The organism is Pseudonocardia halophobica (assembly GCF_050948485.1).
Lineage (GTDB): Bacteria > Actinomycetota > Actinomycetes > Mycobacteriales > Pseudonocardiaceae > Pseudonocardia > Pseudonocardia halophobica.
Genome location: NZ_CP192046.1, coordinates 2,947,690 through 3,059,240, shown reverse-complemented (window position 1 = coordinate 3,059,240; position 111,551 = coordinate 2,947,690). Strand labels below are relative to the sequence as shown.

Sequence of the window (111,551 nt, the reverse complement as noted above, 5' to 3'; positions counted from 1 at the left end):
GCAGCAGCGCTTCGGCCTCGACCTCGAGCCGGCGGACACCGGTTACGGGCACGGCCGCGACCAGGTCGCCGCGGTGCGCGCGCCCGCGGACCTGCTGGCCGGCTACCACGCCGCCGTCGCAGAGCGGACCGTCGAGCTGCTGGCGAAGCTCACGCCGGAGCAGCTCGACGAGGTGATCGACGACAACTGGGACCCGCCCGTCACCCGCGGGGTCCGGCTCGTCTCCGTGGTCGACGACGACGCGAAGCACCTCGGGCAGGCCGAGTACGTCCGGGGGCTCCTGCCGGGCTGACCGCGGTCTGGCCGCCGGGCCGCGCCTGGTGTGAGGTGGGGACATGGATCTCCAGTTGACCGGCAGGCGGGCGATCGTGACCGGCGGGAGCCGCGGCATCGGGCTCGCGGTGGCGGCCGCCCTGGCCGCCGAGGGCTGCGACGTCGCGATCGTCTCGCGGGGCAAGGAGGCGCTCGACGAGGCCGCCGTCCGGCTCGCCGCGCACGGCACCCGGATCGTGCCCCTCGTCGCCGACACCACGGACGACGCGTCCGTCCGCGCGATGGTCGACGAGGTCGTGACCACGCTCGGCGGCGTCGACATCCTGGTCAACGCGGCCGCCAAGCCTGCGTCGGCGGGCGCCCAGGCCGGCGCCTCCACCACCGGCGACGACCTCATGCGCGAGCAGTTCGAGACCAAGGTGCTGGGCTACCTGCGGTGCGCCCGCGCCGTCGCCCCGCTGATGACCGCGCAGGGCTGGGGCCGGATCGTCAACATCAGCGGGCTCAACGCGCGCGGGTCGTCGTCGCTGGTCGGCTCCGTGCGCAACGTCGCCGTCTCCGCGATGACCGCCGCGCTGGCCGACGAGCTGGGGCCGCAGGGCGTGAACGTCACCGTCGTGCACCCCGGGCTCACCGTCACCGAGCGCACCCCGGCCATGGTCGCCGCCAAGGCCGAGGCCGACGGCACGTCGGCGGAGGAGGCGGAGCGCGCCCTCGGCCGGACGACCACGGTCGGCCGGATGATCACCGCCGAGGAGGTCGCGGACGTCGTCGCCTTCCTCGCCTCGCCGCGCAGCGTGGCGATCAACGGCGACGCCGTGGCCGCGGGCGGCGGGCAGCCGGGGGTGACCTTCTACTGAGATCGCGGGCCGGGATACTCGGGCCGTGGCGGACGACCGGCGGCCCCTGTACCACCTCGTCGGGACCGCGGGGTTCCCGAACTACGGCGACGAGCTGATCGCCGCCGGCTGGCTGCGGCACCTGGCGCGCACCGCGCCGGAGGCGGACGTCTGGCTCGACTGCCCCTCCCCCGGCACCGCCGCCGTCCTGCTCGACGGCCTGCACCCGCGGGCGCGCTTCACCGACACGGTCTGGCGGCTGTGCCACGCGGCGCCGGAGGGCGGCCCGTGGGAGACGGCGGCGTGGGTGCGCAGCGCAGTCGCCGACCCGGGCCTCGCGCCCCGGTGGGTCGCGGGGGTCGGGTTGCTGCGCCGGGCCGAGGTGGTGCACGTGGTGGGCGGCGGGTACGTGAACGGGATCTGGCCGCGGCACGCCGGGGTGCTCGCCGCCGCGGTCGCCGCCGTCGAGCACTCGGGCGGGCGGGCCGTCGCGACCGGCCAGGGCCTCACGCCGGAGGCCGACGGCGCCGGGCCGCTGCTCCGCTCGCTGCTGGAGCGGTTCGCGCTGGTCGAGGTGCGCGACGAGGCCTCGGCCCGGCTGCTCGACCGGCCGGACACCCTCGGGCTCGACGACGCCTTCCTCCCCGCCGCCGCGGTCCCGGCCGTCGACGGCGCGCCCCGGGTCGTGCTCTGCCTGCAGTCCGACCTCAGCGACCGGCCCGCCGAGGCGCTCGCCACGTTCGTGCTCGGGGCGCTGCGGCGGTGGGAGGTCGACCCGGGGGAGGTCGCCGTCGTCGAGGGGAGTCCGGGGCAGGACCGCGTGGTCTACGCGCTGCTGGAGCACGAGCTTCCCGGGGCGCGGTTCGTGCCGTTCGACGCCGTGTGGCGGGACGGGCTGCCGGTCGCGGCCGACCAGACGTGGATCTCCACCCGCTTCCACCCGCACCTCGTCGCGGCGGCGGCGGGCGCGGGCGGGATCGCGGTGAGCCTGAACGGCGACTACTACCCCACCAAGCACCGCTCGCTGACCGCCCTCGGCAGCGGCTGGGAGCTGGTCACCGATCTCGGCGCGACGCCGGACCGGCCGGGTCCGGGCGGCTTCCCGGCCGCGGTCCTGGCCGACCTGCGGGAGCGGAAGGCCGCGCTGGCCGACCGCGTCTACGGGCGGCGCGCCGGCGCCGGGGTCCGCCGCTCGGCCTGACGAGTGGCAAGGTGCCGATCATCACCCGGATGGAGGGACACGTTCGCCGTAGCCGCCGCGATGAGTGGGCATGGACGCGATCAGCAACGACCACGGGGCCGCGGCCGTCCCGGTTCCCGCACAGCGTCCGGCCCCCGAGGACTGCACGGATCCCGTCGCCGCCGACGACTGCCTGATCGAGGAGATCAGGACCGGGCGCCGGACCGCCGACGACCCCGACCCCCTCGTCCGCGTCCTCGTGCGCTGGCGCCAGGTCATGCGGCTGCCGCGCACCGGGCGGAGCGGCGGACGGCGCCGCTGCGGCCGGGTGTGAGCCCACGGGTGAGCGTCAGGCCTGCTGCAGCTGGGTGAGGCGGCGGGTGGTGGGCCAGCGGACGTCGTACGCCCAGCCGAACCGCTCGAACAGCCAGATCACCCGGGCCGAGATGTCGATCTGCCCCTTGAGGACGCCGTGCCGCGCACAGGTCGGGTCGGCGTGGTGCAGGTTGTGCCAGCTCTCGCCCATGGACAGGATCGCCAGCGGCCAGAAGTTGCGGGAGCGGTCGCGCGAGCGGAAGGGCCGCGCCCCGACCATGTGGCAGATCGAGTTGATCGACCAGGTCACGTGGTGGCAGATGCCCATGCGCACCAGGCCGCCCCAGAAGAAGCCGGTCAGCGCGCCGGCCCAGGACCAGGTCAGCAGGCCGCCGAGCACCGCGGGCAGGACCAGGCTCACCACGACCCACAGCCCGAACAGCCCGCTCACCCGGCGCAGCACCTTGTCGGCGAGCAGGTCCGGGATGAAGCGCTCCCAGTTCGTCTTGCGGCGGTCGAAGATCCAGCCGATGTGCGCCCAGAAGAACCCGCGGGCGACCGCCCACGGCGTGGTGCCGTAGCGCCACGGCGAGTGCGGGTCGCCCTCCTTGTCGGAGTAGGCGTGGTGGCGGCGGTGGTCGGCGACCCACGCCATCATCGAGCCCTGGATCGCCATCGAGCCGGTGATCGCCAGGACCACCCGCAGCCACGGCCGCGCCTTGAACGAGCGGTGCGTGAAGTGCCGGTGGTAGCCGACGGTCACGCCCAGGATGCCGACGGTGTAGAAGACCGCGGCGATCACGACGTCCCACCAGCCCAGGCCCCAGCCCCACAGCACGGGGACGGTCGCCAGCAGGGCGAGCACGGGGAGCACCACGAACGCCCAGACCAGCCCCTGCTGCCAGGTGCTGCGGTACTCGCCGATCATCGGCTTGGGGCCCCTCGGGGCCGTGCCCGACTCGGCACCGGAGACGGGGTCGGGAGCGGGGTCGGGGGCGGGGAGGTCGGGGGCCTCGACGCTCAAGCGGGTCACCTCGTGGTGTCGGGGGCGGAGCGGGACGGACTTCAGGCAAGCCTAAGGGCGGGGGTCCGGTACCCGCTGAGTGCAGGGGTAGTCCTCACGCGGTCGCCGTCCGCGTGTCACCGGTCCGGTACCGGCGGGCCACCGGGCCGGACGTGCCAGGATCACCGGGCCCGGCGCCCGGCGACGAGAAGGAGCCCCATGACCCGCTACGAGCGCGTGCCCGCCCCCGACGGCGACGAGTTCGACGCCTACCTGGCCCTCCCGGAGGGCGGCCGCGGCCCCGGCGTCCTCGTGTTCCAGGAGATCTTCGGGATCAACGACAACATCCGCGGGATCTGCGACCGGCTCGCCGGCGAGGGGTACGTCGCCCTGGCGCCCGACATGTTCTGGCGGCTGGAGCGCCGCTTCGAGCGCAAGGACGAGTCCTCCCTGGCCGAGTGCATGGGCATGGTCCAGCGGCTGGACTTCGCGGCCGCCGCGGGCGACATCACCGCCGCGTTCGCCCACCTGCGCGCGATGCCCGAGAGCACCGGCAAGGTCGGCGCGATCGGCTTCTGCCTCGGCGGCACGCTCACCTGGCTGTGCGCCACCACCGCGCGGGTCGACGGCGCCGGCATCGACGCCGCCATCCCCTACTACGGCTCCGGCATCCAGGACATGCTCGACCGCGCCGACGCCCTCGAGTGCCCCGCGCTGTTCCACTACGGCGACCGCGACCCGTTCATCCCGCAGGAGCAGATCGAGAAGGTCGAGGCGGCGGTGGGCGGGAAGCCGCAGGTCGAGGTGCGGCACTACGACGCCGGCCACGCCTTCTCCAACTGGGACGCCCCGTCGATGTACGACGAGCAGGCCGCCGTGGAGGCGTGGGGCCACACCACGGCGTTCCTCGCCCGGCACCTGCGGTAGCGCGCTACTCCCCCTGCGCCCGGAGCAGGGCGCGGGTGCGGGAGCGCTCCTCGGGGTCGGGCGAGAAGGGCAGGGCGACGTACTCGTCCACCCCCGCCTCCCGCAGCTCCCCGAGCCGCTCGGCGACCTCCTGCTCGCCGCCGACGATCGCCGCGTCCTCGGGGCCCGCGTACCCCTCGCGGTCGAGCATCGCCCGGTAGGAGGGCAGCCGGCCGTAGACCGCGAACTGGCGGGCGGCCTCGGCGCGGGCGGCGTCGAGGTGGTCGGTCACGGTGATCGGCAGCGAGGCGACCACCCGCACGGTCCGGCCGGCCTCCTCGGCGGCCGCCCGGATCGTCGGGACCACGTGCTCGGCAAGGGTCCGCGGGCCGGTCATCCAGGTGACCGTGCCGGCGGTGCGGCGCCCGGCGAGCCGCAGCATCTGCGGGCCGAGCGCGGCGAGGTAGACGTCCGGTGCGGGCGCGCCGGGGACCTTCAACGACCCCCGCGTGGTGACGAGCTCGCCCTCGGCCGCGGCCTTCTCCCCCGCCAGCAGCGGGAGCAGCCCGTCGAGGTACTCGGAGAGCCGCCGGACCGGGCGGTCGAACGGCAGCCCCCACACCCCCTCGACGACGGGCCGGTGGCTGAGCCCGAGCCCGAGCGTCAGCCGGCCCTCGCCGATCAGGTTGACGGTGAGCGCGCGCTGGGCCAGCGCCATCGGGTGCTGCGGCTGGATCGGGATCACCCCGGTCCCCACCTCGATCCCGGGCACCTCGCGCAGGGCCACGGCGAGGACGGTGAGCAGGTCCGGCTCGTAGGGCAGCTGCGCGGTCCAGTACCGGCGGAAGCCCTCGTCGCGCAGCCGCGCGAGCTCCTCGACGTAGGCGTCGACGACGGAGCGGCCGCCGCCGTCGCCCAGGTACCCGAACATGCTGATCCGCATCGCCATGCGGCCAGCATCGCAGTCCCGCGGAACCGCGGGTCGGGCTGCTCCGAACGGCCGGGCCGTACGACCGTGGTCCTCCGCCGGGACCGCTCGTACTCTCGCCCGCCCGCAGGACGAACCAGGACGAATCGGGGTGCAGGGACATGACCGACACCGTGGCGCTGGTCCAGGCCGCCTACGACGGACTCGCGAAGGGCGACGCCGGCCCGCTGCTCGAGATCCTGCATCCGGAGGTCGAGTGGAACGAGGCCGAGCACTCGCCGTACTGGCGCGGCGGGCCCTACATCGGGCCGCAGGCGGTCGTCGAGAACGTGCTCGCGAAGCTTGCCGAGGACGCCGAGGACTTCACCGTCGAGGTCAGGCGGATGGTCGGTGCCGGCGACACGGTCCTGGTGGAGGCGCGCTACCGCGCCACGGCGATGACGGGCACCGGGGAGCCGCTCGACGTCCAGGCCGCGCACGTCTGGGACTTCGAGAACGGCAAGGTCGTGCGCTGGCAGCAGTACCTGGACACCTGGGAGATGGCCAGGAAGGGCGGCGTCGAACCCGCGCCCTGAGGCGCCCTCAGCCGCGCACCGCCACCAGGAACGCCGTGACGTCCCGGTGCACCACGAAGTGCCGGTCCAGCCCGAGCAGCACCGCGACCCGGCTCACGCCCGGGTGCGTGTGCAGCCCGGCGAGGTGGACCCGGCCACCGGAGCGGGTGTAGACGCCGAGCAGCGCGCTCACGCCGACCGAGCCGAGGTAGGTGACCTCCGACAGGTCCACCACCATCGCGCGGGCGCCGACCGCGGCCGCGTGCAGGGCGTCGTGCAGCCGCGCCGCGGAGTCCGCGTCGAGCTCTCCGACGAGCCGGAGCGCGACCACCCCGTGGTCCAGGGTCCGGCTCTCCGCCGTGAAGGAGCTGGGCGATCGTTCCAGTGCCCGCGTCACGCCGATGGCCTCCTCGTGCCGTCACACCGCCGGGCCTCACCTTCCCGCCAGGTCAGCGAGGGGTCAACCGGCGGGTGGGTGACGCGATCACCACGTTTGATCGACGTCGGGGCCGGCGACACGTGACACCCGTGCCCGGTCGCCGCACCGCCTCTACGCTGAACGGCGACGGCGGGAGGAGGCCGGCGTGCCGAAGGTGCTCGGGGGGTCGCTCGCCGCCCACCGCGACGAGGTGCGCGCCCGCGTGTTCGCGGCGCTGCGCGAGCTGCTCTACGAGCAGGGTTTCGACGCCGTCACGCTGGCCGGCGTCGCCGCCGCGGCCGGGGTGGGCCGGACGTCGATCTACAACCACTTCCCCGACCGCCAGGCGCTGCTCGTCGCCTTCGTGGAGCACGAGGCGGACCGCTACGTCGCCGACCTCGAGTCGGCGCTGGGCGCCGCGGCCACCCCCACCGACCGGCTCGCCGTCTTCGCGCGCCTGCAGCTGCACCGGCTGGCGGAGTTCCACCTGCCGCCGGGCCGGGGCCTGGCCGGGACCCTGGATCCCGAGGCGTACCGGCGGATCGCGGCGCACGCGGACCCGATCGGCGACCGGCTCGCGCGGATCGTGCGGGAGGGGATCGAGTCGGGCGAGATGGCCGCCGAGGACCCGGCCGTCCTGGTGGCGATGATCGGCGCGGCGCTGTCCGCCCGGCAGATCGTCGACGTACCGCAGGAGGAGCTGGCGGGCTCGGTCGAGGCGGCCGTGCGGATCGTGCTGAGCATGGTCCGGCCCTCGAACTTAGGCTAGCCTCAGTCCGCCGGGTGCTCTAGCATCTTTTCTGACACGGCGTCAGGAAGATGCGGGAGGAACACCCATGGGCGAGCTCTCCACCGGCCTGCGCCGGGCCACGGCCGAGGTCCACGAGCGCGCCCACCACTCCACCTACATGGCCGCCCTGCTCGACGGGCGCCTCCCGCTGTCGGCGTACACCCTGCTCGCCGAGCAGTACCTCGCGGTCTACGGCGCCCTCGAGGCCGCGGGCGACGCGCTGGCGGCCGACCCCGCCGCCGGGCCCTTCGTGATCGACGAGCTGCGCCGGCTGCCCGCGCTGCGGCAGGACGTCGAGGCCCTCGGCGGGACCGTCGACGCGCCCCGGGTGCTGCCCGCGACCGCGACCTACGTGGCCCGGCTGCGCGAGGCGGCCACCGACGCGCCGGTCTTCGTGGCCCACCACTACACCCGCTACCTGGGCGATCTCGCCGGCGGGCAGGTCGTCGGGAAGATCCTGGAGCGCACCTACGGCGTGACCGGACCCGGTGCGCTGTTCTACGACTTCTCCGCGCTGGGCAGCCCGTCGAAGTTCCGCGTCCGCTACCGCGCCCTGCTCGACGGCGCCCCGTGGGACGAGATCGAGCAGCGCCGGGTGGCCGACGAGGCGGTCCGGGCGTTCGAGCTGAACATCGCGATGCTCGACGGGATGGCCGAGGCGACGGGCCTGCCCGCCGCGGCCTGACCCACGGCTCGTCCGGCAGCGGCCGAGCTCAGAAGACGATCACGCCCCGCAGGTTGCGGCCGGCGTGCATGTCGTCGAAGCCGGTGGCGACCTCGTCGAGGGTGTACCGGGTGGTGATCAGCTCGTCGAGCTTGAGCGCGCCCTGCCGGTACAGCTCCAGCTGCGCCGGGATGTCCGCGGTCGGGGCGCTGGCGCCGAACAGCGAGCCCTGCAGCCGCTTCTGGTAGAGCGTCAGCTCCATCAGCGGGATGTCGCCCTCGTGGGTGCGCACGTCGCCGAGCCCGACGACCACGCACGTCCCGCCCTTGCGCACCGCCCGCAGCGCCTGCCCGACATGGGCGCCCGTGGTCACCCCGACGCAGACGATCGACGCGTCCGCCCCCTGGCCGTTGGTCAGCGAGCGGCCGATCTCGGTGGCCTCGCGGATGTCCTCGACGGCGTGCGTCGCGCCGAGGCCGAGCGCCGACTCCCGCTTGAACGCGACCGGGTCGACGGCGATCACCGCCGACGCGCCGGCGTGCGCCGCACCCTGCACCGCGTTGATCCCGATCCCGCCGATGCCCATCACGATCACGACCTGGCCGGGCCGCACCTCGGCGGAGTTGACGGCCGCGCCCCACCCGGTGCCCACGCCGCAGCCGGTCAGGCAGGCGATCTCCAGCGGGATCGACGGGTCGATCTTCACCGCCGACGCCGTGGAGACGGTCGTGTACTCGCAGAAGGTGGACAGCCCGCACATCTGCCCGACCGGCTCGCCGTCGAGGGCGAGCCGGAACGACGTCGGGTCCTCCCAGCGCGCGTTCGTCGCCAGCGAGGCCCCGAGGTCGCAGAGGTTCTGCATGCCGTGCGCGCACCAGCGGCAGCGGCCGCACGCGGGCAGGAACGAGAACACGACGTGGTCGCCCTCGGCGAACCCGGTGGTCCCGGGGCCGACGGCCTCGACGATCCCGGACCCCTCGTGCCCGCCGGCGAACGGCAGGATTCCGACCTTCTGGTCCCCCGTGGCGTGGTGGTCGTCCGAGTGGCAGAGCCCGCTCGCGACCATCCTGACCCGGATCTCGCCGGGTCTCGGGTCGTCGACCTCCAGCTCGACGACCTCGAACCTACCCGGGACCTCGCGCAGCACCGCGCCTCGCGTCAGCACGCGATCACGCTACGCCAGGAACGGCCTCGACCCACGCGTGCGGCGGCCTGCGTCACGCCCGGGCCGTCGAGGGCGTCGAGGCCGACGGGAGGTCCGGTGGCGAGCAGCAGCAGGTCGCCTGCGGGCCCACGGACCTCCTCCCCCTCGCCCGCGGACCAGTCGAGGTCGGTGGCGCGCAGACGCAGGCCGGCGAACCGCTTCCGGGCGACCAGCTCCACCGGTCCCCTCCCGCCCCGCGGGCCGGACGGCCGCGGATGCGGCACTGTGGCGCCCCGGGAGCGCGCCGCCGCACGCGTCGGTCCACACTGGAACCCGTGCGACTCGTGCTGCTGGCCCACGCCGCCACCGCGGCAACCCGGCGGTCCGGGTTCGCCGACGACGAAGGGCTCGAGGCCGACGAGCTCCCCGTCCCGGCCCTCCCCCGCTACGAGGAGGTCCGCTGTGCGCCCTCGCTGCGCTGCCGGCAGACGGCCGACGCGCTCGGCCTGCCCGCCGCCGTCGACGCCGGCCTGACCGGCCTCGACCACGGCAGCTGGGCCGGCCGGGCGCTCGACGACGTCGCGGCCGCCGACCCGGACGGTCTCACCCGCTGGCTCACCGAACCCGACGCCGTGCCGCACGGCGGGGAGTCGATGGCCGCGTTCGTCGGGCGGATCGGCGGGTGGCTGCGGGCGGTGCCGAACCGGCCGGGCGGGCTGCTCGCCGTCGTCGACCCGGCGGTCGTGCGGGCCGCCCTGACCCACGCGCTCGGGGCGCCGGCGACGGCGGTGTGGCGCGTCGACGTCGATCCGCTGTCGGTGGCCGTGCTGGCCGGGGAGCCGGGCCGGTGGAACCTGCACGAGCTGCGGACGGGCCCGGGGCGGGGCGCCGACGGCACCCCGCCCTGAGAGCACGGCCGCGATCGTCAGGCCCGGCCGCCGGCCTCGACCGCGAGCGGCTGGTACTCCCGCCAGGAGGCGAGCCGGCTCTCGTAGTCCGCCTCCGCGATGGCCAGCGGGGCCTCGCCGAAGAAGGCCCGCAGCGGCGGGTCGTCCGAGTCGACCAGCTCGAGGACGGCCGCGCTCGACGCCGCCGGGTCGCCCGACCCGGCCGTGCGCCGGCGACGCTGCTCCGCGGCCTTCTCGCGGAACTCGTCGTAGGCCGGGTTCGGGGTGGCGTGCTTCGCCGAGGCGCCGCCCCAGTCCGTGTCGAAGCCGCCCGGCTCGATCAGCGTCACGTGCACGCCGAAGTCCGCGACCTCCTGGGCGAGGGCCTGGCTGAATCCTTCGAGAGCCCACTTGGACGCGTTGTAGATCCCGATGTTCGGGAACGCCGAGATCCCGCCGATCGAACTGACCTGCAGGATGTGCCCGGAGCCCTGGGCACGCAGGAAGGGCAGCGCCGCCTGGGTGACCCACAGCGCGCCGAACACGTTCGTCTCGATCTGAGCGCGGGCCTCCTGCTCGGAGAGCTCCTCGACCATCCCGAACTGGCCGTACCCGGCGTTGTTCACCACGACGTCGAGCCGGCCGAAGTGCTCGTGCGCCTTCGCCACGGCGGCGAAGTCGGCCTCCCGGTCGGTGACGTCGAGCGTCAGCGGCAGGATCCTGTCGCCGTACTTCGCGACCAGGTCGTCCAGGGTGGACGCGTCGCGCGCGGTGGCCGCGACCGAGTCGCCGCGCTCCAGCGCCGCGATCGTCCACTCGCGCCCGAAGCCGCGGGACGAACCGGTGACGAACCAGACCTTCATGTCTCCACCTTCTCGAGGATCGGCAAGTCTGCCGTCCCGCACAAGGAGCGGAGGATCCTCCGTATTTCGGCGGGTGGGCGCGCTCACACCCGCCGGCGGCGGACGGTCCGGTCGAGGATGCCCAGCGTCGCCTTCAGCGAGGCCTCGGAGACGATCGGGAAGATGTCCTTCTCCCGCCACTCCGGGGCGATGTCGGACCAGTCGTAGTACTGGACCACGCGGGTGCCGCCGTCGGCCGGCTCGAGCCGGTAGCCGTAGACGTGCCCGATCGGCGGGCGGGCCACGCCGACGATCGTCCAGGCGATCTCCCGGTCCTGCTCGTAGCGGGTGATCGTGACCGTGACGTCGTACTTCCCCAGCTCCGGGATGTCGCCGAGGGCCTCGCGGTCCATGTGGACCACGAAGGTGTCCCCCACCGCCGAGACGGGCTCGCCGGTCGCGTCCATCAGCATCCCCGACGCGTCGACGTCGACGTGGCCCTGCGGGTCGCGCAGCACGGCGAACACCTCGGCCGGATCGGCGTCGACCGTGCGGGAGACCTCGATGCGCTCGCTCATGCCCGCACTCTGCACGGTGATCATCCGTACCGCTCGGCGAGCAGCCGCCCGATCCGCGCGAGCCCCGCACGGACCTCGACGTTGTCCGTGCCCTCCGACTCCACCTCCACGTACCCCGCCCACCCGGCCAGCTGCTCGGCCAGCGCGCCCGGGGTCTGGGCGGTGACCGTGACGCGCACGCGGCCGTCGCCGGCGTCGGCGACGTCCGGGCCGAGGTGGCGGCCGAACCGGTCGCGCAGCACGGGGACCAGCCGCGCCTCGACCAGCACCGTGGCGGTCGCCGAGGAGCGGCGGCGCTCCAGCAGCTCGACGGTCCCGCGCCACGCCTCGGTGAGGGAGAGCTCGTCGGGCCGGTCCGCGGCGAGGTCGGTGAGCTCGGCGTCGGCGATCCGGTCGACGCGGAAGGTGCGGCGCCCGTCGGCCGTGCCGGCGAGCAGGTACCAGGTGGCCGACTTGTCGACCAGGCCCCACGGTTCGACGAGCCGCTCCCGCCCGCCGTAGCCGAACCGCACCTTGCGCCGACGCACGACCGCCTCCTGCAGCAGGTCCACCCGGGCGTCGCGGGGCGCCTCCCGCTCGCCCCACCGCGCCGGGTCGACGAGCACGGCACCGGCCGCCCTCTCCGCCTCGGCCCGGAAGGTCTCGGGCAGGGCCCGGGTGAGCTTGCGCAGCGCCGAGCGCAGCTCGGGCGCGGCCCGCGCCTCCGGCCCGGCGAGCAGGAAGAGCGCCCGGGCCTCCCCCGCCGTCAGCCCGGTCAGGTCGGTGCGCGCCCCGCCCACCAGGGACCAGCCGCCCCCGCGACCGGGCTGCGGGTAGACCGGCACGCCCGCGGCCGAGAGCGCCCCCAGGTCCCGGCGGGCGGTCGCGACCGAGATCTCCAGCTCCTCGGCCACCTGCCCGGCGGTCACGCGGCCGCGGGCCTGCATCAGCAGCAGGATCGCGACGAGTCGGTCGGCACGCACGCCCGGAAGTATTCTCGAGAAAGTGCTCATTCGGTGAGCACTTCTCGGGCGCATGCTCGCTCCACACACCGGATCGAGGAGGACGACATGCTCCAGGGAATGGCCACCCACAACTTCTTCGCCGCCGACCTCGACGCCGCGCGCGCCTGGTACTCGGACCTCTTCGGCGCCGAGCCCTACTTCGTGGTGGAGGGCGGGTACATCGAGTGGCGCCTCGGCCCGCGCGAGGACGAGTTCGGCATCGTGAACGCCGCCTACGCCCCTCACCCGACCGGCAGCCCCGCCGGATCGATCACCTTCTGGGCCGTCGACGACGTCACCGTCGCGCTCGACGCACTGCTCGCCCACGGCGCCACGAAGCACGACGACGTCCGCGAGCGCGGCCCCGGCTTCGTCACCGCCTCCGTGGTCGACCCGTTCGGCAACGTCCTGGGGATCATGGAGAACGTCCACTTCGCCGAGGGGGTCCGCGCCGCGGGCGGATGACGGGACCCGCTTGCCGTGTCGGACCCGGGATGGTCGGGTAAGGGTCAGTGATCGGGGACACGACGGACGGAGGAGCACAGATGGCGATCGCGGACGTGGTGCGCAAGGTCCGGAGGCAGCCGTCGCCGGGGTCCGGCGACAACCTGCCGCACGTCGTGGTGGTCGGTGCCGGGTTCGCCGGGCACACCGCCGCGAGGGGGCTGCTGCGCCGGCTGCGCGGCCGCGCCCGGATCACCGTGATCGACCAGAACGACCACTTCCTCTACCTGCCGCTGCTGCCCGAGGTCGCGGTCGGCGCACTCGAGCCGCGGCGGATCGCGGTGCCGCTCGTGCAGTCGTTGCGCGGCGCGGAGATCGTGGTCGGCGAGGTCCAGCACATCGACGTCGACGCCCGCACCGTCACGTGGATCGACCAGGAGGGCGGCACCGGGCAGCTGTCCTACGACCGGCTCGTCCTCGCGGTCGGCAGCGTCAACAAGCTGCTGCCGGTGCCGGGCGTCGCCGAGTACGCGCACGGCTTCCGCGGGCTGCCCGAGGCCCTCTACCTGCGCGACCACATGACCCGGCAGATCGAGCTGGCGGCCACCACGAGCGACCCGGCCGAGAAGGCGTCGCGCTGCACCTTCGTGGTGGTCGGGGCCGGCTACACCGGCACCGAGGTCGCCGCGCAGGGCGCGTCGTTCACCGCGCAGCTGGCGAAGGACCACCCGTCGCTGCGGGACGTCCCGGTGCGCTGGATGCTGCTCGACATCGCGAAGCGGGTGCTGCCCGAGCTCGACGAGCGGCTCTCGCACACGGCGGACGCGGTGCTGCGCGAACGGGGCGTCGACGTCCGCATGGGCCAGTCCGTGGCCGAGGCGCTGCCGAAGTGCGTGCGCCTCACCGACTCCGACGAGGAGGTGCCGACGCACACCCTCATCTGGTGCGTCGGGGTGCGGCCCGACCCGATCGTCGAGGACCTGGGCCTGCCGGCCGAGCGCGGCCGGCTCGTCGTCGGGACGGACCTGGCCGTGGCGGGGCACCCGGAGATCGTGGCCTGCGGCGACTCGGCCGCCGTCCCGGACGTCACGCGGCCCGGCTCGGCCACCGCCATGACCGCCCAGCACGCCACCCGCCAGGGTGCGCTGGCCGCCCGCAACGTGGCCGCGTCGCTGGGCCACGGCGCGCCGCGGGCGTACAAGCACAGCGACCTCGGGTTCGTGGTCGAGCTCGGCGGGGTCGACGCGGCGGCGAACCCGCTCGGCGTGCCGCTGTCCGGGCTGCCCGCGACCGCGGTCACCCGCGGCTACCACCTGCTCTCCATGCCGGGCAACCGGATCCGGGTCGCCACGGACTGGCTGCTCGACGCCGTGCTCCCCCGCCAGGCCGTCGCACTCGGCGTGGTGCGGGGGCAGCACGTGCCGCTGGACACGTCACCGGCGAAGGCGGGCTGATCCGCCGGGAGACACGGTTCACCGGCCCGTCCGCCGGGCATCCCGCCCGACATGACGAGCCGAACCGACACGACACGCGCGGGCCGCGGGGGCCGGGGCGTCGACCACCGGCGCAACGACGGACCTCCGGGGCGCGAGGCCGACAACCCGGTGCGGATCCCGCCCCGCGGCTGGCTGCAGGTGGTGAAGCGGGCCTGGGCCGAGGGGAAGGACGACAACGTCCCGATCCTGGCGGGCGGGGTCGCCTTCTTCGCCTTCCTGGCGCTCTTCCCCGCGATGATCGCGGCGCTCACGCTCTACGGCCTGGTCGCCGATCCGGCGCAGGTCGCGGCCCAGGTCAACGACCTCGCCGCCGCCCTGCCCGAGACCGCCCGCCCGATCATCACCGACCAGCTCAACGCCGTGGCCGGCAGCAGCGACCGCGCCCTGGGCATCGGCTTGGTCGTGTCGATCCTGGCGGCCCTGTGGAGCGCCTCGGGCGGCACGATGAACCTGATCAAGGCCACGAACCTGGCCTACGACGAGAAGGAGACCCGCGGGTTCCTCAAGCTCCGCGGCACCGCGCTGGCCCTCACCCTCGGCGCGGTGGTGTTCGTGCTGCTCGCGGTGGCGCTCGTGGCGGTCGTGCCCCCTGTGTTCGACGCGCTCGGCCTCGGCGGCATCGCGCTCGTCGTCGCGCAGATCATCCGCTGGGCGCTGCTCGTGGCGCTGGTGATCGCGGCCCTCGCGGTCGTCTACCGGGTCGCCCCGGACCGCGACGCACCCCGGTTCGCCTGGGTCAGCACCGGCGCGCTGGTCGCGACGCTCCTGTGGATCATCGGCAGCCTCGCCTTCAGCTTCTACGTGAACAACTTCGGCAGCTACAACAAGACCTACGGCGCCCTGGCCGGCGTGATCGTCCTGATGCTGTGGCTGTACCTGACCAGCTACATCGTGCTGCTGGGCGCGGAGATCAACGCGGAGAGCGAGCGGCAGACCGAGCAGGACACCACCAAGGGCGAGCCGCTGCCGATGGGCGAGCGCGGGGCGACGGCGGCCGACACCATCGCCGACCCGCCGGAGCCGCAGAAGGAGAACCGGCAGGGGGCGAACCGGTAGCCGGCCCGGTCAGGCACGGCCGCGGATCCGCGGCACCCCGGCCAGCAGCCCCCGCTGCGGGACGCCGTCGACCGGTTCGGCGGCGGCGCCCGCCTCGGCGAGCACGTCGTTGGCGGCCAGGACCCCGGACATCGCCGCCCGCTCCATGAGCCCGGCGAGGTAGGGCAGCTCCACGAAGTCCCCGGCCACCCGCACCCCGCGGGCGTCGGTGCGCACCCCCGGGCGGGTCCCGGCCCGCCCGGGCGGGAAGGCCGGGGCCGTGGCCTCGTGCCGCTGGTGGGTGTGCAGCACCTCGGCCCCGCCGACCTCCGGCCAGAGCCCGACGAGCTCGGCGTACATCGCCTCGGTCGCCGCCTTGGCGTCGGGCTCGGGGCAGGCGTAGGAGTGCAGCTCGACGACGGACCCGCCGGTCCGGGCCGCCCATTCGGCCGACGGCGCCTCCAGCCGCGAGTACACCGTGATCGAGTCGAGGGTGCGCTCGCCGGAGACCGCGCTGAACACCGCCCGCCCCGGCGCGACGTCCCGGTCGAGCCACAGCCGGGTGACGGCGAAGGGCGGTGCGGTCCCCAGCCCCGCGCACTGCGCCGCGAGCCGCGGGGCCGACGCCGCCGCGGCCGGCGACGCCTCGAGGAGCCCGCGCAGCCCGGCGGGATCCAGGGCGAGCACGACGTGCCGGGTGGTCAGGTCACCGGCGTCCGTGCCCAGCCGCCACCCCTGACCGTCGGGCTCGAGGCGGGTGACCCGGCTGTCGGTCCGCACCTCCGCCCCGTGCGCGCGCAGGTGCGCGGCGAGCGGGTCCCAGATCGCGGTCCGGTGGTCGGTGACCGGGGCGTCGAAGCCGATGCCCTCCGGGTTGCCCAGGAAGTAGTAGTGGAACATCGCGACCAGCTCGCCCGCGGAGAGCCCGTCCTGGTCGCAGAAGAAGGACCGGGCGAAGGCCTCGAACAGCATCCCGCGGGTGCGCTCGGACATCCCGAGCCGGTCGAGGAAGGCGGCGGCGTCGACGCCGTCGAGCTCCGCGGTCGTCGTCGCACGGTCGTAGGCGAGGAGGGCACGGCCGGCGTCGGGGTCGGCGCCCGCCATGTCCCGCCAGCTCAGGCTCTTCGAGCGCAGGATCAGCGTGAGCAGGTTGAGCGGCGGCGCCGCAGGCAGGCCGGAGAGGTCCTCGTCCGGCCACCGCCGCGAGATCACCGGGTAGCCGTCGACCGGCCCCAGGAACCCCAGCCCCGGATCGATCCGGGCCAGCACCGCCCGCCAGGTGTAGTAGTGCCGGAAGAAGGCGTGGAACCCGTGCTCGACGACCTGCTCGGTCCCGTCCGGCAGCACCTCCGGCCACGCGCCGAGCCGGCCGCCGAGGTGCTCGGCGGCCTCCAGCAGGCGCACCCGCACGCCGCGCTCGGCGAGCACGACCGCGGCACCGACGCCGGCCACCCCCGCCCCGACGACCACCGCCTCGGTCCCGGGCGGCACCTCCCAAGGCAGGGCCGGATCGGGCACGACGAGGCGCCGCCGGCGCATCCGCAGCGGGGCGGCCCGGCTCGTCAGCGGATCGGTCATCGCCGGGCTCCCACGAGCCGCGGCAGGGCCGCGCGGGCGAACGGGACGGCGACGGCCCCCATCAGCACGCCGCCGACCAGCGCCGAGCCCGGCAGGCCGAAGAAGGCCAGGTGAGCGAGGACCGAGGAGCCGTAGACCCACAGGTAGAGCGCCGTGGCCGGGGCGGACGGACGCTCGTGGGCGGGCAGGACGGCGTGCAGCGCCGCCACGACCAGCGCGGACACCAGCAGCCAGCCCGCGTAGTTGGTCAACGGGATCCCGGGGATCAGCGGCAGCCCTGGCCCGGGGTCGAGCCAGCGCCAGTGGCCCGCGTCGACCATCTGCGGGTCGAGGAAGACGTCCCAGGCCGCCAGCGCGGCCGCCCCGACGGCGACGACGCCGATGCGCGACCGCGCCAGCGTCCGCCCGACGACGAGCGCGGGCCAGGCCATCATCGTCCACGCCAGCGGCACGACCACGGGAACGTCGAGCAGCTCGGGCCCCAGGGTGCCGGTGTAGGTGTAGGCGCCGAACGGGATGCCGGTGCGCAGCCCGAGGGCCTCCGCCACCAGCCCGCCCCCGCCGGCCACGGCGAGGAGCAGCAGGCCGCCGCGGGCGCCGTGCAGCCGGGTGGCGTCGCACAGCGAGGCAGCCGCGAACACCACGACCGAGAGCACGGTCACCTGGGTGCGCAGCGCCTCCGGGGTGAGCGGGTAGGCGATCTGGACCAGCACCGCGCCCGCCACGAGCATCCAGGTCAGGCCGGGCGCTCGCCCGCGCACGGGGGGAGCGGTTCGGAGCACGCGTCGTCCTTCCAGGGGCGCGGGACCGGGCGCGGCGCCACCCGGGGCCCTCCGACCTTCCCGCGAGTCCGGCGCGTCCGCGACTCGAACGCCCGGCCGGGGGTCGAGTCGCGGGCCCGGCCGGCGGCTCCTAGGGTTCGGCCGTGACCGCCGCGCGCCTTCCCGGACCGCTCCGGGCCGCGGCCACCGCCGGCTCCGCGCTCGCCGTCCTCGGCACCCTGCACCAGCTGCGCAACCAGCGAGAGCTGCGCACCCCGCCCGCCGCTCCCCCACCGGTCACCGTGCCCGTCTCGCTCCTGGTGCCGGCCCGCGACGAAGCCCGCCGCATCGGCCCCACGATCCGCTCGCTGTGCGCGCAGACCGGGTTGGCGGAGGCCGAGATCCTCGTGCTCGACGACGGCTCCACGGACGGCACCGCCGCGGTCGTCCGGGCGGCGGCCGGCGGCGATCCGCGGCTTCGGGTGCTCACCGGTACCCCGCCCCCGCCCGGCCGGCTCGGCAAGCCGCACGCCTGCGCCCAGCTCGCCGCCGCGGCCCGGGGCGAGGTGCTGGTGTTCGTCGACGCGGACGTGGTGCTCGCCCCGCACGCGGTGGCCGCCGCGGTCGCCGTGCTCCGCGGCCCCGCCCCGCTCGACCTGCTCTGCCCTTGGCCCCGGCAGGTCGCCGAGGGGGTCGCGGCCCGGCTCGTCCAGCCGCTCCTGGCCTGGTCCTGGCTGGTCACGCTGCCGCTGCGGGTCGCCGAGCGGTCGGGCCGGCCGTCGCTGGTCGCCGCTAACGGGCAGTTCCTCCTCGTCGAGGCGGCGGCGCTCGCGCGGGCCGGCGGCTGGGAGGCCGTGGCCGGCGCGGTGCTCGACGACATCGCGCTGGCCCGCGCGGTCCGGGGGGCCGGCGGACGGACCGGTGTCGCCGACGGCTCCGCGCTCGCCACCTGCCGGATGTACGACGACGGGCGGCAGCTCGCCGCGGGGTACCGCAAGTCGCTGTGGGCGGCGTTCGGGTCCGCCCCGGGCGCGGCCGGGGTGGCCGCACTGCTCGCGCTGGTCTACGTCCTGCCCGCGGTCGCGGCGCTGCGCGGCTCGCGGGCGGGCGCGCTGGGGTACGCCGCGGGCGTCGCCAGCCGGGTGCTCGCCGCCCGCCGGACCGGCGCCCGCACCTGGCCCGATGCCGCCGCCCACCCCGTCTCGATCGCCGCGCTCCTCGGACTGCTCGCCTCCTCGTGGGCCGGACGACGGGCGGGCACGCTGACCTGGAAGGGCCGCACGCTGTGAGCCGGGTGGTGGTCGTCGGCGCCGGGGTCGGCGGGCTGGCCGCGGCGGCCCGGCTGGCGGCCCTGGGGCACGAGGTGGCGCTGCACGAGCGCGCGGACACCCACGGCGGCAAGCTCGGCGTCGCCGAGGTCGGCGGGTTCACGTTCGACACCGGGCCCTCGCTGCTCACCCTGCCCGCAGTGCTCGAGGACGTCTTCACGGCGACCGGCGGACCGTCCGGGCTGGCCCTGGAGCCGGTCGACCCGGTGTGCGCCTACACGTTCGGCGACGGCGCCCGGCTCGAGATGCCGCACGATCCGGACGCCGTGCCGGCCGCCCTCGACGCCGCGCTCGGGCCCGGGTCCGGCGCCGCCTGGCGGGCGCTGTACGAGCGGTCCGGGCGGCTCTGGGACCTCGTCGGCGAGCCCGTGCTGCGCCGCCCGCTCGACCTGCGCACGCTGCTGCGGATGTCGGCGCGGCTGCAGGACCTGCGGGCGGTCGCGCCGTGGCGGACGCTCGACGGGCTCGGTCGTGCGCTCCTGCCCGACCCGCGGCTGCGCACCTGGTTCGCCCGCTACGCGACCTACTCCGGCTCGGACTTCCGCCGCACGCCCGCGGTGCTGTCCGTGACGCCGTACGTGGAGCAGCGGTTCGGCGGCTGGTACGTCCGCGGCGGGCTGCGCCGCATCGCCGACGCGCTCCTCGACCGGTGCCGGGCCCTCGGCGTCGTCGTGCACCTCGGGTCGGAGGTCGAGGCGGTGACCGTCGCGGACGGGGCCGTCCGGGGCGTCCGGGTCGGCGGCCGCGAGGTGCCGGCCGACGTCGTCGTGTGCAACGCCGACGCCTCCGTGCTCTACGAACGGCTGCTGCCCGCCGGGACCGCGCGGCGCACCCGCCGCGACCTGCGCCGCGCCCCGCGGTCGCTGGCCGGGTTCGTCCTGCTGCTGGGCCTCGACGGGCGCGATCCCGGCCCCGCACACCGGGTCTGGTTCCCGAGGGACTACACCGCCGAGTTCGACGCGATCTTCGGGGGCCACCCCCGGCCCGTCCCCGACCCGACGATCTACGTGCACGCCCCGGACGACCCCGCGCTCCGGCCGGACGACGCGGGTGAGGGCTGGTTCGTGCTGGTCAACGCGCCCGTGCACGATCCCGGCCGCGGCGTGGACTGGGACGAACCCGGGCTGCGCGAGCGCTACGCCGACCACGTCCTCGCCACGCTGGCCGCGCGCGGCACGGACGTCCGGGACCGGCTCCGCGTCCGGGAGATCCGCACGCCGGCCGATCTCGAACGGAACGCCGGCGCTCCCGGCGGGGCGATCTACGGCACCGCCTCGCACGGGCCGCGCGCCGCGCTGCGCCGCCCGGCCAACCGCTCCCCCGTCCCCGGGCTCTACCTGGTCGGCGGCTCGGCGCACCCGGGCGGCGGGCTGCCGCTCGTGCTGCTCTCCGCCGAGATCACGGCCGGGCTCGTCGGTCCGGCGGGAACTCCGGCGGGATCGCGCGCAGCATCCCCACCACGAGCTGCACGAGTCCCAGCACGCCCACGACCGTCCAGGCGACCACGAGCACCATGGCCCAGTCCCAGCCGATGAGCGGCGTGCCCGCGGGCAGCGCCCCCGCCCCCAGCGCGGCCCCCGCCACGACGATCACCCGGGTCGGCCGCTCCGCCACCGTCACCGCGCCGACCCCGGGCATCCCGACGGACTGCGCCCGAGCCCGCACGTACTCGTGCAGCAGCGCCAGCGCCGCGGCGCCCACCGCCCACGCCACCGGTGCACCGAGCGCCACCAGCACCGCGACCAGCAGGAGGTCGCCCACGCGGTCCGCGGCGGCGTCGACGACCGCGCCGAGCGGCCGGGCCCGGCCGGTGCGCAGGGCCACGGCGCCGTCGAGCCCGTCGAGGATCCCACCGGCCACCACGAGCGCGGCGGCGAGCAGGGGCCAGCGCCCACCCGCGGCGGCGGCACCCCACGCGCCGGCCAGCACCAGCACGCCCGCCAGCGACAGCAGGTCCGGCGGCACGCGGCCGGCCGGGCCTGCGGCGAGCCCCTGCACCAGGCGCAGCCACCCGCGCACCACCGCCGACGGCTGCACGCCGGAGTGCAGGGCGGACCACCCCGCGACACCTGTCCCTGGCTCCTCCACGGCGCCAGCCTCGCACCGCCGTGCGGTCCGCGCCCGCCACAGGAGCGGCCGATGACCTCGGTGCGCACGCCACGCGCCCTCCTGCGCGAGACGGCCCGGTCCTTCCCGGGCAGCGACGTCGCGCTGTGGGCCGCCGGAGCCACGTTCTTCGGGTTGCTCGGTCTGGTTCCGCTCGCGCTGGTCTCGTTGCGGGTCGCCGGGGTGCTCGTCGGGCCGGACGCGCTGCGGGCCGGCATGGACACCGCGATCTCCGGGCTCCCGGGCGGGCACGGGACCCCCGCGGCGCTGCGCACGCTGACCGCGACGGCGCTCGACATGTCCTGGGTGCAGACGCTCGTCGTGCTCTTCCCGGCCAGCCTCTACGGCGAGGGGTTGCGCCGCGCGTTCCTGCAGCTCTCCCCCGCCCGGGACCGGTTCACCGGGTGGCGGGGGCGGCTGGGCCTGCTCGCGCTCGCCGTCGTCGCCCCCGTGCTGGTGCTCGCCGTGCTCGCCGCCGCCCCGCTCGTCGCGCCCCTCTACCTGCACGGCGGGTGGTGGCTGGTGCTGGGCGTGGTCGTCGCCTTCCACGTCGTGTGGGTCACCGTGTCGGTGGCCCTGGTGCTGGTGTTCCGGCTGGTCGGCCCCGGCCGGATCGGGTGGAAGGCGCTGCTGCTCGGCGGGTTCGGCACCGGGTCCGTGCTCGCCGGGTTCCTGCAGGGGTTCCTGCTGTTCCTCGCCATCCCTGTCGAGTGGTCGGCCCCGTTCGGCGGGCTCCCGATCGTCGGCGCGGTGTCGGCGCTCGCGCTGTGGCTCTACCTGCTGCACGTTCTGCTGCTCGCGGGCTACCGGGCCACGCTCGTGGCCGACGACGTCCTGCACGGCTGACTTCCTTCGTCCGCGTCGACTCGCGCGGGGCCCGATCCCGGGTCATGCTCGACATGAACAACGTGTGGCGCGATTCGCGCCCCGCGGTCGGACCCGGACGGACGGAGCGGACATGACGGCCGTGGCGCCCCCGGCGGGAGCAACCCGGACCGAGACCCGAACGGACACCCGGACGGATTCCGGGGCGGGCACCCGCCCCGGCAGCCGGCACTCCGCGCAGCTCCCGCGCCTGCGCACCCTGCACGCCATGGCGGCGGACGACCCGCGCCGGACCGCGCTGCGCAACTCGATCGCGGAGGCCTACCTGCCCATCGCCGAGCGGATGGCCCGCGGGCAGGCCGGCGCCTCCCCGGCGGCCTACGACGACCTGCTCCAGGTCGCGCGGCTCGCCCTGCTCACCGCCGTCGACCGGTGGGACCCCGAACGCGGCGACGGCACGGACTTCGTCGGCTACCTCGTCCCCTGCATCCGCGGCGAGTTCCTGCACCACGTCCGCGACCGGACCTGGGCCGTCCGGGTGCCGCGCCGGGTCAAGGAGATGGCCACCCGGGTCAACCGCGAGACCTCCGCCCTCCACCAGCGCCTGGGCCGGTCGCCGCGGCCCAGCGAGATCGCCGAGGCCCTCGGCGTCGACCGCGAGGTCGTGCTGGAGGTCCTGCTCGCCCAGGGCTACCAGGCCGCCGACTCGCTCGACGAGCGGCGCGGCCCCGGCGAGCCCGACGACGCCCGGCTCGGCGACCTCGACGCCGCCCTCGACCGCGCAGAGGACCGCGCCACGCTGCGCCCGCTGCTCGCGGCCCTGCCCGAACGCGAGCGGACCATCGTCGGCCTGCGGTTCGTCGACCAGCTGACCCAGTCGGAGATCGCGCGCCGGGTCGGGATCTCGCAGATGCACGTCTCGCGGCTGCTCGCCCGCAGCCTCGCGACCCTGCGGGCCCACGCCGCACGGGACCACGTGTGACACCACGATGGACACCACGTTTGACGAGCGCGTTGCGGACCTATCCCACCGGAGACCCCTGAACCGGGACGACAGGAAGGACACCATGACCAGCACCGAGTCCCGTCAGCAGATCCACTACACCGTCCCCGGCATGAAGACCGACCAGGCCGCCGAGGTCGTCACCCTCCTGCAGGACCGCCTGAACGCCCTCAACGACCTGGCGCTGACGCTCAAGCACGTGCACTGGAACGTGGTCGGGCCGAACTTCATCGCGGTGCACACCATGCTCGACCCGCAGGTGGAGGGCGTCCGCGGGATGGTCGACGACGTCGCCGAGCGGATCGCCACCCTCGGCGGCTCGCCCTGCGGGACCCCGGGCGCCCTGGTCGCGCAGCGCAGCTGGGACGACTACTCGATCGGCCGCAGCGACGCGATCGCCCACCTCGGCGCCCTCGACCTCGTCTACGCCGGCGTGATCGAGGACCACCGCACCGCGATCGAGAAGACCGAGGAGCCGGACCCGGTCACCCAGGACATGCTCATCGCCCAGGCCGGCGAGCTCGAGCAGTACCAGTGGTTCGTCCGCGCCCACCTGGAGAACGCCGACGGCACCCTGCGCTCGGCGAGCGCGGACACCGAGGTCGACGCGGCGAAGGCCGCCGGCAGCTGACCCGCGCCGGACGGGCGGCCCGGCCGAGCCGCTCGTCCGGCGGACGGCCCCCGCGCGGTTGGTCTTCGAGCGCCCCGCTACCGGCTCCTCCCAGGCTGGTGAGCGATGTACGACACAGCCGAATCCCGGCGCGCCCCGCGTCGCCGGGACGCCCACGGGACCCCTCCCTGGTGCCGTTCCCCCGAGCGTCGGCGGCGTGCCGGCGCTCCTGATCGTGCGCCCGGCGGCACCGGGAGGTGGCGCCGTGGCTGACACGCGCCGTCTCCCCCTGCCCGTGGTCGAGACGTGGGACTGGCAGAAGGTCGCGGCGTGCCGCGGCATGGACAGCGAGGTCTTCTTCCACCCGGAACGCGAACGCGGCCCGGCCCGGGCCCGCCGCGAGACCCGGGCGAAGGAGATCTGCCGCGGCTGCCCGGTGCCCGACGAGTGCCGCCGCCACGCGCTCATCGTCGACGAGCCCTACGGCGTGTGGGGCGGGCTCTCCGAGCACGAGCGGCTGGCGATCACCCGGCCGCAACGCCGCCGACCGCGCACCTGACGCGCCTGACGCACGGGCGTCAGGGCGCCCCCGGGTCCGCCTTCAGCCTGCTGGTGAGGTCCTCGATCTCGCCGCGGGCGTCGTCGAGCTGCGCCCGCGCGCGGGCCAGCTCGTCGGCGCGGTCCCGCAGGTCCGAGCGGGCGGTGTCGAGCGCCTCGGCCGCGCGGTCCCGGGCGTCGTCCGCCTCGCGGCGGGCGCTCTCGGCCTCGCGGCGGGCGTCGTCCGCCTGCTCGCGGGCCCGGTCGCTGACGACCAGCCGGTCCTCGAGGTCGGCGATGGTCTGCGCGGAGGCGAGGGTGTGGCCGTCGTCGAGCAGCTCGCGCAGCCGGCCGGCGAGCGTGAGCTGACGCCGCGAGTACCGGCGGTGCCCGCCGTCGGTGCGGTGCGGGTGCAGCACCCCGGCGGTGTCCAGGCTGCGCAGGAACGCGGGCTGAACCCCGAGGAGCTCGGCCGCCTGCCCCATGGACACGGACGGGTAGTCCTCGTCGTCGAGCCTGCTCAGCTGGTTGGCCACGACCTCCCGCGTCCCTCCTCGCGCTCGCTCGCCCGGTCACGAACACACGTCGTGCATCGAAGAAACTTGTAGCAGCCGCTGTAGGTTCAGGCAAGAGAACCGGAGGAATCCGGGCCGGGAGTGCGCCGGCACCGTCCCCTTCAGGCCGCCAGCAGCTCGAGGAGCCGGGCGCGGTCCGGGCCGGGCGGGGCCGGCGGGACGTCGTCGGCGTGCCGCTCGACGGCGGCGCGCACGGCCGGGCGGGCGAACACCTCCTGCGGCTGGGCGGTGCAGAGCACGATCTCCAGCACGCCGCGGAAGGCGTCGGGATCGACGGCGGCCGCGGCCAGCAGGGAGCGGGTCGCCGGGTCCGGCGCCGGCGGCTCCGTCCCCTCGCGCGCGGCGGTCATCTCGGCGATCCGGATCCGGTCCGCGGCGACCTGGTTCCGTACGAAGGGCGCGACCACCGCCTCGGTCCGCTGGTGGAAGTCGCGGGCCAGCGCCGCGGGGTCGCCGAGGTTCGCGTGCACGGTGTGCCGCAGGAGCTGCGCGTGCACCACGCCTACCGACAGCCCCCGGCCCGCCGACGGGTTGGTGCAGGCCCAGGCGTCGCCGACCGGGACGAACCCGGTCACCACCGGCCGCCCGTCCACGACATAGCGGCGGTGCGAGTCCAGGATCCCGGCCATGGGGCGGACCCCGCCGAGCGGCGTCCCGTCGAGCCAGTGCGCCTGCAACGGGCAGTCCGCGACCAGCCGGTCGAAGACCCGCGGCTCGCGCAGCGCGCGCAGGGCGTGGTCCGCGCTCGCCCCGAACACGGTCACCGACCAGGTGTCGTTGTCGCTGCGCAACGTCAGCAGGGAGATGCTGCCCATCGGCATGATCGCCCGGCCGCGCAGCTGCGGCGGGGAGTCGCCGTGGAAGAAGCGGGTGTAGTAGACGAAGCCGCGGTCCTCGGACTCCTGGCGCAGCGGCCGCGCCCCGATCGCCTCCAGCCACGTCGCCGCCCGCGTCCGCCGGCCCGTCGCGTCCACGACGAGGTCGGCGGGCAGGGTCTCCCCGCCGGTCGTGACCACGCCGGTGACGTGCGGGACCCCGTCGAGGGCCGACGCCCCGGTCGCCACTGCCGCGACCTTCGTGCCGCGCCGCACCTCCACCCCCGGCTCACGGTCGGCGAGCTCGGCGAAGACCGCTTCGACCACCGGCCGCCGCCCCGTGACGAAGCGCAGGTCCCCGTCGCCGGGTCGCGGGGTCCGGTCACGCAACGTGGGCGGGGCCGCGGCCAGGTAGTCGACCCACACGCAGCCGGCCTTCTCCAGCAGCCCGGCCACCTCGGGCAGCTCGTCGTCGCACACCTGCCGGAAGCGGGCGAACAGGTTGTGCGGCTGGCGGAACTGCGCCACCCCGGCCCGCTTCCAGCTGCCCCACGCCTCCTCGGCCGTCGCCGGCGCCCGCTCGGTGTCGCCCTCCAGCACCGTGACGGCGTGCCCGTCCCGGGCCAGCATCACCGCGGCGGCCAGCCCGATCACCCCGCCACCGCACACCACGATCGACCCCACGGCGTCACCGTCCCGCTCCGGCCCGTCATTCCGGGCGAATCACCTGTTCCGGGAGGGGAGCAGTCCGATCTCGGGGCTGATACGGCCTTTCGGTCCGTCCCTCCCTGCAGGGGATGAAAACCTGCACTTGAGCAAAGTTGCACGCTCTGCAAGATCGTGCGTAGCGTGGGGGCGTGAGCACCGCGGGGCCCGGGCGGCGGGAGCGGAAGAAGCAGCAGACGCGGGCGGCGTTGTCCGCGGCGGCGCTGCGGCTGGCGGCGGAGCGCGGGGTCGACCACGTGAGCGTGGAGGACATCGCCGAGGCCGCGGACGTCTCGGTCCGGACCTTCTTCAACTACTTCTCCCGCAAGGAGGAGGCCGTGCTCGGCCGCGACCCCGAGCACGCCGAGCGGGTCCGGGAGCGGCTGCGGACCGCCCCGCCGGACCTGCCGCCGCTGGCCACCCTGCGGTACGCCTTCGCCGGGCTCGTCGAGCAACTCGAGTCCGAGCGGGAGTCGTTCGGCCGGCTCGCGACCGTGCTGGCCGGCTCGCCCCGGCTGCTCGGCGAGCTGGTCGCGATCGGCGCGGAGGACGAGCGCCGGCTCGCCGACCTCCTCGCCGAGCTGCGCGGGATCTCCTATCCGCACGCCCTGCTCGTCGTCTCGGCGACCGGCATCGCGCTGCGCATCGCCGTCGAGGAGTGGGGCCTGCTGCCGCCCGACTCCCCGCACCCTCCGCTGCGCGAGCTCGCCGACCGCGCGCTCGACCGCCTCGCCGCCGGCCTGGACAGCGTGGACCAGCCCGGCGCCGCTCCGCCCGACACCGACCCGACCCCGAAGGCCGCCGAATGAGCACGCTCTCCACGCCACCGACCGCCGCGGCGCCGCACGCCTCCCGCGGGCGCACCCTGCAGGCCCTGTCCGGCCTGATGATGGGGATGTTCGTCGCCGTCCTCGCCGGCACCGTCGTCTCCACCGCGCTGCCCCGGATCATCACCGACCTCGGCGCGAGCCAGTCCGTGTACACCTGGGTGGTCACCGCCGAGCTGCTGGCGATGACCGCCACCGTCCCGCTCTGGGGCAAGCTCGCCGACCTCTACGACAACAAGCTGCTCGTGCAGCTCTCGCTCGCGTTCTTCGTGGTGGGCTCGCTGGTCGCCGGGCTCACCCCGAACGTCGAGATCCTGCTGGTCAGCCGGGTGGTCCAGGGCATCGGCGCCGGCGGCCTCACCGCGCTGGTGCAGATCGTGCTCGCCGCGATCATCCCGCCGCGCGAGCTCGGCCGGTACTCCGGCCTGCTCGGCGCGGTGTTCGCCGTCGCCACCGTCGGCGGCCCGCTGCTCGGCGGGCTCCTGGTCGACTCCCCGCTCGGCTGGCGGACCTGCTTCCTGATCGGCGTGCCGGTCAGCCTCGCCGCGATCGTGCTGCTGCAGCGGACGCTCACCCTCGAGTCCGTGCGCCGCGAGGTCCGGATCGACTGGCTCGGCGCCTTCCTGATCACCGCGGGGGTCGGTGTCGTGCTGATCTGGTCCTCGCTCGCCGGCTCGACGTTCGCCTGGAACTCCGGCTGGACCTACGGGCTGCTCGGCGGCGCGCTGGTCGCCCTCGCCGCCGCGATCGTCGTCGAGACGCGGCACCCCGAGCCGGTCGTCCCGCTCGGCATCTTCCGCAACCGCACGGTCGCGCTCGCCACCCTGGCCAGCCTGTTCGTCGGCATCGCGCTGTTCGGCAGCGCGGTCTTCCTGGCCCAGTACTTCCAGATCGCGCAGGGCTACTCCCCCACCGCCGCCGGCCTGATGAGCCTGCCGATGGTCGCGGGCACCCTGGTCTCCTCCACCGTCGCCGGCGTGCTGATCACCCGCTTCGGCCGGTGGAAGGTGTTCCTGGTGACGGGCGCGGTGCTCATGCCGACCGGCACCGGCCTGCTGGCCACGATCGACGCGCACAGCGGCGTCCTGCACGTCGGGTCCGGGATGCTGGTGCTCGGCGTCGGGGTCGGCCTGCTCATGCAGAACCTCGTGCTCGCCGCACAGAACGACACCCCGGCCCGCAGCATCGGCGCCGCCACCTCGGTGCTGAACTTCTTCCGCAGCATGGGCGGCACGATCGGGGTCAGCGCGCTCGGCGCCGTGCTCGCGAACCTGGTCGGCTCGGCGCTCGGCGGCGGGGCCTCCGCCGGCGGCCACGGCGCGCTCCCCGACCTGGGCGCGCTCCCCGGCCCGGCCCTCGCCGCCGTCCGGACCGCCTACGGCGACGCCACCGCCACCCTCTTCCTGATCGCCACCCCGATCGCGCTGCTCGCGCTGGTCGCGGTGCTGTTCATCAAGGAGAAGCCGCTGCTCACCACCACCTCCGCGCAGCGGCGGGCCGGGGAGGGCTGAGGACTCGAGTGGGACGTGAGGGCTGTTCGGCACCACGAACACCCTGTCGAGGGCGCGTCCGCGTGCGAGGCTCCGTCATCTCCGGGCCCTCAACGCTCGTCCACCACCCGCCGGGCCTTGAAGGTGGTCTCCGGCAGGGTGCCGGGAGCCAGGATCGTCGCGGGGACACGGATCCCGAGCACCCGCTTGAGCGCCTCCTCGGCGGGTGCGCGCAGGGCGGGGTCGCCCTCTGCCTCGACCGTCATCTCGTCGAGGGCGCCCTCCTTGCGGACCCGGATGCGGAACTCCGGGCCGAGCCCGGGCACGGAGCGGAGGGCGGTCTCGACGGCGCTGGGGAAGACGTTGGCGCCCCGGATCACCAACATGTCGTCGAGCCGCCCGAGCACGCCCTCCGGCATCCGGGGGTAGGTCCGGCCGCAGGGGCAGGGATCGGTGGCGAGGTAGGTCTCGTCGCCGGGCGCGAAGCGGATCATGGGCTGCGAGTCGCGCCAGAGGTGCGTGTAGACGACGGCCCCGCGCTCGCCGACCGGGACCGGCGCGTTGAGGTCCGCCGGCGCGACGACCTCGGTGAACACCTCGTCGGTGTAGAGGTGCGTGCCGGTCCCCGCCTCGCACCCCACGCTCGTCTGGAAGGGGTACATCTCCGAGGTGGAGCCGGCGTCGGCCACCGTGGCGCCCCAGCCGTCGGCGATGATCCGGGCGGTCCCGGGCAGCGAGCCGCCGGGCTCCCCGCCCACCAGCAGGTGCCGGATCGTCGACTCCCGCAGGTCGATCCCCATCTGCTCGGCGACGGAGAGCAGGTGGATGCAGTAGGACGGCGTCGCGCTGAACACCGTGGAGCCGAGCCGGCTGATCAGCTCCAGGTGCTTCTGCGACTCGGTGATGCCCAGCGGGAACAGGGTCGCGCCGATCCGCTCGGCGCCCTGCACCACCCCCCAGCCGCCGAAGAACAGGCCGAACGGGAACCCGACCTGCACGATGTCGTCCGGCCGCACGCCCGCGCACCACTGCGCCATCGCGTGCACCTCGCCGGCGCGTTCCCAGTCCGCCTTCGACACCGCGTACATGGTCGGGACGCCGGAGGTCCCGGACGATCCGTGGATCCGCGCGATCCCGCCGGGCGGCAGGTCCCGGGCGTAGCTGCCGAACGGCGGGTGCGCGGCCTGGTCCGCGACGAGCATCTTCTTGGTGATCACCGGGACCTTCGTGGTGAAGTCCTCCAGTGACCGGACCTGGTCGGGGTGGAAGCCGTGCGCGTCGTAGTGGCGGCGGTAGAAGGGCAGCTCGGCGTAGGCGTGGCGGAGCTGGTGCTGGACCCGGTCGAGGATCAGCGCGTCCCGCTTGGCCGGGTCGAGGGTCTCGCGCTCCTCGTCCCAGAACCGCGGGAACCCGCGGGCGTCGGTCCGTACGGAACGGGGGCCGGTCATGGACACTCCTCAGCCGATGGCCCGGTCCCGGCCCGCCCAGTGCGGCGCGCGCAGGACCTTCTTGTCGATCTTCCCGAACGGGGTCTCCGGCAGGTCGGCGACGACCTCGACGGACTTGGGCCGGGCGTAGGCGGCCAGCTCGCCGCGCGACCAGGCGACCAGCTCGTCGGCATCGAAGCCGGCCCGCGGGACGACGACGGCGTGCACCGCCTCGCCCCAGTCCTCGTGCGGCACCCCGATCACCGCCACCCGCGCGACGGCCGGGTGCCGGGCGAGCGCGTCCTCGACCTCCCGGCAGTAGACGTTCATGCCCCCGGAGATGACCATGTCGCTGGTGCGGTCCCGCAGGTGCAGGTAGCCCGCCGCGTCGAGGAACCCGACGTCACCGGTGCGGATCCAGCCGCCGGGCAGGAACTTCGCCGCGGTGGCCGCCGGGTCGTCCAGGTAGGACTCCAGGGTGTAGGGCGAGCGCAGGCAGATCTCGCCGGTCTCCCCCACGGGCAGCGGGGTGCCGTCCTCGGCGACGACCTGCACGTCCGCCATGATCGACGCCCGCCCGCAGGAGCCGAGCAGCTCCGGCCGGGCGGGGTCGTGGTCGGACTTCGCCAGCCGGGTGCCCCAGTTCGGGCACTCGGTCTGGCCGTAGAGCTGCACGAACACCGGGCCGAACGCGTCGAGGGCCTGGGCCAGCCGGGAGGGCGCGATCGGGGCGGCGCCGTAGACGACCGTCCGGAGCTCCAGGTCCCCGGCGGAGCCGACGGTCGACGCAGTGGCCAGGTCCAGCAGCCGGTAGATCATCGTGGGCACGAGGAAGGTCCACGCGATGCCGCGGGTCCGGAGCAGCTCCAGGGTGCGGGCGGCGTCGAACCCCGGCTCGATCACGCTCGTCGCGCCCCGGATCAGTGCCGACTGCGCGAACAGGCCCGCCGCGTGGGCGAGCGGCGTGGACAGCAGCAGCCGGTCGGACTGGGCGATCTCCGCCTCGACGATCTGCGCGTAGTGCACCGCGACGGCGGACGCCTGGGTGTGCACGACCCCCTTCGGCAGCCCGGTGGTGCCGCCGGTGAAGTAGATCGCGGCCCGGTCCCCCGGCCCGACGCCCGGCCGCTCGGGAGGGGCCGCGGCCTGCGGACCGGCCAGGGGCTCGCCGGGCGGGTCGCCGCCGTCGTCGGACACCCAAAGGTCGGCCCGGCCGCCGAGGCTGGTCGCCCCGATCACCGCGCGGGCCTGCGACGCCCGCAGGATGTGCGCGACCGTGGCCTCGGGCAGCAGCGGGTTGACCGGGACCTTCACGGCCCCGAGCCGCGCCACCGCCACGTCCGCCACCACGAACTCGACGCCGTTGGTCATGTGCAGCGCGACGGCGTCGCCCGCCCCGACACCGCGGCCGCGCAGCTGGGCGGCCACCGCGGCGGACCAGCGGTCGAGGTCGGCGAAGCTCCAGCTCCGCTCCCCCACCTCGACCGCGGTCCGCTCCCGGTAGCGCGCGAACGCGGCCTCGAACTCGTCCCCGAGATTCCGGCGCACCGCTCAGGTCGGCCTCTCGACCAGGCCCTGCGCGAACGCGACGTCCCAGTACGAGTGCAGTCCGCGGACGTGCTGGCCGCCGTCGACCGGGATGAAGTGCCCCGTGATCCGCTGCGCCGCAGGCGACATCAGGAACAACGCCACGTCGGCGATGTCCGACGGCTCCTGGTTGCGCTTGTCGGCGACCAGGGTCCGGTCGGTGAACTCCTGCCCGATCTGTCCCACGGAGAAGCCCTCGCCGAGCGGGGTGTTCACCAGGCCCGGGCCGATCGCGTTGACCCGCACGTTCCGCCGCCCGAGCTCCCCTGCGCAGACCTCGGTGAAGCTCTTGACCCCGGCCTTCGCCGCGCAGTAGCTCCCCATCCCGTCCGTGGCGGCGACCGCGTTGAGCGAGGAGATGTTGACGATCGAGCGGGGCGCCCCGTCGTCGGGCAGCCGCCGCGCGAACTCACGGGTGCACAGGAAGGTGCCCTTGAGCAGCGTGTCGACGATGAGGTCCCAGTCCTCCTCCGTCGTGTCCTCGACGAGCGCGACCGTCGCGGTGCCGGCGTTGTTGACCAGGTGGTCGACCGTGCCGAACCGCTCGACGGCGAGCGCGAACGCCGCCTCGACGTCCGCGGCCACGCACACCGAGCCCTCGTGCCAGGCGATCCGGTCCCCGCCCCCGAGCTCCTCGGCGGCGGCCTTGATGTTCGCGGGCTCGATCTCCAGGACGACGACGTTGCCGCCCTTCTCCAGCACCGCGGCCGCGATGCCCTTGCCGATCCCGCTGCCGCCGCCCGTGACGACCACGGTGCGGCCGGCGAGCTCCGGGACGGGCGAGGACAGCCCCGCGGAGGTCGACCCGGCCATCAGGCCAGCCCGAGCGCGACGTTCGCCAGCTTCTGGCGCCGGGCCAGCCGCTCCCGCTTCGTGAAGTGCGGCATGACGTACCGGGCGAACATCTCCAGCGACCGGTTCCACTTGTCCGTGGTCACCCAGTCCCGGACGTTGATCAGCAGCGTGCCGAAGCCGCCGACCTCCTCCTCCAGCTCCGTGATCTGCCGGACACAGTCCTCGGGGCTGCCGATGATCCACGGGATGTTTCTCGACCATCCAGTCGAGCGTGAGGTCGGCGTCCGTCATGCCGTCGCCGATCTTCATCAGCGCGCCCAGGCCGAGGCCGAAGAGGTAGTCGTAGGAGAGCTTCACGCCCTCGCGGATGTCGCGGAGCGCCTGGTCCTTGTCGTCGGTGACGTAGACCTCGCGCACGATCCGCCAGTTGTCCCTGGTCACGGCCGGGTCGATGCCCGCCGACGCCCCCGCCTGGAGCATCGCGGCGCCCATGGCCTTGAGGTCCGGGGCGTCGGTGTAGGTGCCGTTGTCCGTGGGCGCGAAGTGCACCGAGAGCGGCTTCCAGCCCTTCTCGCCGCACTTGGCGTAGTTGTGCACGCCGGTGAGGCCGGCGATCGCGAACGGCGGGACGTCCTGGTACGGCCCGACCTGCAGCTGGCGGTTCTCGTACTTCCAGTACACGCCCTCGTAGGTGACCGGGTCCTCCGAGGTCAGCAGCTGCCAGATGATCTCCAACGCCTCGTTCGTCCGCGGCGAGGCCTCGGAGGGCTCCAGGCCGAACAGCGCCTTGTCCGTGGGCAGGCCGCCGCCGCCGAATCCGTACTCCAGCCTGCCGTGCGTGAGGTGGTCGAGGAACGCCATCCGCTCGGCGACCATGAACGGGTCCTGGTACGGCAGGTTGATCACGCCGGTGCCGAGCCGGATCCGGTGCGTGACCGCCGACGCCTTCGCGATCATGTACTCCGGCACCGGCACGTTCTCGTAGCCGCCGGTGTGGTGCTCGCCGATCCAGTACTCGTCGAACCCCAGCCGCTCCGCCTCCACGATGCCCGCGATGTCGCGGTCGTAGGACAACGTCCAGTTCTCGCGCGGCGGGTGCTCGGGCATGGTGAAGAAGCCGAACTTCATCGGTCGGGTCCTCTCGGGTCCGGTCGCGGACCGGGCGTAGCAGGCACGACGACGCCCGGAACACGACATCAAGGACGAACACAGGTTTGCTGATCGCAGGCGAAATCACTGTGTCGCGGGCCACGATCCCTGTCAAGAGCGGTCACCCGAGCCGTGTCGGGCACCCCCACAACCGTTGATAGCCGAACCGAGGTTTGGTTTCATGACCGCGTGACCACCCCCGACCCGCGTCCTCTGGTCGCCGCCGGAGCCGAGGGCGGCGGCCTGGTCGATGGCCGCCGCTGCACGGCGTGCGCCGAGGTCGTCGCCTTCGCCTGGCCCGCCTGCCCGGCGTGCGGCGGCCCCGTCGAGCCCGCCCGGTTCGGGCCCGAGGGCACCGTGTGGAGCGCGACCGTCGTGCGCGTCCCGGTGCCCGGCCGGACCCCGCCGTACGGGCTGGCCTACGTCGATCTCGACGACGGGCCGCGCGTCCTCGCCCACACCGGCGGGCCGGTCTCGATCGGCGCCCGGGTGCGCCTCGTCCCCGGCGGGGACGACGGCGACGTGCGGGTGGAGGTCGTCGGATGAGGGTCGGGATCGAGGGAGTCGGCACCTCCCACTTCGGCCGGCAGCCCGGCGTCGACCTGGTCGACCTCGCCTTCGCGGCCGTCGACGAGGCGTTCCGCGCGGCCGGCGGGCCCCGGTCCGTCGACGCGGTGTGGGTCGGCGCGGTCTTCGGCCCCGCCGGAGTGGCACAGCGGGTGCTGCGCGCGATGGGCCTGACGGGGATGCCGGTGCTGACCGTCGAGAACGCCTGCGCCAGTGGCACCACCGCCTTCGCGGAGGCCTGCGAGGCCGTCCGGTCCGGGCGGTACGGGCGGGTGCTCGCCCTCGGGATCGAGCGCATGGGCGACGGCGCGATCACGCCCGAGCCGACCGACCCGGAGGGCCGCTCCGGCCTGGCCCTGCCCGCGCTCTACGCGATGGCCGCCGCCCGCTGGCTGCACGAGGGCCGCGTGACGCCCGAGCAGCTCGCCGCCGTGTCGGTGAAGAACCACGCGCACGCCATGCACAACCCGCGCGCCCAGTACGCCGGCCGCTACACGGTCGAGGAGGTGCTGGCGTCCCGCATGATCGCCGACCCGCTCACGCTCCTGCAGTGCTGCCCGACCTCCGACGGCGCGGCCGCGGCGATCGTCGGGCCCGCGGCGCCCGGTCAGGTCACCGTGCGGTCGGTCGTGCTGCGCTCCGGCGCGCCCTGGAACCACCGGTCCCCGCACGTCTGGGGGCACGACGTCGTGCGGGACACGGCGGCGGCGGCCTTCGCGGCCGCGGGCGTCGGTCCCGGGGACGTCGACGTCGCCGAGGTGCACGACGCCTTCACCATCGGCGAGATCGTCACCACCGAGGCGCTGGGGCTCGCGGGCCCCGGGGAGGGCGGGAAGGCGGCCGCCGCCGGTCGCACCGCCCTCGGCGGGGAGCAGCCCGTCAACCCCTCCGGCGGGCTGCTCTCCCGCGGTCATCCGCTCGGCGCGACGGGACTCGCCCAGCTCGCCGAGATCGTCTGGCAGCTGCGCGGCGAGGCCGGCGCCCGGCAGGTCGACGGGGCCCGGATCGGGCTGGTGGAGACGATGGGCGGCGGGGTGTCGGTGCTCGACGGCAACGCCTGCGTCGTCGCCGTCCTGGAGGCCCCGTGACCGTGCTGGGACCGGGCACGCAGGCCGACCTCCTCTCCCCCGAGGCCGTCGCGGACCCGTACCCGCTGCTCGCCGAGCTGCGCGAGCACGACCCCGTGCACTGGAGCGAGCGCTACCGGTCCTGGTTCGTCACCCGGTACGCCGACGTCGACGCCGCGCTGCGCGATCCCCGCTTCTCCTCCGACCGGATCTCGCCCTACCGGCGCGCCCGGCTCGACGGCCCGGACGCCGACCCCGGTGTGCGGGCGGCGTTCGGGGTCCTCGAGGACTGGATGGTGTTCAAGGACCCGCCGGACCACACCCGGCTGCGGAAGCTGCTGAGCCGGGCGTTCACGCCGCGGGCGGTCGAGCGGATGCGCCCGCGGATCGCGGAGATCGCGGACGGGCTCCTCGACGACCTGGGGCCGGAGGCGGACCTGATCGGCGAGTTCGCCTATCCCCTGACCTCGTCCGTGGTGGCCGAGCTGCTCGGGGTGCCGCGCGAGGACCGGTCGCGGTTCAAGGACTGGTCGGACCGGATCACCGGCCTGGTGTTCGGCGGGATGGGCGACCCGGACCGGCACGCGGACGGCGCGGACGGGATGGCGGAGCTGACCGCGTACCTCGGCGCCCTGGTGGAGCAGCACGAGCGCGACCCCGCGGACGATCTGCTCACGGCCCTGATCCGGGCGCGGGACGCGGGCGACGCGCTGTCCCACGACGAGGTCGTCGCGACCGGGGTGCTGCTGCTCTTCGCGGGGCACGAGACCACCACGAACCTCATCGGCAACGGGATCCTCGCGCTGCTCCGGCACCCGTCGGAGGCGCCCGACGCCCCCGGGAGCGTGGAGGAGCTGCTGCGCTGGGACGGCCCGGCGAAGACGATCGCGCGGCTGATGGCCACGGACGTCGAACTGGGTGGGCGGACCCTGCGGACGGGCGAGCGGGTGTTCCTCTGCCCGGCCGCCGCCAACCGCGACCCGGCGGTGTTCCCGGACCCGGACCGGCTGGACGTCTCACGCAAGCCCGGCCGGCAGCTCGGCTTCGGGATCGGGCTGCACTACTGCCTCGGCGCACCCCTGGCGCGGCTCGAGGCGTCCATCGCGATCCCCGCTGCGCTGCACCGCTTCCCCCAGCTCCGCCTGACGGGGGACCCGCTGTCCTGGCACCCGGTCCTGCTCTCCCGCGGCCTCCTGCGCCTCCCGGTCGTCACGACCTGACGGTGCCGACCTCGCGGCGGCGCCGGTGGAGCAGGGCGCGCTCCACCGGGTTCGTGGTGAGGGCCAGGGCGTCGTCGTAGGCCGCGGCGGCCTCCGCACCGCGACCCAGCCGGGTCAGGAGGTCGGCGCGGGTAGCCGGGAGGTAGCGGTAGTCCCCGAGGTCCAGGGCGTCGATCTCGTGCAGTAGGGCCTGCAGGTCGGCACCCGGGAGCCGGCTCCGTGCGGCGGCCCGGTTGAGCGCCACGACCGGGCTCGGCCAGGTGCGCAGGAGCGCGTCGTAGGTGGTCACGACCTGCGCCCAGTCCGTCTCCGCCCAGCTCGGCGCCACGGCGTGCAGCCCGGCGACGGCACCCTGGAGCGCGAATTGCCCCTGTGGGCCCTCCCGCAACGCTCCCGTCACGAGCCGGAGTCCGGACCGGATCAGGTCGCGGTCCCACCGCGCGCGGTCCTGGTCCGCGAGCAGCACCGCCTCCCCCGCCGCGTCCGTGCGGCGGGGCCGCGGGCCTCGGTGAGGAGGATCAGCCCGAGCAGTGCCCGCGGCTCGGGCTCGGCGGGCAGCAGCCGGACGAGCATCCGGGCCAGTCCCGACGCCCGGGCGGTCAGGTCCGCGTCGGTCAGTCCCGTCCCCGGGCCGACGTGCCCGGCGGTGTGCAGCAGGTGCACGACCGTCAGGACGACGTCCAGCCGGCCGGCCAGCTCGTCGTCCGGCGGCACGCGGTACGGGATGCGGGCGGCGGCGATCTTGCGCTTGGCCCGCGTGATCCGCCGCGCCACGCCCGCCTCGCCGGTGAGCAGCACGTCCGCGATCGTCCGGACCTCCACCCCGCACACCAGCCGGAGCGTCAGCGCGACCTGCGACTCGCGGGCCAGCGCCGGGTGGCAGCAGGTGAACACGAGCCGGAGCGGGTCGGTCGGTCCGGGCCCCGGGTCCGGGTCCTCCGGCACGACGAGCAGCGGGAGCTTGCGGCGCAGGGTCGCCTCCCGCCGCAGCCGGTCCAGGGCGATCCGGTGCGCCGTCGTCGTCAGCCAGGCGGCGAGGTTGTCCGGCCGGGCCCGCAGCGCGCGCTCGACGGCGTCCTGCACGCAGTCCTCGGCGAGGTCGAGGTCCCGGGTCAACCGGGCGGTGGAGGCGACGACCAGCGGCCACGCGTCCCGGTACGCCGCCTCCACCAGGATCACTCGGGAAGGTCCATGATCGGCCGGACCTCGACGTTGCCGGCCGGGCACAGCGCCGCGAGCCGCAACGCGACGTCCAGGTCCGGGGCGTCCAGGACGTAGAAGCCGCCGAGCGCCTCCTTGGTGTCCGCGAACGGCCCGTCCGTCACCAGCGGCTCGCCGGAACCCTTGCGGACCGTGCTCGCCGTCGACGAGCGTTCGAGGGCCTCGCCGCCGAGCACCGTCGCGCCCGCGGCCAGCACGGCCTCCATGAACTCCTCGTGGAGCCGCATCTCGTCCGCGACGGACTGCCCGTCCGCGGTGTCGTACCAGTCCTCGGCGTCGTACAGGAGGAACACGTAGCGGGCCATCGGGGGATCCTCCCGGAATCGGTCGTTTCGGTCATCCCCTCGACGAACGAGACGGCGCCGATCGGACACTCACCTCATGGACCAGCCGCCGTCGACGGTGAGGGTGGAGCCGGTGATGTAGGAGCCCGCGTCGGAGGCGAGGAGCAGGAGGGGGCCGTCGAGCTCCTCGGGGCGGCCGATCCGGCCGAGCGCGGCGGACTCCGCGAGCTGCGCCGCCCGGTGCTCGCGCTCCAGCAGTGGTCCGGTCATCTCCGAGGCGAACCACCCGGGGGCGAGGGTGTTCACCCGGATCCCGTGCCGCGCCCACTGCGCGGCGAGGTCCCGGGTCATTCCCGCGATCCCGGCCTTCGACGCCGAGTACGCGGCCTCCGGGAGCGGCCCGGTGGTGCTGCCCAGCGCCGACCCGATGTTGACGATCGACCCGCCCTCGCCCTGCGCGATCAGCGCGCGGCCCACGTGCACCGCCATCTGGTAGGCGCCGAGGAGGTTGACCGCGAACAGCTCCGCCGCCCGCGCCGGGTCGTCCTTCTCCGACCGGGCGGCGTAGCCGATGCCTGCGTTGTTGACCAGGACGTCGATCCGGCCCAGCTCCTCGACGGCGGCCGCGACGAGGGCGGCGCAGTGGGCGTCGTCCGAGACGTCCGTGGGGACCGCCGCGCACCGCCGTCCGGCCCCCTCGACGGCCTCCCGGGCCCGGGCCAGCCCCTCCACGCGCCGGGCACCCAAGGCGACGTCCGCGCCGGCCTCGGCCAGGACCCGGGCGAACCGCAGCCCCAGCCCGGACGAGGCACCGGTGACGACCGCGACCCGGCCGTCGAGCCTCACCGGGACTCCGGGCGGGGCTCCGGGAGGGACCGGGCGATCCCGCGCATCCCGCCCCCGGACACCAGCCCGCCCAACGCGAACGCGAACAGCTGGTCGGCGAGCTCCCGGTCCTCCTCCGGTCCTCGCGGCACGAACCAGTGCTGCATCCAGTCCAGCATCCCGACGACCGCACGCGCGACCGTCCGCGGGCTCCCGGCCAGCGAGAACTCCCCCGTCCGGGCGCCCTCGGCGACGAGCGCCTCGATCGCGGCCATGTAGCGCGCGTCCATCTCGCGGAACTCGGCGAACAGCGGCGCCGTCATCCGGCCGATGTGCTGCAGGTACACGAAGGCCGCCGGATAGAAGTCGCCGAAGATCCGCACCTGCATCCGGATCAGCTCGCGCAGCCGCACCGCGACGGTCTGCCCGGTGTCGGCCTGCAGGCGTTCGAGGTCGACGAGCAGCTGCTTGGCGGGCTGCTCGACGACCGCGAGGAGCAGCTCCTCCTTGCTGGCGACGTAGTTGTAGATGCTGCCCTTGAGGATCCCGACCCGGGCGCCGATGCCCTCGAGGGTCGCGTTCTCGTAGCCGCGGTCGCGGAACTCCTCACCGGCGGCGGCGAGGATCTCCGACCAGCGACTGGGGCGGGGCACCCGCGCAGCCTAACGCCGTCGGCGATCACGGGGCCCCGCCTCGGTCACGCGGGTTCGAGGCGGAACGCGGCGCAGCGCCCTGCCAGCGCGGCGAAGGTGTCGGGCTCGAGGTCGGGCACGACCCCGGCGTCGCGCATGATCTTCGCGCCCTGCGGGATGCGGACCGGCCAGGCGCGCAGGACCGGGACGGCCTCGTCCGCGGAGAGCTCGACGAGCCGGACCCGCTCCTCCCGCCGCCCGACGGCGAGCGTCCCGACCCCGGCCGCCCGCGCGTTCGCCGCCCAGTCCGCCCCGGGGAAGCCGGCGAGCAGGTACCGGCCGCCCTCGAGCTCCAGCACCGACACCGGCGTGTGCCGGAGCTTGCCGGTGCGCCGGCCGGGCAGGACGAGCACGGGCAGCTCGCGGGTCCAGCCCAGCCCGAACCGGCGCGCCACCAGCAGGACCGCATTCACGGGCCTGAGCCAGCGCGGCGGGGCGATCTTCTTCTCGCGCATGCCGACCGCGATCAGCCGCGCTCCTCCTGCCGCCGCGCGAGCGGGGCGCCCGCCAGGTCCTCCTCGTTGCACAGCAGCTTGACCTCGTAGTAGGGCGCCCCGGCGCGGTCGTCGTAGTCGAGATGGATCGCGATGACGTCGAGCGGCTCGCCGAGCCACTCCTGCGCCCCGCGCAGCCACTCCGCGGACCGGGCCAGTGCCGACGGGAGATCGTCGTCGCGGAACACCACCGGCCGGAAGGGCACCTCCTGGATCTCGTCCTGTTCCCCGCCGTGGGGCCGGGGCAGGTCGCCGGAGAGGCCGGCGTCGTCGAGCTGTAGTTCGACCAACTTGTCGCTCACGCCCCGAGCCTGATGGTTCGGGCGGGGCGCGGCAAGTGCCACGGCCGGGTGTGCCGCCTACCGGGGAGCGTGCAGCCGAGGCAGCCGGGCCCGCACGATCCACCCGTGGCCGGCAGGCCCGGCCTCGACCTCGCCACCCAGCAGCGCGGTCCGTTCGCGCATCCCCACCAGCCCCAGTCCCGTGCCGGCCGTGGCGGGCACGTGGCCGGGCAGCACCCCGCTGTCCCGGACCTCCACCGCGACCTCGTCCGGACCGTGCTGCACCGTGACGGAGGTCGGGGACGCCCCTGCGTGCCGCAGCACGTTGGTGAGTGCCTCCACCACGATGCGTCGCGCGAACAGGTCCGCCTCTCCCTGGTCGGGCGCGGGCTCGCCGTCGACCCGCACCGTCACCGGGAGCCCGGCCGCCTGCACCGGGACCACCAGCTCCTCGACGACCGCGCCGGTCAGCGGGGCGTTCCGCACGGCCGGCGGGGTGAGGTCGGAGAGGGTCTCGACGGCCTCGGCGATCCGCCGCCCGCCCTCCTCGATGTGCCCCAGGGCCGTGGCCAGCGCCGCGGGTCCGGTGCGCGCGGCCGAGGTCTGCACCGCGACCGCCGACACGTGGTGCGCGACGAGGTCGTGGAGCTCGCGGGCGATGCGGAGGCGCTCGTCGGCGAGGTTCGTCCGGGACCGGCGCGCCGACTCGTCGGCCCGCCTGCGCCGCCTGCGCTCTCCGGTGTGCCGCACGAGGACCCCGACGCCCCACAGCACCAGGGGACCGGCCGCGGTGAGCGCCGCGTCCACCGCGGGAGGCCCCCCGGACGGCGGCTCGTCACCGAGCAGGTGCGCGGCGGTCGTCGCGGCCGCCACCGCCACGACGACCGGTGCGGACACCCGGACCGGCACGGCGACGCCCACGCGGTAGGCCAGCACGAAGCCGCCGAGCTGCGCGATCGCGTTCGCCGCACCGGCGAGCCGCAGCACGACGTCGGCCGCCGTCGCCACCACGAGCGCGGGCACCGGCGTGGTCCGCCACCAGGCGACCGCGGCGACCTGGACGGCGAGCAGCCACAGGAGCACGGGTCGGTCGACGGGCAGGCCGAGGGTCGGAAGCAGCGGATCGAGCTCCGGCCTCCCGCCCGGCTGCAGGTCCAGCCCGGCGACCAGCACCATGGTGACCCCGCCCACCACGACCAGGAGGAGCCCGGAGGTCGACGGCGGCCGCGGCTCCCACCACCGCCGCCGCGGGTCCGCCGGGACCGGGGCGGGCTCGATCTCGGCCGAGCGGAGCACGGTGACGACGCGCCGCATCGCGGCGAGTGCACGGCGGGCGACCTGACGCAGCTCGGCGAGCACCGGCTCGGCCGCGCCCGCCGCCGCGGCCGGACGCACCGCGGTCGTGAGCTCGACGAGACGGCGCAGATCGGCGAGGACCACGGCACCCAGCTCGTCGGCGATGCGCCGGCGCTCGGCGCTCACCAGCTCCGCCTGCCGCGCCTGCTCGGCCGCGGCGTGGCGGCGCTCGTCGCGTTCACGGGCGGTGCGGCGCAGCCGTCCGAGCGCCCAGAACAGCAGTGTGACCAGCAGTATCGTCGCCACGAAGTCGACCGTGGAGTACGCCGGATGCCACCGGCCCGAGACGACGACCGACACGGTGAACGCGGCGGCGAGCACGGCGTCGTTGCCGCCGTGCAGCCCGACGAGGAGCGCGAGCAGCGGCCACGCGAGCACTCCCGGTCCGAGGTCCAGGCCGGGCACCGTCGTCGCGATCGCGACCGCCGCCGTGGCGGTCACCGAGGACGTCCGCACCAGGAGGAGGGCCGCCACGTCGACGAGGGTCCCCACCACCGCGAGGGCGGTCGCCGCGGGCGGCGAACCGGACCCGAGGACGGGGACGAGGACCGCCGCCAGGACGGCCGCGACCACGACGTCGACGCCCGCGGGCCGCCGCAGGGCGCTCATGCGCCCGGTGCCCGACCGGCCAGTCCGGTCTCGAAGGCGTGCACGACGAGCTGGACGCGATCCCGCAGGCCGAGCTTGAGCAGCAGGCTGGAGACGTGCGTCTTGACCGTCGACTCGGCCACGACGAGCGCGGCGGCGATCTCGGCGTTGCTCATCCCGCGGGCGACCAGCGCGACGACGTCGCGTTCGCGCCCGGTGAGCGGGACCGACGCGGCGAGCGCCGGTGCGGACGTCGGCGCGGACGTCGGCGCGGACGTCAGCGGGGCGTCGGACCGGACGAACGCCTCGATCAGCCGCCCGGTCACCTCGGGGGCGAGGAGGGAGTGCCCGGCGTGCACGGTGCGGACCGCGTCGCACAGCTCGTCCGGCTCGATGTCCTTGAGCACGAACCCGCTGGCCCCGGCGCGCAGGGCGTCGAACACGTACCGGTCAAGGTCGAACGTCGTCACCATCAGGACGCGCACGCCGAGGCGCTGCCCGACGATCCGGCGCAGCCCCTCGATGCCGTCGCAGCCGGGCATCTGCACGTCCATCAGCACGACGTCGGGCCGGATCTCGGCGGCCCGGCGCGCCGCGTCGGCGCCGTCGGCCGCCTCACCCACCACCGTGATGTCGGGGTCCGTGTCCAGCACCACGCGCAGACCCGCGCGCACGACGGCCTGGTCGTCGGCGAGGAGCACCCGGATCGGCACGCGCCGATTCTGCCCGCGACGCCCGTCCTGTCGCCTCCGCCGTGAGGAGGAGGTCCGTGCGGCGGAGGCGCCCCGGCCAGGTCCCGTCCCACGACGGAAGCGCCTGGTCGTCGCCGGTTCCTAGCGTTGCGGGCACCTCGAACCGACCCGGACCCCGGAGGCCGCGATGTCCGCACCGACCGCCACCCGCCCGCTGCCCGCCCCCGACACCACGTCCCGTCGCGCGCCGGGATGGCCCGAGTTCGTCCTCGCCCCGGTCGGCCTGATCGCGATGGACGTCGTGATCGGTCTCGGGCTGCACGTCGCCGGGTGGGGCGAGAACGTCCTCGTCGTCCTCCTCGCCACGGTGCTCGGCACGTTCGGGCTGGTCGGGCTCCTGCTCGCCCTCCGCGTCCGCTCCTGGGCGCCTCTCCGCCTCGGTGTTCCCGCCGTCCGCTGGGTCGTCGCGGGGGCCGCTGCGGGCGTGGGGCTGCGGCTCCTGTGCATCCCGATCGGCCTCGCCTGGCAGGCCCTGACCGGCGACACCGGCAACCCGCAGCAGTTCCTCGTCGACGCGGTCACCGCCGGTGGCTGGAGCCTGGCGATCATGCTCCTTCTCGCCGGCCTCGCGGTCCCGCTGGCCGAGGAGATGCTCTACCGCGGCGTGGTCTACTCCTCCCTGCGCCGCTACGGGCCGGTGGTCGCCGCTCTCGGCAGCTCGGTGGTGTTCGGCCTGCTGCACCTGTCCCCGGTGGTGATCATCGTGGCGTTCCTGCTGGGCCTGGTGAACGCGGTGCTGGTCGAGCGCACGGGCTCGCTGTGGCCCGCGGTGGCGAGTCACGTCGTGTTCAACACGAGCGCTCTCGTCCTGGCCGCCACCCTCTTCTGAGTCCCTGGGGGCCCGCGCCGCGCTCCCCCGGGGGCGCGGCTCCGGCCGGCGCCGGGTGCCGGGTCAGGGCAGGGACCCGGTGGCCGGCAGCGTGGCGCCCGGGTCGAGGTCGCGCTCGTCGGGAGCGGGGGTGCGGCCGGGGAGGAGGACCGCGGCCGCGACCGCACCGCCGAGCGCGAGGAAGGCCAGCACGAGGACCGCGGACCGCTGGCCCTCCACCGACGCGCCGAGCGGCGTGTTGCCCGCGGCGAGGGCGCGCGTCGTCGCGGTCGCAGTCAGCACGGTGACCACGGCGATGGTCACCGCCGCGCCGATCGCCTGCGTGCTGTTCAACGCACCGGCGCCGACGCCGTGCCGGGACCGCGGGACACCGGACATCGCCGTCACCGTGCAGCTCACGCTCGCGGCCCCGGTTCCCGCACCGAGCAGCAGGAACGGCACCAGCAGGTCGGGCGCGAACGCGACCGAGGGGCCGTAGGCGCGGGACAGGAGGAGGGCGCCGGCCGCCGAGACCAGCATCGCGACCGGCACCAGGACCCGCGGCCCGATCAGGTGCAGGGTGCGCGACGCGATCTGGGCGACCACCGCGGTCAGCGCGGCCCACGGCACGAAGGCCAGGCCCGCCCGCAGGGCCGACCAGCCGAGCGTCTCCTGCATGAACAGCGAGGTGGTGAAGTAGGCGCCGATCCCGGTGCCCGCGGTGACCAGGACCAGCGCGAACGCGAACGAGGTCCGCCTGCGGAACAGACCGAGGGGCAGCAGCGGCTCGGGGCTGCGCACCTGGGAGACCACGAACGCGGCGGCGAGCGCGACGGCTGTCCCGAGCAGGACCCCCGCGACCGGGAGCCCGCCGGGGACGCGCAGCTCGCCGAGTCCGAGGACCAGCGCGGCGACGGCCGCGGTGCACGTCGCCCCGCCGAGCAGGCCGAGCCGCGGCCGGCGTCCCTCGGGGACCCCGGCCGGGACGAGGAGCAGCACCGCGGCCGCCGCGACGATGCACACCGGCACGTTCACGAGGAAGATCCACTGCCAGCCGCCCGCGGAGGTCAGCAGGCCGCCGAGCACGTTGCCCAGGGTCGCGCCGATCGCGCCGACGGCGGCCCACGCGCCGAGCGCAGTGCTGCGATCTCGGGGCGCAACGAACACCGAGGTCAGCAGCGCCATCGCGGCGGGCGAGGCCATCGCGGCCCCCAGGCCCGCGAGGGCCCGCGCCCCGATCAGCACCCAGGACCGGTCCGCGACCGCGCACAGCAGCGAACCCGCCCCGAACACCAGTAGCCCGGACAGGAACAGCCGGCGCCTGCCGAAGACGTCCGCGCACCGGCCGCCGAGCAGCAGCAGGCAGCCGAAGGTCAGCGGGAACGCCGTCAGCACCCACTGCAGCTCGCCGGCCCCGAGCCCGAGCTCACGGCGGATGACCGGCAGCGACACCGTCACCACGGTGCCGCCGACGAGCATCATGAACTGCACGCTGCACATCAGGACCAGGAACGCGCCACGCCGGGCGACGACCGGCGCCGCGCCGGGCGGGGCCGTGCCGGACGGGGCGGCGGAGATCGGGCCCACCCGTCAGCCGGCCCGCGCGACCCGGGCCGCCGCACGGTCCGGCGGAGCGGGCCGCGCCGATCCCGCCCCGGCGGGCCGCGGGATCGACGGGGCGGCGAGCCGCGAGATCGGCAGGGCCGGCACCCCGAGCCGGCGGGCGAGGGCGCGCGCCGGACCGGCGGCTCCCGGCCCGAGATCGGGGGCCGCCGCGACCAGGCCCGCCGGCGCGAGCCCGGCCCGCAGGCACAGGTCGACGGCCGCCTCGGCGGGCCGGGGCCGGGCGGCGAGCCCGTCCGGGTGGGCGCGCAGCGGGAGCACGTGACCCGGCAGCACGAGGTCCGCGGCCGTGGTGGCCGGGTCCGCGAGGGCCCGGACCGTCGCGGCCCGGTCCCGGGCCGAGATCCCGGTGGAGACGCCCACGGCCAGGTCCACGGACACCGCCACCGCGGGCCGCTCGGCCGACCAGCCCGCCGTCATCGGGGGGATCCGCAGCGCGTCGAGCCGCTTCCCCGGCAGCGCGACGCACAGCAGCCCGCCGGACTCCCGGACGACGAGCGCCACGATGGACGTGTCGGCGAGCTCCGCGGCGGCGACGAGCACGACCTGCGGGGTGGCCGCCAGGTCGTCGAGCAGGACGACCGGACGCCCCGCCGCGATGGCCGCGACGGCCCGATCGACCGCCCTGTCGACGGCACCGACCGGGCCGAGGGCCGGCGCGCTCACCGGTCGGCCCCGAGGTAGGCGGTGATCGCCGCGAGGGTGTCGTCGAGGTACTCCACGACCATGCCGTGCCCACCCCGGGGCAGGACCTGCAGCGTGCCGCGCGGCAGCAGTTCGGCCATCTCCACGGACTGCGCGACGGGCGTCAGCACGTCCTCGGCGCCGGCGAGCACCAGCGTGGGAGTGGTCGCCGAGGGCAGGTCGGCACGGGAGTCGTAGACGCGCAGGCCCGCGGCCTGCGCCTCGAACCCGGCGAGCGTGGTCGGGTGCGGGTCCTTGCGCGCCAGCTCCGCCTGCGCCTGCGCGGCGGCGTGGTCGGCGAGCAGGCGCGGGGTGAACGCCCAGGGCATCCCGTGGATCCCGACGGACACCGGATCCACACCGGCCCGGCGCAGTGCGAGGCCGGCGTCGAGCCAGGCGTCCTGCACGCCGGTGTACGAGGGGAAGGCGTTGAGCAGCACCGCCTTCGACAGCACGTCGCCGTGTCGGACCAGCATCGACTGCAGCACCGAACCGCCCAGCGACCACCCGACGGCCGCGACCGGGCCGAGCCCGAGGTGCCGGACCAGCGCGGCGGCGTCGTCGCCCAGGGTGTCGATCGGGTACGGGCCGGGCGGGACCTCCGACAGCCCGGTCCCCCGGTTGTCGAACGTGATCACGGTGAAGCCCTCGCGGAGCCGCGGCGCGGCAGCGGCCCACGCGAGGGAGCTGAGTCCGAGCCCCGCGATCAGCAACAGCGGCGGGCCGTCCCCGGCCACCTCGTACCGGAGCCGGACGCCGTTGACCTCAGCGGTGTTCTCCCCACCCCGCCGGCTGCCGTCCCCCGTGCTCACGAGCCCGCCACCAGCGAGGGCGCCCCGACCCGGGCCCGGCTGACCGCCGGGGTCCAGTGGTCCGGCTGGTCCGCCCACAGGTCCCGCAGCTGCGGGATCACCGTGGTGCCGAACAGGTGCGTGTTCATCGCGGCCGTCTCCTCCGGAAGGTTGCCCATGTGCAGCGACGCGATCAGCTGCCCGACCCGCAGCTCGGTCGCCAGCTCGCGCAGCCGCTGCGCCACCCGGTCCGGGGTGCCGGCCACGATGTAGCCCTTCTCGTCGTACTCCCAGAAGCTCATCTCGCCGGTGACCGCCCGCCGCTTGTCCTCCACGGCCTGCGGCGACGTCGTCCGGCCGAGCATGCCGCGCAGGGCCGCGGACGAGTGGTAGCCCGGGGGCGTCGCCCACCGCACGGCGGGATCCCGGACGCGCTGGAAGTAGCGCACGGCCTCGGCGTACTTCTCCTCCGCCTCCCGGTCGGTGTCGGCGACGCAGACGATCTGCGTGAACGCCATCCGGTGCGGGTTCATGTCGCCGTCGTGCGCCGCCACGTAGTCCCAGTAGCCGTCGACCAGCGGCTTGGCGGCCTTCAGGCCGGAGAAGGACAGGTGGCCGTAGCAGTAGTTCTCGCGGGTCACGAGCTCCCAGGTCTCCGGGCTCGTCGAGCCGGGGACCCAGATCGGCGGGCGGCGCTGGATCGGCCGGGGCCAGAGGTTGACCTGGCGGAGCTGGGTGTAGCGGCCGTTGAAGGTGAACGGCTCCGGTTCCTCCCAGGCGCGCAGGATCAGCTCGCGCGCCTCGTGGAAGCGCTCGCGCAGCTCGATCGGCGGCCGCCCGTAGGCGTGGGTCGAGTCCATCGGGGTGCCGAACACGAATCCCGCGATCAGCCGCCCCTCGGACAGGCAGTCCAGGTAGGCCAACTCCTCGGCGACGCGCGTCGGCGGGTTGTAGAGGGCCAGGGAGTCGCCGATCACGAGGATCGCGGCCTTCTCGGTGCTGCTCGCGACGCTGGCCGCGAGCAGGTTCGGCGAGGGCGTCATGGCGAACGGGGTCTGGTGGTGCTCGTTGACGGCGAGCCCGTCGAAGCCGTCGCGGTCGGCCTGCTGCATGAGCCGGATGAACATCCGGTAGTTGGCGCCGACCCGCTCGGCGTCGGCCATCGCGATCGGGCTGTCGACCCAGCCGCCCTGCCCCGCCGCCGGGAACCCGGGCGGCAGGCCGTCGTACGTGACCTCCGCGAACCAGTGGAACTTCACCGTTCCGCCTCCTGACCTCACCGCGGCTCCCGGCACCTGCCGGGCACGGGGCCAGCGTGGGCGGCCGTCGGCGGGGGGGACAATGGGGATCCGCACAGCAGTTCCGGTGTCGTCGTGGACATCGTCCCAATGCGGGCGCCGGATCGAGCGGGAAACGGCGCCCGGGCGATTTCCCGGCGAAATCGGACGCGCCGCCCATTGCCCGCCACGGGCCGCCTCGCTTAGCGTCCGAAGCCGACGCCGACCGTCGATCCCCCTGCTGAGACCGGCCCGAAGAACCCGCCGACGGGTTCTGCCGTCCCCTTCCCGGGCGACCCCCGGAACGGGGCCGCGTGCTGCCCGGAATTTCCCGAGAATCGATGCGCCGACTTCAACGAGGAGGTTGAGCATCCCGTGCTGAAGTTCTTTCTGACGCGCGTGGCGACCACCGTTCCCGTACTCCTGCTGGTGACCTTCGTCGTCTTCGGCCTCGTGCTGCTGATCCCGGGCGACCCGGCCGTCACGATCGCCGGCCCGGAGGCCACGGTCGAGCAGGTGGCGGCCGTGCGGGAACGGCTGGGGCTCGACCGCCCGATGGTCGTCCAGTACTGGGACTGGATCACCTCCGCCCTGTCGGGCGATCTGGGCACCTCGCTGTTCACCAGCCGTCCGGTCGCCACCTCGATCGGGGACGGGCTCCCCGTCACGCTCGCCCTCGCGGGATCGGCCCTGGTCATCTCGCTGCTCATCGCGGTGCCGACCGCGATCGTGTCGGCGCTGCGCCGCGGGACCTGGTTGGACCGGATCTCGAGCATCGGCTCGTCCCTCGGTATCGCCCTGCCGTCGTTCTGGCTCGGCCTGATGTTCGTGCTGCTGTTCAGCCTCACCCTCGGGTGGCTGCCGGCGACGGGCTACGTCCCCATCGAGAAGGATCCCGCCGCCTGGGCCTCGCACATCCTGCTGCCGGCCCTGACCCTCGGCATCGCCGGCGCCGCGGAGAGCGCCCGGCAGCTGCGCGGCTCGATCATCGGTGTGCTGCAGCAGGACTACGTCCGCACGGCGCGGGCGAAGGGCCTGCGGGGGCGGGTGGTGATCGGCAAGCACGTCATGAAGAACGCGAGCGTCCCGCTCGTCACGGTCCTGGGCCTGCAGATCACCGCGCTGCTCGGCGGCGCCGTGCTCGTGGAGCAGATCTTCGGCGTCCCCGGCCTCGGCCAGGTCGCGCTCAACGCGGTGACCACCCGCGACATCCCGGTGATCCAGGGGATCGTGCTGGTCGCCGTGCTCGTCGCGATGCTCTCGAACCTGCTCGTCGACCTCACGTACGGCTACCTCAACCCGAAGGTGCGGCCCCGATGACCAACGTGGAGAAGAAGTCGGAGGCCGCCCGGGAGCCGTCGGCGCAGGTCGCGCCGGAGGCACCCGCGGCCTCGGCGATGCCGGCCGGCGCCCCCGCGTCGGTCTCGGCCGAGGCACTGGCCCACGGTGGTGGGGCGTGGGCGGACTTCCGGCGCCGGGTCGGCGGCAACCGGGGCGCGATGATCGCGCTCGGGGTCCTGTCCCTGCTGGTCGTCGTGGCCCTGATCGGACCGTTCATCACCCCGGCGGACCCGAACGCGCAGAACCTGCGCGCCGTGCTGCTGGACCCCTTCTCCCCCGGCCACCTCCTGGGCACCGACCAGCTGGGCCGCGACATCCTGAGCCGGCTGATCGTCGGCACCCGGGTGTCCCTGCTCGCCATCGCGCTGGCGCTGGCCGTGGCGATGGCGATCGGGGTGCCGTTGGGCTTCCTCTCCGGCTTCCTGTCCGGCCGCTTCGACCAGGTCGTCATGCGGCTCAACGACGCGGCGATGAGCTTCCCGCCGCTGCTGCTCGCGATCGCCCTGGTCGGCGTCCTCGGCCCGAGCCTGCGCAACGCCATGTTCGCCGTCGGGATCCTGATGGCGCCGCGGTTCCTCCGGCTGGTCCGCGGCGTGGTCCTGGGGCTCAAGGAGGAGACCTTCGTCGAGGCCTCACGCAGCATCGGCACCCCGACCTGGATGGTCATCCTCCGGCACATCCTGCCGAACACCCTGTCCCCGTTGACCGTCGCGATCGCCGTCACCGCCGGCTACGCGATGCTGTCGGAGGCGGGCCTGAGCTTCCTCGGCCTCGGCGTCCAGCCGCCCGACGCGAGCTGGGGATCCATGATCCGCGAGGGCTTCCTCTACTTCGGACGCTCGCCGTGGCTGGGCATCTTCCCGGGCGTGCTGATCGCGCTGACGGTGTTCACGTTCGTGACGCTCGGCGACGGCCTCCGCGACGCCCTCGGCCGCGAGGAAAGGACCGAGTCGTGACGGCGACCCAGAACGCAGCCACCTTGACCGACACCACCCTCGAGGTCGACAACCTCGTCGTCGACGTCCTCACCGAGTCCGGGTGGGCGACGGTCGTCGACGGGGTGAGCTTCTCCGTCCGGCGCGGGGAGACGCTCGGGATCGTCGGCGAGTCCGGCTCCGGCAAGAGCGTGACCTGCCTGTCGATCGCCGGACTGATGCCGCCCAAGCAGACCCGCGTCCGCGCCGACACCCTGCGGCTGCTCGACCACGACCTGACCCGGCTCTCCCCCAAGCAGATGTCCGACGTTCGCGGGCCGACGATCTCGATGATCTTCCAGGAGCCGATGAGCAGCCTGAACCCGGCGTTCACGGTCGGCGACCAGATCGCGGAGGTGCTGCGCAGGCACGAGGGCGCGAGCCGGCGGGAGTCGAAGCGCCGGGCGGTCGAGCTGCTGGACCGGGTGGGCGTGCCCAGCCCGGCCCGGCGGGCCACCCAGTACCCCTTCGAGTTCTCGGGCGGCATGCGCCAGCGCGTGATGATCGCGATCGCGCTCGCCTGCAACCCCGACGTCATCGTGGCCGACGAGCCGACCACGGCCCTCGACGTCACCGTGCAGGCCCAGATCCTGGAGCTGCTGCGGGAGATCCAGCGCGAGCACGGGATGTCGGTCGTCTTCATCACCCACGACCTCGGCGTGGTCGCGGACATCTGTGACCGGGTGCTGGTGATGTACGCCGGGCAGATCGTGGAGAGCGCCGGGCTCGACGAGCTGTTCGAGGACCCCCGGCACCCCTACATGGAGGGGCTGCTCGCCGCCATGCCCCGGATGGACAACCCGTCCGAGGCGCTGGCGAGCATCCCGGGCCACCCGCCCCGGGTCGGCGCGATGCCGGAGGGCTGCCGCTTCCACCCGCGGTGCCGGTACGTCGCCGAGGCCTGCACGGGCGGGCCGACGCCGCCGCTGGAGCTCGTCGCCGCCCACCACACCACCCGCTGCCTGCGCCACGCCGAGCTGACCCTGAAGGGGAACCCGTGACCGCCCAGTCCCTGCCCGGGAGGGCGGATCCGCTGCTGACCGTCCGCGACCTGGAGGTCACCTTCGCCCCGCGCAGGCGGCTGTTCCGCGAGCGGATCGAGCTCAAGGCGGTCGACGGGGTGAGCTTCGACCTGACCGAGGGCGAGACCCTCGGCCTGGTCGGCGAGTCCGGCTGCGGCAAGTCGACGACGGCGCGCGGCCTGATGCGCCTGGTCGAGCCGACCGGCGGGTCGGTGCGGCTGGAGGGCCGCGAGCTCCTCGGCCTGCCCGCGAAGGAGCTGCGCAGCGCACGCCGGGACATCCAGATGGTCTTCCAGGACCCCTACTCCTCACTGGACCCGTCGATGCTGGTCCGGGACTCGATCGGCGAGCCGCTCGACGTGCACGTCAAGCTGGGCCGCACCGAACGCGTGGAGCGGGTCGCGGACCTGCTGCGCCGGGTCGGGCTCCCGCCGGAGTACATGACCCGCTACCCCCACGAGTTCTCCGGCGGCCAGCGCCAGCGGCTCACCATCGCCCGCGCGATCGCCGCGGACCCGAAGATCCTGGTGCTCGACGAGGCCGTCTCGGCCCTCGACGTCTCCACCCAGAACCAGGTCATCGGGCTGCTGGAGGAGCTCTCGGCCGAGATCGGCCTGACGTACCTGTTCATCGCGCACGACCTGTCCGTCGTCCGGCACATCTCCGACCGGGTCGCGGTGATGTACCTCGGGCAGATCGTCGAGCACGGCGACGCCGCCCGGGTGTTCGACGCCCCAGCCCACCCCTACACCGAGGCGCTGCTGTCCGCCGTGCCCGTGCCATCGCCCCGGACCCAGCGCAGCCGCGAGCGGATCGTGCTGTCCGGCGACCCGCCGGACCCCTCGCGGGTCCCGCCGGGCTGCCGGTTCCACACCCGGTGCACCTACGCGATGGACGTCTGCCGCACCGAGGTCCCGCCGCTCACGCCCGCGCAGGGCTCCGGCGAGGTGGCCTGCCACCTGCACACGGCCGGTCCCCGTCTCGGGGGCGCGTCGGTCCGGACCCTGGCCCGGGTGTCCGCATGAGGAGCGCGGTCTGGGAGGGCGTGGGGCGGATCGGGCTGGTCGAGGTCGAGGATCCCGTCCCCGGCCCCGGGGACGTGGTGCTGGACGTCGCCGCCTGCGGCATCTGCGGGTCGGACGTGCACGCCTTCGCCGAGGGCGCCTGGATCACCCCGGGCGCGCCGATGGGCCACGAGTTCTCGGGCACGGTCGCCGCGGTCGGATCCGGGATCCGCGGCCTGAAGGTCGGGGACCGGGTCGCGGTGAACCCCATGGGCCCCTGCGGCTCCTGCCGCCAATGCTCCCTCGGCCGCACCAACCTCTGTGCGGCGCCCGCCTCCAGTGCACGCGGCGGGCTCTCGGACAAGGTCCTCGTGCCGAACGCGGAGTCCGGCGCCCGGCTGCACCGGATGCCCGACTCGATGAGCGTCGAGGAGGGCGCCTTCCTCGAGCCGCTCTCGGTCGCGACCCGGGCCGTCGCGACCGCCGCGCCCGAGCTCGACGGGCCGCTCGTCGTGGCCGGGCTCGGCTCGATCGGGCAGTGCGTGCTGCGGGTGCTGCTGGCCCACGGCGCGCGGGACGTCGTCGGGATCGACGTCTCCCCCGCCCGGCTCGCCTCGGCATCGGGGCTCGGCGCGACGGTCCTCGACGCGCACACCGACGACCCGCGGACGTACCTGCTGGACCGGTGGGGCACCTCGACCTCGCCGTACCAGGTCGCGGGGAACGTCGGCACCTTCTTCGAGTGCTCCGGCGCCCCCGCGATCACCGCGCTCGCCACCGAGGTCGTCCGGGCGGGCGGGACGGTCTCGGTCGCCGGCCTGGTCGGTGCGAGCCCGCCGGTCGACCTGGACACGGTGGTGCAGAAGGAGCTCCGGCTGCTCGGCAGCTTCGCCTACACCGGGCCCGACGCGACCGAGGCCTTCCGGCTGCTCGCCGACGGCCTGGTCGACGTCGCCCCGCTCGTGTCCCACCGCGTCCCGCTGAGCCGGGTCGCCGACGCCTTCGACACCCAGCACGCCGTCGCCGGCTCGGTGAAGGTGCTCGTCCTGCCCGACCCCGTCGCTCCCGAGGAGTCCTGACATGTACGCCGTGGGCATCCCGCACCCGGGTGGTCCCGAGGTGCTGCGGCTCGTCGAGCTGCCCACCCCCGAGCCCGGTCCGCGGGAGATCCGGATCCGCACCACCGCCGCGGCGGTCAACCCGACCGACACCGCCTTCCGCCAGTGGGGCCCGCGGGAGTCGGAGGGCCTGCCCGCCCCGTGGGTGCCGGGGATGGAGATGGCCGGCGTGGTCGACGCCGTCGGCCCCGACAGCGCCTGGGCCGTCGGAGAGCGGGTGATGGCGATCGTCATGCCGCGCCGCGCGCTGGGCGGGGCCCAGGCCGAGTACGTCGTGGTGCCGGACAACGCGGCCGCGGCGATCCCGGACGGCATCAGTGACGTCGAGGCCTCCACGCTCCCGATGAACGGCCTGACCGTCTACTCCGCACTGCTGCACCTCGGGCTCACCGCCGGGCAGACGCTCGGCGTGACCGGGGCGGCCGGGGCCGTCGGCGGGTACGCGATCGAGCTCGGCCGGATCGCCGGCCTGCGGGTCGTCGCCGACGCGTTCGCGCAGGACGAGGGGCTCGTCCGCGGCCTGGGCGCCGACGTGGTGGTGCCGGCCTCGCGCGACGTGACGGAGGAGATCGCCGCGTTCCGGGCCGCCGTGCCCGACGGGGTGGACGGGCTGATCGACGCGGCGGTCCTCGACGCGGGAGCCCTGCCGATCGTGCGCGACGGCGGCGCACTGGCCACCGTCCGGTTCTGGGCGGGCCCGACCGAGCGGGACATCCGGGTCCACCCGGTCATGGTCCGCGACCACCTCACCGACGGCGCGGAGATCGCCAAGCTCGCCCAGCTCGTGCTCGACGGGCGGCTGACCCTGCGCGTCGCCGACACCTACCCGGCCGCCGAGGCCACCGCCGCGCACCGACGGCTGCAGGCGGGCGGTACCCGCGGCCGGCTCGTGCTCACCTTCGGAAAGGACCCTCGATGAGGTTGACGGGCAAGGTCGCCGTGATCACCGGCGGCGCGAGCGGGATCGGGCAGGCGACCGCGGTGCGGTTCGCCGAGGAGGGCGCCGACGTCGTCGTCGGCGACCTCCGGGACGGTGCCGAGACGGTCGCGCTGGTGGAGAAGGCCGGCCGCTCCGCGCGGTACGTGCGGACCGACACGACCTCGGAGGCCGACTGCGAGGCGCTGGTCGCCGCCGCGGTCGAGGCCTTCGGGCACGTCGACGTCGGCGTGGCCGCGGCGGGCGTCGCCACGGCACAGGGGGCCAGCAACATCCAGACCCGCGCGGCGCGGGGCGACGCCACGCACGTCGTCAACCTCGAGCCGGACAACTTCCGCCGCGTGCTCGACGTGAACGTCCTCGGGGTGCTGTTCACCGACCGGGCGCTGGCCCGGCAGATGCTGGAGCAGGGCACGGGCGGGTCGATCGTCAACATCGCCTCGACCGCGGCGAAGATTCCGCTGGCGGGCGCGTCGCCGTACTGCGTGTCCAAGGCCGGGGTCTGGATGCTCACCAAGGTCATGGCCCTGGAGCTGGCGCAGACCGGGGTCCGGGTCAACGCCGTCGGACCCGGCTACACGGCCACGCCGATGATCGCCGGGCTCGAGGACAACGAGCCCGCCTACGCGATGGCCATGAGCATCACGCCGATGAACCGGCTCGGCACCGCGACCGAGTCCGCCGACGCGTGCCTGTACCTCGCGAGCGACGAGTCGTCGTTCACCACCGGGCAGATCCTGCACCCCGCCGGTGGCCAGTTCACGGGCTGACGCCCCGACCCGAGAGGAGCGCCCGGTGAGGGCTCCTTCGTCCCGGCGGCTGATCGCCGGGCTGATCGCCGTGTTCGCGCTGCTGGTCACCGCATGCGGAGGCGGCGGCGCGGGCTCCGGCGCCGCCGCGCAGCCGGACCCGAACGCGATCCTGCGCTACGCGTTCGTGCAGAACGTCTCCAGCTTCGACCCGCACCGCTCCAGCAACGCCTGGGACATGGTCAACCTGCGGCTGGTCTACGACCAGCTGCTGCAGGAGGACCAGAACGGCGAGATCGTCCCGATGCTCGCCACCGGGTACGAGTTCCTCGACGGCGGCACGGTCCTGCAGCTGACCCTGCGCGACGACGTCACCTTCCACGACGGCACGAAGTTCGACTCCGCCGCGGTCAAGGCGAACCTCGAACGCGCCAAGACCCTGGAGACGAGCGCGGTCAAGGGCGCGCTGCGGGCGATCGCCTCGATCGACACCCCGGACCCGACCACCGTCCGGCTGAACCTGAGCTCGCCGGGCGGCAACCTGCCCGCCCTGTTCACCGAGCGGCACGGCTCGATGATCAGCCCGGCGGCGTTCGACAACCCCGACCTGGACCAGAAGCCCGTCGGCTCCGGCATGTTCACCATGACCGAGTACGTGCCGGGCCAGGTGACCCGGTACACGAAGGCGCCGAACTACTGGGACCCCGACGCCGTCAAGGTCGCCGGCGTGGAGGTCTACGTCCAGACGTCGTCGCCGACCCGGCTGAACATGCTGACCACCGGTCAGATCGACATGACCTACCTGGACCCGTCCACGCAGGACCAGGCGGTGGCCGCGGGCCTGCACGTCGAGCCGTCGCAGAGCACCACGATCTTCCGGATGACCGTGAACACCGCGAAGGCGCCCTTCGACAAGCTCGAGGTGCGGCAGGCGATGGAGCACGCCATCGACCGCCGGGCGATCGTCGACGGCGTCCTGTTCGGCATCGGCGCGCCGACCTCGCAGCTGATCCCGCCGGGGCACTGGGCGTACGACGACAAGGTCGCCTGGGACGGCCCGGACTACGCCTACGACCCGGAGAAGGCGAAGCAGCTGCTGGCGCAGGCCGGGTACCCGGCGGGGGCGGACTTCGAGATGCTCATCCCCGCTCTCGACGACCACCGCGCCGTCTCCGAGGCCGTCATCCCGATGCTCGAGGCCGTGGGCCTGCGGCCCCGGACCCGGGTGATCGAGCCCGCGACCACGCCGGCCACGTTCTTCGGCCGCCAGGAGGGCAACGCCTACATCGGCGCGAGCGCACCGTTCGTCGACCCGTCCACCCAGTACGAGTCGAACCTGACCGGGCAGTTCACCAACCCGTGGAACACGACGTCGCCGGAGTTCACCCAGGCCTGGAACGACTCCCTGGTCGGCGCGACGCGCGAGGAGCGGCTGCCCGCGGTGCACCGGATGATCGAGGACGAGAAGGACCTGCGGCGCCAGTTCGGCATCTACGCGGCCCAGCCGCCGAGCGTCTGGACCGACAAGGTCATCTTCCCGCCGGGATACCGGCCCGCGTACGCGCCCGTGTTCCGCGGCATCGCGGTGGCAGCGGGCTGATCCGGCTCCGCCGGGCAGCGGCGGTCGGTCGGAGGAGACGAGGGAGACGAGGAGCGCAATGGGGCGTGACAGGAGAGCGTCGACGAGGGTGCTGGCGGTGCTGGTCGCCGTGGTGGCCCTGCTCGCCGCCGCGTGCGGCGGCGGGAGCGGGGGCGGGACGGGTTCGGGGCAGGCCACGCAGGCCGACCCGAACGCCACCCTGCGCTTCGCCTGGTCGCAGGCGGTGTCGACCTTCGACCCGCACAGGTCCGGCAACCCCTGGGACAACGTCGTCTACCAGCTGCCCTACGACCACCTGATCCGGGCGGACACGTTCGGCGAGCTCACGCCGCAGCTCGCCACGAAGTGGGAGTTCGTCGACGACGGCAAGGCCTTGGTGCTCGACCTCCGCGACGACGTCACGTTCGTCGACGGCACCAGGTTCGACGCGACCGCCGCGAAGGCGAACCTCGACCGGGCGCGGTTCTCCGAGACGAGCGCGGTGAAGGGGCTGATCCGGGCGATCCAGGACGTGCAGGTCGTGTCGCCGACCCAGGTGCGGATCAACCTGAACGGGCCCGGCGGGAACCTGCCCAACTTCCTCTCGAGCTCGGCGGGCGTGATGATCAGCCCGGCGGCCTTCGACAACCCCGACCTGGACCAGAAGCCCGTCGGCTCGGGCATGGCGACGCTGGTCGAGTACGTGCCGAACCAGGTCGTGCGGTTCGAGCGGAACCCGAACTACTGGGACAAGGAGGCCGCCAAGGCCGCGAAGTACGAGATCTACGTGCAGCCCCAGGCCACCACCCGGATGAACATGCTGATCGGCGGCCAGGCGGACATCGCCAACCTCGAGGCCTCGCAGGCCGACCAGGCCAAGGCGGCCGGGCTCAACGCCGAGGCCTCGGCGAGCACCGCGATCCTCAACTTCTTCATGAACCCGGGCAAGGCGCCGTTCGACAAGCTCGAGGCCCGGGAGGCACTGGAGCACTCCATCGACCGCACGGCCATCGTCGACGGCGTGTTCTTCGGCTACGGGACGCCCGTCGCCCAGTTCCTGCCCCCGGACCACTGGGGCTACGACCCGGCCGTCACGCCGGACGCGCCGGGCTTCAACCACGACCCGGCACGCGCCAAGCAGCTGCTCGCCGAGGCCGGCTACCCGAACGGCGTCGACATCGAGTTCCTGATCCCGGGCATCGACAGCCACCGCTCGGCGGCCGAGGCCCTGATCCCGATGCTCGAGGCGGGCGGGTTCCGGGTGAAGCCGCGGGTCATCGACGCCGCCACCACGGCGGACACCTTCTTCGCGCGCGAGGAGGGCAACGCGCTGATCGGCATGGGATCCCCGGTGGGCGACCCGACGACGGCCTATCTCCCGGAGCTGCCGGACCAGTTCTACAACCCGTGGAACGTGAGCACGCCGCAGTTCGTGACGGCGTACGGCGCCGCGCTCCTCGGGACCGACCCGCAGGCCCGCACCCCGGCGGTGCGGCAGATGGTCGAGAGCGAGAAGGACATCCGCAAGCGCGTGCCGATCCACCAGCACACCCCGCCGATGGCCTTCACGAACAAGGTGGTGCTGCCGTCCGAGGGCTACCGGGTGAACTTCATGTTCAGCCTGCGGGGGGTCGGCGTGGGCGCGTGACCATCCGGCTGGTCGCCGCGACCAACGGGACCGTCGTGCCGTCCCGCCGGTGCGCCGCGGTGTGGCTCACCACCGTGCCGCCGCCCTCGGCCGGGGTGGGGGTGAGGTCCGCCGCGGCGGGTCTCGCAGGCCGTCGCGTACGGCGAGGACAGGTGACCGTCCCGGCAGCGGCGCAGGAGCAGCTCGCCGCGGGGGGGGCGTCGAAGAACTCCGCGGTCGCGGCGTCCCGTGCGACCTTCCCGACCATCAGGCCCTCCCGGGGGCGTGCGGGGACAGGACGAGCGTGGAGTGGTGGTCGAGCACACCGCCGTTGCCGGACACCAGGATGAGCCTGGCCCCAGCCGTGCACGTGCACCGGCGGCCGGGCCAGCCCCGCGGCCCGCTCCGCCGACGTCACGACGACGGCGATGCCGCCGTTGGACACCAGGCAGCAGTCGAGCAGGTGGAAGGGCTCGGTGATCCAGCGCGAGGCGTGGTACTGCTCCAGGGTCAGCGGGTCCCGGAACTGGGCGCGCGGGTTCATGCCCGCTGCCCGACGGCGATGTGCCCCAGCTGGTCCTGGGTGCCTCACCCACTGCGCACCTCCGAGAACGGGACGTCGCGGTCCACCTCGTACTCCTTCGGCAGGCCGAGGATCCGCTCGGCGATGATGTTGCGCTGGATCTGGTCGGTGCCCCCGCCGATCGAGGTGAAGTAGGCGTTGAGCGCCAGGAAGGTCGCCTCGTCGCCGATCGGCTCCTCCGGCCCTTCCACCATGGCCCGCGGGCCCGCCAGGCTCGCGCGCACGCGGGCGCTCTCGTGCAGGATCCGGGACATCGCGAGCTTGCCCAGCGACATCACCGACGACGAGGAGCCCTGCTCGACCTCGGCCTTGGCGCGCACCGCGTTCCACTCGTTGACCTTGCGCAGCGCGGCCACGCGGGCGAGGTCCTGGCGCACCACGGGATCGCCGAGCCGGCCGGTCTCGGCGGCCAGCCTCACCAGCTCGTCGCCCATCTCGGCCATGCCCGTGTCCGAGCGCCCCGCGCGGGCCCGGTCCCCCATGACCGACCGCTCGTAGGCCAGCGCGGTCTGCAGCACGCGCCAACCCTCGCCGAGCCCGCCGAGCCGGTGCTCGTCGGGCACCCGCGCCCCGGTCAGGAAGACCTCGTTGAACTCCGACTCCCCGGTGATCTGCCGCAACGGCCGGACCTCGACGCCGGGCTGCCGCATCGGGAAGAGGAAGAAGGACAGGCCGCGGTGCTTCGGGACGGACCAGTCGGTGCGGCACAGCAACATCCCGTAGTCCGCGGTGCGGGCCGACGAGGTCCAGACCTTCTGCCCGTCGACGACCCACTCGTCCCCGTCGGGGACCGCCCGGGTGCGGACGGCGGCGAGGTCCGATCCCGCGCCCGGCTCGCTGTAGAGCAGACACATCGCCACCTCGCCCCGCAGCATCGGGCCGACGAACCGCTCCTTCAGCGCGTCCGAGCCGAAGCTCAGCACGGTGGCCGCGTACAGGTTGTGCCGGTCCTGCCCGGAGCCCGGGGCGCCGACGCGGCGGAACTCCTCCTCCACGACGAGGCCGTCGTCGTCGGACAGACCGCGGCCGAACCAGCGGCGCGGCCAGCGCGGCGCGGCCCACCCCGCCTCGACGACCGCCGCGACGAACTCCGTGCGGGGGCGGCCTGCGCTCATCGTCGCGGGGTCCCATTCGGCTGCCAACCAGGCGGCGACCTCCGCGCGCACGCTCATGCCATGCTCCTCTGCAGGTAGCGCTCCCGGTGGTGGGCGGCATCCCCGAGCAGCTGAGCGCTCGTCCGGGCCCGGCGCAGGTAGAGATGGGCCGCCTGCTCCCAGGTGAAGCCGATCCCGCCGTGGATCTGGATCGAGTCCGCCGCGATCCGCACGAAGGCGTCGGAGCAGTAGGCGCGGACGAGGCTCGCCAGCGCCGGCAGGTCCGGGTCGCCCTCGTCGGCCGCCGCGGCCGCCCAGCGCGCCGCGGAGATCGCCGACTCGGACTCCAGCAGCAGGTCCGCGAGCATGTGCTTGATCGCCTGGAAGCCGCCGACGGGCCTTCCGAACTGCACCCGCTCCTTGGCGTAGGCGACCGTCCGCTGCAGCACGAAGGCTGCGGCACCGGCCTGTTCGGACGCGAGCGCGACGGCGGCGAGGTCGAGCGTGCGGTCGAGCACCGGGCCTGCGGTCCCGTCCCGGCCGAGCAGCTCACCCGGGGTGTCCGTGAACGTCACCCGCGCCTGTCTGCGCGTCCGGTCGACGGTCTGCAGCGGGCGCCGCTGCGATAGCCGGCCGTCCACGGCGAAGAGCGAGAGGCCCGCCGGAGTGCGGGCGGGGACCAGCAGGAGATCGGCCGCGTGCCCGTCGACGACGTACGGCTCCTCCCCCGTCAGCCGCCAGCCCTCGGCGGTGCCCGCCGCGGCGACCCCCGAGCCGGGCGGACGGCGGCCCGGGTCGGCCGCCGACACCGCCACGGTCGCGATGGTGTCGCCGGCGGCGATGCCGGGGAGGTACCGGGCCTGTGCCTCGGCGTCGTCGGACTCCAGCAGCAGGGTGGCGGCGAGGGCGACGGTGGCGAACAGCGGTGCGCAGAGCAGCGCTCGTCCGGCCTCCTCCAGCACGATCCCCAGCTCGACGCGCCCCGCGCCGGCGCCGCCGTGGTCCGCGGGGACGATCAGCCCCTGCAGGCCGAGCTCGCCCGCCATCCGCTTCCAGACCGCGGGGTCGTGCCCGGTCCCGGTCTCCATCAGCCGGCGGACCTCGGCCTCCGGCGAGCACTCGGCCAGGAACCGCCGCACGGCCGCCCGCAGGTCGGCGTGCTCGGGCGGCACGGCGAAGGCCGGCATCTCCACCTCCGTCGGTTACGGACGACCGTCATCCGATATCGCCCGACCGTAGGCGCCGCTCGCGCGACATCGCAAGAGTGCCCCGGGGGGCCGCCACCGCGCCGTCTATTGCGGACGGCGACAGTTCGATTCAGCGTCCGGAGGGCTGTCTGACCGACGCACGGGGCGAGGTGGGCATTCCGCGATGGCCGTCGTCGACAGTCCCGCCGGAACGGCTGAGCTTGCGGCGCGCAACAGGCGCTCGAGTCGGCGGCGGAGGCCCGCGGCCTGCCCCTCATCCCGCGCCAGGCCGTCCCTGCAGCACGAGGTCGACGAGCTCCGCCGCGTACCGCTCGCCGCCCGCGATCACGACCTTGCGCAGCCGGTCCGGGGTGGCGAGGGCGTGGTTGAGCATGGCGCCGCACACCGCGTCGAGAACGAGGGTCGGCGAGGTGCCCGCGGCGAGCTCGCCCCGCGCGATGCCGCGGCGGACGATCGCCCGGGCAGCACGCACCCGCTCCTCGTTGCGGCGGGCGTAGAGGTCGGCGAACACCTCGGGATGGGTGCGGGCGTCGACCAGCAGCCGCAGGCCCGCGATCCCCCGCGCCCCCAGGTACTCGACGAGGAGCTGGCGGGCGAGCACCACCAGCTGGTCCCGCACGGACCCGGTGTCCGGCACGTCGATCCGGGTGCCCGAGCGCTCGATCGCGTCGACCAGCAGTGCCCGCGCGGACAACCAGCGGCGGTAGAGGGCGGGGCGGCCGACGCCCGCGCGGCGGGCGACCGCCTCGAAGTTGAACCCGGCCCACCCGAGGTCCGCGTAGACCTCCAGGGCGGCCTCGAGCACCTTGCGGTCGACCTCGGGGTCCCGCGGGCGGCCGGCCCGGCGCGCGGGCGCCCCGGCCGCGCCGCCCGGGACGCCGGCGCGGTCCGCGGCGCCGCCCGCTCCGGGACTCGTCGACATGGCCGGAGTATCGCACCCGATGTGCGTCCGCCCATTCGACGCGGCCCACGGCTGGTCGGACTTCCGTTGTCCCCCGACGTGCCCGCGGTCACAGTGACGGACGTCCCTACGCGCGGGCGGATCCGGGTGGTCCGGCGCCCCGCGCCGTCCCCGGCCCGCTCAGACGAGGAGACCCGTGTGACCACAGCAACGACGCTGCGCCGCACCCGTTCGAGAGTGGCGGCGGTCCTGCTGGCCGTCCTGGCGGTGGTGCTGGCCGCCTGCGGCGGCGGCACCGGTGGCTCCGGCGGAACCGGCGGGTCCGGGGGCGGGACGATCGACCCGAACGGCACGTTCCGCTACGTCTTCGTGCAGAACCCGTCCACGTTCGACCCGCACAAGTCCGCCAACCCGTGGGACATGATCTTCTTCCGGCTCGTCTACGACCAGCTCATCCGGGAGAACGAGAACGGCGAGCTCGTGCCCCAGCTCGCCACCTCCTGGGAGTTCGTCGACAACGAGACCGCACTGGTCATGAAGCTGCGCGACGACGTCACCTTCTCCGACGGCACGAAGTTCGACGCCGCGGCGGTCAAGGCGAACATCGAGCGGATGAAGACCCTCGACGGCAGCACGCAGAAGGGCGCTATGGCCCGTGTCGCGGGCGCCGACGTCGTCGACCCGACCACCGTCCGGATCAACCTGTCGGGCCCCGGCGGCAACCTCCCCGCGCTGTTCAGCGGCACCCCGGGCAGCATGATCAGTCCGGCCGCGATGAAGAACCCCGACCTCGACCAGAAGCCGGTCGGCTCCGGGATGGCCCGGCTGGTCGAGTACGTCCCCGGCCAGGTCAGCCGCTACGACCGCACCGAGGGCTACTGGGACCCGGAGGCCGCGAAGGCCGCGCACTACGAGATCTACGTGCAGACCTCGGCGCCGACCCGGTTGAACATGCTGCAGACCGGCCAGGCCGAGCTCACCTACCTGGACCCGTCCCAGGCCGACCAGGCCAAGGGCGCCGGGCTCAACACCGCCGAGTCCAAGAGCCTGTCGATCATGTCGATGTACATGAACACCGGCAAGCCGCCCTTCGACAAGCTCGAGGTCCGGCAGGCGTTCCAGCACGCGGTCGACCGCCAGGCGATCGTCGACGGCGTGTTCTTCGGCCTCGGCAAGCCGGTCGCGCAGTACATGCCGCCCGACTACTGGGCCTTCGACCAGGCCGTGACCCCGGACAACCCGGACTACAGCTACGACCCGGCCAAGGCCCGGCAGCTGCTCGCGCAGGCCGGCTACCCGAACGGCGTCGACTTCGAGATGCTCGTGCCCAGCCTCGACGACCACCGCGCGGTGGCCGAGGCGCTGGTGCCGATGCTCGCGGAGTCCGGGCTGCGCGCCACGACCCGGGTGATCGAGTCGCCCACCACGCCGCAGACCTTCTACGGCCGCCAGGAGGGCAACGCCTTCCCGGGCATGGGCGCGCCCTTCCAGGACCCGACCACCGTGTACCAGGCGAGCCTGCCGGGCCAGTACGCCAACCCGTGGAACACCACCACCCCGGAGTTCGAGAAGGCGTGGCTCGACGCGCTCAGCGGCGCGACCCGGGACGCCCGGCTCCCGGCGATGCACCGGATGATCGAGGAGGAGAAGCGGATCCTCAAGAGCTTCCCGCTGCACGCGCACTACCCGCCGTCGGCGTGGACCGACAGGGCGGTGTTCCCGGAGGGCTACCGGCCCGCCTACGCACCGACCTTCTACGGCGTCGGGGTCACCGCGGGCTGACGCCGACGGGCCCGGTGGGGAGGGGGCGCACCCCGCCGGGCCACCGCGGCGGCGCGGGTGGAGGAACACCCACGGATCCCGCCCGAGGGGTGGGCATCCGTCCGTTGTCCCTCCCCCGCGCCGATCGCAGACTCGGGTGCGGGGCACCGCTCGTCGGAACCGCCCCGCACCCCACCCCACCAGCACGGGAGGCCCGGCATGCGGCTCGACGGCAAGGTCGCGGTGATCACCGGCGGCGGCTCGGGCATCGGCGCGGCGACCGCGCGGACCTTCGCCCGGGAGGGCGCGGCCGTCGTGATCGCCGACATCGACGAGGCGGCGGCCGAGAAGGTCGCGGCCGAGGTCCGGGAGGCGGGCGGGACGATCGAGGCGCGGGTCTGCGACGCCTCGCGGCCCGAGGAGATCGACGCCCTGATCGGGTTCGCGCTGGATCGCCACGGGGCGCTCGACGTGCTGCACAACAACCACGTCGCCTTCGAGTCGGGCCGCGTCGGCGACCTCTCACTGGAGGGGTTCCGGCGCTCGCTCGACGCGAGCCTCGTCGCCTACTGGTACGCGATCAAGGTCGCGCTGGTGCCGATGCTGGCGCAGGGCCGCGGGGCGATCGTCAACACCGCCTCGGTGTCCGGGCTCGCCGGCGACTACGGGCTGGGCGCCTACAACGTGCTCAAGGCCGGCGTCGTCAACCTCTCCCGGGTCACCGCGATCGAGTACGCCCGCAAGGGCATCCGCTGCAACGCGGTCTGCCCGGGCCCCATCGGCACCCCGCCGATCGACCGGCTCCACGACGCCGCCCCGCAGATCTGGTCGGACATCCGGGAGGCGATCCCGATGGGCCGGTACGGCCGGGCCGAGGAGATCGCCAACGCCGTGCTGTTCCTCGCGTCCGACGAGGCGTCCTTCGTCACCGGCACCCACCTGGTCGCCGACGGCGGGCTGTGGGCCCACTCGGGCATGCCGCCGATCGGCGGGCTCGGCCCGGACTTCTGACCTCCGACCTGCTCCACACCAGAACCTGCTCACGAACCGGGAGCGACATGACCACGCTGGAGATCCCGAACATCGGGACGTTCGACGTCGAGCTGTGGGAGGAGGGTTCCGGCACACCGCTGCTCTACCTGCACGGGTACGAGCGCCATCCCGGCGCCGCCGGGTTCCTGAAGCGGCTCGCCACGGACCACCGGGTGCTCGCGCCCGAGCAGCCCGGGTACGGGAACTCGACCGGCTTCGAGCACTTCACCGACGTCCAGGACGTCGCGCTGTTCTACCGCGAGCTGGTCGAGTCGTGGGGTCTCGGGTCCGTCGACGTCGTCGGCCACTCGCTGGGCGGGATGTTCGCGGCCGAGCTCGCCGCGATCGCCCCGCAGCTCGTGCGCCGCCTCGTGCTCGTCAACGCCTACGGCCTCTGGCTCGACGACGAGCCGACGCTCGACCCGTTCGGGCCCGCCGACCAGGTCAAGGCCGCGAAGTGGCACGCGGGGCCGCCCGACGTCGAGCCCACCAACTTCGTGCCCGACCCGGACGACCCGCACGCGCCCATCCTGTTCTCGGCCCGCAACCTCGGGTCCGCCACCAAGTTCATGTGGCCCATCGCCGACCGCGGGCTGCGCCGCAGGCTGCCGCTGATCGACGCGCCCACGCTCGTCGTGCACGGGACCTCCGACGGGCTGCTCCCCGTCTCGTACGCCGAGGAGTTCGTGCGGCTGATCCCGGACGCGCGGCTGCACCGCATCGAGGCCGCCGGGCACTACCCGATGGTCGAGCAGGAGGACGAGTTCGTGTCCGCCGTGTCGGCCTTCCTGGCCGGCTGAGGGAGGGGATCCACATGGGACGAGTGGAGGGCAAGATCGCCCTGGTCACCGGTGGTGCCGCCGGCATCGGCCGGGCCACGGCCCGTACGTTGGCGCGCGAGGGCGCGAGCGTCGTCGTCGCCGACATCGACCTCGACCGGGCGAAGGTCGTCGCCGAGGAGATCGGCGGGGAGGCGCTGCACTTCGACGCGACCGACGCGGCGTCCATCGAGGCCCTCGTGGCCGCGGTCGTCGACCGGCACGGCCGCGTCGACGTGATCCACAACAACGCGGCGCTCGTGGGGCCGGACGCCTGGTTCACCGACGGCTCGGTGATCGACACGAGCCTGGAGATGTGGGACCGCGCCTTCGCCACGAACGTCCGCAGCATCTTCGTGATGTGCAAGCACGCGCTGCCGCACATGGTCGCGGGCGGCGGCGGGTCGATCATCAACATGGCGTCCGTCGGCGGGCTGCGCGGCAGCCCCGCCCTCACCGCGTACGGCACGACCAAGGCGGCGGTCGTCGGCCTCACCCGGTTCGTCGCGGCCCAGCACGGCAAGGACGGCGTGCGCTGCAACGCCATCGCCCCCGGCGTGATCCGGACCCAGCAGCTGCTCGACGCCGTGCCCGAGCTGCCGGTCCGCGCGCTCGAGGGGGTGGCCTCGCCGCGCGTCGGCGAGCCCGAGGACATCGCCAACATGGTGCTGTTCCTCGCCTCCGACGAGTCCGCCTTCGTCAACGGCGAGACCTACCGTGTCGACGGCGGCGCCATGGCCACCGCGCCCGCCAACCGCACCCTGGAGACGCAGAAGTGAAGTTCCACTGGTTCGCCCAGCAGTACTACAGCAAGCTGCCGCCGGAGTACGGCGACACCGTCGAGAGCTCCTGGGTGACCCCGCCGGCCTCCTACGCGGACCCGCGCCAGGTCGGCGAGGACTACCACACCTACATCCGGCTGATGCAGCAGGCGGACGGCCTCGGCTGGGACTCGCTGCTGCTCAACGAGCACCACCAGACGTCCCTGGCGATGACGCCGTCGCCCAACCTGATCGCCTCGATCCTGGCCGCGACCACGGAGAACGCGGCGATCGCGCTGTGCGGCAACTCCCTCGCCCTCTACAACCCGCCGATCCGGGTGGCCGAGGAGATCGCGATGCTCGACGCGCTCTCCGGCGGGCGGATCATCGCCGGGATCGTGTTCGGCACGCCCATGGACAGCGCCTTCTCCTACGGCGTCCCGCCCGTCGAGCTGCGGGAGCGGTTCCACGAGGCCCGCGACCTGATCACCCGGGCCTGGAAGGCGACGGAGCCCTTCGCGTTCAACGGGAAGTACACGCAGCTCCGGTACGTGAACCCGTGGCCGCGGCCGGTCCAGGACGAGATCCCGGTGTGGATCCCGGGCAGCGGCAGCGTCGAGACCTGGGACGTGGTCAACGCGCTGGACTACTGCTACGGCTATCTCTCCTTCTCGGGCCGGCAGTCCGCCGAGCCGATCGTCAAGGGCTTCTGGGAGCACACCGAGGCCACGGGCGGGAACATGAACCCGAACCGGATGGCCTTCACCCAGGTCATCTGCTGTGCGGACACCGACGAGGAGGCGGAGCGCCAGTACTCCGAGGCGGTCAAGTACTTCTACCGGCAGAACCCGACGGCGATCTGGCAGGCCACCCCGCCCGGGTACACCTCCCAGGCCTCGATCCGGGAGAACCTGACCCGCGCGAAGACGATCTCGGCGGAGGAGCGGCTGAAGGCGCAGCGCGGCGAGCTGAGCTTCTGGGAGTACGACGAGCTGGGCTACATCATCGCCGGCACCCCCGAGCGCGTCGAGCAGCGGGTCCGGGCGCTGTGCACCGACCTGCGGATCGGGCAGCTCATCACGTGCATGCACGTCGGGAACCTGCCCGAGGACGTGGCGGCGAAGAACAACCACCTGGTCGGCACGCAGGTGATCCCGAAGCTGCGGGACGTCTGGGCGGACGAGGAGGATCGCTGGACCCCGAAGGTGAGCCAGGAGCGGGTGGCGGCCAAGTTCGGGGCGCCCGCGCCCGTGTGACGGCCGCGGCCTCGTCACGGTCTGCGGCAGCCGTCGCCCGGATTGGGCTGTTCGTGGGATCCCGCTCGGGGTGCACCGCTCCGTAGGCTGCCGGTGACTGAACGATCGATCAGCCACCGGTAGCCGGAGGGATCCGTGCCCGACGAGGACCTCAGTGTCGAGGAGACGCTCGCCAGGTTGCTCCGCCTGCTCGCCACGGAGGCGCCCGACGAGGCCTTCCACCGGCTGGCGGAGCTCGTCGAGGCCCGCGAGCCCGGGCCGGGGCGCGAAACCCTGCTGCACGCGCTGCGGCGCGGCGCGATCGTGCGGACGAGGCTCCAGCGCCGCCGGCGGCGGGAGAAGGAGACCCAGGCCCTCCTCGAGACCGCCCGCGGGCTGGCCGCGCTGCGGGACGTCGACGAGGCGCTGAACGCCATCGTCGCGCAGTCGCGCCAGCTCCTCGGCACCGACGCGACCTACCTCGCGCTCGTCGACCCGGTCCGTGGCGACGTCGCCATGCGGATCACGCTCGGGACGGTGACCAGGGCGATCGAGTCGGTGCGCCAGCCGAAGGGCACCGGTGTCGGCGGGATGGTGGTGGCCACCGGCGAACCCTTCGCGACCCGCGACTACCTCGCCGATCCCCGCATCACCCGGGACCCGGCGGTGGCCGATGCGGTCGTGCAGGACGGCATCGTGAGCATGGCCGGCGTCCCGATGCGGCTCGGCGAGGAGGTCATCGGCGCGCTGTTCGTGGCCAACCGGCACGAACGCGGTTTCGAACGCGACGAGATCTCGTTGCTCTCCGCCCTCGCCGACCACGCGTCCATCGTCATCGAGAACGCGCGGCTGTTCGGCGACGCGGAGGCCACCGCGCGCCGCCTGCGCGACGCCAACGCCGAGCTCGCCCGGCACGGCGAGGCCCTCGAGCGCGCGAGCGCCGCGCACGAGCGGCTCATCCCGATGGCGCTGCACCGGGCCGACCTGGCCGATCTCGTCGGCGCGGTGGCCGAGATGCTCGACGCGGACGTCGCCGCCGTCGACCCGGACGGGACGGTGCTCGAGGCCGCGGTCCGGCTCGGCGGCCCCGGTTCCGTGCAGCCGCCCGACCCGACGGACGGGCTCGCCGCGGATGCGACCGGCGCGGTGCGCCTCGGCCCCACGAGGTGGGCCGCCCCGATCCGCGCCGGCGGGGAACGGTTCGGTCATCTCGTCCTCGAGGCCGCGGGGCCGGTGCCGGACACCGACGTGCGGATCCTGGAGCGGGCGGCGCAGACCGCGGCCCTGCTGCTGCTCATGGAGCGGCAGGTGTCGCTCACCGAACAGCGGCTGCGCGGGGAGGTGGTCGAGGAGCTGCTCGCCGAGCGCGAACCGGACTGGGCCGCCTTCGACCGCCGGGCCCGCCGCGCCGGGCCGCGCGGCCTGGACCTGCGGCGTCCGCACACGGTCCTGGTCGTGACGGCCGAGGGCTCCGGGCGCCGGTCGCTGGTGCGCGCGGCCTCCGCGCAGGCGTCCCGCCGGGGCGGCCTCGCCCTCGAGCACGGGGCCCACGTCGTGGTGCTGCTGCCCGGCGTCGACCCGGCCGTCGCGGCCCGCGAGGTCCCGGAACAGCTGAGCAGGGCGACGTCGGCGCGGGTCACGGCCGGTGTCGCCGGGCCCGCCGCCTCCGCGCGCGAGCTGCGGGCCGCCCACCGGCAGGCGGACCGGTGCCACCGGCTGCTGCTCGCCCTGGGCCGGGAGGGCGAGGGTGCGACGACCGACGAGCTCGGCGCGCTGGGCCTGATCCTCGACGGGACCTCCCGGGCCCAGGTCCGCGCGCTGCTCGCCCAGACCGTCGCCCCCCTGCAGCGGTACGACGAGGAGCACGGCGCGGAGCTGCTCCGGACCCTCGACGGGTACTTCGCCGCGGGCCAGAACCCGCGCGCCGCCGCGAAGGCGCTGCAGCTCCACCCGAACACCGTCTACCAGCGGATCGACCGGATCGACCGGGTGCTGGGCCATCGGCGCTGGCGCGAGCCGGACGGCTCCCTGAGCGTCCAGGTCGCCCTGCAGCTGCACCGGATCCTCGACCACATCCCCCTCGAGGACCTGGTCCCCGGCTGAGCCCGCGCACCGTTGATCGGGGCGCTCCCGTCCGCCTACACTATCTGAACGATCGTTCGTCAAGTCCGTGCCACGTCCCGGAGGGCCGACGATGTCCCCCCTGCAGTCCCCCGAACGACCGGCCCCGGCGACGACCGTCGCCGACACCCTGACCCGCGTCGTCGAGCTGCTCGCCGACGACGCTCCGGCCGAGGCCGTCACGGCCGCGGTCGCCGGGCTGCGCTCGCCCGTCGCGGCGAGCGCCGCCGCCGATGCGCTGGCCGTCCGCGACCTGCTCGACCTGCGCCGCCGCCGGGAGCGGGAGGGCGCCGCCCTCTACGCGACGGCCCGCGACCTGACCTCGCTGCGCAGCAGCGACGAGGTGCTGCGGGCGATCGTGGAGCGGGCCCGGCGGCTGCTCGGCTCGGACTCCGCCTACATCGCCCTGGTCGACGCGGCCACCGGCGACGCCTACATGCGGGTCACCTCCGGCACGCGGACCGAGGGCATCCGGGCCGTCCGCCAGCGGCCCGGGTACGGGGTCGGCGGCTTCGTGATCCAGACCGGGCAGGCGCTGGCGACCCCGGACTACCTCGTCGACGAGCGCATCCGACACGACCCGCTGGTGGCGGCCGCGGTCGGGGCCGACGGCATCGTCAGCATCGCGGGCGTGCCCATGAAGACCGGCACCACCGTGATCGGCGCCCTCTTCGCCGCGAACCGGGTCCGTCGCGACTTCGACCAGGCCGAGATCGCCCTGCTCTCCTCGCTCGCCGCCCACGCGTCCGTGGTGATCGAGAACGCCCGCCTCTACGAGCGCACTCAGACCGTCACCGCCGAGCTGCGCGAGGCCGGGGCCCGGCTCGCGGCCCAGCGGCATGCGCTGGAACGGGCGGCGTTCGCCCACGAGCAGCTCATGCCGCTCGCCCTCGAGCGGACGGACGTGTCCGAGCTCGTCCGCGCCGTGCGGCGCGTCCTCGGCGGGAGTGCGACGCTCCTGGCCGCGGACGGCACGGTGCTCGCCGAGTGCCACGAGGAGCCCGGCGCCGACGACCGGGAGGCGCACGAGGTCGAGATCCGCGTGGGCGAGGAGTCGCTCGGCCGGCTGCGGCTCGTCCGTCCCGGCCCCCTCTCCCCCGCCGACGAACGCACCCTGGAGCGCGCCGCACAGACCGCGGCCCTGCTGCTCGTGATGGGGCGCCAGACCGCGCTGGTCGCCCGCGAGCTGCGGGCCGAGCTGCTGGCCGACCTGCTGGCCGACCGCGCGCCGAACTGGGTCGTCCTTCAGCGGCGCGCGGTGCGCTCCGGCATCGCGGACTTCGACCGGCCGCACACGGTGGTCGTCGCCGGCGGGCCCGCGGCCGGGGAGCGGCCGGCCGGGGTCCCCGAACCGGACCACCCGCTCCTCGGCGCGGCCGTCGACATCGCGGAGCGCCACGGCGGGCTGGCCGGGACGCACGGCGACACCGTCGTCCTGGTCCTCCCCGGGCTCGAGGCCGACGATGCCGCCCGCCTCGTCGTGCACGAGCTGACCACCGCGAGCGGGCAGCCCGTCACCGCGGGGGCGGCCGGACCCGGCGCGACCGCCCGGGTGGTGCGGGGGCTGCACCGCTCGGCGGCACGCTGCCAGCGCCTGCTGCGCGCCCTCGGCCGGGAGGGGCACGGCGCCTCGCTGTCCGAGCTCGGGATGCTCGGCACGGTGCTCGAGACCGCCGACACCCAGCAGGTCCGGGGTCTGCTGGACCGCACCCTCGGCCCGCTGACGGAGTACGACCGCGCGACCGGGTCGACCCTGCTGGCCACCGTCGAGTCCTACTTCTCGGCGGGCCAGAGTCCGCCCGCGACCGCCCGGGCGCTCGGCATCCACGTCAACACCGTCTACCAGCGGCTGGAGCGCATCACGGCCGTCCTCGGCGGGACGCGGTGGCGCGAACCGGACGGCGCCGTCGAGATGCAGCTGGCCCTCGCGCTGAACCGGCAGATGGGCGAGCCGCTGGGGTGAGGGACGCTCACCGCGAGAACAGGTCGCCGTTCAGGTAGATGTCCCAGTCCGCACCGGTCAGGCCGTGCCCGCCGGAGCGCAGGTGGTAGCTCATCGCCGGACCGCGGAACCCCTCGTCCGTGGGCGGTCGCCAGCTCGTCGACGGCAGACCGGTGTCGCCCAGCCCGTAGAGCTCGTACACCTGCGCCGCGGCGAGGTAGGCCAGGAACTCGCCCTCGGGGTCGGCGTTGGCGTCGTCCGTCGCGCTCGCGACGACGACCCGGCGCGGTGCCATCAGCGCCACCAGCTCGTGCTGGTCGACCGGCAGCGACTCCACGCGGTCGTCGTAGGCCTTGTACGTCTGCGGGAACCAGTGCGGGAACGAGCCGTTGATGCGCGCGACGGTCTCCGCGCCGACGCCGCCGTCGCCGCGCCGGGCGAGCTTGGTGCCCGTCGAGCCCGAGTTGTTCGGGATCGCCACCGCGAAGCGGGTGTCCTGCGCCCCGGCCCACAGCGCCGCCTTCCCGCTGCGCGAGTGGCCGATGACCGCCACCTTCGTGGGGTCGATGTCGGGATCCGTCTGCAGGTAGTCCATGGCCCGGCTGGCCCCCCACGCCCAGGCGCTGATGGCCCGGCCCGCGTCCGCGGGCAGCTCCTGGTCCGCGGGGTGGAACAGGTCGATCATCGTGCTGCGGTAGCTGCCGCTGTCGTCGGGAGCGACCTCGCCCGCGTCGAAGGCCGCGAACGCGTAGCCGGCCGCGGTGATCGTCGACACCGGTGCGATCCCCGACGACCGGTCCGGGTCGTCCCCCACCTCGCCGCGGTGGTCGATCATCAGGAACGTGCCCCGGGGCTTGGCGCCGGTCTTCGGGACGAACAGCTTCACCTCGAAGCTGCCGGTGCCCTCGGGTCCGGTCACCGTGATCGTGATGATCTTGCGCGTGACGGCGGGGAAGTCGGTCGACGTCACCGTGAAGGTCTGCGTCGACGGCGCGGGCAGGCTCTGCCCGTACACGTTCTCGCGGAAGTCGGCCAGCAGTTCGGCGCGGCGCGTGTTCTCCCACTCCGCGGCGGTGGTGACGGCGGCGCCGCTGTGCAGCCGCAGCGGGTTCGGGTAGTCCTCGCCGTCGATCGTCACCGTCTTCTCGGCCTGTGTCACGGCCGCCGTCCGGACCGGCTGCGGCTGTCCGGCCGAGCCGCCGCCGGCGCACAGGGCCGCGACGACGACCAACGACGTCGCACACCTCGTCACGGTGTGCACTCGGTCGCGGTGACGCGAGGGGCTCGGGGTACGCACGAGGCGGAATCTACACACCGGTGATCACCCGGCAACTACTCTCGGCGCAGAGCCATCCATCGGATGACGCGTGCAGGTACCGAAAGAGTGACCGCACCCCGAAGTCTCCCCCGGGGCGTGGGGCGGACGAGCTGGCCTGTAAGCCGGATCCTGTTCCCGGGCGCCTCGCGGCGCTCCGTTCGGCGACCATCCATCTAGGCCTGCCGTCGCCGGCAGGCTCGAGCGGCCTACCCGCAGGCTCGGACGGGCCGTCCTCGAACACCTGCGCAGCCTCCCGGGGGAGGCCTCTTGGCCTTGCTCCGGGTGGGGTTTACCGAGCCACCCCGGTCACCCGGGGTGCTGGTGGTCTCTTACACCACCGTTTCACCCTTACCGTGCGCCCGGGGGCGCACGGCGGTCTGTTTTCTGTGGCACTGTCCCGCGGGTCGCCCCGGGTTGCCGTTGACAACCACCCTGCCCTGCGGAGTCCGGACTTTCCTCGGCGGCGTGATGCCGACGCGGTCGCCCGGCCAGCTCGTCCGCGCCACGGATCGTAGCGCGCGGATCACGGCATGGTGCACGCGTGTCCGCGGGCGGTGCGCGGGCCCCGGCCACACTCCCTCGACCTGGGCGGATGCGCGGACGTCAGCCGGGCGGTGGGGTCGTGGTGGTCGTCGTGAGCGGGACGGTGGGCGGCGTGGGCGGCGTCGTCACGGGCGCCGGCGGGGTGGGGATGGTCGCGACCCGCTTCTTGGTCCACGTCCGGGTGGACGGGGACGAGGCGGTGCGGGTGGATGCCGCCGTGTTGCCCTCCGTCGTGGGGGCTGTCGGGGTGGTCGACGGCCGCGGCGGGCGCGACGTCGTCGTCGTCGGCGTCGGTGCCGGCGCCACCGTGGGGCTCGACGGCGGGCTCGACGGCGAGCTGGGCACGGCGGAGGTCGGCGAGGGCGTGGGCGCTTCGGGCGTCGGGCCCGTCGGGGCGGTGGGCCCCGTCGGGCCCGCGTTCTGGACCGGGGCGGGCCCCTGAGCGGGGTTCTGACCGGGGGCCGGCCCCTGAGCGGGCCGGGCCGCGACGGGCACGGCCGGCCGGGCGGCCGCGGCCTGGCGGGTCGCCGGCCCGCCCTCGGTGCCGGCCGCGCTCCGGGCGGGCGGGGCGTCGTTGCGCACGTCGGCCGGTGCCGCCGCGGCGCGCGGCCGCGGTGCCTGGTCGCCCGTGTCCGCGGAGGCCTGGGGCGGTGTCTCCGAGAAGTCCGCGGAATCTGCGGAATCCGCGAAATCCGTGGAGCCCGAGGAGTCCTGCGAGTCCACCGAGTCCGAGTCGGCGAGGACCCGCTCCGGCGGTGGCGCCGCGGGCTGTTCCGGGCCGGCCGCGACCGGCGCGGCCCCGGTCGCGCCCTCGGCCGGCGACGTCGTCGACGAGGCCGTGGAGGACGCCGTGGAGGACAGCGCCGGCGCCGGAGCGGCCAACGGCGGGCGGGCCGCCGTCGTCGGACCGGTCACGAAGGTCCGCAGCGTGCCCTCCCCCGACGAGGTCCCCACCCAGGCCGCCAGCAGCGCTCCGAGCCCGACGACCGCGACCACCCCGGCCACCGCCGCCCGCACCGCGCGCGTGGCGCCCTCGGGCCGGTGCAGCAGCAGCCAGATCGGCACCACGCACCAGGCGAGGATCAGCACCGTCGCCAGGACCACACCCCAGCGCTGCGTCATCGCGGACTCCCCCCACGGCCCCGCTCGGCACCGGGACCCCACCCCATCGTGCTCCCGGCCCCCGACCGTTGCGCCATGCAGTAACTCGCACCTGCGGCACCCGGACGTTACGGACGACGGCCGAGCGGCCCGCCGGGCGGCCGTCTACTGTTCCGGCCGTGGTGGGCGCGTCGCCGGGTCAGCTGGTCTTCCTCCTCGTCGCGGGGCTGGTGGCCGGCGCGATCAACGCCATCGCGGGCGGCGGCTCGCTGCTGGTCTTCCCCGCGCTGCTGGCGGTCGGGCTGAACCCGCTGGCCGCGAACGTCACCAACTCGATCGCACAGTGGCCGGGCTACGTCGGGATCGTCGTCGGCAACCGGCGGGAGCTGCGCGAACAGCGCCGGCGCATCGTCCTGACCTGCATCATGGCGGCGCTCGGCTCGGTCGTCGGCTGCATCCTGCTGCTGGTCCTGCCGGGCTCGGTGTTCGACGCCGTCGTGCCCGCACTGGTCATCCTGGCCAGCGTCGTCATGGCGCTCGGCCCGTACCTGAAACGCTGGATCGGGACCCCGGACCCCGACGCCCCGGACCGCACCGCGTGGCTGCTGCCGGCGGTGTTCCTCGCCGGCGTCTACGGCGGCTACTTCGGCGGGGCGCTCGGGGTCATCCTGATCTCGGTGCTGTCGCTGCTGGCCAACGACACCCTGGTCCGGCTCAACGCGCTCAAGGGCCTGCTCTCGCTCGTGGCCGCCTCGGTCACCGTGGTGATCTTCTCGCTCCGTGCGCCGGTGGACTGGACCGCGGTCGCGATCCTCGCGCCGACCACGCTCGTCGGCGGGTATCTCGGCGCCCGGATCGCCCGCCGGATGCCCGACGCCGTGCTGCGCTGGTTCGTGGTCGTGCTCGGCCTGGCCGTCGGCGTGTACCTGCTCCTCGACTGATGGCGCTCGCCCTCGCGGTCGCACTCCTCGCGGTGGTGCTGGCCGTGGCGGTCCTGCGCCCCCGCGGCCTGCCGGAGGCCGCCGCGGCCGTGCCCGCGGCGGTCCTGGTCGTCGCGCTCGGACTCCTGCCCCTCCCGGCGGCCGTGGCCGAGATCGGCGAGCTGGGCCCGACCGTCGGCTTCCTGGCCGCGATCCTGCTGCTCGGGCGGCTCGCCGACGCCGAGGGCGTGTTCGGCTGGCTCGGGGCCCGGCTCGCGGTGGCCGCCCGGGGCCGGGCCCCGCGGCTGTTCGGGCTGGTCTTCGCCGCGGCCACGGCGGTCACGGTGGTGCTGAGCCTCGACGCGACCGTCGTGCTGCTGACCCCGGTCGTCCTCGCGACGACGGCCCGGCTGCGGCTCCCCGCGCGCCCGCACGCCTACGCCTCGGTCCACCTCGCCAACGCCGGCTCGCTGCTGCTGCCCGTGTCGAACCTGACGAACCTGCTGGTGTTCGAGGCGTCGGGGCTGTCGTTCCTCGGCTTCGCGGGCCTGATGCTGCTGCCGTGGCTGGTCACGCTCGCCGTGGAGTACGGCGTGCTCCGCAGCTTCTTCCGCGGTGATCTCGGCGAGTCCGTCCCGGTGCCCGCGAGGCGCAACGGCGAGCGCACGCCCCGGTTCGCGCTCGTCGTCCTCGCCCTCACGCTGGCGGGCTTCGGTGCCTCGTCGACGGTGGGGGTGGAGCCGGTGTGGGTGGCGGCGGCCGGTGCCGTGGTGCTCGCGGTGCGGGCGGTCGTCCGCCGGGAGATCGGGGTCGCCGGGCTGGTCCGCGGGACGTCCCCGCTGTTCTGCGTGTTCGTGCTGGCGCTCGGCGTGGTGGTCGCCGCGGTCGCCACGCACGGGCTCGCGGGGTGGCTGGCCGGGATCCTGCCGGACGCGCCGACGCTGACCGGGCTGCTCGGGGTCGCGGCGGTGGCCGCGGTGCTGGCGAACGTGGTCAACAACCTGCCGGCCACCCTGGTGCTCATCGCCGCACTCGGCCCCGCGCCGCACCCGGCGCTGGTCCTCGCGCTGCTGCTCGGGGTGAACATCGGCCCGAACCTGACCTACGTGGGGTCGCTGGCCACGCTGCTGTGGCGCCGGGTCCTGCCCCGCACACCGAGCCTGCGCACGTTCACCGCCGTCGGCCTGCTGACCGTGCCCGTCGCCCTGACCGCGGCCACCGCGGCCCTGTGGGCGGTGTGGAGCCTCGTCGGTTAGGACGGGTCGCCGGGCACGTGGGACGTGTCGTTGACCAGCCGGACGGACGCCCCGCCGTCGGGGAAGAAGTCCGCGATGCAGAGCGACGCCAGGTCCAGGTGCAGCCGGTAGAGGATCGAGCTGCCGCTGGCCAGGGCCTCCTGCAGGATCAGCTTGATCGGCGTGACGTGGCTGACCACGACGACCGTGCGGCCCGGGAAGTCCGCGACGATCTTCGCGCGCTCGGCGGCGACCCGGACCCCGGCCTCGGCGAAGCTCTCGCCGCCGGGCGGGGCGACCTCCGTGCTGCCCAGCCAGCGCGCGAACACCTCGGGATCGCGCTCGCGGGCCTCGACGAAGGTCAGGCCCTCCCACTCGCCGAAGTCCGTCTCGATCAGCCCGTCGCGCACCTCCACCGGTAGCCCGGTGACCGCGGCGACGGCCTCGGCGGTCTGGCGCGCCCGCAGCAGCGGTGAGGTGAGGACGGCGTCGACGCCGCCGAGGGCGCCGATCCGCTCGGCCGCGCCCGCCGCCTGGGCTTCCCCCCGCTCGGTCAGCGCGGGATCGCCCAGGCCGGAGTAGCGCTTCTCCACGGACAACGGCGTCTGGCCGTGCCGGAGCAGCAGCAACCGGGTCGGCGCACCCTTCTGCCCGGTCCACGCGGCGGAGCCCGACGGGGTCGAGCCCGTCACAGCCCGGACTCCCCGGTCCGGACCAGGATCGTGCCGCACTCCTCGCAGTGGACGACGTCGTCGGCCGACGCGGCCTTGACCCGGCCCAGGAAGGTGCGGTCCAGCTCGAGGCGGCAGGCGCCGCAGCGGCGCTCGCGCAGCAGCCCGGCCCCGGCCCGCCCCTGCTCCCGCCGCTTCTCGTAGACGGCGAGCAGGTCCTCGGGCAGGTCCGGGAGGATCGCCTCGCGGTCGCGGCGCCGGCCGCCCTCGGCCGCGTCGATGTCGGCGAGCGCGGTGTCGCGGCGGCCCGTCACGGCCTGCAGGTGCTCCTCGGCCTCGGCGAGCACGCGGCGGGAGTGGTCGAGGTTGCCGCCCAGGGCCTCGCGCTGCTCCATGACCTCCAGCTGCTCGTCCTCGAGGACGCCCTGGCGGCGTGCGAGGGTCTCGAGCTCGTGCTGCAGGTCGGCGGCCTGCCGGGCGCTCACCCCGGAACCCGCGAGCACCGCCCGGTCCTTCTCGGTGCGTGCCCGCACGCCCTCGACGTCCCGCTCCAGCCGGCGGATGTCCCGGTCCAGGTCGCCCGCCGCGGTCTCGGCCTCGACCACGGCGTCCTTGCCCGCCCGGACGCGCGCCTCGGCCTCGGTCAGCTCCGCGTGCTCGGGCAGTGCCCGGCGGCGGTGCGCGAGCCGCGTGAGCTCCGCGTCGACCTCGGCCAGGTCCAGCAGCCGCCGCTGCGCGGCGGGATCGGCCTTCACGCCCCTCGTCCTCCTTCTCGGGTGGTCACGCGCCGAGGGTCCAGGGATCGGTCCGGAGCCGGGACACGCGGGTCTCGACGCTACCCCCCAGCGCCTTCTCGACGACGGCCGCCGCCTGCGCGCACCAGGGCCACTCCGACGCCCAGTGCGCGACGTCGACCAGCGCCGGCGTCGGGCGGCCGGGCAGCGACCCCGCCAGCAGGTGCTCCGACGCCGGGTGGTGGCGCAGGTCCGCGGTCACGTAGGCGTCCACCCCGGCCGCGATCGCCGCGGACAGCGCCGAGTCGCCCGCACCGCCGCACACCGCGACCCGCCGGACCGGGCGGTCCGGGTCCCCGGCCGCGCGCACCCCCCACGCGGTCCGCGGCAGGGCCGCCGCCACCCGCTCGGTGAAGGCGGACAACGGCTCCGGATCCGGCAGCTCCCCCACCCGGCCGAGCCCGCGCGCCGACGGCAGCGCCGCCAGCTCGAACACGTCGAAGGCGGGCTCCTCGTACGGGTGCGCCGCGCGCAGCGCCTCGACCACCGCGCGCCGCCGGTGCCGCGGCAGGACCATCTCCAGCCGGGTCTCCGCGACCCGCTCCAGCTTCCCGACCTCGCCGATCGCCGGGTGGGCGCCGGCGTGCGGCAGGAACTGGCCGGTCCCGGCCGTGGCGAACGAGCAGTGGCTGTAGTCGCCGATCTCCCCCGCCCCCGCCGCGGACAGGGCCTCGTGCACGCTCCGCAGCGCCGGCCCGGTCGGGACGAACGCCACGATCTTGTCCAGCGGCTGGTCCGGCTGCGGCTGCAGGGGCGCCTCCACCCGCAGCCCCAGGGCCTCGGCCAGCGCGTCGGACACACCCGGATCGGCGGAGTCGGCGTTGGTGTGCGCCGTGAACAGCCCGACGCCGCCACGGATCAGCCTGTGCAGCAACGCCCCCTTGGGAGTGTCGGCGCCGACCCCGTGCACGCCGCGCAGCAGCAGCGGATGGTGCGTGACGAGCAGCTGCGCGTCGGTGGCGAGGGCCTCGTCGACGGTCCCGGCCACGGCGTCGACGGCGAACAGCACGCGGCGCACCGGGTCCGCCGGGTCGCCGCAGACCAGGCCGACGGCGTCCCAGTCCTGGGCGAGGCCGGGCGGGTAGGCGGCCTCGAGGGCCGCGGTGACATCGGCCAGCGATGCCGGAGGGTGCTCGCTCACGCCGCTACACCTACCAGGGCCGCGGCCAGTGCCTCGACCAGGAGCGCCACCCGCGCCGGCTCGCGCACCGCGACCCGCAGGTGGTCGGGCCCCAGCCCGGGGAACGTGTCGCACCGGCGCACCGCGATCCCGTGCTGCCGCAGCCGTTCCCGCACCTCCGCGCCGCGGCCGGCGGACAGCCGCAGCAGCAGGTAGGGCGCCACGCCGGGCAGCACCTCGACGCCGGGTAGTTCGCGCAGGGCGGCCGTCTGCGCCCTCCGCTGTTCCGCCAGCGCCCCGGCCACCCGCTCCGCCTCGGCGACGGCCGCGGGTTCGGAGCAGGCGACGACCGCCTCCAACCCGAGGGTGCCGACCGGCCAGTGCGGCCGCGGGGCGGCCAGCCGGGCGAGCAGGGCGGGGTCGCCGAGGGCGTACCCGGCCCGCAGCCCGGCGAGCGCCCAGGTCTTGGTCAGCGAGCGCATCACCAGCAGGCCCGGCAGGCGTGCCGCCGCGAGCGACTCCGGCTCCCCCGGCACGGCGTCGGCGAAGGCCTCGTCGACGACCAGCACCCGCCCGGGCCGGGCCAGGGCCCGCACGTCGGCGGCGGGGTGCAGGACCCCGGTCGGGTTCGTCGGGTTCCCGACGACGACCAGGTCGGCCTCCTCCGGCACGGCGGCCGGGTCGAGCCGGTGCCCGTCCGCCTCGGCGGTCAGCACGTGTTCCACCGCGAGCCCCGCTCCGCGCAGGGCGGCCTCCGGCTCGGTGAACCCCGGGTGCACGACGACCGGCCGGCGCGGCGCCAGGCCCGGGAGCAGCGCGAACCCCTCCGCGCTGCCGGCCAGCACCAGCACCTCCTCGGGCTCCCGGCCGTGCCGCCGCGCGACGGCCTCGCGGGCGCGCCGGTCGTGGGCGGCCGACGGGTAGCGGGCCAGGTCGTCGAGCGCGGCCGCGAGCCGGGCCCGCAGCCACGCCGGCGGGGCGTCGCCCTGGACGTTGACGGCGAAGTCGACCAGCCCCGGCGTCGCCTCGGCGTCGCCGTGATGACGCAGGGTGTCGAGGTCCGGACGCGCGGCGACGGCACGCGATCCGGACACAGTGGCCTTGATCTCCTCCGGCGGCTCCGGGACGCCCTCCATACCGGGGCACCCTACGGTGACGGGGTGCATGTCAGTTTCGTCTGTACCGGCAACATCTGCCGCTCCCCGATGGCGGAGAAGGTGTTCCGCGCCGCCCTGGACGAGGCCGGCCTGGCCGCCGGCGTGGCGGTGACCAGCGCGGGCACGGGCGGCTGGCACGTCGGCGAGCCGATGGACCCGCGGGCGGCCGAGGTCCTGCAGCGGCACGGCTACGACACCGCCCACACGGCCCGCCAGATCGACTCGCACGTGCTCTCCGCCGACGTCCTCGTCGCCCTCGACCACGGCCACCGCCGCGCCCTGCGGGACTCCGTCCCCGAGCCGGACCGCGTCGTGATGCTCCGCTCCTTCGACCCCGGGTCCACGGACGACGCCGAGGTCCCCGACCCCTACTACGGCGGTCCGGACGGCTTCGACGAGGTCCTGCACATGATCGAGGCCGCCGTGCCGGGCCTGCTGGAGCGGGTCCGCAAGGAGGTCTGACCCGCGTGACCGGCGCGCTCGCGGAGGTCGGGCTGGACCCGGGCGCCCTGCGGGGCGGCGGGGTCCGCCGGGTGACCCTGCCCGACGGGCGGGCCGCGGTCGTCAGGCGGGACCCGTCCGTGCCGGCCGAGGCCGCGGGCCTGCGGTGGCTCGCCGTGCCGGGTGGGCCGCCCGTGCCTGAGGTGTACGCGGCCGACGAGGAGTGGCTGGTCAGCCAGGAGGTGCCGGCCGGGAGCCCCACCGCGGCCGCCGCCGAGGACCTCGGCCGCCGGCTCGCCGTGCTGCACGAGGCCGGCGCCCCCGCCTTCGGCGCTCCCCCGCCCGGCGGCCCCGCCGACGCCTGGATCGGCGCCACGGGGATGCGGAACGAGCCCGCCGACTCCTGGCCGGAGTGGTATGCCGAGCACCGGGTCCTCGCCTACGTCCGGCGTGCCGAGCTGCCGGACACCGCGGTGTTCGACGAGGTGTGCGCCCGGCTGCCGGAGCTCGCCGGGCCGGCCGAGCCGCCCGCACGCCTGCACGGCGACCTCTGGTCGGGCAACGTCCTCTGGTCGGCCGCCGGCGCCTGGCTCATCGACCCCGCGGCGCACGGCGGCCACCGCGAGACCGACCTCGCGATGCTGGCGCTGTTCGGCCTGCCGCACCTCGACCGCGTGCTCGCGGCCTACGACGAGGCCGCTCCCCTGGCCGCGGGCTGGCGCTCGCGCGTGCCGCTGCATCAGCTGTTCCCGCTGCTCGTGCACACGGTGCTCTTCGGCGGCGGCTACGCGAGCCAGGCGATGGCCGCCGCGCACGCCGCTCTCCGCGCGTGACGGCTCAGCGCCAGTCGTCGATCACGAACACGTCGTCCCGGTCGTAGCCGGCGTCGTTGGGCGCATGCATGGTGACGCCCGGGACGTCCGTGACGAACCCCCGCCCGACGAGGTGCCGGTAGGCCCGGTGCCGGGCGGTGTTGACCCCCACGACCAGCCGCTCCGCCCCGAGCACCGCGGCGTGGGCCAGGCACGCGTCGACGAGCGCGGCGAAGTCCGCCTCGGCGCCCGGCCGGACCAGGCCGACCTTCACGTAGGCCACGCCCGAGCCCGCCTCCGACCCCGCACCGTCGTGCACCACGGCCACGCCGGTGGGCGCCGCGGCAGGCCCGGTCAGCACGACCTCGCCGATCTTCTGGTCGAGCACGCTCGCGATCTCGCCCGCGAGGTCGAGCCCCGGGTACACCGTGCCGGTGAGCCGCCCCGCCGCGGCCGTGAGCTCCTCCCGGTCCCGCGCCGACCCCGGCGCCCACTCCACGGCCGGCGGCGCGGCGGGCACCGGCCGGGACATCAGCGCGGTGAGGAACCGCGGCCAGTACCCGAAGCGCTGGTAGAGCCGGTGGTGGCGGGGGCTGTGCGCGAAGGTGAAGAGCCCGCGGCGGACCACCCCCCACTCCCGCAGCACGCCGTCGGCCGCGGCGAAGAGCTGCGACCCGATGCCGCGGTCCCACCACTCCGGCTCCACGGACAGCGGCCCCGCGAACCCGACGCTCCCCCAGCGCGTGGCGAACGCCGACCCGACGAGCCGGGTGCCGGCGAAGGCGCCCAGGGCGGCCGAGTTCGGCGCGGCCCAGCGGGTGCGGACGAGCTCGGCGTCCCGCTGGTCGTCGGCACCGACGAGGGCGGCGAAGGCCCGGCGCTGGATCCGGTCGGCGGCGTCGAGGTCCGGTTCGCGCAGCGGCCGGATCTCGCACTCCGCCGGACGGCGCAGATGACGACCCATGCGCGAACGATGCACGTGCACCTGCCCCGCCGGAAGGGCTGCGGTGGACCGTTCAGCCGGACGTGCGCTCCGCCTCGGCAGCCGGTGCCTCCTTGAGCTCGGCGAGCGAGTCGTCGATCGCGGCGGCGAGGGTGTCGACGTCCGGGAGGGCGTCACGGTCGGCGTTGAGTCCGTAGCAGACGGTGCCGTCGTAGGAGGTCACGCCGATGGCGACGGCCTGGCCGTGGGCCAGCGGGACCACCGGGAACATGTCCCGCATCCGGGCGCCCATGGCGTACAGCGGCCGCGGCGGCCCCGGCACGTGCGTGACGACGACGTTGAACAGCCGCGAGGAGAGCCGGGAGGACAGCCGCGCCCCCATCTGGTGCACGGTGGGTGTGGTCAGCCCGGCGAGCCCGACGACGGCGGTGGTGCCCGCCGACCGGCCGAACCGCTTGCGCGCCTCCATCTGCACGGCGATCGACCGCAGCCGCTCGACGGGGTCCGCGATGCCCACCGGCAGTTCCACGAACACCGCGGAGATCTGGTTGCCGGAGGTCGCCGCGCCGGTGCGGCCGCGCATGCTCACCGGCACCATCGCCCGCACGACCGAGTCGGCGAAGATCGGCTCGCCGCGGCTGATCAGCCAGCGCCGCAGCGCCCCCGTCACCACGGCGAGCACCACGTCGTTGACCGAGCCGCCGCCCGCCCCGTGCCGCCGCCGGATCACCCGGTGCTCGAACAGCGAGGTCCTGGCCATCCCGAAGCGGCGCTGCTCGCCGATCGGCGCGTTGAGGGCGCCGACGGGGCGGCCGCGGCTGGCCGTGCGCACGGCGTCGGCCAGCCCGCCGAGGGAGCGGCGGACGGACGACGCGGCCTGCCGCAGGTCCGCGGCCGACCGCGCGACCGCGTCGACGGCGCTGCGCGGACGCAGCATGTTCTCCACGACCGCCGACGCCGCCAGCTCCAGCCCGGTCGGCTCGCGGGCCGGCCGCCAGTCGTCCGGGTCGACCTCGCGGGGCTTCGGCGTGGTGTCGAGCAGGACGGCGCCGATGTCCATCGAGGCCAGCCCGTCGACCATCGCGTGGTGGGTCTTCGTGACGACCGCGAGCCGGTGCCCCTCGAAACCCTCGACCAGGTAGATCTCCCACAGCGGGCGCGACCGGTCGAGCTGGCGGGACAGCAGCCGCCCCACCAGCTCGCGCAGCGCCACGTCCGACCCCGGCGCGGGCAGCGCCGAGCGCCGGACGTGGTAGCTCAGGTCGAAGTCCGGGTCGTCGACCCAGACCGGCAGGCCCAGCCGGCCGGGCACCTCGCGCACCTTCTGCCGGTACCGCGGCACCAGGGCGAGCCGGTCGCCGATGAGCCGGACGAAGGCGTCGACGTCGAAGTGCTCGTCCTCGTCCGACCCCGTCTCGAAGGTCATCACCCCGCCGACGGTCATCGCCGTCGTGCGCTCCTCCATGAACAGGAACGAGGCGTCCAGGGGCGTCAGGCGCTCGGGCACGGGCGGAACCCTAGTGCGCGGTCACCAGACCCCTTCGGCGCGCCAGCCCCGCAGCGGCATGCCCGAGGCGCCGTGCTCCCCCAGCTTCACGCCCAGCATCTGGTGCAGCTGGATGTTGTCGAGCTCGAAGCCGAGCCGGCAGGCGGCCATGTACAGCCGCCACACCCGCGCCCGGCCCAGGCCGACCTCGGCGACGGCCTCGGCCCAGTGCTCCTCGAGGTTGGCGCCCCAGTCCCGCAGGGTCAGCGCGTAGTGCTCGCGCAGGTTCTCCTCGTGCCGGATCTCGAAGCCGGCGTCGTTCATCTCGGTCATCAGCAGGCCGGGCGACTCGAGCTGCCCGTCCGGGAAGACGTACCGGCCGATGAAGGGGTCGACCTTGCGCTTGTTCACGGTGCGCGGCTGCGTGATGCAGTGGTTGAGCAGCCGGCCCTCCGGGCGCAGCTTCCCGTGCAGGAAGCGGAAGTAGGAGCCGAGCTGCTTCCGGCCGATGTGCTCGGTGAGCCCGATCGAGCTGACGGCGTCGAACCCGGTCTCGGGGACGTCCCGGTAGTCCAGGTGCCGGACCTCGGCGAGCTCCTGCAGGCCCTCGCGCCGGATCGCCTCCTGCGCCCACGACGCCTGCTCCCGGGACAGCGTCACGCCGAGCGCCTGCACGCCCTTCCGCGCTGCGTGCCGGACCATCCCGCCCCACCCGCAGCCGACGTCGAGCAGCCGCATCCCCGGCTCCAGCGCGAGCTTGCGGGCGACGAGGTCGTACTTGGTCTCCTGCGCCTCCTCGAGCGTCGCGTCGGGACGCGGGTAGGCGGCGCAGGTGTAGGTCATCGACGGCCCGAGCACCCACTCGTAGAAGCGGTTCGAGACGTCGTAGTGGTGCGAGATCGCCTGGCTGTCCCGGAACTTCGAGTGCAGCCGCCCGCGGGGGCGCGCCTCGAGCTCGGGCGGCGCCGGTCGGTACTTCAGCCATACCGGACCGACGGTCGCGAGCAGCTTCGCGAAGTCCGGCTTGGAGACCCCGTGGAGGGTCACGTCGGACAGTGCGGACAGGGCGGCGTAGAGGTCGCCCTCCACCTCGATCTCGCCGGTGACGTACGCCCGCGCCAGCCCGAGCGTGCCCGGCGCCGACGCCAGCCGGGCCAGCGCCCGCGGCGACTCGATCCGCAACGCCACCTCGGCGTCGTCCGGACCGGACTTGCTGCCGTCGTAGGCGATCAGCCGGATGGCCGCGTCCGCCCCGATGACGTGCCCGAACACCTCCGCGACCCGCATGCTCATGCTCCCCCTCCGACCTTCGTGTACAGATCCGGTACCCGCCCCGCCGGGTCGTATCGCTCCTTCACGGCCCGGTACGCCGCTCCGTTGTAGCGCTCCCAGAACTCCGTCTCGCCGTAGTGGACGGTCGAGTAGAGACTCTTGTGGCCGTCCAGGTCGGCCACGAGCTTCTCGACGAAGCGGTTGTGCTCCTCGCGGTCCGCCCCCACCGGCACGGACGACCAGAAGCCGACGTTCACGTACGGCGTGTGCGGCTCCATCGGGTACAGCGGCCAGGTGCGCTCCCCGCGCAGCTGCAGCGGGCAGAGCCACACCGGCGCGATCCCGACGTGGGAGTGGAAGGCCGCGAGGAACTCGGGCAGCCGGGGCGTCGGGATCTCGACGTCCTGGATCACCATCTCCTCCTCGGACCGGCCGAGGGCGCGCCGCACGGTGTTCGACGCCTGGTAGCGCTGGTCGAGCGCGACCAGCCGGCGGTACACGTCGGACCGGCGGTACCGCTTCGGCCACACCCGGCGCACCGCGGGCACCTGCACGCCGAAGGCGCGCGAGCACCAGAACCAGTCGGTGTCCCAGCGCCACAGGTAGTCGTGGACGGTGAGGTGGTCGACGGGCCGGCGCTGCAGCGACCGGTAGAACACGTCCATGCCGGTGTAGTCGGAGATCTGCGCGCCCGGCGTGGGGGCGTCGACGAAGCGGCCGACGCTCACGTAGTGCTCGTCCGCGGAGAACACCGTGCCGTCGACGAAGTCCGCGGGGCCGTCCGGCCGGGCGAACTCCGCCAGCGCGGCCGTGGCCTCCTCCGCGGTGCGGAAGCGGTGATGGGTGAGCTTGACGTACGGCTTGACCGGCAGCAGCTCGATGCGCAGCCGCAGGGCGTAGCCGAGCGTGCCGTACGAGTTGGCGAAGGCGGCGTGGAGATCGGCGTGCTCGTTGTCCGGTGCGGCCGTGACCAGCTCCCCGGCCGGGGTGAGGACGTCCATCTCCAGCACGGACTCGTGCGGCAGCCCGTGCCGGAACGACGTCGACTCGATACCCAGCCCGGTGACGGCGCCGCCGAGGGTGATGGTCTTGAGCTGCGGCACGACCAGCGGCATCAGCCCGTGCGGCAGGGTCGCCGCGACCAGGTCCTCGTAGGTGCACATGCCCTGCACGTCGGCGGTGCGGGCCGCCCGGTCCACCTCGATCACCCCGGCGAGGCCGGAGGTGTCGAGCAGCACCGACTCCGCGGCGGGCGTGCCGAACCGGAACAGGTTCGAGGTCCGCTTGCCGAGCCGTACGGGGGTTCCGGCCGGGACCGCGCGGTAGGCGCGGAGGAGCTCCTCGACGACGGCGTCGTGCCGCCGCCGTGCCCCCGAACGCGCCGCCGGATCCGCCCCCACCCGCTCGATCGTGCCCACGACGCCACGCTAACGCCGCAGAGGCGCCTCCGTCAGGGGTACTGCGTCACTCACCTGCGCGGGAAGCGCGGCGAAACGGACACCTCACCCGCGCCGGCGGGACGCGACGAGCTTCGGGATCGCCGGGAAGCCCGTGATCGGCTGGTACGCCTCGGCCGCGGCGGTGAGTCCCGCGTACTCCCCGTCCGTCAGCCGGATCTCCGCGGCCGCGACGTTGCTCTCCACCTGCGCGACGCTCGAGGCGCCGGGGATCGCGACGACGTTCGGCGGGTGCACCACCCAGGCCAGGGCGATCTGCGACGGCGTGGCGTCGTGTGCCGAGGCGACGTCCCGCAGGGTGTCGAGGAGCGGCTTCGCGGCGTCGAGGTTCTCCGGCAGGAACATCGCGTTGGCCGCGCGCACGCCGTTGGTCGGGCGGTGGTCGCGGTCGTACCGGCCGGACAGCAGGCCCTGCGCCAGCGGGCTGTAGGCGATCACGACGTGCCCGGTGCGCTGGGCCCACGGCAGCATCTCGGCCAGCGGCGCGCGCTGCACCAGGCTGAACTGCACCTGGTTGGAGAGGACCTTCGACCCGAACCGCGCCTCCGCGGACTTCCACCGCGCCAGCTTGTAGTTGGACACGCCGACGTCCCGGACCACCCCCACGTCCCGCAGCGCCTGCATCCCGCGCATGGTGGTGCCGTCGCCGACCAGCGGGTTCGGCTGGTGCACCTGGTAGAGGTCGAGGGTCTTCACCCCCAGCCGCTGGGCGCTCGCCACCCCCCGCTGCTGCACCACCGCCGCGGTCGGCAGCACCGGGAAGATCTTGGTGGCGACCACCACGTCGTCCGTCCCGCCGGTCTCGGCGAGGGCCCTGCCGAGGATCCGCTCGGAGCGCCCGAACCCGTACACCTCGGCGGTGTCGAACACGGTGACGCCCAGCTCGCGGGCCCGGGTGACGATCCGGCCCGCCTCCGTCTCGTCGTACCCGCCGCCGTAGCCCCACTCCTTGGACCCGAACTGCCAGGTCCCGAGCCCGATCACCGAGTACGGTCTGTCCGTTCCCACGTTCTCCACATGGCGCATGGACACAGTGTGCCCACCCGGCGGCCGCCCGCCGGTGATCACTCAGTGCGCGCTCAGGAACGCGTCCAGCGCGGGCCAGGTGGTGGTGCGCGCCCTGCGCCCGGTGAGGACGCCGAGATGGCCGCCCGGCGCCGTCTCGAACCGCACCTCGGGGGCGCCGGTCAGCAGCGGGACCGCCCGGCGGACCGCCCGCAGCGGGGCGATGACGTCGTCCCGCCCGCCGACGGCCAGGACGGGCACCTTCACCGACGACAGCGAGACCTCCCGCCCCGCCAGCTGCAGGCTGCCGCCGGCGAGGTCGTTGCTGCGCAGGAAGAGGTGGAACAGCTGCCCGAACACCCGGCCCGGGTAGCCGTGCATGTTGGCCATCATGTGGTCGACGGCCTCGATCTGGGCGAGCGTGTCCCGGTCGTCGAGCCGGGACAGGATCGCCAGCGGCCGGGTGACCATCTTGTCCACCGTGGTCAGCTGGAACACCGTGCTCACCAGCGGCGCCGGCCAGCTGCCCACCGCGCGGTAGAGCGCCGACACCGCCCGGCCGCCGGCCACCTCCGCCAGCGGCCGCAGGGGCGCGACCAGGGGCACCGCGGTGACGTCGACGGGGCTGCCGATCGCGGCGACGGCGCGGACCGGCAACGGCTCCCCCGCCTCCTCGGCCGCGGCCAGCGCGAGCAGGCAGAACAGGCCGCCGAGGGACCAGCCGACGAGGTGCACCGGCCCGTCCGTGAGCCCGGCGACGCGCCGGACGGTCCGCGGCACCACGTCGTCGACCCAGTGCTCGATGCCCAGCCTGCGGTGCCCGAACGCGATCGGGCCGTAGTCCACGAGGTACACCGGCCGGCCCTCGCCCAGCAGGTGCTCGACGAGCGAGCAGTCCCGGCGCAGGTCGTAGGCGAAGTCCGGGGCGCCGAGCGGCGGGACGAGCACGACCGCGGGTCCCGACGGCGCCACCCCGGGCAGCGGGTCGTAGCGGTACAGCGTCCCGCCGGGGTCCCGGGCGACCTCGGTGCGCGGCATGCGGCGCAGGTCGGCGACACCGCCGGCGACCGTCCGGTCCCAGGCGTTCGCGGCTGCGGCCCCCAGGCGGGAGCCGAGCTCGTCCCTCAACGCACGGAGCACGGCGGCAGCCTACGGCCCGCGCGGGCCGCCGACGGCCCACGAGGTTACCGACGAGTATGTGAGACTGCCGCCATGCAGCGCGACATCTTCGACGCCGAACACGACGCGTTCCGCGACCTCGTCCGCACCTTCCTCGAGAAGGAGGTCGTCCCGCACCACGCGCAGTGGGAGAAGGACGGACAGGTCGACCGCGACATCTGGCTGTCCGCCGGCAGGGCCGGCCTGCTCGGCACCGACGTCCCCGAGGAGTTCGGCGGCGGCGGTACCCCCGACTTCCGCTACAACGCGGTGGCCCTCGAGGAGATCACCGCGGCCGGCACCAGCGGCCTGGGCTTCCCGCTGCACAACGACGTCGTCGCGCCCTACCTGCTGCGGCTCGCGAACGACGAGCAGAAGCAGCGCTGGCTCCCCGGCTTCTGCTCCGGCGAGATCATCACGGCCATCGGCATGACCGAGCCCGGCACCGGGTCGGACCTGCAGGGCATCGCCACCCATGCCAAGAAGGACGGCGACGACTGGATCCTCAACGGCGCCAAGACCTTCATCACCAACGGCATCCTCGCCGACCTGGTGATCGTGGTCGCCAAGACCGACCCCGAGGCCGGGGCCCGCGGCTTCTCGCTGCTCTGCGTGGAGCGCGGCATGCCGGGCTTCGAGCGCGGCCGCCGGCTGGAGAAGGTCGGGATGAAGGCGCAGGACACGGCGGAGCTGAGCTTCACCGACGTCCGCGTGCCGGCCGCCAACGTCCTCGGCGAGGTGGGGCAGGGCTTCATCTACCTGATGCAGAACCTGGCCCAGGAGCGGCTGTCCATCGCCGTCGGCGCGGTGGCCGGCGCGGCCGCGGCGCTCAAGATGACGCTGGAGTACACGAAGGAGCGCAAGGCCTTCGGCCGCGCCGTCGCGACGTTCCAGAACACCCGCTTCGAGCTCGCCGAGATGGACACCGAGATCGACGTGACGCAGACCTACGTCGACCGGTGCCTCTCCGAGCACGTGGCCGGCAACCTCTCGGTCGCCGACGCCGCCAAGGCCAAGTGGTGGGCGACCGACCTGCAGAAGCGTGTGGTCGACCGGTGCCTGCAGCTGCACGGCGGCTACGGCTACATGATGGAGTACCCCATCGCGAAGGCCTTCGTCGACTCGCGGGTGCAGTCCATCTACGGCGGCACGAACGAGATCATGAAGGAGATCATCGGGCGGGCCCTGATCGGCTGAACCTGCACGGACGGGCCGACGTCAGGACGTCACCGGTCGGCCCCGGGCGGGATGGGACGCGGGTGAACGGGTAGAAAACCCCTCATGGCCTTCCGGTTGACGCCGCAGGAGCGCGGCTTCTACCCGCTCTTCACCCGCGCCGCGGACAACATCGCGCTCGCGGCGGACGAGCTCGCCGCGCTGGTGGACGCACCGGCGCCGGAGCGCGCCGCGATCGCGAAGCGGGTGAAGGACGCCGAGAACGCGGGTGACGAGGTCACCCACGAGATCATGGTCAAGCTGAACTCGGTGTTCGTGACCCCGTTCGACCGTGAGGACATCTACCGGCTCGCCTCCTCCCTCGACGACGTCGTCGACGCCATCGAGGAGGCGGCGGACCGGATCGTGCTCTACCGGCTGGAGCGGCTCCCCGCGGGCATCGCGATGCAGGTCGACGTCCTGCGCCGGGCCGCGGCCGCCACCGCCGAGGCGATGCCGCGGCTGGAGAAGATGGCTCAGCTGCAGGACTTCTGGATCCATGTCAACTCGCTCGAGGACGAGGCCGACGAGGCCTACCACGCCGTGCTGGCCGGCCTGCTCTCCCCGGACGAGGCGATCACCGACCCGGCCGCGGTGCTCGAGGTGATCAAGCTCAAGGAGGTCGTGGACACCCTCGAGGAGGCCGCGGACGCCTTCGAGACGGTCGCCAACACCGTCGAGAGCATCGCGGTCAAGGAAGCCTGATGCTCCTCGCGTCGGTCATCGTCGTCATCGTGGTGGCGGTGGCGTTCGACTACACCAACGGCTTCCACGACGCGGCGAACGCCATCGCGACCTCGGTGGCCACCCGGGCCCTGTCCCCGCGGGTGGCACTGCTGATGGCGGCCGTGATGAACCTGATCGGCGCCTTCCTCGGCACCGAGGTCGCCTCCACGGTGGGCAGCGGGATCATCGAGGCGCCCCAGGGGCTGCCCGGCCTCGCCGTGGTGCTGGCCGCGCTGATCGGCGCGATCATCTGGAACCTCGTCACCTGGTGGTTCGGCCTTCCCAGCTCCTCCTCGCACGCGTTGATCGGCGGGCTGGTGGGCGCGGCCCTGGCCTCGGTGGGCACGGTGAAGTGGGGCGGGGTGCTCGACAAGGTGATCATCCCGATGGTGCTGTCCCCGGTCGTCGGGTTCGTCCTGGCCGGGATCGTGATGATCGTGCTGCTGTGGATCTTCAAGGACAGCAGGCCGGCGCGGACCACCCGCGGGTTCCGGATCGCGCAGACCGTGTCCGCGGCGGCGATGGCGCTGGGGCACGGCCTGCAGGACGCGCAGAAGACGATGGGCGTGATCGTGCTGGCCCTCGTCGTCGGCGGGTTCCACCAGGGCACCGAGGTGCCGTGGTGGGTCGTGCTGATCTCCGCCGGCGCGCTGTCGCTGGGCACCTACGCCGGCGGCTGGCGCATCATGCGCACCCTCGGCCGGCGGATCATCGACCTGGACCCGCCGCGCGGGTTCGCGGCGGAGCTCACCGCCTCGTCGGTGCTCTACACCACGGCGTTCGTGTTCGCCGCGCCCATCTCCACCACCCAGACGATCACGTCGTCGATCCTGGGCGTCGGCGCCACCAAGCGGCTGTCGGCGGTGCGGTGGACGGTGGCCGGCAACATCGCGGTGGCGTGGGTGGTCACGCTCCCGGCGGCCGCGTTCTGCGCCGCCGCGGCGTACTGGCTGCTCCACCTGATCTTCGTGCACTGAGACCGCACAGATCCCGGCGGGCCCCTCGACCGGCGTCAGCCGAGGCCGGTCGAGGCCTTCAGCCGGGCGCGCTCGGCCTCGAGGTCGTAGTCCGGCGGCGGGAACTGCGGGGCCAGGTCGTCGAGGGTCTCGGCCAGCAGCGCGGCGACGGCCCAGTTCCGGTACCACTTGCGGTCCGACGGCACGACGTACCAGGGCGCCACGTCCGAGTCGCAGCGCTCGAGCGCCGCGGCGTACGCCTCCCGGTAGGCGGGCCACTTCGCGCGGGCGTCGAGGTCGCCCGGGTTGTACTTCCAGCGCTTCTGCGGGTCGTCGAGCCGGGCGAGGAGGCGCTCCGCCTGCTCCTCCGGCGAGATGTGCAGCAGGCACTTGAGGATCGTGACGCCCCCGTCGGACAGCTCCCGCTCGAAGTCGGCGATCGCCTCGTAGCGGGCCTGCCAGACCTCCTCGGGCACGAGCCCGTCCACCCGGGCCACCAGCACGTCCTCGTAGTGCGAGCGGTCGAAGACGCCGATCCGGCCCGGCACGGGGACCTGGCGGCGGATCCGCCACAGGAAGTCGTGCGCGAGCTCCTCCTCGGTGGGGCGCTTGAACGAGGCGACGTGCACGCCCTGCGGGTTCACCATCCCGAGGACGTGCCGGATCGTCCCGCCCTTGCCCGAGGTGTCCATGCCCTGCAGGACGAGCAGGACCGCGCGCGGCCCGCCCGCCGCGCCCTCGGCGTAGAGGGCCTCCTGACGGGCGTCGAGCCGCGCGCCCAGGTCCTCCATCTCGAGCGCCGCGTCGGCCTTGTCGCGCGGGCCGATCGGGCGGCCGCGGGGGTCGATCGCCTTCAGGTCGACGGGTCCGGACGGCACCCGGAAGGTCTCGCGCGCGGTCGCCATGGCGGCACCCTACGGGCTCCCGGGCGGCGGTCACTCCCCGGCGGCGGCGCGGGGGCACCACCTGCTGCTGGCGGGCCTGGCGGGCCCGCGCGGGCCGACTGAGCCGCCCGTGTGGGGTCAGCGGGTCCCGACCGGCACCACGAGCGGGGTGCCGGCGACGGGATCGGTGATGACCTTGGCCTCCAGCCCGAAGACCTCGCGCAGCAGCGGCTCGGTGATCACGTCGGCCGGCTCGCCCTGCGCGACGATCCGGCCCGCCTTCATCGCCACGAGCCGGTCCGCGTAGCGCGCCGCCAGGTTGAGGTCGTGCAGCACCATCACGACCGTCCGGCCGCGCTCCTCGTGCAGCCGCTCCACCAGCTCCAGCACCTCCACCTGGTGGGCCAGGTCGAGGAAGGTCGTCGGCTCGTCGAGCAGCAGCAGGTCGGTGCCCTGCGCGAGCGCCATCGAGATCCAGGCGCGCTGCCGCTGGCCGCCGGACAGCTCGTCGACCGGCCGCTCGGCGAGGTCGGAGATGCCGGTCCAGGCGAGCGCCTCGGCCACGGCCTCCTCGTCGTCCCCCGACCACTGCCGGTACCAGGCCTGGTGCGGGTGCCGGCCGCGCGCGACGAGGTCGCCGACGGTCAGCCCCTCGGGCGCGGTGGGGGCCTGCGGGAGCAGGCCCAGCACGGTCGCGACCTGCTTCGTGGGCATCTCGTCGATCTTCCGGCCGTCGAGCAGCACGTGCCCGCGGCTGGGCCTGAGCAGCCGCCCGAGGGCGCGCAGCAGGGTCGACTTGCCGCAGCCGTTGGGTCCGATCACCGCGGTGACCGTGCCCTGCAGGACGTCGAGGTCCAGGTCGTCGACCACGACGCGCTCGCCGTAGCCGAGCCGGACGCCCTCCGCGCGCAGCCGCACCCGCGCGCCGTCGGGCCCGACGGGGGCCTGCGTGTCCCCCGCCAGCGCGGTCTCGGCGTTCGGTGTCATGCGCGGGCCTCCCGGCCTTGGGTGACGAGCAGGTAGAGCAGGTACGGGGCGCCGAGCACGGCGGTCACGACGCCGACGGGCAGCTCGACGCCGCCGAAGGCCGTGCGCGCCACGAGGTCGGCGATGACGGTCAGCGCGGCACCGATCACCAGCGAGGCGCCGATGGGCGGGCGCGAGGAGCCGACGAGCCGCTGGGCGATCTGCGGCGACACCAGCGCGACGAACGCGATCGGGCCGGCCGACGCGGTGGCCACGCCGGCCAGCACGACCGCGACCAGCAGCAGCAGGCTCCGGGAGCGGTCCACCCGCACGCCGAGCCCGCGCGCGGTGTCGTCGCCGTACTGCAGCGCGCCCATCACGAAGGAGAGCACCAGTGCGGCCGGCACCAGGATCAGCAGGGCGATCCCGACGGGCACCACGTGCTCCCAGCCGCGGGCGTTGAGACTGCCGTTGATCCACACCGTGGCGCGCGCGGCCTCATAGACCTGCGCCACGATCAGCAGCCAGTTCACCACGGCGACCAGCATCGCGTTGATGCCGATGCCGACCAGGACGAGGCGGAAGCCCTGGATGCCCTTCCGCCAGGCCAGGCCGTAGATCACGATCGCGGCGACCAGCCCGCCGACCAGCGCCGCGATCGGGAGCCCGACCGCGGCGAGGGCGCCGACCAGGCCGGCGCCGCCCAGCACGATCAGCGTGACGGCCGCGGCGCTCGCGCCCCAGGTGATGCCGATGATGTCCGGGCTGGCCAGCGGGTTCCGCGCGATGGACTGCATGATCGCGCCGGACACCGCGAGCGCGGCGCCGACCAGCACGCCGGTCAGCGACCGCGGGAGCCGCAGCTCCAGGATGATGAACCGTTGGCTCGGGTCGCCGCCGCCGACGAGCGTGGCGAGCACGTCCGGGATGCCGATGGGGAACTCGCCGCGGCCCACGTTGAGCGCGACCGCGAGCACGAGCACGACGACCGACACCGCGAGGACCAGCACGTTGCGCGGGCGCCACACGCCCGAGACCCGCCCGCGGCGAAAGGGGCGGCGGCCGGGCACCCGCTCGAGGACCTCGCGCGCGGTCGGGTCCAGCGTGGGCCGGGTGGGTGCCGCCATCAGATCGTCACCAGCTTCCGGCGGCGCACGAGCGCGATGAAGAACGGCGCGCCGATCAGGGCCAGCACGATGCCGACCTGCAGCTCGCCGGGCCGGGCGACCAGCCGGCCGACCACGTCCGCCGTGAGCAGCAGGACCGCACCGAGCAGCCCGGACGCCGGCAGCAGCCACCGGTAGTCGGGCCCGGTGAAGGCCCGGACGACGTGCGGCACCACCAGCCCCACGAAGCCGATCGGTCCGCAGGCGGCGGTGGCGCCACCGGCGAGCAGGGTGATCGCGACGATCCCGAGCACCCGGGTGCGGCGCACCGACTGGCCGAGGGAGCGGGCCACGTCCTCGCCGAGGGACAGCGCGTTGAGCGCCGGCGCCGTGGCGAGCGCGATGAGCACGCCGACCACGACGAACCACACGACCTGCCCGGCGACGGCGGTGTCGCGCCCGGCGAGCGAGCCGACGTTCCAGAACCGGTAGGCGTCGAGCGTGTCGGTGTCGATCAGGATGATCGCCGAGACCAGGCCGCTGAGCAGGAAGGACAGGGCCGCGCCCGCGAGGGCGAGGCTCACCGGTGTCGGGCCGCCGCGACCGCCCGCGGAGCCGAGCAGGAACACCGCCACGCTGGCGACCATCGCGCCGGCGAAGGCGAACCAGACGTAGCCGAACAGCGTGGTCACGCCGAACACGTAGATCCCGACGACCACGAAGAACGCCGCGCCCATGTTCACGCCCAGCAGGCCGGGGTCGGCGAGCGGGTTGCGCGTGTGCCCCTGGATCAGGGCGCCCGCCAGCCCGAGCGCGATCCCGACCAGCACGCCCAGGACGGTGCGCGGCACCCGCAGCGAGCGGATCACGATGTCGTCCTCGGTGCCCGTCGGCGCGACCAGCGCGCTCCACACGTGCGACAGCGGGATGACCTTCGTGCCGAACGCGATGCTCGCCAGCACCGCCAGGACGAGGAGCACGAGGAGCGCGCCGAGGCCGATCAGCCGGCGACGTCGCAGGGACCGCTTCGGCCGGGCACGTCCGTGCCCGCCCGCGGTCGGCACCACCGGCGCCGATCCGACCGTCACTTCTCGCCCTCCCGTTTCTCCGGACAGGTGAGGCACACCTGACTGTGAGCACAGGGTCACCACAGTGCGGTGCACCTCAATCCTGGTGAGGCTATCCTTAGCCCGTCCGTGCGAAAACCCCTGGCGCCCTTCCCGTGGATCACACCCGTGTGCATCCGTGCAGCTGGACGGGTCGGGACGAGGGCGCGCCCACGGCCGCGGGGTGCTGGGATGGGCCCGTGCGCCGACTGCTGCCGCGGGACCCCGCGCCCGCCGACCCCGCCGAGCTCGCCCCGGAGGACCTGCCGGAGGTCTACGCCTACCCGCCGGACCCGGGCCGGCCGTGGGTCCGGGTCAACTTCGTGTCCAGTCTGGACGGCGCAGTCTCGGTCGACGGGCGCTCGGGCGGCCTGGGCACGCCCGCGGACAAGGCGGTGTTCGGCACCCTGCGCCGGCTCGCCGACGTCGTGCTCGTCGGCGCCGGCACCGCGCGGGCCGAGCGGTACCGCGGCGCCCGGAGGCCCACGATCGGCCGGGACACGCCCCCGCCCATCGCCGTCGTCACCGGGTCGGCCGGGCTCGACCCGTCCCTCGGGCTGTTCACGGACACGTTCGTGCCGACGATCGTGCTCACCACCGCGGAGGCCCCGGCCGAGCGGCGGGCGGCGCTGCACGCGGCCGGCGCCGACGTCGTCGAGCTGCCGGACCTCGGTCCGGGGACCCTGCTCGGCGAGCTGGAGCGGCGGGGGCTGCGGCGGGTGCTCTGCGAGGGCGGCCCGGGGCTGCACGGCGACCTGATCGCTGCCGGCGCCGTCGACGAGCTCTGCCTCACCCTCTCCCCGCTGCTCGCCGCGGGCGACGCCGGCCGCATCGCGCACGGGCCCGGCGGCCGGGCCCCCGAGGGGATGGCGCTCGCGTCGGTCCTCGAGGAGGACGGCACGCTCCTGCTGCGCTACGTCCGCGCGGCGACGTGAGGGCGACGACCCGCCGATCGGGTGATGTGGCGTGAGGGTGCGGGAGCCCGGTCCGTCGGATGCTGTGTACGGCGCCGGACACCGGCGCACCCCACGGTTCTCCGAGGAGTACGCATGAGCAGCAGCACCGGCAGCACGACCGGCGGCACCCCCGCCGCCGCCACCCCGTCGACCTCGGCCGCCTCGGGCACCTCGGGCAGCCCGGGCCGGCTGGCCGAGGAGACCGCCCAGGGCCGCACGACGATCGCGGCGTCGGTCGTCCAGAAGATCGCGGGCATCGCGGCGCGGGAGATCTCGGGCGTCTACTCGATGGGCGGCGGCCTGTCCCGGACGTTCGGCGCGCTGCGCGAGCGCATCCCGGGCGGCGGCACCGGCGCGTCGAACATCGCGGGCGTGCAGGTCGAGGTCGGCGAGAAGCAGGCCGCGATCGACCTGGACATCGTGGTGGAGTACGGCGCGTCCATCGTGGACCTCGCGCGCGCCGTGCGGCGCAACGTGATCACCGCGGTAGAGCGCATGACCGGCCTCGAGGTCATCGAGGTCAACATCGCGGTCAACGACATCCACCTGCCCGAGGAGGACGGTCCCGAGGCCCCGCCCGTGCCGGCCACGCCGGCGCCGTCTCGCGTCGAGTGACCGGCGCGGGGACGAGCGGCTCGCGGGCGGCCGACGACGAGCTGGCCCGCCGGGTCGCCGAGCTGGTCGCCGCGCACCCCGCGGTCGTCCGGCTCGACGGCGGGATCTTCGGCGCCGTCGCCACGTACCTGCCGGGGCACCGGCTCGTCGGCGTGCGCGTCGACGAGCACGGCGGGCCGGTCGAGGTCGCCGTCGTGCTGTCCCTCGCCGCGCCGATCCCCGAGGTCGTGGCCCAGCTGCGGGCCCGGGTGGCGGCGGTGGCGGGGGGGCGTCCGGTCGACGTCACCGTGTCCGACGTCGTGGCCGGGCCCGACCCGCAGGGCGGGCCGGTCACCACGGTGGAGATCGGTCCGTGACCGACGGGGACTTCGGCCCGGAGGCGTGGACGCGCGAGGAACGGGCGGCCTACCGCGCGTTCGTCCGCGACCACCACCCGGACCGCGGCGGCGATCCCGAGGCGTTCGTCGAGGGCCTCGCCCGCCTCCGGGCGGCGCGGGCGGCGCCCGCCCCGGGGACGCCCGACGACCGGCGCTACGACGCCCCGGTCGAGATCGTCCCCGACCTGCCGCTGGCGGTGCGGATCGTCGTCGCGGCGATCCGGACCGCCCGCGCCCGGGCCCGCACCCGCGTGGACCGGCCCACCCCCCACCCAGGTCGCCCCGACCCAGATCCAGGAGCGGAACGAGAATGACTGCCACCCAGACCGGCCTGCTGGCGGGTCTCCTGCTCGGCTTGGCCGCCGCCTTCGGCGGGTTCGTCGCCTTCGTCATCGTGCTGGTCCTCGGCGCGATCGGGCTCGCGGTCGGCCGGTTCCTCGACGGCGAGCTCGACCTGTCCGGCGTCCTCGGCCGGGCCCGCGACAAGTGAGCGCCCCGGCTGCGGCCGCCCTGGTGCCGGCCCCGGCGAGCCGGCCCCCCGCCGCCGTCGGGCTGCCCGGCTGGGCGCCCGACGCGGACGAGCGCGGGGACCTGGACATCGCGCCCGCCGTGCTGCGCAAGATCGTCGAGCACGCGACCGACCTGGTCCCGGGCACGCTGCACCGCGAGCGCCGGGTGGCCGGGGTCGAGGTCGGCGACGCCGGCCCGCGGGCGCGGATCAGCGCGACCGGCGACGCCGTCGACGTCCGGCTGGAGCTGGCCTGCGCCTATCCCGCCCCCGTGCGCGAGACCGTCGCGGCGGTGCGGGACATGGTCGCCACCGAGCTCGAGCGGATCTCCGGGTACCGGGTCCGCTCGCTCGCCGTCACCGTCTCCGGCCTGCGCGAGCCCACCCGGCCCGCGCAGCCCCGGATCCGATAGGGGAGGTCCACGTGCGCGTGCTGCTCCGCACGCTGGCGCCGCTGCTGGGCCTGGCCCTGGCGGCGGTCGGCGTGATCCTCGTGATCGAGGTCGTCGCCGCCTGGGTCCGGCCCGCCGGCCGCGGGCTCGTGGTGCCGTGGCCGGCCTGGCAGGCCGCCCTCTCCGGGCTGCCGTGGTCCGCCCGGCCGGTGATCGTCGTGGCGATCTGCGTGGCCGTCGTCGGGCTGCTGCTCCTGCTGATCGCGCTGCTCGCCCGCCGGCACGACGTCGCGCTCACCGCGCCGACCCCGGAGATGACCGTGGCGACCTCGCCGCGGGTGCTCGCCCGCCTCGTCGGGCGGACCGTCCGGGAGTCCGACGACGTCGCGGCGGCTTCCGTGAGCGCCTCGGCCCGCAAGATCGTGGTCCGGGCGGAGGGCTGGCCCGACGCCGGTGGCGGGTTCGCCGGCCTGACCGACACCGTCCGCGGCCGGGTCTCGACGCTGCTCGACGAGCTGCCCCTCGCCCGGCGGCCGCGCGTCGCCGTGTCCACCCGCGGCCGGAAGGAGCCCCGATGAGCACCCCCACCGACGTGCCGGCCGGCGACCCCGGCACGGGGACCGCCGCCCCGCCGCGGCGGGTCCTGCGCGGCTCCCGGAAGGCGGTCGCCCGGTCCGCCAACCTCGACCGCGTGTGGCTCGCGCTGCTCGGGTTCGTGCTGCTCGCCGCGGGCACCCTCGCGGCCCTGCTCGGTTTCGGCGTGTTCGGCACCGGCCGCGCCGCCCGGCCGCTGCTGGACCCGCTGATCGTCGACGCCCTCCGCGCGCAGCAGCAGCTGTGGCGCTGGGTCGCGATCGCGGCCGGCGTGGTGCTCGTGGTGCTCGGGCTGTGGTGGGCCGTGCGGTCCCTGCGCCCGGAACGCCGCCCCGACATGCTGCTCGAGGAGGACCAGGACACCAGGCTCCTGGTCACGGCCGGGGCGCTCGCCGAGGCCGTCGCCGACCGGGCGGCCGCGCTGCCCGGTGTCGGGAAGGCGCGGGCCCGGATGGTCGGCTCGTCCGGCACCCCGGCGCTGCGGCTGACGGTGTGGGTCACCGACGAGGCCGACGTCGCCGAGGTGTGCCGCCGGCTGGAGAACGAGGTCGTCGCCGAGGCCCGGCGCTCGCTCGGTCTCGCACACCTGCCGGTCGCCGTCCGGCTGGAGCTCGACTCGGTCACGCACGCTCCCCGCGTCGCGTGACCTCTGGTTAGCCTCGACGGCATGACGCGCAGCACCGATCCGGTCCTGTCCGGCCGCACCGCCCTCGTCACCGGCGCGGCGAGCGGGATCGGGGCGGCGATGGCCCGCCGGCTCGCCGCGGACGGGGCGCGAGTCTACGCCGTCGACCTCTCCGCCGACGCGGTGAAGGCGCTGGCCGCCGAGGTCGACGGGGTCGAGGCCCTGCCCTGCGACCTCACCGACCTCGCGGCCGTCGACGCTCTGCCCGGGGACGTCGACGTCCTGGTCAACAACGCCGGCCGGCAGCACGTCTCCCCCATCGAGGACTTCGACCCCGACCTGTTCCACCAGATCCTCACGATCATGCTGGAGGCGCCGTTCCGGCTGGTCCGGCGCGTGCTCCCGCACATGTACGGCCGGGAGTGGGGCCGGATCGTCAACGTCTCCAGCGCGCACGGGCTGCGCGCCTCGCCCTACAAGTCGGCCTACGTGGCGGCCAAGCACGGGCTGGAGGGGCTGTCGAAGGTCACGGCGCTGGAGGGCGCCCCGCACGGCGTGACCAGCAACTGCATCAACCCCGCGTACGTCCGCACGCCGCTGGTGGAGAAGCAGATCGCCGACCAGGCCCGCCACCACGGCCTCGACGAGGACGAGGTCGTGGAGAAGATCATGCTGACCCCCGTCGCGGTGAAGCGGCTGATCGAGCCGGAGGAGGTCGCCGAGTTCGCGAGCGTGCTGTGGGGCCCCGCCTCGGCGTCCATCTCGGGCGTCTCGCTCGTCCAGGACGGTGGCTGGACGGCCCACTAACCGCCGGTTCACCGGTGGCCGGGCAGACTGGGAGAGTGGGGGCCCGGGCACGCGTCGTGATCGTCGCGCTCCTGGGCGTGCTCCTGCTGGCCGCGTGCTCGGTCGGGCCGTCGCAGCGCCCGCCGGTCGCGGTGCGCGGCGAGACCACCTCCGGGCCGCCGCCGACCACCGCGGCCGTCCCGGCCGACCCGGACGCCCTGCCCGCGCCCCAGGACCAGGACCCGCTCGTCGACTACGCGGACTGCACCGCGGACACGGTCGAGGCGGTGGCCGCGGCCGGGTTCCCGGTCCCGGCCGGCCGCGCGCTCTCCGCGAGCTGCGGCGAGCTCTCCGTCTCCACCGACCCGGCCCGCCCCGCCGCCGGCGCGTCGCGGCTCGGCGTGCTGCGCGTCGCGGCCGCCGACGCCCCGCGCACCCGCCCGGCGCTCGTCGTGGTCGGGGACAGCGCGGGCGGCGGCTCGGCCCGCTCCGCCGGCCGCCTGGCCGCCCTGGTCTCCGACGCCGTGCTGGCGCAGTACCAGCTCGTCGGGCTGGACCGGCGCGGGACCGGCAGCGACCTCATCGACTGCGCCCCGCCCGAGGCCCGCGCGGCGATCACCGACACCCCGCCGGTCGGCGGCGCGACCGACCTCGGCCCGCTGCTGGAGCAGGCGCGCTCGGTGGTGCAGGACTGCTACCTGCTGCTCGACAACACGATCAGCTCGTACCGCACCGCGTCCACCGCCGCGGACCTCGAGCAGCTGCGGACCGCGCTGCGGGTCGACCGGCTCGACGTCGTCGGGATCGGCGACGGGGCCAGTGCGGTCGCGGCGTGGGCGGCGGCGCACCCGCGGTCCGTCGGCCGCGTGGTGCTGGACTCCCCCGTCGACCTGGTGTCCGACGAGCCGGAGCGCAGCGAGGCCCGGGCCGGCTCGGCCGAGGCCACCTTCGACGCCTTCGCCGCCGCCTGCGTCGCCCGGGGCGGCTGCCCGCTCGGATCCGACCCGCGGGCCGCGGTCACCGGCGTCGTCAGCGGGCTGGGCACGCGCCCGCTCGCCTCGGCCGACGGCGACCGGCTCACCGCGGGCGGCGCGCTCGCCGCCCTGCGCGCGGGCCTGGGCGAACCCGCCCGCTGGCCGGCGCTCGCGGCCGGGCTGGCCGCGGCCGGCTCCGGCGACCCCACCGGCCTGATCGCCTTCCTCGCCCCGGTGCTCGGCGCCGGCGGGACGTTCGACGACGAGCTGGCCACCGCCTGCAACGACACCACCCGCCGGCTCGCCCCGCCCGAGGTCGCGCAGCTCGCCGACCGCTGGTCGCGGCAGTACCCGCTGTTCGGGGCCGCGGCGGCACAGCGGCTGCTGGCGTGCGGGCCCTGGCCGGCCTCGACCGGCGCGCCGACCCTCACCGCGCTGCCCGCGGACACCCCGCCGGTCCTCGTGCTGGGCACCGCGGCCGACCCGCGCGCCCCCCAGGACGGCTCCCGTCGGGTGGCGCAGCTGCTCGGCCGCAGCTCCTTCGTCGGCTGGCAGGGCGCCGGGCAGGGGGCCTACCCGCGCAACGCCTGCGTGACCGCCCTGGTCGAGCAGGTGCTCGTCGCGGGGTCGGTCCCCCGCGACGGCACCGTCTGCCCGGCCTGACCCGTCAGGACGTGTCGGGCCCGATGAAGCCCTTCTCGATCATCCAGTCCCGGGCGACGATGCCCGGGTCCTCGCCGTCGACGTCGACCCTCTTGCCGAGCTCGATCATCTCGTCGTTGTTCAGCGCCATCGCGACGGGCTGCATGACCTGCTCGATCTCCGGGTGCTGCCGGTAGGTCTCCTCCCGGAGCACCACGGCGATGTTGTACTGCGGGAAGAACTTCTTGTCGTCCTCGAGCACCGCCAGGTTCAGCCCCGCGATCCGCCCGTCCGTCGTGAAGATCTCCCCGAAGTTGCACGTGCCGTTGGCGATGCCGGCGTAGATCGCGCCGGTGCCGAAGGTCTTCACCTCGGTGGGCTGGAACCCGTAGGTCTTCTCCACGCCCGGCAGTCCGTCCTGACGACTGGCGAACTCCGTCTCGACGCAGAACACGCCCTGGTCCGGGTTCTGCTTGAGGAACTCCATCATGTCGGAGTTGCTCTTGAGGTTGTGCTGCTGCGCGTAGGCCTCGGTGGTGCCGAAGGCGTAGGTGTTGTTCAGCTCGGAGTACGGCAGCCAGCGCAGCCCGTTCTGCTGCAGGTCCTCGTCCCGGACCGCCTCGTACTGCTTCTGCTCGTCCGGGATCGGGTCGGTGTGGCCCAGGTAGTTGATCCACCCCGTACCGGTGTACTCCCAGGTCAGGTCGATGTCCCCGGTCTTCAGCGCGAGCCGGGAGTTCGACGAGCCCTGGATGTTGGTGAGGTCGCGGACGTCGGCACCGGCCGCCGAGAGCGCCAGCTCGGCCATGTAGCCGACGAGGATCTGCTCGGTGAAGTCCTTCGAGCCGACGGTGAGCGTCACGCCCTCGAGCGCGGGCACGGGTTTGATCGACCCCGGCGTGACGGTGAAGGGGACGGCGGTGTTGGTCTCGAGGCCGCACCCGGCCAGCACGGCCGCCGAGGCGAGCGTGGCCACGGCGGCGGCGACCCTGCGGATCATTGCTCCGCTCCCTTCGGGGCCAGCCAGCGCTCCGCGATGCCGCCGAGCCAGTCGACGAGCAGGGCCAGCCCGATCGCGAGGACCGCGCCCACGTACATCACGGAGTTGAGCTGCAGCTTGTAGCCGGTGTCGATCAGCTCGCCGAGCCCGCCGCCGTTGACGAAGAACGCCAGCGTGGCCGTGCCGACCGCGAGCACCAGCGCCGTGCGCAGGCCGGCGAGGATCAGCGGCACCGCGAGCGGCAGCTCGACGCGCATCAGCACGCCGCCCGCCGACATCCCGATACCGCGCCCGGCGTCGATCAGCGAGCGGTCGACCTGCTGGATGCCGACCATCGTGTTCCGCAGCACGGGCAGCAGCGTGTAGAAGACCAGCGGGATCGCCACGGCCCACAGGCCCTCGATGCCCGACCACAGGAAGAACAGCACGATCACGCCCAGCGCGGGCGCGGCCTGCCCGATGTTGGCGATCGCCAGGAACACCGGGGCGAGCCACTTCAGGGCGGGCCGGGTGAGCGCGATGCCCAGCGGCACCGCGATGGCCACCACGAGCAGGCTGACCACGATCGTGATCAGGATGTGCTGGCCGAGCAGGGTCATGATCGTCGGGAGGTTGAGGGTCTCCCGCTCGTTGGCGTTGAGGTCGCTGGCCAGCGCCCAGATGACGACCGCGGCCACGATGACGACGACGGCGATCGGCTGGAAGAACAGCCGGAACCGGTCCGACCGCGAGGTGACGCTGGGCCTGCGCTCGACGGCGCTGGTCGTGCTGACGCCGGGGAAGCCCTCCGCAATCGCGGTCATCCGGCCTCACCCACCCCGTGCTCCTCGCGGACGCCCGCGATCACGTCGGTGACCGTGGTGATGTCGATGGTGCCGACGACCTCGCCGCGCGAGCCCGTCACCACCGCCCGGCCGCCCTCGGTGAGGATCGCCTCCAGCGCGTCCTGCAGCGTGGACTGGGTGCTGATCGCGTCGCCGACGGGCTTGCCCACCTGCAGCAGCGAGCTGCGCCCGGCGAGCTCCCGCACGTGGACCCAGCGCAGCGGGCGGTGGCGGTCGTCGACGACCAGGGCGTAGGTGCGTCCGGCCTTCGTCAGCCGGTCCGCCACGGTGGCCGGGTGCTCGTCCTCGGTGACGACCATGACCTCGTCGGTGCTGTACTCCACGTCCCGCACGCGCATCAGCGTGAGCTGCTTGAGCGAGGCACCCGCGCCCACGAAGCCTGCGACGGTGTCGTTGGCCGGGTTGGCCAGGATCGCGTCCGGGGTGTCGTACTGCTGGATCGTCGAGCGGTCCCCCAGCACGGCGATCTTGTCCCCGAGCTTCACGGCCTCGTCGAAGTCGTGGGTCACGAACACGATCGTCTTGCCGAGCTCGGACTGCAGCCGCATGAGCTCGTCCTGCAGGTTGCCGCGGGTGATCGGGTCGACCGCACCGAACGGCTCGTCCATGAGCAGCACCGGCGGGTCGGCCGCGAGCGCCCTCGCCACCCCGACGCGCTGCTGCTGGCCGCCGGACAGCTGGCGCGGCAGCCGGTTCGCGAACGTCCCCGGGTCGAGCCCGACGAGGTCCATCATCTCCTCGACGCGGGCCGCGATGCGCTTCTTGTCCCACTTGAGCAGGCCGGGGACCACGGAGATGTTCTGCGCCACCGTGTAGTGCGGGAACAGGCCCGCCTGCTGGATGGCGTAGCCGATCGTGCGGCGCAGCTGGTCGGGGTCGATGTGCAGCGCGTCCCGGCCGCCGATCGTGATCGTGCCGGAGGTCGGCTCGACCATCCGGTTGATCATCCGCATCGTGGTGGTCTTGCCGCAGCCGGAGGGCCCGACGAACACGACGACCTTCCCGGCCGGGATGGTCATCGTGAACTCCTCGACCGCGGGGGCCGCGGTGTTCGGGTAGCGCTTGCTGACCCGCTCCAGCCGGATCTCGGCGCCGGAGACGCCCGGGGTGTCGCTGGTGGTCACATCGGTGGTCGGCGACGTCGTCATCTCAGTCACGCACACCCTTCGGGATGGTGAGACGGGCGATCAGGACGAAGACCCCGTCGAGGAGGAGGGCCAGGATCACGACGCCGAGCGTGCCGGCGAGCGCCTGGTTGAGGGAGTTCGCCGAGCCGGCCCGGGTCAGTCCGGAGAAGACCTCGGAGCCCAGCCCGAAGCCCTTGGCGTAGGCCGCGATCACCGCGATGCCCATGAGCATCTGGGCCGAGACCCGCATGCCCGTGAGGATCGCGGGCCAGGCCATCCGCAGCTCGACCCGGCTCAGCACGCCGGTCCGGCTCATCCCGATGCCCTTCGCGGCATCGGTGACCGCGGGATCGACCCCGGCGAGCCCGACGATCGTGTTCCGCACGATCGGGAGCAGGCCGTAGAGGGTCAGCGCGATCACGCTCGGGGTCACGCCCAGGCCGACGATCGGGATCAGCAGGCCGAGCAGCGCGAACGACGGGATGGTGAGGACCGTGCTGGACAGTGCGGTGGCGACCGCGGAACCGGCCGGACTGCGGTAGACCGCGATGCCCACGGCCACGCCGATGATCGCTGCGAGGATCGTGCACTGCACGACGCCGCTCAGGTGCAGCCACGCCTGGAGCGACAGCCGGTCCCACCTCTCGGTGACGTACTGCCAGAGGCTCACCGTCGCCCTCCTCTCGTCACGTCCGAGAACGTTCACCCGGAGCGGGTTTCGTTCGAGTGTGGGAGGGAACTTACGGCCAAGAAGACGGTCTTGCCCGGTGGAACGACGCCCTGCGGTCGCGGCGTGTCCCCTTCAGTGGCAGGCGTGATCGCCCGGACGGGCCAGTACGGTGCCGCCGTCGTCAACAGTGATGAAACCGGCCGACCGGGCGACACGTTCTGGGCCGGAAGCGCGACGACCGGGGTGAACACAGAACAATCGGACTTCTCCTCGGGGGTAGAAGCCAGCATGACCGCGATCCTCCCGGACCGCCCCGCCGCACCGTACGTAGCCATGCGGGCGCCGGCCACCCCGGCCTCGGCCCGGGTGGCCGGCGTCGTCGACACCGCCTGCCGCTGTGGGCACGGCTCCACGGCCCACGAGCACTACCGTCGCGGCACCGAGTGCGTGACCTGCGACTGCCCGCGCTTCCGCCGCGCGGCCGGCATCCGCCTCTTCCGCCGCTGACCCGCGCGCGGCCCGCGGCTCACGAGGGTGGCTCGGTCTCCTCGTCCTGCTGCGCGTCGCCGCCACGGTCGTCCCGGTCCGCCGGGTTCCCCCGGTCGCCCTGACCGCTCTCGACGTCCTCGGACTCGTCGGGCGGCAGGGGTGCGAGCGTGGGCGGGTCGGCCTGGTCCTCGGACTCGGTGAACGTCCCGACCTCGTCCGCGGGTTCGGCACCCCCGTCCCGGTCGGACGTGCCGAGCACGATGGCGACGCTCAGCCCGAACAGGGCGACCACCAGTCCGATCGCCGCCGCACGCGCCGGATTCGGCCGCCGGTTCGGCTTGGTGGCAGGCGCGCCGTGCGCGCGATGCCGCCCTCCGACGGCCCGTCGCGCTGCGCTCGCGGGCACCGACACGAGCGTCTCGAGCGGGCCGCGGCCGAACGTCCGCCGCCACGCCAGTGCCGCTGCGAGCGCCCCCAGGATCATCGAGACGAGCAGCAGCACCGGCTCGTCCGACAGGACCCCGCTCGCCAGCACCACCAGGTGCGCGCAGTACAGCGTCAGCGAGAGCTCGCCCGCCGCGGCGAGCGGTGACAGCAGACGGCGCACGGCGTCGACGCGGGTCAGCAGCAGGAGCGCACCCAGCAGTGCCATCGCGCAGCCGAGGGTGTGCGCCAGGTCGACGGGCGTGTGCCCGTGCGGCGTGGGCAGAGCGAGGTACCACCACGTCGGCATGGGGTAGGCCTCCCACAGCAGCCGCTGCGCGACCTCCGCGGAGGACGCGTCGCCGGCGGGAACCATCGCCGTGAGCTCCGCGAGCCCGCCGAGCGGGTACAGCAGGATCCACGACACGATCCGCGACCCGGCCGCGAGCACCAGCCCGCCGCCGACCAGGGCCCAGCCCACCCGGCGCGACGACAGGTCGAGCCGCCCGATCGCCAGCCCGGCAGCGAGGTACCCGACGTAGACGATCGCCGGGTACTCACCGGTCACGAACAGCTGCAGCAGGAGGCCGCCCGGGTCCTGGACCAGTGTGAGGAGCGTGGGATCGGTGGCCGCGCGCGGTAGCCCCGCGGTCGCCACCAACGCGACGGGGCCGAGCAGGAACGCCACGACCGTCACAGCGGCCAGGGCGCGCGGGCCCAGCCAGAGCAGGGGCACGGCGAGCAGGAAGAAGACGCCGTAGAAGGGCAGGATCCCGTCCACGCCGTTCTGCGGCGCGACGAAACCGAACAGCAGGCCCAGCAAGCCGATCAGCACCGCACGAACGACGAGCCCGGCCGCGGCCGCCCCGCGCCCACCGACGCGGCTGCCGGCCAGGAACGCCACGCTCACCCCGGCGACCAGGACGAAGGTCGACACCGCCCGGCCCGCCGCGATCACGGTCGCCGCAGTCGGTGAGCCGCCCTCGCCGAACACGGGGAACACGTGCGTGGCGAACATGCCCAGCAGGGCCACGCCGCGCGCGGCGTCGACCCCGACCACCCGCCCGTCCGGCCGCGTCCGCGGTGCCCGGAGCGGCACCGTCGAGGGGTCGACCAGGAGCGGAACGGTGGGGGCCTCGGCCCATGCTGGCCCGGCCCGGACGAACGACGTCGACACAGTGAGTCCTCCCCGACGGTCGGCGCCCCGCCCGGGGCGCGCCTCGGGGATCGAGCCTGGCAACGCCCGGCGGCCCCGTCGCTGGGGCGGACCCCCGGACCCCCGGGTGCCGGCCCCCACCGCGGTCGTAGGAACCGACCGGGCTGATCGCTGTCCCACGGTAGGCGAACGGCGCTCTCGTTCATTCCTGGTGAGCGAGAGCGCCGTTCACCGGAATCGGCCCCGAGAACGCGGGAAAGGCCCCGGAACCGCAGTTCCGGGGCCTTTCCCAAGGTTTGATGTCGGCGGCGACCTACTCTCCCACACCCTGGCGAGTGCAGTACCATCGGCGCTGGAGGGCTTAGCTTCCGGGTTCGGGATGGGACCGGGCGTTCCCCCTCCGCAATGACCACCGACAACACTATTCACCTATCCCACCCCACCCCCCGTTCTACCGGGGGAATGGACCGGGTCGAACACCAACCACCGACCCGAAACCGGGCCGGACTGGTCGTGTGCTCAGGGTCACACAGTGGATGCGAACAACATGTTGTGGCAAGCCCTCGGCCTATTAGTACCAGTCAACTCCACCCCTCACAGGGCTTCCATCTCTGGCCTATCAACCCAGTCGTCTACTGGGAGCCTTACCCACGCAAAGGTGGTGGGAGACCTCATCTTGGAACGAGCTTCCCGCTTAGATGCCTTCAGCGGTTATCCCTTCCGAACATAGCCAACCAGCCATGCACCTGGCGGTACAACTGGCACACCAGAGGTTCGTCCGTCCCGGTCCTCTCGTACTAGGGACAGCCTTCCGCAAGTCTCCTACGCGCGCGGCGGATAGGGACCGAACTGTCTCACGACGTTCTAAACCCAGCTCGCGTACCGCTTTAATGGGCGAACAGCCCAACCCTTGGGACCTACTCCAGCCCCAGGATGCGACGAGCCGACATCGAGGTGCCAAACCATGCCGTCGATATGGACTCTTGGGCAAGATCAGCCTGTTATCCCCGGGGTACCTTTTATCCGTTGAGCGACACCCCTTCCACCAGGAGGTGCCGGATCACTAGTCCCGACTTTCGTCCCTGCTCGACCCGTCAGTCTCACAGTCAAGCTCCCTTGTGCACTTACACTCAACACCTGATTGCCAACCAGGCTGAGGGAACCTTTGGGCGCCTCCGTTACCCTTTAGGAGGCAACCGCCCCAGTTAAACTACCCACCAGGCACTGTCCCTGAACCAGATCATGGCCCGAGGTTCAGACACCCAATTCGACCAGAGTGGTATTTCAACAACGACTCCACAACCACTAGCGTGACCGCTTCACAGTCTCCCACCTATCCTACACAAGCCGAACCGAGCACCAATACCAAGCTGTAGTAAAGGTCCCGGGGTCTTTCCGTCCTGCCGCGCGTAACGAGCATCTTTACTCGTAGTGCAATTTCGCCGAGTCTCTGGTCGAGACAGCGCCCAAGTCGTTACGCCATTCGTGCAGGTCGGAACTTACCCGACAAGGAATTTCGCTACCTTAGGATGGTTATAGTTACCACCGCCGTTTACTGGCGCTTAAATTCTCCGCTTCGCCGACGAATCGGCTAACAGGTCCTCTTAACGTTCCAGCACCGGGCAGGCGTCAGTCCGTATACATCGTCTTGCGACTTCGCACGGACCTGTGTTTTTAGTAAACAGTCGCTTGGGCCTGGTCTCTGCGACCGGCCACCCCTAGCCCGCAACGGGGCTTCAAGGCAACCGGCCCTCCTTCTCCCGAAGTTACGGAGGTATTTTGCCGAGTTCCTTAACCAGAGTTCACTCGATCGCCTCGGTATTCTCTACCTGACCACCTGTGTCGGTTTAGGGTACGGGCCGCAACAGCACTCACTAGAGGCTTTTCTCGACAGCATGGGATCACCCTACTTCGCCTCAATCGGCTACGCATCACCTCTCACCCCCGCCATTCAAGGCAGACCCCCGGATTTACCTGGGAGTCGGGCTACAGGCTTACACCACGACAACCACCGCGTGGCGAGGCTACCCTCCTGCGTCACCCCATCGCTTGCCTACTACCGAATCGGATCCCACGCTCCCCCACTCCCCCTCGTCCCGAAGGACTCAGAGGCGGGTTCGGATGGTTAGCATCAACAGCCTCGGCATGGACGCACTATCACGAGCACGGGAATATCAACCCGTTATCCATCGACTACGCCTGTCGGCCTCGCCTTAGGTCCCGGCTCACCCTGGGCGGAACAACCTGGCCCAGGAACCCTTGGTCATCCGGCGGCAGAGATTCTCACTCTGCATTCGCTACTCATGCCTGCATTCTCACTCGCACACCCTCCACCACTCGATCACTCGGCGGCTTCACCGGATGCACGACGCTCCCCTACCCAACCCAACCACTACACCAACGCCCCAAAAGGCCCCGGCGGATGAATGTCGGATTGCCACGGCTTCGGCGGTGCGCTTGAGCCCCGCTACATTGTCGGCGCAGGACCACTTGACCAGTGAGCTATTACGCACTCTTTCAAGGGTGGCTGCTTCTAAGCCAACCTCCTGGTTGTCTCGGCGATCCCACATCCTTTCCCACTTAGCGCACGCTTAGGGGCCTTAGCCGGTGATCTGGGCTGTTTCCCTCTCGACTACGAAGCTTATCCCCCGCAGTCTCACTGCCGCGCTAACAGTACCGGCATTCGGAGTTTGGCTGACTTCAGTAAGCTTGTCGGCCCCCTAGGCCATCCAGTGCTCTACCTCCGGTACCCACCACGCGACGCTGCACCTAAATGCATTTCGGGGAGAACCAGCTATCACGGAGTTTGATTGGCCTTTCACCCCTACCCACAGCTCATCCCCCAGGTTTTCAACCCTGGTGGGTTCGGGCCTCCACGACGTCTTACCGACGCTTCACCCTGGCCATGGGTAGATCACTCCGCTTCGGGTCTACACCCCGCGACTCAACGCCCTGTTCAGACTCGCTTTCGCTACGGCTACCCCACACGGGTTAACCTCGCCACGAAGCATAACTCGCAGGCTCATTCTTCAAAAGGCACGCCATCACCGATAAAGGCTCTGACGGCTTGTAGGCACACGGTTTCAGGTACTATTTCACTCCCCTCCCGGGGTACTTTTCACCTTTCCCTCACGGTACTCGTCCGCTATCGGTCACCAGGAAGTATTTAGGCTTAACGGGTGGTCCCGCCAAATTCACAGCAAATTCCACGAGCTCGCTGCTACTCGGGTATGCGGTCCATCATGC

Annotated in this window: 109 protein-coding genes, 2 rRNA genes, 1 other RNA gene and 2 pseudogenes (2 of these 114 only partly in view); 58 read left to right on the top strand and 56 right to left on the bottom strand. The window is 74.2% G+C overall.

Annotated features, from left to right (window positions below; all coding sequences use genetic code 11):
• The 4 genes from ACQP04_RS14765 to ACQP04_RS14750 form a co-directional block, all read left to right on the top strand.
• Nucleotides 1-292 carry the 3' portion of a mycothiol transferase gene (locus tag ACQP04_RS14765; RefSeq protein WP_433507603.1) on the top strand. 212 nt of this gene lie to the left of the window's left edge, so 292 of the gene's 504 nt are visible here — the last part of the coding sequence; the start codon falls outside the window, past its left edge; the stop codon is at nucleotides 290-292.
• Nucleotides 293-335: 43 nt separating this feature from the next.
• The gene (locus ACQP04_RS14760) at nucleotides 336-1,133 is read left to right on the top strand and encodes an SDR family NAD(P)-dependent oxidoreductase (RefSeq protein WP_433507602.1); all 798 of its coding nucleotides are present in this window, start codon (nucleotides 336-338) and stop codon (nucleotides 1,131-1,133) included.
• Between the two features lie 25 nt (nucleotides 1,134-1,158).
• Nucleotides 1,159-2,313: a polysaccharide pyruvyl transferase family protein gene (locus tag ACQP04_RS14755; protein ID WP_433507601.1), complete on the top strand. Its 1,155-nt coding sequence runs from the start codon at nucleotides 1,159-1,161 to the stop codon at nucleotides 2,311-2,313.
• Nucleotides 2,314-2,383: 70 nt separating this feature from the next.
• Nucleotides 2,384-2,626 carry a hypothetical protein gene (locus ACQP04_RS14750; protein ID WP_433507600.1) on the top strand — a complete coding sequence of 81 codons (243 nt, stop codon included), beginning with the start codon at nucleotides 2,384-2,386 and terminating at the stop codon, nucleotides 2,624-2,626.
• Between the two features lie 15 nt (nucleotides 2,627-2,641).
• On the opposite strand, the gene ACQP04_RS14745 is transcribed toward ACQP04_RS14750, so the two are convergent.
• Nucleotides 2,642-3,535, bottom strand: a complete 894-nt coding sequence (locus ACQP04_RS14745; RefSeq protein WP_433508367.1) for an acyl-CoA desaturase — start codon at nucleotides 3,533-3,535, stop codon at nucleotides 2,642-2,644.
• Nucleotides 3,536-3,829: 294 nt separating this feature from the next.
• Between ACQP04_RS14745 and ACQP04_RS14740 the strand changes: the two genes are divergently transcribed.
• On the top strand, nucleotides 3,830-4,537 hold the full coding sequence (locus tag ACQP04_RS14740) for a dienelactone hydrolase family protein (RefSeq protein ID WP_433507599.1): 708 nt from the start codon (nucleotides 3,830-3,832) through the stop codon (nucleotides 4,535-4,537).
• A gap of 4 nt (nucleotides 4,538-4,541) precedes the next feature.
• Here ACQP04_RS14740 and ACQP04_RS14735 read toward each other — a convergent pair whose 3' ends face one another.
• Nucleotides 4,542-5,465 (bottom strand): TIGR03564 family F420-dependent LLM class oxidoreductase, encoded by a 924-nt coding sequence (locus tag ACQP04_RS14735; protein ID WP_433507598.1) that lies wholly within the window; start codon nucleotides 5,463-5,465, stop codon nucleotides 4,542-4,544.
• Between the two features lie 140 nt (nucleotides 5,466-5,605).
• On the opposite strand from ACQP04_RS14735, the gene ACQP04_RS14730 reads away from it, so the two are divergent.
• Nucleotides 5,606-6,019, top strand: coding sequence for a nuclear transport factor 2 family protein (locus tag ACQP04_RS14730; RefSeq protein ID WP_433507597.1), 414 nt, complete (start codon nucleotides 5,606-5,608; stop codon nucleotides 6,017-6,019).
• Nucleotides 6,020-6,026: 7 nt separating this feature from the next.
• Here ACQP04_RS14730 and ACQP04_RS14725 read toward each other — a convergent pair whose 3' ends face one another.
• The gene (locus tag ACQP04_RS14725; protein WP_433507596.1) at nucleotides 6,027-6,395 is read right to left on the bottom strand and encodes an STAS domain-containing protein; all 369 of its coding nucleotides are present in this window, start codon (nucleotides 6,393-6,395) and stop codon (nucleotides 6,027-6,029) included.
• A gap of 187 nt (nucleotides 6,396-6,582) precedes the next feature.
• Between ACQP04_RS14725 and ACQP04_RS14720 the strand changes: the two genes are divergently transcribed.
• Together ACQP04_RS14720 and ACQP04_RS14715 are read left to right on the top strand one after the other, a co-directional pair.
• Nucleotides 6,583-7,185, top strand: a complete 603-nt coding sequence (locus ACQP04_RS14720; RefSeq protein WP_433507595.1) for a TetR/AcrR family transcriptional regulator — start codon at nucleotides 6,583-6,585, stop codon at nucleotides 7,183-7,185.
• Between the two features lie 67 nt (nucleotides 7,186-7,252).
• A complete protein-coding gene (locus ACQP04_RS14715) occupies nucleotides 7,253-7,891 on the top strand; it encodes a heme oxygenase (biliverdin-producing) (protein ID WP_433507594.1) in 639 nt (212 codons plus the stop codon).
• 28 nt (nucleotides 7,892-7,919) lie between these two features.
• Here the strand turns inward: ACQP04_RS14715 and ACQP04_RS14710 are convergent, their stop codons facing one another.
• Together ACQP04_RS14710 and ACQP04_RS14705 are read right to left on the bottom strand one after the other, a co-directional pair.
• A complete protein-coding gene (locus tag ACQP04_RS14710) occupies nucleotides 7,920-9,035 on the bottom strand; it encodes an NDMA-dependent alcohol dehydrogenase (RefSeq protein WP_433507593.1) in 1,116 nt (371 codons plus the stop codon).
• Nucleotides 9,029-9,253, bottom strand: a complete 225-nt coding sequence (locus ACQP04_RS14705) for a hypothetical protein (RefSeq protein ID WP_433507592.1) — start codon at nucleotides 9,251-9,253, stop codon at nucleotides 9,029-9,031. Before ACQP04_RS14705 ends, ACQP04_RS14710 begins: the two co-directional genes overlap by 7 nt.
• Before the next feature lie 96 nt (nucleotides 9,254-9,349).
• Between ACQP04_RS14705 and ACQP04_RS14700 the strand changes: the two genes are divergently transcribed.
• Complete coding sequence (locus ACQP04_RS14700; RefSeq protein WP_433507591.1) at nucleotides 9,350-9,922, top strand: histidine phosphatase family protein; 573 nt, start codon at nucleotides 9,350-9,352, stop codon at nucleotides 9,920-9,922.
• 17 nt (nucleotides 9,923-9,939) lie between these two features.
• Here ACQP04_RS14700 and ACQP04_RS14695 read toward each other — a convergent pair whose 3' ends face one another.
• From ACQP04_RS14695 to ACQP04_RS14685, 3 genes are all read right to left on the bottom strand, one after another.
• On the bottom strand, nucleotides 9,940-10,764 hold the full coding sequence (locus tag ACQP04_RS14695; RefSeq protein WP_433507590.1) for an SDR family oxidoreductase: 825 nt from the start codon (nucleotides 10,762-10,764) through the stop codon (nucleotides 9,940-9,942).
• An 83-nt stretch (nucleotides 10,765-10,847) separates the two neighbouring features.
• Entirely contained in the window at nucleotides 10,848-11,321 is a 474-nt protein-coding gene (locus ACQP04_RS14690) for an SRPBCC family protein (RefSeq protein WP_433507589.1), read from the bottom strand.
• A gap of 20 nt (nucleotides 11,322-11,341) precedes the next feature.
• A complete protein-coding gene (locus tag ACQP04_RS14685) occupies nucleotides 11,342-12,283 on the bottom strand; it encodes a helix-turn-helix transcriptional regulator (RefSeq protein ID WP_433507588.1) in 942 nt (313 codons plus the stop codon).
• Between the two features lie 87 nt (nucleotides 12,284-12,370).
• Between ACQP04_RS14685 and ACQP04_RS14680 the strand changes: the two genes are divergently transcribed.
• The 3 genes from ACQP04_RS14680 (at nucleotide 12,371) to ACQP04_RS14670 (ending at nucleotide 15,300) form a co-directional block, all read left to right on the top strand.
• A complete protein-coding gene (locus tag ACQP04_RS14680) occupies nucleotides 12,371-12,769 on the top strand; it encodes a VOC family protein (protein ID WP_433507587.1) in 399 nt (132 codons plus the stop codon).
• A gap of 80 nt (nucleotides 12,770-12,849) precedes the next feature.
• Entirely contained in the window at nucleotides 12,850-14,202 is a 1,353-nt protein-coding gene (locus ACQP04_RS14675) for an NAD(P)/FAD-dependent oxidoreductase (RefSeq protein ID WP_433507586.1), read from the top strand.
• A gap of 51 nt (nucleotides 14,203-14,253) precedes the next feature.
• Complete coding sequence (locus ACQP04_RS14670; RefSeq protein ID WP_433507585.1) at nucleotides 14,254-15,300, top strand: YihY/virulence factor BrkB family protein; 1,047 nt, start codon at nucleotides 14,254-14,256, stop codon at nucleotides 15,298-15,300.
• A 9-nt stretch (nucleotides 15,301-15,309) separates the two neighbouring features.
• Here ACQP04_RS14670 and ACQP04_RS14665 read toward each other — a convergent pair whose 3' ends face one another.
• Together ACQP04_RS14665 and ACQP04_RS14660 are read right to left on the bottom strand one after the other, a co-directional pair.
• On the bottom strand, nucleotides 15,310-16,857 hold the full coding sequence (locus ACQP04_RS14665) for an FAD-dependent oxidoreductase (protein ID WP_433507584.1): 1,548 nt from the start codon (nucleotides 16,855-16,857) through the stop codon (nucleotides 15,310-15,312).
• The gene (locus ACQP04_RS14660) at nucleotides 16,854-17,639 is read right to left on the bottom strand and encodes a carotenoid biosynthesis protein (RefSeq protein ID WP_433507583.1); all 786 of its coding nucleotides are present in this window, start codon (nucleotides 17,637-17,639) and stop codon (nucleotides 16,854-16,856) included. Before ACQP04_RS14660 ends, ACQP04_RS14665 begins: the two co-directional genes overlap by 4 nt.
• A gap of 143 nt (nucleotides 17,640-17,782) precedes the next feature.
• Between ACQP04_RS14660 and ACQP04_RS14655 the strand changes: the two genes are divergently transcribed.
• Complete coding sequence (locus ACQP04_RS14655) at nucleotides 17,783-18,907, top strand: glycosyltransferase (RefSeq protein WP_433507582.1); 1,125 nt, start codon at nucleotides 17,783-17,785, stop codon at nucleotides 18,905-18,907.
• Nucleotides 18,904-20,481, top strand: a complete 1,578-nt coding sequence (locus ACQP04_RS14650; RefSeq protein WP_433507581.1) for a phytoene desaturase family protein — start codon at nucleotides 18,904-18,906, stop codon at nucleotides 20,479-20,481. The genes ACQP04_RS14655 and ACQP04_RS14650 overlap by 4 nt, the downstream gene beginning before the upstream one ends.
• A 52-nt stretch (nucleotides 20,482-20,533) precedes the next feature.
• On the opposite strand, the pseudogene ACQP04_RS14645 reads toward ACQP04_RS14650, so the two are convergent.
• Nucleotides 20,534-20,875, bottom strand: a pseudogene (locus tag ACQP04_RS14645) (CDP-alcohol phosphatidyltransferase family protein); the annotation flags it as partial.
• A 210-nt stretch (nucleotides 20,876-21,085) separates the two neighbouring features.
• Between ACQP04_RS14645 and ACQP04_RS14640 the strand changes: the two are divergent.
• The 4 genes from ACQP04_RS14640 (at nucleotide 21,086) to ACQP04_RS14625 (ending at nucleotide 24,049) form a co-directional block, all read left to right on the top strand.
• Nucleotides 21,086-21,898, top strand: a complete 813-nt coding sequence (locus ACQP04_RS14640) for a YhjD/YihY/BrkB family envelope integrity protein (RefSeq protein ID WP_433507580.1) — start codon at nucleotides 21,086-21,088, stop codon at nucleotides 21,896-21,898.
• Nucleotides 21,899-22,010: 112 nt separating this feature from the next.
• Complete coding sequence (locus tag ACQP04_RS14635; RefSeq protein WP_433507579.1) at nucleotides 22,011-22,859, top strand: sigma-70 family RNA polymerase sigma factor; 849 nt, start codon at nucleotides 22,011-22,013, stop codon at nucleotides 22,857-22,859.
• 85 nt (nucleotides 22,860-22,944) lie between these two features.
• Entirely contained in the window at nucleotides 22,945-23,511 is a 567-nt protein-coding gene (locus ACQP04_RS14630; RefSeq protein WP_433507578.1) for a Dps family protein, read from the top strand.
• Between the two features lie 244 nt (nucleotides 23,512-23,755).
• On the top strand, nucleotides 23,756-24,049 hold the full coding sequence (locus ACQP04_RS14625) for a WhiB family transcriptional regulator (protein ID WP_433507577.1): 294 nt from the start codon (nucleotides 23,756-23,758) through the stop codon (nucleotides 24,047-24,049).
• A 19-nt stretch (nucleotides 24,050-24,068) separates the two neighbouring features.
• Here the strand turns inward: ACQP04_RS14625 and ACQP04_RS14620 are convergent, their stop codons facing one another.
• Together ACQP04_RS14620 and ACQP04_RS14615 are read right to left on the bottom strand one after the other, a co-directional pair.
• A complete protein-coding gene (locus tag ACQP04_RS14620; RefSeq protein WP_433507576.1) occupies nucleotides 24,069-24,563 on the bottom strand; it encodes a MerR family transcriptional regulator in 495 nt (164 codons plus the stop codon).
• Between the two features lie 140 nt (nucleotides 24,564-24,703).
• Entirely contained in the window at nucleotides 24,704-26,101 is a 1,398-nt protein-coding gene (locus ACQP04_RS14615; RefSeq protein WP_433507575.1) for an NAD(P)/FAD-dependent oxidoreductase, read from the bottom strand.
• Nucleotides 26,102-26,274: 173 nt separating this feature from the next.
• Between ACQP04_RS14615 and ACQP04_RS14610 the strand changes: the two genes are divergently transcribed.
• Together ACQP04_RS14610 and ACQP04_RS14605 are read left to right on the top strand one after the other, a co-directional pair.
• Nucleotides 26,275-26,931 carry a TetR/AcrR family transcriptional regulator gene (locus tag ACQP04_RS14610; protein WP_433507574.1) on the top strand — a complete coding sequence of 219 codons (657 nt, stop codon included), beginning with the start codon at nucleotides 26,275-26,277 and terminating at the stop codon, nucleotides 26,929-26,931.
• Nucleotides 26,928-28,460, top strand: a complete 1,533-nt coding sequence (locus ACQP04_RS14605) for an MFS transporter (protein WP_433507573.1) — start codon at nucleotides 26,928-26,930, stop codon at nucleotides 28,458-28,460. Before ACQP04_RS14610 ends, ACQP04_RS14605 begins: the two co-directional genes overlap by 4 nt.
• 89 nt (nucleotides 28,461-28,549) lie before the next feature.
• Here the strand turns inward: ACQP04_RS14605 and ACQP04_RS14600 are convergent, their stop codons facing one another.
• From ACQP04_RS14600 to ACQP04_RS14590, 3 genes are read right to left on the bottom strand one after another with little or no spacing between them, the layout of a single operon-like run.
• A complete protein-coding gene (locus tag ACQP04_RS14600) occupies nucleotides 28,550-29,887 on the bottom strand; it encodes a phenylacetate--CoA ligase family protein (RefSeq protein WP_433507572.1) in 1,338 nt (445 codons plus the stop codon).
• Between the two features lie 9 nt (nucleotides 29,888-29,896).
• On the bottom strand, nucleotides 29,897-31,414 hold the full coding sequence (locus tag ACQP04_RS14595) for a class I adenylate-forming enzyme family protein (RefSeq protein WP_433507571.1): 1,518 nt from the start codon (nucleotides 31,412-31,414) through the stop codon (nucleotides 29,897-29,899).
• Nucleotides 31,415-31,417: 3 nt separating this feature from the next.
• Nucleotides 31,418-33,376 carry an SDR family oxidoreductase gene (locus tag ACQP04_RS14590; protein WP_433507570.1) on the bottom strand — a complete coding sequence of 653 codons (1,959 nt, stop codon included), beginning with the start codon at nucleotides 33,374-33,376 and terminating at the stop codon, nucleotides 31,418-31,420.
• A gap of 210 nt (nucleotides 33,377-33,586) precedes the next feature.
• Here ACQP04_RS14590 and ACQP04_RS14585 point away from each other — a divergent pair, with 210 nt between their 5' ends.
• The 3 genes from ACQP04_RS14585 to ACQP04_RS14575 are packed head-to-tail and all read left to right on the top strand — an operon-like array spanning nucleotide 33,587 to nucleotide 36,251.
• Nucleotides 33,587-33,943, top strand: coding sequence for a Zn-ribbon domain-containing OB-fold protein (locus tag ACQP04_RS14585; RefSeq protein ID WP_433507569.1), 357 nt, complete (start codon nucleotides 33,587-33,589; stop codon nucleotides 33,941-33,943).
• A complete protein-coding gene (locus ACQP04_RS14580) occupies nucleotides 33,940-35,052 on the top strand; it encodes a thiolase family protein (RefSeq protein WP_433507568.1) in 1,113 nt (370 codons plus the stop codon). Before ACQP04_RS14585 ends, ACQP04_RS14580 begins: the two co-directional genes overlap by 4 nt.
• Entirely contained in the window at nucleotides 35,049-36,251 is a 1,203-nt protein-coding gene (locus ACQP04_RS14575) for a cytochrome P450 (protein WP_433507567.1), read from the top strand. Before ACQP04_RS14580 ends, ACQP04_RS14575 begins: the two co-directional genes overlap by 4 nt.
• On the opposite strand, the pseudogene ACQP04_RS14570 reads toward ACQP04_RS14575, so the two are convergent.
• The 8 genes and pseudogenes from ACQP04_RS14570 to ACQP04_RS14535 form a co-directional block, all read right to left on the bottom strand.
• Nucleotides 36,241-37,334: pseudogene (locus ACQP04_RS14570) on the bottom strand (RNA polymerase sigma factor). The gene ACQP04_RS14575 and the pseudogene ACQP04_RS14570 overlap by 11 nt on opposite strands.
• A 92-nt stretch (nucleotides 37,335-37,426) precedes the next feature.
• Complete coding sequence (locus ACQP04_RS14565) at nucleotides 37,427-37,777, bottom strand: YciI family protein (RefSeq protein ID WP_433507566.1); 351 nt, start codon at nucleotides 37,775-37,777, stop codon at nucleotides 37,427-37,429.
• Nucleotides 37,778-37,846: 69 nt separating this feature from the next.
• On the bottom strand, nucleotides 37,847-38,602 hold the full coding sequence (locus ACQP04_RS14560) for an SDR family NAD(P)-dependent oxidoreductase (protein WP_433507565.1): 756 nt from the start codon (nucleotides 38,600-38,602) through the stop codon (nucleotides 37,847-37,849).
• Nucleotides 38,599-39,234: a TetR/AcrR family transcriptional regulator gene (locus ACQP04_RS14555; RefSeq protein ID WP_433507564.1), complete on the bottom strand. Its 636-nt coding sequence runs from the start codon at nucleotides 39,232-39,234 to the stop codon at nucleotides 38,599-38,601. Before ACQP04_RS14555 ends, ACQP04_RS14560 begins: the two co-directional genes overlap by 4 nt.
• Nucleotides 39,235-39,278: 44 nt before the next feature.
• The gene (locus tag ACQP04_RS14550; protein ID WP_433507563.1) at nucleotides 39,279-39,728 is read right to left on the bottom strand and encodes a deazaflavin-dependent nitroreductase; all 450 of its coding nucleotides are present in this window, start codon (nucleotides 39,726-39,728) and stop codon (nucleotides 39,279-39,281) included.
• An 11-nt stretch (nucleotides 39,729-39,739) separates the two neighbouring features.
• Nucleotides 39,740-40,069 carry a hypothetical protein gene (locus ACQP04_RS14545; protein WP_433507562.1) on the bottom strand — a complete coding sequence of 110 codons (330 nt, stop codon included), beginning with the start codon at nucleotides 40,067-40,069 and terminating at the stop codon, nucleotides 39,740-39,742.
• A gap of 57 nt (nucleotides 40,070-40,126) precedes the next feature.
• Nucleotides 40,127-42,013 (bottom strand): sensor histidine kinase, encoded by a 1,887-nt coding sequence (locus tag ACQP04_RS14540; protein WP_433507561.1) that lies wholly within the window; start codon nucleotides 42,011-42,013, stop codon nucleotides 40,127-40,129.
• Nucleotides 42,010-42,705 carry a response regulator gene (locus ACQP04_RS14535; RefSeq protein WP_433507560.1) on the bottom strand — a complete coding sequence of 232 codons (696 nt, stop codon included), beginning with the start codon at nucleotides 42,703-42,705 and terminating at the stop codon, nucleotides 42,010-42,012. The genes ACQP04_RS14540 and ACQP04_RS14535 overlap by 4 nt, the downstream gene beginning before the upstream one ends.
• A gap of 166 nt (nucleotides 42,706-42,871) precedes the next feature.
• Between ACQP04_RS14535 and ACQP04_RS14530 the strand changes: the two genes are divergently transcribed.
• Nucleotides 42,872-43,573 (top strand): lysostaphin resistance A-like protein, encoded by a 702-nt coding sequence (locus ACQP04_RS14530; protein WP_433507559.1) that lies wholly within the window; start codon nucleotides 42,872-42,874, stop codon nucleotides 43,571-43,573.
• 63 nt (nucleotides 43,574-43,636) lie between these two features.
• Here the strand turns inward: ACQP04_RS14530 and ACQP04_RS14525 are convergent, their stop codons facing one another.
• From ACQP04_RS14525 to ACQP04_RS14510, 4 genes are read right to left on the bottom strand one after another with little or no spacing between them, the layout of a single operon-like run.
• Nucleotides 43,637-45,139, bottom strand: coding sequence for an MFS transporter (locus tag ACQP04_RS14525; RefSeq protein WP_433507558.1), 1,503 nt, complete (start codon nucleotides 45,137-45,139; stop codon nucleotides 43,637-43,639).
• A 3-nt stretch (nucleotides 45,140-45,142) separates the two neighbouring features.
• Nucleotides 45,143-45,841: a 3,4-dihydroxy-2-butanone-4-phosphate synthase gene (locus ACQP04_RS14520; RefSeq protein ID WP_433507557.1), complete on the bottom strand. Its 699-nt coding sequence runs from the start codon at nucleotides 45,839-45,841 to the stop codon at nucleotides 45,143-45,145.
• The gene (locus ACQP04_RS14515) at nucleotides 45,838-46,671 is read right to left on the bottom strand and encodes an alpha/beta fold hydrolase (RefSeq protein ID WP_433507556.1); all 834 of its coding nucleotides are present in this window, start codon (nucleotides 46,669-46,671) and stop codon (nucleotides 45,838-45,840) included. Before ACQP04_RS14515 ends, ACQP04_RS14520 begins: the two co-directional genes overlap by 4 nt.
• Entirely contained in the window at nucleotides 46,668-47,909 is a 1,242-nt protein-coding gene (locus ACQP04_RS14510) for an LLM class flavin-dependent oxidoreductase (RefSeq protein ID WP_433507555.1), read from the bottom strand. Before ACQP04_RS14510 ends, ACQP04_RS14515 begins: the two co-directional genes overlap by 4 nt.
• 393 nt (nucleotides 47,910-48,302) lie before the next feature.
• Here ACQP04_RS14510 and ACQP04_RS14505 point away from each other — a divergent pair, with 393 nt between their 5' ends.
• Genes ACQP04_RS14505 through ACQP04_RS14465 form a run of 9 tightly spaced genes read left to right on the top strand, consistent with a single transcriptional unit; the run spans nucleotide 48,303 to nucleotide 58,299 of the window.
• Nucleotides 48,303-49,247, top strand: a complete 945-nt coding sequence (locus ACQP04_RS14505; RefSeq protein ID WP_037047303.1) for an ABC transporter permease — start codon at nucleotides 48,303-48,305, stop codon at nucleotides 49,245-49,247.
• Nucleotides 49,244-50,224: an ABC transporter permease gene (locus ACQP04_RS14500; protein WP_081924227.1), complete on the top strand. Its 981-nt coding sequence runs from the start codon at nucleotides 49,244-49,246 to the stop codon at nucleotides 50,222-50,224. The genes ACQP04_RS14505 and ACQP04_RS14500 overlap by 4 nt, the downstream gene beginning before the upstream one ends.
• On the top strand, nucleotides 50,221-51,243 hold the full coding sequence (locus ACQP04_RS14495) for an ABC transporter ATP-binding protein (RefSeq protein WP_433507554.1): 1,023 nt from the start codon (nucleotides 50,221-50,223) through the stop codon (nucleotides 51,241-51,243). Before ACQP04_RS14500 ends, ACQP04_RS14495 begins: the two co-directional genes overlap by 4 nt.
• Nucleotides 51,240-52,289 carry an ABC transporter ATP-binding protein gene (locus tag ACQP04_RS14490; protein WP_433507553.1) on the top strand — a complete coding sequence of 350 codons (1,050 nt, stop codon included), beginning with the start codon at nucleotides 51,240-51,242 and terminating at the stop codon, nucleotides 52,287-52,289. The genes ACQP04_RS14495 and ACQP04_RS14490 overlap by 4 nt, the downstream gene beginning before the upstream one ends.
• Complete coding sequence (locus ACQP04_RS14485; protein ID WP_433507552.1) at nucleotides 52,286-53,347, top strand: zinc-dependent alcohol dehydrogenase; 1,062 nt, start codon at nucleotides 52,286-52,288, stop codon at nucleotides 53,345-53,347. The genes ACQP04_RS14490 and ACQP04_RS14485 overlap by 4 nt, the downstream gene beginning before the upstream one ends.
• A gap of 1 nt (nucleotide 53,348) precedes the next feature.
• Nucleotides 53,349-54,305 (top strand): NADP-dependent oxidoreductase, encoded by a 957-nt coding sequence (locus tag ACQP04_RS14480; protein WP_433507551.1) that lies wholly within the window; start codon nucleotides 53,349-53,351, stop codon nucleotides 54,303-54,305.
• Nucleotides 54,302-55,093, top strand: a complete 792-nt coding sequence (locus ACQP04_RS14475) for an SDR family NAD(P)-dependent oxidoreductase (RefSeq protein ID WP_433507550.1) — start codon at nucleotides 54,302-54,304, stop codon at nucleotides 55,091-55,093. Before ACQP04_RS14480 ends, ACQP04_RS14475 begins: the two co-directional genes overlap by 4 nt.
• A 25-nt stretch (nucleotides 55,094-55,118) precedes the next feature.
• The gene (locus tag ACQP04_RS14470) at nucleotides 55,119-56,672 is read left to right on the top strand and encodes an ABC transporter substrate-binding protein (RefSeq protein ID WP_037047314.1); all 1,554 of its coding nucleotides are present in this window, start codon (nucleotides 55,119-55,121) and stop codon (nucleotides 56,670-56,672) included.
• Nucleotides 56,673-56,730: 58 nt separating this feature from the next.
• Nucleotides 56,731-58,299, top strand: a complete 1,569-nt coding sequence (locus ACQP04_RS14465; RefSeq protein WP_433507549.1) for an ABC transporter substrate-binding protein — start codon at nucleotides 56,731-56,733, stop codon at nucleotides 58,297-58,299.
• On the opposite strand, the gene ACQP04_RS14460 is transcribed toward ACQP04_RS14465, so the two are convergent.
• From ACQP04_RS14460 to ACQP04_RS14445, 4 genes are all read right to left on the bottom strand, one after another.
• On the bottom strand, nucleotides 58,268-58,822 hold the full coding sequence (locus ACQP04_RS14460) for a hypothetical protein (protein ID WP_433507548.1): 555 nt from the start codon (nucleotides 58,820-58,822) through the stop codon (nucleotides 58,268-58,270). The two genes, ACQP04_RS14465 and ACQP04_RS14460, sit on opposite strands and share 32 nt — an antisense overlap.
• A 44-nt stretch (nucleotides 58,823-58,866) precedes the next feature.
• A complete protein-coding gene (locus ACQP04_RS14455; protein ID WP_433507547.1) occupies nucleotides 58,867-60,033 on the bottom strand; it encodes an acyl-CoA dehydrogenase family protein in 1,167 nt (388 codons plus the stop codon).
• On the bottom strand, nucleotides 60,030-61,142 hold the full coding sequence (locus ACQP04_RS14450; RefSeq protein WP_433507546.1) for an acyl-CoA dehydrogenase family protein: 1,113 nt from the start codon (nucleotides 61,140-61,142) through the stop codon (nucleotides 60,030-60,032). The genes ACQP04_RS14455 and ACQP04_RS14450 overlap by 4 nt, the downstream gene beginning before the upstream one ends.
• A gap of 274 nt (nucleotides 61,143-61,416) precedes the next feature.
• Nucleotides 61,417-62,085, bottom strand: coding sequence for a TetR/AcrR family transcriptional regulator (locus ACQP04_RS14445; protein WP_433507545.1), 669 nt, complete (start codon nucleotides 62,083-62,085; stop codon nucleotides 61,417-61,419).
• 177 nt (nucleotides 62,086-62,262) lie between these two features.
• On the opposite strand from ACQP04_RS14445, the gene ACQP04_RS14440 reads away from it, so the two are divergent.
• The 7 genes from ACQP04_RS14440 (at nucleotide 62,263) to ACQP04_RS14410 (ending at nucleotide 71,755) form a co-directional block, all read left to right on the top strand.
• Nucleotides 62,263-63,846 carry an ABC transporter substrate-binding protein gene (locus tag ACQP04_RS14440; RefSeq protein ID WP_433507544.1) on the top strand — a complete coding sequence of 528 codons (1,584 nt, stop codon included), beginning with the start codon at nucleotides 62,263-62,265 and terminating at the stop codon, nucleotides 63,844-63,846.
• 198 nt (nucleotides 63,847-64,044) lie between these two features.
• The gene (locus tag ACQP04_RS14435; protein WP_433507543.1) at nucleotides 64,045-64,836 is read left to right on the top strand and encodes an SDR family NAD(P)-dependent oxidoreductase; all 792 of its coding nucleotides are present in this window, start codon (nucleotides 64,045-64,047) and stop codon (nucleotides 64,834-64,836) included.
• A gap of 47 nt (nucleotides 64,837-64,883) precedes the next feature.
• A complete protein-coding gene (locus ACQP04_RS14430) occupies nucleotides 64,884-65,657 on the top strand; it encodes an alpha/beta fold hydrolase (RefSeq protein WP_433507542.1) in 774 nt (257 codons plus the stop codon).
• A gap of 14 nt (nucleotides 65,658-65,671) precedes the next feature.
• Nucleotides 65,672-66,454, top strand: a complete 783-nt coding sequence (locus ACQP04_RS14425) for an SDR family NAD(P)-dependent oxidoreductase (RefSeq protein ID WP_433507541.1) — start codon at nucleotides 65,672-65,674, stop codon at nucleotides 66,452-66,454.
• Nucleotides 66,451-67,692, top strand: coding sequence for an LLM class flavin-dependent oxidoreductase (locus ACQP04_RS14420; protein WP_433507540.1), 1,242 nt, complete (start codon nucleotides 66,451-66,453; stop codon nucleotides 67,690-67,692). The genes ACQP04_RS14425 and ACQP04_RS14420 overlap by 4 nt, the downstream gene beginning before the upstream one ends.
• A gap of 135 nt (nucleotides 67,693-67,827) precedes the next feature.
• Nucleotides 67,828-69,774 (top strand): helix-turn-helix domain-containing protein, encoded by a 1,947-nt coding sequence (locus tag ACQP04_RS14415; RefSeq protein ID WP_433507539.1) that lies wholly within the window; start codon nucleotides 67,828-67,830, stop codon nucleotides 69,772-69,774.
• Between the two features lie 91 nt (nucleotides 69,775-69,865).
• Nucleotides 69,866-71,755, top strand: a complete 1,890-nt coding sequence (locus tag ACQP04_RS14410; RefSeq protein WP_433507538.1) for a helix-turn-helix domain-containing protein — start codon at nucleotides 69,866-69,868, stop codon at nucleotides 71,753-71,755.
• 7 nt (nucleotides 71,756-71,762) lie between these two features.
• Here the strand turns inward: ACQP04_RS14410 and ACQP04_RS14405 are convergent, their stop codons facing one another.
• From ACQP04_RS14405 to ACQP04_RS14395, 3 genes are all read right to left on the bottom strand, one after another.
• On the bottom strand, nucleotides 71,763-72,965 hold the full coding sequence (locus ACQP04_RS14405) for a glucuronyl esterase domain-containing protein (RefSeq protein WP_433507537.1): 1,203 nt from the start codon (nucleotides 72,963-72,965) through the stop codon (nucleotides 71,763-71,765).
• Nucleotides 72,966-73,154: 189 nt separating this feature from the next.
• Nucleotides 73,155-73,548: RNase P RNA component class A (rnpB, locus tag ACQP04_RS14400), an RNA gene on the bottom strand.
• A gap of 107 nt (nucleotides 73,549-73,655) precedes the next feature.
• Nucleotides 73,656-74,717 carry a hypothetical protein gene (locus tag ACQP04_RS14395; RefSeq protein WP_433507536.1) on the bottom strand — a complete coding sequence of 354 codons (1,062 nt, stop codon included), beginning with the start codon at nucleotides 74,715-74,717 and terminating at the stop codon, nucleotides 73,656-73,658.
• Between the two features lie 158 nt (nucleotides 74,718-74,875).
• Here ACQP04_RS14395 and ACQP04_RS14390 point away from each other — a divergent pair, with 158 nt between their 5' ends.
• Together ACQP04_RS14390 and ACQP04_RS14385 are read left to right on the top strand one after the other, a co-directional pair.
• Complete coding sequence (locus ACQP04_RS14390) at nucleotides 74,876-75,637, top strand: sulfite exporter TauE/SafE family protein (RefSeq protein ID WP_433507535.1); 762 nt, start codon at nucleotides 74,876-74,878, stop codon at nucleotides 75,635-75,637.
• Nucleotides 75,637-76,872: an ArsB/NhaD family transporter gene (locus ACQP04_RS14385; RefSeq protein ID WP_433507534.1), complete on the top strand. Its 1,236-nt coding sequence runs from the start codon at nucleotides 75,637-75,639 to the stop codon at nucleotides 76,870-76,872. Before ACQP04_RS14390 ends, ACQP04_RS14385 begins: the two co-directional genes overlap by 1 nt.
• Here the strand turns inward: ACQP04_RS14385 and ACQP04_RS14380 are convergent.
• Genes ACQP04_RS14380 through cobC form a run of 4 tightly spaced genes read right to left on the bottom strand, consistent with a single transcriptional unit; the run spans nucleotide 76,869 to nucleotide 80,572 of the window.
• Entirely contained in the window at nucleotides 76,869-77,543 is a 675-nt protein-coding gene (locus ACQP04_RS14380; RefSeq protein ID WP_433507533.1) for a histidine phosphatase family protein, read from the bottom strand. The two genes, ACQP04_RS14385 and ACQP04_RS14380, sit on opposite strands and share 4 nt — an antisense overlap.
• On the bottom strand, nucleotides 77,540-78,277 hold the full coding sequence (locus tag ACQP04_RS14375; protein ID WP_433507532.1) for a zinc ribbon domain-containing protein: 738 nt from the start codon (nucleotides 78,275-78,277) through the stop codon (nucleotides 77,540-77,542). The genes ACQP04_RS14380 and ACQP04_RS14375 overlap by 4 nt, the downstream gene beginning before the upstream one ends.
• 25 nt (nucleotides 78,278-78,302) lie before the next feature.
• Entirely contained in the window at nucleotides 78,303-79,433 is a 1,131-nt protein-coding gene (locus tag ACQP04_RS14370) for a Nif3-like dinuclear metal center hexameric protein (RefSeq protein ID WP_433508366.1), read from the bottom strand.
• A 20-nt stretch (nucleotides 79,434-79,453) separates the two neighbouring features.
• A complete protein-coding gene (gene cobC / locus ACQP04_RS14365; protein ID WP_433507531.1) occupies nucleotides 79,454-80,572 on the bottom strand; it encodes an Rv2231c family pyridoxal phosphate-dependent protein CobC in 1,119 nt (372 codons plus the stop codon).
• Nucleotides 80,573-80,596: 24 nt separating this feature from the next.
• On the opposite strand from cobC, the gene ACQP04_RS14360 reads away from it, so the two are divergent.
• A complete protein-coding gene (locus tag ACQP04_RS14360) occupies nucleotides 80,597-81,055 on the top strand; it encodes a low molecular weight protein-tyrosine-phosphatase (protein ID WP_433507530.1) in 459 nt (152 codons plus the stop codon).
• A 5-nt stretch (nucleotides 81,056-81,060) separates the two neighbouring features.
• Nucleotides 81,061-81,867: a fructosamine kinase family protein gene (locus ACQP04_RS14355; RefSeq protein ID WP_433507529.1), complete on the top strand. Its 807-nt coding sequence runs from the start codon at nucleotides 81,061-81,063 to the stop codon at nucleotides 81,865-81,867.
• Between the two features lie 4 nt (nucleotides 81,868-81,871).
• Here the strand turns inward: ACQP04_RS14355 and ACQP04_RS14350 are convergent, their stop codons facing one another.
• The 6 genes from ACQP04_RS14350 to ACQP04_RS14325 form a co-directional block, all read right to left on the bottom strand.
• A complete protein-coding gene (locus tag ACQP04_RS14350; RefSeq protein WP_433507528.1) occupies nucleotides 81,872-82,810 on the bottom strand; it encodes a GNAT family N-acetyltransferase in 939 nt (312 codons plus the stop codon).
• A 52-nt stretch (nucleotides 82,811-82,862) separates the two neighbouring features.
• Nucleotides 82,863-84,296 (bottom strand): WS/DGAT/MGAT family O-acyltransferase, encoded by a 1,434-nt coding sequence (locus ACQP04_RS14345; protein WP_433507527.1) that lies wholly within the window; start codon nucleotides 84,294-84,296, stop codon nucleotides 82,863-82,865.
• A 21-nt stretch (nucleotides 84,297-84,317) separates the two neighbouring features.
• On the bottom strand, nucleotides 84,318-85,562 hold the full coding sequence (locus ACQP04_RS14340; protein ID WP_433508365.1) for a class I SAM-dependent methyltransferase: 1,245 nt from the start codon (nucleotides 85,560-85,562) through the stop codon (nucleotides 84,318-84,320).
• Nucleotides 85,563-85,564: 2 nt separating this feature from the next.
• On the bottom strand, nucleotides 85,565-86,965 hold the full coding sequence (locus ACQP04_RS14335) for an FAD-binding oxidoreductase (RefSeq protein ID WP_433507526.1): 1,401 nt from the start codon (nucleotides 86,963-86,965) through the stop codon (nucleotides 85,565-85,567).
• An 84-nt stretch (nucleotides 86,966-87,049) separates the two neighbouring features.
• Entirely contained in the window at nucleotides 87,050-88,012 is a 963-nt protein-coding gene (locus ACQP04_RS14330) for an aldo/keto reductase (protein WP_433507525.1), read from the bottom strand.
• Nucleotides 88,013-88,072: 60 nt separating this feature from the next.
• Nucleotides 88,073-89,149, bottom strand: coding sequence for an alpha/beta hydrolase (locus ACQP04_RS14325; RefSeq protein ID WP_433507524.1), 1,077 nt, complete (start codon nucleotides 89,147-89,149; stop codon nucleotides 88,073-88,075).
• Between the two features lie 72 nt (nucleotides 89,150-89,221).
• Here ACQP04_RS14325 and ACQP04_RS14320 point away from each other — a divergent pair, with 72 nt between their 5' ends.
• The 3 genes from ACQP04_RS14320 to ACQP04_RS14310 all read left to right on the top strand — a co-directional run bounded on the left by ACQP04_RS14320 (nucleotide 89,222) and on the right by ACQP04_RS14310 (nucleotide 92,085).
• A complete protein-coding gene (locus ACQP04_RS14320; protein ID WP_433507523.1) occupies nucleotides 89,222-90,364 on the top strand; it encodes an acyl-CoA dehydrogenase family protein in 1,143 nt (380 codons plus the stop codon).
• 84 nt (nucleotides 90,365-90,448) lie between these two features.
• Nucleotides 90,449-91,087, top strand: coding sequence for a DUF47 domain-containing protein (locus ACQP04_RS14315; protein WP_433507522.1), 639 nt, complete (start codon nucleotides 90,449-90,451; stop codon nucleotides 91,085-91,087).
• The gene (locus ACQP04_RS14310; protein WP_433507521.1) at nucleotides 91,087-92,085 is read left to right on the top strand and encodes an anion permease; all 999 of its coding nucleotides are present in this window, start codon (nucleotides 91,087-91,089) and stop codon (nucleotides 92,083-92,085) included. The genes ACQP04_RS14315 and ACQP04_RS14310 overlap by 1 nt, the downstream gene beginning before the upstream one ends.
• Nucleotides 92,086-92,120: 35 nt before the next feature.
• On the opposite strand, the gene ACQP04_RS14305 is transcribed toward ACQP04_RS14310, so the two are convergent.
• The 4 genes from ACQP04_RS14305 to ACQP04_RS14290 all read right to left on the bottom strand — a co-directional run bounded on the left by ACQP04_RS14305 (nucleotide 92,121) and on the right by ACQP04_RS14290 (nucleotide 96,108).
• Complete coding sequence (locus ACQP04_RS14305) at nucleotides 92,121-92,969, bottom strand: polyphosphate kinase 2 family protein (protein WP_433507520.1); 849 nt, start codon at nucleotides 92,967-92,969, stop codon at nucleotides 92,121-92,123.
• Nucleotides 92,970-93,086: 117 nt separating this feature from the next.
• Nucleotides 93,087-93,935, bottom strand: coding sequence for an ABC transporter ATP-binding protein (locus ACQP04_RS14300; RefSeq protein WP_433507519.1), 849 nt, complete (start codon nucleotides 93,933-93,935; stop codon nucleotides 93,087-93,089).
• Nucleotides 93,932-95,041 (bottom strand): FecCD family ABC transporter permease, encoded by a 1,110-nt coding sequence (locus tag ACQP04_RS14295; RefSeq protein WP_433507518.1) that lies wholly within the window; start codon nucleotides 95,039-95,041, stop codon nucleotides 93,932-93,934. Before ACQP04_RS14295 ends, ACQP04_RS14300 begins: the two co-directional genes overlap by 4 nt.
• Nucleotides 95,041-96,108, bottom strand: a complete 1,068-nt coding sequence (locus ACQP04_RS14290; RefSeq protein ID WP_433507517.1) for a FecCD family ABC transporter permease — start codon at nucleotides 96,106-96,108, stop codon at nucleotides 95,041-95,043. Before ACQP04_RS14290 ends, ACQP04_RS14295 begins: the two co-directional genes overlap by 1 nt.
• A gap of 218 nt (nucleotides 96,109-96,326) precedes the next feature.
• Between ACQP04_RS14290 and ACQP04_RS14285 the strand changes: the two genes are divergently transcribed.
• The 10 genes from ACQP04_RS14285 to ACQP04_RS14240 all read left to right on the top strand — a co-directional run bounded on the left by ACQP04_RS14285 (nucleotide 96,327) and on the right by ACQP04_RS14240 (nucleotide 102,616).
• The gene (locus ACQP04_RS14285; protein ID WP_433507516.1) at nucleotides 96,327-97,061 is read left to right on the top strand and encodes a pyrimidine reductase family protein; all 735 of its coding nucleotides are present in this window, start codon (nucleotides 96,327-96,329) and stop codon (nucleotides 97,059-97,061) included.
• 114 nt (nucleotides 97,062-97,175) lie between these two features.
• On the top strand, nucleotides 97,176-97,697 hold the full coding sequence (locus tag ACQP04_RS14280; RefSeq protein WP_433507515.1) for an Asp23/Gls24 family envelope stress response protein: 522 nt from the start codon (nucleotides 97,176-97,178) through the stop codon (nucleotides 97,695-97,697).
• Nucleotides 97,694-98,053, top strand: coding sequence for a hypothetical protein (locus ACQP04_RS14275; RefSeq protein WP_433507514.1), 360 nt, complete (start codon nucleotides 97,694-97,696; stop codon nucleotides 98,051-98,053). The genes ACQP04_RS14280 and ACQP04_RS14275 overlap by 4 nt, the downstream gene beginning before the upstream one ends.
• On the top strand, nucleotides 98,050-98,388 hold the full coding sequence (locus tag ACQP04_RS14270) for a hypothetical protein (protein ID WP_433507513.1): 339 nt from the start codon (nucleotides 98,050-98,052) through the stop codon (nucleotides 98,386-98,388). The genes ACQP04_RS14275 and ACQP04_RS14270 overlap by 4 nt, the downstream gene beginning before the upstream one ends.
• The gene (locus tag ACQP04_RS14265) at nucleotides 98,385-98,564 is read left to right on the top strand and encodes a hypothetical protein (protein WP_037047373.1); all 180 of its coding nucleotides are present in this window, start codon (nucleotides 98,385-98,387) and stop codon (nucleotides 98,562-98,564) included. The genes ACQP04_RS14270 and ACQP04_RS14265 overlap by 4 nt, the downstream gene beginning before the upstream one ends.
• On the top strand, nucleotides 98,561-98,995 hold the full coding sequence (locus ACQP04_RS14260) for an Asp23/Gls24 family envelope stress response protein (RefSeq protein WP_433507512.1): 435 nt from the start codon (nucleotides 98,561-98,563) through the stop codon (nucleotides 98,993-98,995). Before ACQP04_RS14265 ends, ACQP04_RS14260 begins: the two co-directional genes overlap by 4 nt.
• 11 nt (nucleotides 98,996-99,006) lie before the next feature.
• Nucleotides 99,007-99,552: a DUF6286 domain-containing protein gene (locus tag ACQP04_RS14255; RefSeq protein WP_433507511.1), complete on the top strand. Its 546-nt coding sequence runs from the start codon at nucleotides 99,007-99,009 to the stop codon at nucleotides 99,550-99,552.
• Nucleotides 99,549-100,214: an alkaline shock response membrane anchor protein AmaP gene (gene amaP / locus ACQP04_RS14250; RefSeq protein ID WP_433507510.1), complete on the top strand. Its 666-nt coding sequence runs from the start codon at nucleotides 99,549-99,551 to the stop codon at nucleotides 100,212-100,214. The genes ACQP04_RS14255 and amaP overlap by 4 nt, the downstream gene beginning before the upstream one ends.
• 21 nt (nucleotides 100,215-100,235) lie before the next feature.
• On the top strand, nucleotides 100,236-101,000 hold the full coding sequence (locus ACQP04_RS14245; RefSeq protein WP_433507509.1) for a 3-hydroxybutyrate dehydrogenase: 765 nt from the start codon (nucleotides 100,236-100,238) through the stop codon (nucleotides 100,998-101,000).
• A 35-nt stretch (nucleotides 101,001-101,035) separates the two neighbouring features.
• Nucleotides 101,036-102,616 (top strand): alpha/beta fold hydrolase, encoded by a 1,581-nt coding sequence (locus tag ACQP04_RS14240; protein ID WP_433507508.1) that lies wholly within the window; start codon nucleotides 101,036-101,038, stop codon nucleotides 102,614-102,616.
• A 4-nt stretch (nucleotides 102,617-102,620) separates the two neighbouring features.
• Here ACQP04_RS14240 and ACQP04_RS14235 read toward each other — a convergent pair whose 3' ends face one another.
• The 4 genes from ACQP04_RS14235 to ACQP04_RS14220 are packed head-to-tail and all read right to left on the bottom strand — an operon-like array spanning nucleotide 102,621 to nucleotide 106,237.
• Nucleotides 102,621-103,595 (bottom strand): glycine betaine ABC transporter substrate-binding protein, encoded by a 975-nt coding sequence (locus tag ACQP04_RS14235; protein ID WP_433507507.1) that lies wholly within the window; start codon nucleotides 103,593-103,595, stop codon nucleotides 102,621-102,623.
• The gene (locus ACQP04_RS14230; RefSeq protein WP_433507506.1) at nucleotides 103,592-104,398 is read right to left on the bottom strand and encodes an ABC transporter permease; all 807 of its coding nucleotides are present in this window, start codon (nucleotides 104,396-104,398) and stop codon (nucleotides 103,592-103,594) included. Before ACQP04_RS14230 ends, ACQP04_RS14235 begins: the two co-directional genes overlap by 4 nt.
• Nucleotides 104,395-105,588: an ATP-binding cassette domain-containing protein gene (locus ACQP04_RS14225; protein ID WP_433508364.1), complete on the bottom strand. Its 1,194-nt coding sequence runs from the start codon at nucleotides 105,586-105,588 to the stop codon at nucleotides 104,395-104,397. Before ACQP04_RS14225 ends, ACQP04_RS14230 begins: the two co-directional genes overlap by 4 nt.
• A gap of 1 nt (nucleotide 105,589) precedes the next feature.
• Complete coding sequence (locus ACQP04_RS14220; RefSeq protein ID WP_433507505.1) at nucleotides 105,590-106,237, bottom strand: ABC transporter permease; 648 nt, start codon at nucleotides 106,235-106,237, stop codon at nucleotides 105,590-105,592.
• 144 nt (nucleotides 106,238-106,381) lie between these two features.
• Here ACQP04_RS14220 and ACQP04_RS14215 point away from each other — a divergent pair, with 144 nt between their 5' ends.
• Nucleotides 106,382-106,744: a hypothetical protein gene (locus ACQP04_RS14215; RefSeq protein WP_433507504.1), complete on the top strand. Its 363-nt coding sequence runs from the start codon at nucleotides 106,382-106,384 to the stop codon at nucleotides 106,742-106,744.
• A 19-nt stretch (nucleotides 106,745-106,763) separates the two neighbouring features.
• On the opposite strand, the gene ACQP04_RS14210 is transcribed toward ACQP04_RS14215, so the two are convergent.
• The 3 genes from ACQP04_RS14210 to ACQP04_RS14200 form a co-directional block, all read right to left on the bottom strand.
• Nucleotides 106,764-108,326, bottom strand: coding sequence for a heparan-alpha-glucosaminide N-acetyltransferase domain-containing protein (locus ACQP04_RS14210; protein WP_433507503.1), 1,563 nt, complete (start codon nucleotides 108,324-108,326; stop codon nucleotides 106,764-106,766).
• A 279-nt stretch (nucleotides 108,327-108,605) separates the two neighbouring features.
• Nucleotides 108,606-108,722 (bottom strand): 5S ribosomal RNA (gene rrf, locus ACQP04_RS14205).
• Nucleotides 108,723-108,856: 134 nt separating this feature from the next.
• Nucleotides 108,857-111,551, bottom strand: a 23S ribosomal RNA gene (locus ACQP04_RS14200); it runs 435 nt beyond the window's last position.

Bases quoted from the DNA above. Each gene is read 5' to 3' on its own strand.
- ACQP04_RS14530 (WP_433507559.1), top strand. From the start codon at position 42,872: ATGTCCGCACCGACCGCCACCCGCCCGCTGCCCGCCCCCGACACCACG.
- ACQP04_RS14235 (WP_433507507.1), bottom strand. From the start codon at position 103,595: ATGATCCGCAGGGTCGCCGCCGCCGTGGCCACGCTCGCCTCGGCGGCC.
- ACQP04_RS14680 (WP_433507587.1), top strand. From the start codon at position 12,371: ATGCTCCAGGGAATGGCCACCCACAACTTCTTCGCCGCCGACCTCGAC.
- ACQP04_RS14435 (WP_433507543.1), top strand. From the start codon at position 64,045: ATGCGGCTCGACGGCAAGGTCGCGGTGATCACCGGCGGCGGCTCGGGC.
- ACQP04_RS14675 (WP_433507586.1), top strand. From the start codon at position 12,850: ATGGCGATCGCGGACGTGGTGCGCAAGGTCCGGAGGCAGCCGTCGCCG.
- ACQP04_RS14590 (WP_433507570.1), bottom strand. From the start codon at position 33,376: ATGAAGTTCGGCTTCTTCACCATGCCCGAGCACCCGCCGCGCGAGAAC.
- ACQP04_RS14500 (WP_081924227.1), top strand. From the start codon at position 49,244: ATGACCAACGTGGAGAAGAAGTCGGAGGCCGCCCGGGAGCCGTCGGCG.
- amaP (WP_433507510.1), top strand. From the start codon at position 99,549: ATGAGCACCCCCACCGACGTGCCGGCCGGCGACCCCGGCACGGGGACC.
- ACQP04_RS14745 (WP_433508367.1), bottom strand. From the start codon at position 3,535: ATGATCGGCGAGTACCGCAGCACCTGGCAGCAGGGGCTGGTCTGGGCG.
- ACQP04_RS14340 (WP_433508365.1), bottom strand. From the start codon at position 85,562: ATGCGGGTCGCGGAGGTGTTCGGGCACGTCATCGGGGCGGACGCGGCC.
- ACQP04_RS14730 (WP_433507597.1), top strand. From the start codon at position 5,606: ATGACCGACACCGTGGCGCTGGTCCAGGCCGCCTACGACGGACTCGCG.
- ACQP04_RS14750 (WP_433507600.1), top strand. From the start codon at position 2,384: ATGGACGCGATCAGCAACGACCACGGGGCCGCGGCCGTCCCGGTTCCC.
- ACQP04_RS14735 (WP_433507598.1), bottom strand. From the start codon at position 5,465: ATGGCGATGCGGATCAGCATGTTCGGGTACCTGGGCGACGGCGGCGGC.
- ACQP04_RS14280 (WP_433507515.1), top strand. From the start codon at position 97,176: ATGAGCAGCAGCACCGGCAGCACGACCGGCGGCACCCCCGCCGCCGCC.
- ACQP04_RS14670 (WP_433507585.1), top strand. From the start codon at position 14,254: ATGACGAGCCGAACCGACACGACACGCGCGGGCCGCGGGGGCCGGGGC.
- ACQP04_RS14430 (WP_433507542.1), top strand. From the start codon at position 64,884: ATGACCACGCTGGAGATCCCGAACATCGGGACGTTCGACGTCGAGCTG.
- ACQP04_RS14480 (WP_433507551.1), top strand. From the start codon at position 53,349: ATGTACGCCGTGGGCATCCCGCACCCGGGTGGTCCCGAGGTGCTGCGG.
- ACQP04_RS14475 (WP_433507550.1), top strand. From the start codon at position 54,302: ATGAGGTTGACGGGCAAGGTCGCCGTGATCACCGGCGGCGCGAGCGGG.
- ACQP04_RS14300 (WP_433507519.1), bottom strand. From the start codon at position 93,935: ATGACACCGAACGCCGAGACCGCGCTGGCGGGGGACACGCAGGCCCCC.
- ACQP04_RS14760 (WP_433507602.1), top strand. From the start codon at position 336: ATGGATCTCCAGTTGACCGGCAGGCGGGCGATCGTGACCGGCGGGAGC.
- ACQP04_RS14600 (WP_433507572.1), bottom strand. From the start codon at position 29,887: ATGACCGGCCCCCGTTCCGTACGGACCGACGCCCGCGGGTTCCCGCGG.
- ACQP04_RS14640 (WP_433507580.1), top strand. From the start codon at position 21,086: ATGACCTCGGTGCGCACGCCACGCGCCCTCCTGCGCGAGACGGCCCGG.
- ACQP04_RS14230 (WP_433507506.1), bottom strand. From the start codon at position 104,398: ATGACCGCGATTGCGGAGGGCTTCCCCGGCGTCAGCACGACCAGCGCC.
- ACQP04_RS14320 (WP_433507523.1), top strand. From the start codon at position 89,222: ATGCAGCGCGACATCTTCGACGCCGAACACGACGCGTTCCGCGACCTC.
- ACQP04_RS14425 (WP_433507541.1), top strand. From the start codon at position 65,672: ATGGGACGAGTGGAGGGCAAGATCGCCCTGGTCACCGGTGGTGCCGCC.
- ACQP04_RS14310 (WP_433507521.1), top strand. From the start codon at position 91,087: ATGCTCCTCGCGTCGGTCATCGTCGTCATCGTGGTGGCGGTGGCGTTC.
- ACQP04_RS14315 (WP_433507522.1), top strand. From the start codon at position 90,449: ATGGCCTTCCGGTTGACGCCGCAGGAGCGCGGCTTCTACCCGCTCTTC.
- ACQP04_RS14350 (WP_433507528.1), bottom strand. From the start codon at position 82,810: ATGGGTCGTCATCTGCGCCGTCCGGCGGAGTGCGAGATCCGGCCGCTG.
- ACQP04_RS14460 (WP_433507548.1), bottom strand. From the start codon at position 58,822: ATGAACCCGCGCGCCCAGTTCCGGGACCCGCTGACCCTGGAGCAGTAC.
- ACQP04_RS14605 (WP_433507573.1), top strand. From the start codon at position 26,928: ATGAGCACGCTCTCCACGCCACCGACCGCCGCGGCGCCGCACGCCTCC.
- ACQP04_RS14245 (WP_433507509.1), top strand. From the start codon at position 100,236: ATGACGCGCAGCACCGATCCGGTCCTGTCCGGCCGCACCGCCCTCGTC.
- ACQP04_RS14740 (WP_433507599.1), top strand. From the start codon at position 3,830: ATGACCCGCTACGAGCGCGTGCCCGCCCCCGACGGCGACGAGTTCGAC.
- ACQP04_RS14630 (WP_433507578.1), top strand. From the start codon at position 22,945: ATGACCAGCACCGAGTCCCGTCAGCAGATCCACTACACCGTCCCCGGC.
- ACQP04_RS14445 (WP_433507545.1), bottom strand. From the start codon at position 62,085: ATGTCGACGAGTCCCGGAGCGGGCGGCGCCGCGGACCGCGCCGGCGTC.
- ACQP04_RS14305 (WP_433507520.1), bottom strand. From the start codon at position 92,969: ATGGCGACCGCGCGCGAGACCTTCCGGGTGCCGTCCGGACCCGTCGAC.
- ACQP04_RS14690 (WP_433507589.1), bottom strand. From the start codon at position 11,321: ATGAGCGAGCGCATCGAGGTCTCCCGCACGGTCGACGCCGATCCGGCC.
- ACQP04_RS14695 (WP_433507590.1), bottom strand. From the start codon at position 10,764: ATGAAGGTCTGGTTCGTCACCGGTTCGTCCCGCGGCTTCGGGCGCGAG.
- ACQP04_RS14485 (WP_433507552.1), top strand. From the start codon at position 52,286: ATGAGGAGCGCGGTCTGGGAGGGCGTGGGGCGGATCGGGCTGGTCGAG.
- ACQP04_RS14715 (WP_433507594.1), top strand. From the start codon at position 7,253: ATGGGCGAGCTCTCCACCGGCCTGCGCCGGGCCACGGCCGAGGTCCAC.
- ACQP04_RS14410 (WP_433507538.1), top strand. From the start codon at position 69,866: ATGTCCCCCCTGCAGTCCCCCGAACGACCGGCCCCGGCGACGACCGTC.
- ACQP04_RS14225 (WP_433508364.1), bottom strand. From the start codon at position 105,588: ATGACGACGTCGCCGACCACCGATGTGACCACCAGCGACACCCCGGGC.
- ACQP04_RS14665 (WP_433507584.1), bottom strand. From the start codon at position 16,857: ATGACCGATCCGCTGACGAGCCGGGCCGCCCCGCTGCGGATGCGCCGG.
- ACQP04_RS14265 (WP_037047373.1), top strand. From the start codon at position 98,385: ATGACTGCCACCCAGACCGGCCTGCTGGCGGGTCTCCTGCTCGGCTTG.
- ACQP04_RS14565 (WP_433507566.1), bottom strand. From the start codon at position 37,777: ATGGCCCGCTACGTGTTCCTCCTGTACGACGCCGAGGACTGGTACGAC.
- ACQP04_RS14465 (WP_433507549.1), top strand. From the start codon at position 56,731: ATGGGGCGTGACAGGAGAGCGTCGACGAGGGTGCTGGCGGTGCTGGTC.
- ACQP04_RS14385 (WP_433507534.1), top strand. From the start codon at position 75,637: ATGGCGCTCGCCCTCGCGGTCGCACTCCTCGCGGTGGTGCTGGCCGTG.
- ACQP04_RS14295 (WP_433507518.1), bottom strand. From the start codon at position 95,041: ATGGCGGCACCCACCCGGCCCACGCTGGACCCGACCGCGCGCGAGGTC.
- cobC (WP_433507531.1), bottom strand. From the start codon at position 80,572: ATGGAGGGCGTCCCGGAGCCGCCGGAGGAGATCAAGGCCACTGTGTCC.
- ACQP04_RS14550 (WP_433507563.1), bottom strand. From the start codon at position 39,728: ATGCGCGAGAAGAAGATCGCCCCGCCGCGCTGGCTCAGGCCCGTGAAT.
- ACQP04_RS14580 (WP_433507568.1), top strand. From the start codon at position 33,940: ATGAGGGTCGGGATCGAGGGAGTCGGCACCTCCCACTTCGGCCGGCAG.
- ACQP04_RS14450 (WP_433507546.1), bottom strand. From the start codon at position 61,142: ATGCCGGCCTTCGCCGTGCCGCCCGAGCACGCCGACCTGCGGGCGGCC.
- ACQP04_RS14395 (WP_433507536.1), bottom strand. From the start codon at position 74,717: ATGACGCAGCGCTGGGGTGTGGTCCTGGCGACGGTGCTGATCCTCGCC.
- ACQP04_RS14455 (WP_433507547.1), bottom strand. From the start codon at position 60,033: ATGAGCGTGCGCGCGGAGGTCGCCGCCTGGTTGGCAGCCGAATGGGAC.
- ACQP04_RS14635 (WP_433507579.1), top strand. From the start codon at position 22,011: ATGACGGCCGTGGCGCCCCCGGCGGGAGCAACCCGGACCGAGACCCGA.
- ACQP04_RS14540 (WP_433507561.1), bottom strand. From the start codon at position 42,013: ATGAGCGCCCTGCGGCGGCCCGCGGGCGTCGACGTCGTGGTCGCGGCC.